A 115,343-nucleotide genomic window follows, 5' to 3' on the forward strand; every position below is an offset into this window, starting at 1 on the left:
GCCCCAGCCCTGCGGGTCGGGCTGCGTGCCCAGGGTGTAGTCCAGCGTGCCGCCCTGTCTGAGCGTGTCCACGTCCATCCATACCGCCGACTGCGGCTTGCCGTTGAAGCGCACGCCCTGCACGTAGCGCGGGCCGGCCTGCGGTGCGGCGTTGCCGCGCACGGTCAGGGTGCGGCCGTTGCCCAGGTCGATGCGCGCGCGGGTGAAGCGCGGCGGATGCAGCAGCATCTGGCCGGTACCCGGCATCAGCGGCGAGAAGCCCAGCGTGCTGAACAGATAGAACGCCGACATCGTGCCCAGATCGTCGTTGCCGGTCACGCCGTTGGGCGCGTTGGTGAACAAGGTCTGCACGGAGGACAGCACCGTGGCCGTCTTCCACGGCTGGCCGATCAGGCTGTACAGCGCCGGCACGTGCATGGTCGGCTCGTTGTTGGGGTTGTAGCGGTACTGGCCGTAGTAGCTGTAGGGCCCGCCGACCCAGGCCTTGCGCGCCGCGCCCTGCGGATCGGCCACGAGCTGGTCGTAGGCGAAGAAGTCGTCCAGCCGCTTGCCCATCGCCTCGCGTCCGCCCATCGCCGTGGCCAGGCCCGGGATGTCCTGCGGCACCAGCCACTGGTACTGCCACGCCGTGCCTTCATGAAAGCCGTAGTGCGAGCGCGGGTCGTAGGTGCCGGTGGGCGGGGTGAACCATTGGCCGTCGGCCAGCCGCGGCCGCGGGAAGCCTTGGTAGCCCGAGGCCTGCTCGTGCAGGTCCGCATCCCAGACCTTGTGCCAGTTGCCGCCGCGCGTGCGCAGCGCGGCCGCGTCGTCGCCATGGCCCAGCGCGCCGGCCATCAGCGACAGCGCACAGTCGCCCAGCGCGTACTCCAGCGTGGCCGAGCCGCCGTTCTGCGGATCCACGTCCATGCCCTTGGCCGGGAAGGTGCGGTCGAAGAACACGAAGCCGTTCTGCAGGTAGTTGACGTTGCCCGCGCGCCCCTCGTGGCGCGAGGCCAGCGGCGGCACGCCCCAGGCGTTCTTGCGCAGCGCGGCCCACGCCTGCGGCTCCAGGCCCTTGAGCGCGCCGTAGCGCCACAGGTCGACCAGGAAGGGCGTGACCGGATCGCCGGTCATGGTGTTGGTGTCGAAGTTGGCGTAGCCCCAGCGCGGCAGCCAGCCGCCCTGCGCGTCGATGGCCAGCAGCGAGCGGCCGATGTCGCGCGCGCGCTGCGGCTCGATCAGCGACAGCAGCTGGTTCTGCGAGCGGTAGGTGTCCCACAGCGAGAAGAACTCGTAATAGGTCCAGTCCTTGGCCTCGTGGATCGCGTCGTCGTAGCCGCGGTAGCGGCCGTCGGCGTCGTTGCCGGTCATCGGTTGCAGCAGCGCGTGGTAGAGCGCGGTGTAGAACACGGCGCGGTCGTCCTTGCTGCCGCCGTCGATGCGGACCTTGGACAGCGCCTGCTGCCACAGCGCACGCGCGTCGCGGCGCATCGGCTCGAAGGCGCGCAGCTTGCCGCTCTGCATGCCGTCGGCGCGCAGGTTGACGCGCGCGCCCTCGGCATCGACGTGCGAGATCGAGGTGATCGCGGTGACCTGCTTGTTCTTGCTGGTGTCGAAGCTGACCCAGGCGCCGTTGAGCGGCTCGTACTCGCTCTCCATACTGTCGCGCGCGCCCGGCGTGCCGCCGGCCTGGCCCCACACGCCGAAGGCCTTGAACGGGCGGTCGTATTCGATGCGGAACCAGGTCGCGTACTGGTGTCCGCCGCAGAAGCTCAGCGTGGTGATCTTGCCTTCGACCACGCGGTCGCCGACCACATGCACCTGGCTGCCGATCACGCGATGCTTCTGGTTGGCCTGGCCGACGTTGATCAGCACGTGGCCTTCGCCGGCGGCGGCCGGGTAGGTGTAACGCTCGCCCGAGGCGCGGGTCAGGGCGGTGGTCTCCACCTCGATGCCGCCGTAGTCGGTCAGGCGCACGCGGTAGTCGCCGGCCTGGCCGGTCGAGCCGGCCTGCGTGTAGCGCGCGCCGTACTTGGTCTGGTCGAAGACGTCGTGCTTGGACGTGTCGAAGTCGCCGCCGGGGCCGATGCGGCCGGTCACCGGCAGCACCGAGACCTGGCCGCCCTGTTCCCAGCAGCCGGCGCCGGAGATGAAGGAATGGCCGAAGCCGCGGATGCGCTCGTCGCCGTCGCGCCAGCCGGCGTAGTGCGAGCCGATCGGGCTGACCTGGATCATGCCGAACGGCGCGGCGGCGCCGGGGAAGGTGTTGCCCTCGTCGCGCGTGCCGATGAAGGTGTTGACCTGCGCGGCCAGGTCGTCGCCGGCGGCGCGCGCCAGCGTGCCGGTGACGGGCAGCGCCAGTAGCAGGGCCACGCAGGCGGCACGGCGGCCGTGGCGCGGCAGGGCGCGGTCTCGCGCATTGGAGGCGGCGGCCGGCAGTGGCGCGCGGGTGGGGTGGTCCATCGTGCTTCCCTCGTGATCGATGCAATGGCGGCGCGCCGCGGCAAGTCGTCCGGCCAGGCGTTCGCCGGATTTAGAACGATCCAAATCGACATTTCAAGCCGATTCCACTCCAGGCGACGCAAATGTCAGCCACGCCCGCGAAAACCCGCGAACGCGCCGCGTGCCATGCCGCGACGATGCTGCGGATGCACATGGATCCAGCGCGATGCCTGGCGTTGGCGCGCCATCGGCCGCAGGCAATGCGGCGCGCGCGCCATCGCGGCCAGGCGCCAGCGACTTGCGGCCGGCACCGGCCATCGCGCAGCATGGCCGCCGCTGGGCCGTTCCAGCCAGGCCCAGGGCATGCGACACATGGCCGATACCCCCCGCAGGATCACGCTCAACGACATCGCCCATGCCTGCGGGGTGTCGCGCGCGACCGTCTCGCTCGTCCTGCGCAGCAGCCCGCTGGTGCATGCCGACACGCGCGAGCGGGTCGAGGCCGAGATGCGCCGCCAGGGCTATGTCTACAACCGCGCCGCGGCCAACCTGCGCCAGCGCGTGTCCACCGCGGTGGCACTGGTGGTCAACGACCTGGCCAACCCCTTCTTCGCCGAGTTCGCCGCCGGCGTGGACGAGGCGCTGGGTGCCAAGGGCTACGTCACGCTGCTGGGCAGCAGCGGCGAATCGGCGCAGCGCCAGCGCCAGGTGCTGGGCTCGCTGATGGAGCACAACCCGGCCGGCGTGATCCTTTCGCCGGCCGAGGGCAGCGCCTTCGCCGACCTGGAGACGGTGATCGGCCGCCACACGCCGCTGCTGGTGTTCAACCGCGAGGTGGCCGGCAGCGCCTCCAAGGGGTTCCTCTACGATTTCATCGGCCTGGACAACCGCGCCGGCGCGCGCGCGGCGACCGAGCTGCTGCTGGCGCAGGGGCATCGCCGCATCGCCTTCTATGGTGGACATGCCGACTCGAGCTCGTGCCGCCAACGCCGCGCCGGCTATCGCGAGGCCATGACCGCGGCCGGGCTGGATGTGCCGGACGCGTGGATGATCGAGACCGCGCCAACGCGGCTGGAGGGCAACGCCCGCGCCGGCCTGCTGTTCGCCGACGGCGCCGCGCCGACCGCCGCGGTCTGCTACAACGACGCGGTCGCGCTGGGACTGATGCTGGGCCTGGTGCGCGAAGGGCGCCAGCCGGGCGTGGACTTCGCGGTGACCGGGTTCGACGATATCCCCGAGGCGGCGGTCGGCGTGCCGCCGCTGACCACCATCAGCACCGATCCGCGCGAGCGCGGCCGCCAGGCCGCGGCGATGGTGATCGAACGCGCCGCCAGCCCCGGCATGGCACGCCGCACCAGCGTCGTGCCGGCGTTGTTGACCCAGCGTGCGAGTACATACGGCAAGGCGAAGGCGCGGCGCTAAAACAGGGCGTGCGTGATCGCCACTGGCGATGTGCGTTGCCTTCAACGATTCGAATATGCGCGCAGGCGCCTCTTCCCGCGGACGGCAGCCGCGACCACACGCACTTGCGCATCGACCGCAGCGGATGCACTTGCAAAGCGCTCCGCACTTGTGGAGATGACAGTCGCTGCGCGATGCGCTTGGTGGGAGCCGCCGTGGCGGCGATGAGGCTTTATCTGTAGAGCCCCATCGCCGCCATTGGCCAAAAAGCCACAAGGGCGGCTCCCACTTGTAGAGCGGAGCTTGCTCCGCTGCGTTTCGGCCGGATCGTCGGGAAGCCCCAGGGGAGCAAGCTCGCTCTACAAGGAGGCTGCGATTCGATCCGAGAGACGGTGGCTCCCACAGGGAGCTCCGGCGCCACCGCCGGGCCTGCGCGACATGCGCGTGATGCACGCCTCTCGAAGGAAACCCACGCACCGCGGACATGGCAGCGTTTTCAGACAGTGCGCCTGTCCCACGTTCGCTGCAGGGCAGCATGCCTTTTCGGAAACGGCGTGATATTTCTACGCCGCGCCAGTTAGATCGATCCAAATGCGGGTTTCATGAACGGGCCATCGCCATGGCCTGGCGGCCCCGTCGTGGATGCGATCGCCTGGTACACGCCACCGTCGTGAAGTTCATTAACGAGAGAGAGACGCAATGAACGACAGCTCATTCCCCAGGCGCCAGCTGCTGGCGCTTGCCATCGCCGCCAGCTGCGCGGCGGTTTCCGCGCCAGGCCGGGCCCAGCAGGCCGCCACGCCCGCGCCCGCCAATGCCATGCCCGCCAATGCGCCACAGACCGATGCACCGCAGCAGGCGACCGACCTGGACAAGGTCACCGTCACCGGCTACCGCTATTCGATCGAGCAGAGCCTGGACCAGAAGCGCGAGGCCAACGCGGTGGTCGAAGTGGTCACCGCCGAGGACGTGGGCAAGTTCCCCGACAAGAACGTGGCCGACGCGCTGCAGCGCGTGCCCGGCGTAATCATCACCCGCGACGGTGGCGAGGGTAAGAACGTCAGCGTGCGCGGCCTGTCCTCCGAGCTGACCCTGACCGAGCTCAACGGCAACTACGTGGCCAGCGCCGAGACCAACGGGGATCCCACCCGTTCGTTCAATTACACGCTGCTGCCCTCGAACATGCTCTCCAGCGCCGAGCTGTTCAAGACGCCCGAGGCGCGCCTGGACGAAGGCGGCATCGGCGGCACGGTGATCCTGCACACGCGCCGTCCGCTGGAGCAGGAGGCCAACACCGGCTTCGTCTCGGCCGAAGGCACCTGGGCCGACACCACCAAGAAGACCGACGGGCAGTTCTCCGGCTCGTACTCCTGGCACGACAAGGATGATCGCTTCGGCGTCTTCGTCGGCTACACCCAGCAGAAGCGCACCGTGCGCACCCTGGGCGTGGATACCAGCGCCTGGAACTGGTACAGCGACGACAACGAGGCCCACCCGGCGACCGACGTCAACGGCAAGCCGTCGAACTTCGACAGCTACTGGTGGGGCGAGTCGGGCTTCTACGACCAGAACGGCAAGTACTACACGAACTTCATGATGCCCAACGTCGTGAACTTCAAGTCGGAGAAGGAGGAGCGCGAGCGCAAGGGCGGGCAGATCACGCTGCAGTTCAAGCCGACCGACGATCTGACCTTCACCGCCAACTACTTCCGGTTCGACATGGACCGGGATTCGCAGACCAACACCTTGTCGGTGCCGGAGTGGAACCTGGCCCGCTACTCGGGCGACGGCAACTGGCCGGGCGGACGCCTGCTGGACGGGCTGACCCTGGACCCCAGCGGCACGGTGGTCACCGGCGCGCGGTACGGCGTGCACCCGAACAAGACCTATTACTGCAGCGAGGCCGCCGCCGCGGCCGGCGGCATGCCGCCCGGCGGCTGGGGCCCGGACGACTGCACGATTCCCACGCCGTGGCTGACCGGTTCCTACAACCGCGAGAAGGCGCGCTCGCAGATGGCCGACTTCGAGCTGGCCTGGACCAGCGAGCGGTTGGACATCGCGGTCAAGGCCGGTCGCACCTGGGCCGATGGCGGCCCGCAGGTGCAGATGACCATGCCGGTCAAGCCGCGCCTGCCCACCACGGCCGGCAGCAACGGCACCACGGTCAACGGCACCGGCGCCTACACGCTGGGCAACTACTACACCGCCTGGGACCTGACCGGCACGCCGTCGCTGCAGGTTTCGCCCGAGCTGATGAACAACCTGCGCAACGGCATCGGCGAGATCGACCTGGGCTCGACCGGCTCGTCCTGGACGCGCAACAGCACCTGGCAGAAGTTCGCCCAGAGCGACTTCACCTGGCGCGGCGAGACCGGCAGCGTGCTGGACTCGATCCAGTTCGGCATGAAGTACCGCGACGGCGGCACCCGCCGCAGCACCGGCAACAACTACTGGGTCTGCCAGGGCGCCGATCCGTCCGACTACGACAGCCGCTTCCAGAACGGCTGCGACCCGGCGGCCTCGGTGTTCCAGTCGCAGTTCCTGTATCCGGAGCAGATCGGCAACATCGCCGGCGGGTTCAACACCAACGCCTTCCCGGCGATCAACTACCCGGCCTACATCGACTATCTCAACAAGACCTACGGACCGATGCAGACCCGGCAGGAAGACAACTTCGTCTTCAACGTCGGCGAGAAGATCTATTCGGCCTATCTGCAGGCCAACTTCCGCACCGAGCGCCTGCGCGGCAACATCGGCCTGCGCCTGGTGCACACCGACCAGCATGCCGATTCCACCGACCGGGTCGATTACTACAACGACTACTTCTTCGACGATGCGGCCGGCAATCCCGCGCCCTGCCTGCCGGGCAACCTGCCGGCGGCCGGCGCGCCGGCGGGCTCGGGCTGCGTCAGCGGCTTCACCACGCTGCCGGACAGCCAGACCAACCCGGCCAGCGGCCACATCTCCTCGTTCGTGGTCAGCTCGCTGGATCGCAGCTACGTGGACCGCCTGCCGAGCTTCAACATCGCCTACGACCTGACCGACAACCTGGTCCTGCGCGGCGCGGCGTCCAAGGTGATGGCGCGCCCGAGCTACGGCGACATCGCCGCGCCCGGTGGCCTGCAGTACTACAGCCAGGAATACGTCAACGACCGGCGCCTGATCGGCGGCGGCGACGTGACCGGCTGGTACGGCTCGGGCAGCAACAAGGCGCTGGAGCCGTACAAGGCCAACCAGTACGACCTGGGCCTGGAGTGGTACTTCCATCCGGGTTCGGTCGCCGGCGTCGGCCTGTTCCGCAAGGAGGTGAGCAACTTCCTGCTGCCGGTGGTCCAGGACGTCACCCAGAACATCGGCGGGCAGAGCGTGGTGGTGCAGAACTACTCCACTACCGCCAGCGGCCGTGACGCGGTGTCCGAGGGCGTGGAGGTCTATGCGCAGCACACCTTCGACTTCGGCCTGGGCCTGCAGTTCAACTACACGTACAACAAGACCAACGAGGCGCCGGTCACGCTGGAGGACGGCACCGAGATCGGCAAGTCGCCCCTGGTGGGCAGCGCCAAGAACCAGACCAACCTGACGGTGTTCTACGAAACCGAGAAGCTGCTGCTGCGCGCCTCCTACAACCGGCGCGGGCAGGTGGTCGATGGCCTGGTCAGCGGTCTGAACGTGTACGAGGAGCCGTATCAGCAGATCGACCTCAACGCGGCCTACAACTTCACGCCGGCCTTCAGCCTGACCGCTTCGATCCTCAACCTGACCAAGGAAGAGACGCGCACCTACCTGGGCAACGACACCAAGGCGCGCTTCGACTCCAACGGTTATGCCGGCCGGATCGCGTTCCTGGGCCTGACCTACAAGTTCTGATGCGGGACTCCCCGCGCCTCTCCCCGGGGGCGCGGGGCTTTTTTTGGTTTTCTCCGGATTGAGGAATCTTGGTTTTGGGCGTTGCGGCTTCCTTCGGAGGGCGGATTCTCCGGCTTCGGAAGGGCGGCGGTCCGGCGGGCGGTGTCCGCTTGTCCCTCGATCAGGGCATCCTGCCCTGACTCGGGCGCTCGGCGTCCTGCCTCGCTCGTCGCTGCCACCGCCCGCCGGCCCGCTGCCTCGCGGGTCAAGTCACAGGGTTTCGTTTCGCACCTTCGTTCGAGGCCCCTGTCCTTGCGCAGAACGCGATCAGTGACGGGGGAGTGTCGACTTGAGGCCCCCTCCCTTGCGCGTAGCACAGGGGAGGGGTCGGGCTTTCCCAGGCAAGCCACCGAAGCAAGAGCACCCCACCCCGACCCTCCCCTTCGCCTGCGGCGAAAGGGAGGGGGCAAGGCGCTTGGGCGCACGTCCGCCTAGGCCGGCGAAGAGGCCCGCTTCTTCGAGCATGATGCGGAACAGTGTCTACAGCATCGCCAACGGATACACGCATGGGTGACAACCGCATCGACAGCGTGGTGGTGGTCGGCGGCGGCAGCGCCGGCTGGATGGCCGCCGCGGCGCTGGCCACGTACCTGGGCCGGCAGGCGCGCGTGCGCCTGGTGGAGTCCGAACAGATCGGCATCGTCGGCGTGGGCGAGGCCAGCGTGCCGCACATGCGCACCTTCAACGCGCAGGTGCTGGGCCTGGACGAGCGCGAGTTCGCCCAGCGCACGCAGGCCACGGCCAAGCTCGGCATCGCCTTCGAGGATTGGGGCCGCATCGGCGAGCGCTATGTGCATGGCTTCGGCACGATCGGCCAGTCCAGGGGGCCGCTGCCGTTCCACCAGTTCTGGCTCAAGCAGTTCCTGGCCGGACGCGCCGGGCCGATCGGGGCGTATTCGCTGCAGACGGTGATGGCGCCGCTGGAGCGCTTCATCCCCGGTATGCCGGATGCGCCGTCCGGCTCGCCGCTGGCCGACATCGCCTATGCCTATCACTTCGATGCCGGGCTGTATGCCCAGTACCTGCGCCAGGTGTCCGAGGCGCGTGGCGTGGAGCGCATCGAGGGCCGCATCGTGCAGGTGCACCAGCATCCCGAGACCGGCCATGTGACCTCGCTCGTGCTGGACGGCGGGCGGCAGGTGGAGGGGGAGTTGTTCGTCGATTGTTCGGGCTTCGTCGGCCTGCTGATCGAACAGACCCTGCAGGCCGGCTACGTCGACTGGTCGCAGTGGCTGCGCTGCGATCGCGCGCTGGCCGTGCCATGTGTACGCAGCGGGCCGATCGCGCCCTACACGCGCGCCACCGCGCGCGGCGCCGGCTGGCAGTGGCGCATCCCGCTGCAGCACCGCACCGGCAACGGCTACGTATATTCCAGTGCGTACGTGGACGACGACCAGGCCGCCGCCACGCTGCTGGCACATCTGGACGGCGCGCCGCAGGGACAGCCGCGCCAGCTGCGCTTCACCACCGGCATGCGTCGCAGGTTCTGGCAGGGCAACGTGGTGGCGCTGGGGCTGGCGGCGGGGTTCCTGGAGCCGCTGGAATCGACCAGCCTGTACCTGGCCCAGTCCGGCATCAGCCGGCTGCTGGCGCTGTTCCCCACGCGCGACTTCGATCCACTGCTGGCGCGGCGCTACAACCGCGAGTCGGCGTTCGAGTACGAACGCGTCCGGGATTTTCTGATCCTGCACTACCACGCCACCACGCGCGAGGACACGCCGTTCTGGCGCGACTGCCGGGCGATGGAGATTCCGGAGAGCCTGCGCGAGGCGATGGACCTGTTCGCCGCCGACGGGCGCTACTTCCGCAACGGCGAGGATTTCTTCGCGCTGCCCAGCTGGGTGCAGGTGATGCTGGGGCAGGGCATCGTGCCGCGCGGCTACCATCCGATCGTGGACGACATGCCGCAGGACGCGCTGGCCCGCTACGTCGAAGGCACGCGCGAGCGCCTGGCCGAAGCGGTGGCGGCGATGCCGACCCACCAGCAGTTCCTGGATCGTTACTGGAAGGCGGAAGCACCATGATCGAACGTGTAATGGCGAGCGCCCGGCCCGGGCTGCGGTGGTCGCGTGCCTGGCTGGCCGTGTTGCTCTGGCTGGTCGTCGCGCCCCTGCAGGCCATGAACGTGCAGGACCTGGGCGCCACGGGTCACTGGCAGCTGCGCCTGTTGCCTGGCAGCGCGCAGTCCGCGGCGCATCCGCGGTTCACCGCGTGGCAGGCGGCGCAGGTGCCGGGCACGGTGCATACCGATCTGTTCAGGGCCGGCCTGATCGCCGACCCGTACGTCGGCGCGCCGGAGGCCGGGCTGCAGTGGATCGGCCTGGGCGACTGGGAGTACCGCCTGGTGTTCGACGCCGATGCGGCCGCGCGCCAGGCCGCGCGCACCGAGCTGGTGTTCGACGGGCTGGACACCTTTGCCGAGGTGACGCTCAACGGCACGCGCGTGCTGCGGGCCGACAACGCCTTCCGCCAGTGGCGGGTGCCGGTGACCGGCCGGCTGCGCGCCACCGGCAACGAGTTGCGCGTGGTGCTGCGCTCGCCGATCGCCACGCTGCTGCCCAAGGTGCAGGCGATGCCGGTCAAGATCGCCGGCAACTATCCCTCGCCTTATGGCGATGAGCCGCGCGATGCGATGACGGCCAACTTCGTGCGCAAGCCCGGTTACCACTACGGCTGGGACTGGGGCCCGCGCTATGTCACCGCCGGCGTGTGGCAGCCGGTGCGGCTGGAGAGCTGGGAGGCGCTGCGGCTGGCGGACCTGCACCTGCGCCAGGACCAGGTCACCGAGCAGGTCGCCAGGCTCACCGCGCAGGCCACGCTGGAGGTGCAGCGCGCCGGCGACTACCAGGCCAGGCTGTGGCAGACCGCGCCGGACGGCACGCGCACGCTGGCCGCGCAGCAGCGCGTCGCGCTGGCGGCGGGCCAGGCGCAGCTCGCCCTGCCGGTGGAAGTCGCGCGGCCGGCGCGCTGGTACCCGGCCGGCTACGGCGCGCAGCCGCTGTACCGCTATACGCTCGAACTGCTCGATGGTCAGGGCCATGGCGTGGCGCAGGTCACGCGCCGCACCGGCCTGCGCAGCGTCGAGCTGCGCCGCGAGGCCGATGCCGGCGGGCGCAGCTTCGCATTCGTGATCAACGGCATCCCGGTGTTCGCCAAGGGCGCCAACGTCATTCCCTTCGACATGTTCGTGCCCAGGGTGACGCACGCGCAGCTGCGGCGCGTGCTGCAGTCGGCGGTGGACGCCAACATGAACATGGTCCGCAACTGGGGCGGCGGTTACTACGAGAGCGACGACTTCTTCGACATTGCCGACGAGCTGGGTTTGCTGGTGTGGCAGGACTTCATGTTCGGCGGCGGCATGCAGCCGGCCTACGATCCGGCGTTCCGCGCCAACGTGGTCGAGGAGGCGCGCCAGCAGGTCATCCGCCTGCGCAACCATCCCTCGCTGGTGCTGTGGTGCGGTAACAACGAAGAGGAGACCGCCTGGAAGTCCTGGGGCCAGGGCAAGGCGCTGAAGGAGGCCGATCCGGCCTTCGCCGAGCGCGTCTGGCAGGGCTATGTGCAGCTGTTCGGCACCGACCTGCGCGAGGTAGTGAGGCGCGAAGGCGGCGGCATCGCCTACTGGGCCAGCTCGCCCAGCGACGACCTGGCCGAGCAGGCCAACATCCCTTCCAGCGGCGACATGCACTACTGGGAGGTGTGGGGCAATCCGGCGCGGCCGCCGACCGCCTATCTCGACATCACCCCGCGCTTCATGTCCGAGTACGGGCTGCAGGCCTGGCCCGCGCTGCGCGCCATCGACGCGTTCGCCACCAGGGCCGAGCAGGGCATCGATACGCCGGTGATCCGCGCGCACCAGAAGTTCATGGCCGGCGAGGGCAATACCCGCCTGCTGCACTACATCGCGATGGAGTTCGGCCAGCCGCGCGATTTCCCCGGCTTCGTCCAGGCCAGCCAGGCGATGCAGGCCGAGGGCATCGCGCTGGCGGCGCTGCATCACCGCGCCAGCCGGCCGCACACGATGGGCTCGCTGTACTGGCAGCTCAACGATGTCTGGCCGGGCGCGTCGTGGTCCTCCATCGACTGGTTCGGGCGCTGGAAGGCGCTGCAGTTCCAGGCGCGGCGCTTCTTCGCACCGGTCACGGTGGCGGCGCTGCGCGCGCAGGGCGAGACCGAAGTGAGCGTGATCTCCGACCGCACCGCGCCGCGCACCGGCACCCTGCGCCTGCGGGTGATGGATCTGGACGGCAAGGTGCTGCGCGAGGAGCGCCGCACGCTGACGCTGGCGCCGCTGTCGGCCATGCGGGTGGCCCGCTACAGCGACGCGCAGCTGCTGGGGCAGGCCGATCCGGCGCGCACGGTGGCGGTGTTCGAGCTGCAGGTGCCGGGCGAACCGGATGCGCGCCAGGTGGTGTACTTCAAGCCGGCCTACGCGCTGGCCTGGTCGCGCGCCAAGGTGCAGGCGCGTTGGACGCAGGACGACCGCGGCCTGCGGCTGGAACTGTCCTCGCCGCAGCTGGCGCGCATGGCCTGGATCGACTTCGGCGCGCTGGACGCGGAGGTCTCGGACAACGCGCTGACCCTGCTGCCGGGTGAGCCGGTGGTGGTGCGCGTCGGCTCCGGCGCCGACCCGGCCGCGCTCAAGGCGGCGCTGCGCGTCACCAGCGTCGCCGACGTGGTGGGACCGGCGCCGAGCGCGCCGTAGGCCAGTATTCCCTGTGGGAGCCGCCATGGCGGCGATGAGGCGTTACCGGTAAAGCCCCGTCGCCGCCATGGCGGCTCCCACCGAGCTTGGCGTGCCGGCGGGCAAGGGATTCAACCGAAGGCTTCGTCGCCGCCGTTGGCTTGCGCCATGGTCAGCGTGGTCATCGCGCTTCAAGCCGCTCACGGCGTATGCAGCCGGTTGTAGGACACATCCAGCCAGGCCGGCTTCTCGGCGTACATCTCGCGGATCAGGCGCTTGAGCAGGCCGATCAGCGCCTCGTCCTCGTGGTGGCGGTAGCTGAGGATGATGGGCGAGGTCGCGCGTTCGTCGTCGACCAGCCGGTAGTGCAGGTCCGAGCGCTGCAGCCGCGCCGAGGCGGGGATCAGGCAGATGCCGGTCTCGGCCGCGACCAGGCCCAGGGCGGTCTGCAGCTCGCGCACCTCCTGCACCTCGGGCGGGCGCACGCCGTGGTCGCGCAGCAGCGAGAGCACGTGGTCGGCGAAGCTGGGGCGCGGGTCGCTGGGGTAGACGATCAGCTTCTGTCCCTTCAGCTCGGCCGGCGACAGCGGTGCGTCGTCGCCGGCCAGGGCGAAGGCGGGCGGGATCGCCACCACCAGCCGCTCCTCGCGCAGCACCAGGCGCTCGACACTGGTGTCGCTGGTGCGCAGGCGGCCGAAGCCGATATCGATGCGTCCGCTCTTGAGCGCCTCGACCTGCTGGCCGGACATCAGTTCCACCAGCCGCACGTCGGTGTCGGGCAGCGCCTGGCGCAGGCGGCGCACCACCGTGGGCAGGCCGCCGTAGAGCGTGGAGGCGACGAAGCCGATGTTGATCACCCGCCGCTGGCCATGGCCGACGCGGCGCGCGGCGTCCTTCATCTGCTCCACGCGGCCCAGCACCTGCTGGGCCTCCTCGTAGAACAGCCGGCCCGCGTCGGTGAGCCGGATGGGGCGGCTGCTGCGCACGATCAGGGTCACGCCCAGATCGTCCTCCAGTTGCTGGATCTGGCGGCTCAGCGGCGGTTGGGCGATATGCAGCAGCTCGGCGGCGCGGGTGAAGTTGCGCTCGCGGGCGACCGTGACGAAGTACCTGAGCTGACGCAGGTCCATGGGATTCGACCAAAGAGATGACTATGACGGAAGGGTAATGGTGCGGCGCAATAAGATCGATGAATCGCGGTCTTGGCGCCGAATAATACCCTTGAGGTATCGATTCAGACCAAGAATGTCTTGGACGCGGGGCGGGGCCTGTCCCAAGAATCTCCGCCATGGAACCGCGCACCCTGTCTCCCGTCCCCAATGCCGCCCCGACGATCGAGCGCGTCGAGACGCTGCTGATCGACCTGCCGACCATCCGCCCGCACCGGCTGTCGGTGGCGACCATGAGCGGGCAGACCCTGATGCTGGTGCGCCTGCACTGCAGCGACGGCATCGTCGGGCTGGGCGAGGGCACCACCATCGCCGGGCTGGCCTACGGCGCCGAGAGCCCGGAGGGCATGAAGCTGGCGATCGACACCTACGTGGCGCCGGTGCTGCTGGGCAGCGACGCCAGCCGGGTGCAGGCGCTGATGGCGCGCGTGGGCAAGCTGGTCAAGGGCAATCACTTCGCCAAGTGCGCCATCGAGACCGCGCTGCTGGACGCGCAGGGCAAGCGCGTGGGCCTGCCGCTGTCCGAGCTGCTGGGGGGGCGCGTGCGCGACCGTCTGGGGGTGGCCTGGACGCTGGCCTCGGGCGACACCGGGCGGGACATCGCCGAGGCCGAGGCGATGCTGGCCGCGCGCCGGCACAACGTGTTCAAGCTCAAGATCGGGCGCAAGGCGGTGGCCGAGGATGTGGCGCACGTGGCCGCGATCAAGCGCGCCCTGGGCGCGGCGGCGGCCGTGCGCGTGGACGTCAACATGGCCTGGAGCGAGACCGAGGCGGTGCGGGCGCTGCCGGCGCTGGCCGATGCCGGCTGCGAGCTGGTCGAACAGCCGGTGGCCTCGGCCGCGGCGCTGGCCCGGCTGATGCGCCGTTTCCCCATCGCGCTGATGGCCGATGAGGTGCTGACCGGCCCGGACAGCGCGTTCGAACTGGCCAGGGCCGGCGGGGCGGATGTGTTCGCGGTCAAGACCGAGCAGTCCGGCGGCCTGATCGCCGCGCAGAAGGTCGGCGCCATCGCCGATGCGGCCGGCATCGAACTCTACGGCGGCACCATGCTCGAGGGCGGCGTGGGCACGATCGCCGCCGCGCAGGTGTTCGCCACCTTCCCGCGCCTGCAGTGGGGCACCGAGCTGTTCGGGCCGCTGCTGCTGACCGAGGAGATCCTGGCCACGCCGCTGGTCTACCGCGACTTCCACCTGGAGGTGCCCAGCGCCCCCGGGTTGGGCATCGCCCTGGACGAGGACCGCCTCACCGCCTTCCGCCGCGACCGCAGCCGCACCACGGTCGCCACCACCGGCACGGAGGGCTGACCGATGCTCTTCCACGTGCGCATGGACGTGAAGCTGCCGCTGGACATGGAGCCGGCCCGCGCGGCCGAGCTCAAGGCCAGCGAGAAGGCGCGCTTCCAGGAACTGCAGCGCAGCGGCCAGTGGCGGCATATCTGGCGCATCGTCGGCCAGTATTCGAACGTGTCGATCTTCGATGTCGACAGCCCGGCGCAGCTGCACGAGCTGCTGCTGTCGCTGCCGCTGTTCCCCTACATGGACATCGCGGTGATGCCGCTGTGCCGGCATCCGTCCTCGCTGTACGAGGACGACCGCTAGAGAGTTTCGCAATCCTGCGTGCGCTCCCTGGGAGGGAACGTCACAAGGCAGCCTTCGCCACCAAGAGGAGACATCGCATGAGCGTCAGCATCTTCGCCAGTCGGGACGTGCAGGATTTCCTGCGCACCGTGACCAACCTGGACGGCCAGGACGGCGACACCCGGACCAAGCAGGTCCTGCACCGCATCCTGTCGGACCTGTTCAAGGCCATCGAGGACCTGGACCTGACGCCGGACGAGATCTGGGCCGGCATCAACTATCTCAACAAGCTCGGCCAGGACAACGAGGCGGCGCTGCTGGCCGCGGGCATCGGCCTGGAGCACTACATCGACATGCGCCTGGACGAGGAGGATCGCCTGGCCGGGATCAGCGGCGGCACGCCGCGCACCATCGAGGGCCCGCTGTATGTGGCCGGCGCGCCGGTCACGGTGCGCAGCGCGCGCATCGACCGCGACCCCGATCCCGATGCCGGCCCGCTGCGCATCCACGGCGTGGTGCGCGGCCAGGACGGCGCGCCGCTGGCCGGGGCGCTGGTGGAGTGCTGGCATGCCAACTCCAAGGGCTTCTACTCGCACTTCGATCCGACCGGGGCGCAGACCGAGTTCAACCTGCGCGGCACGGTCAAGACCGGGCCGGACGGGCGCTACGAGTTCCTGACCCGCATGCCGGTGGGCTACGGCTGTCCGCCGCAGGGCGCGACCCAGCAGCTGCTCAACCGCCTCGCGCGCCATGGCAACCGCCCCGCGCACGTGCACTTCTTCGTCAGCGGCGACGATCACCGCCGGCTGACCACGCAGTTCAACATCGACGGCGATCCGCTGCTGTGGGACGACTTCGCCTTCGCCACGCGCGATGGCCTGGTGCCGCCGGTGAAGACGGGCGAGGGCGGCAAGGCGCTGGGCTTCGAGGCCGACACCTACCAGGACATCGAATTCAACTTCGACCTGCTGCCGCTGGAAGCGGGCAAGGACGTCCAGGCCGTCCACCGGCTGCGCGCCGCCGCCTGACCGATCCGCGCGGGCGGCGCCGGACGCGCCGCCCGCATTCCGCCACACCTTCGTCCGCGCCTCCACGCGCGGCGCCTTCGCCATCCTCGAACGGGAGGACTCCCCATGTCTGCGATCATCGAACCCACCCGCGACATCGCGCAGCTGCTGGCCACCGCGGTGCAGGACGACCCGGAGGCCGGCATCTTCCGCTGCCGGCGCGACATCTTCACCGACGCCGAGCTGTTCGAGCTGGAGATGAAGGTCCTGTTCGAATCGAACTGGGTGTACCTGGCGCACGAGAGCCAGATTCCCGAGAACAACGACTACTTCACCACCTACATCGGCCGCCAGCCGGTGGTGATCACCCGCGACAAGACCGGCGAGCTGCATGCGGTGATCAACGCCTGCGCGCACCGCGGCGCGATGCTGTGCCGGCGCAAGCACGGCAACAAGGGCAGCTTCACCTGTCCCTTCCACGGCTGGACCTTCAGCAACACCGGCAAGCTGCTCAAGGTCAAGGACGAGAAGACCACCCAGTACCCGCCGCAGTTCGGCGAGGGCGGCTCGCACGATCTCAAGCGGGTGCCGCGCTTCGCCAGCTATCGCGGCTTCCTGTTCGGCAGCCTCTCCGAGGACGTGCTGCCGCTGGAGGAGCACCTGGGCCAGACGCGGGTGATCATCGACCAGATCGTCGACCAGGCGCCCGACGGCCTGGAGGTGCTGCGCGGCAGCTCGTCCTACATCTACGACGGCAACTGGAAGCTGCAGATGGAGAACGGCGCCGACGGCTATCACGTCAGCTCGGTGCACTGGAACTACTCGGCCACCATGAGCCGGCGCAAGGAGACCGGCACCAAGGCGGTGGACGCTAACGGCTGGAGCAAGAGCATCGGCGGCGTCTACGGCTTCGAGCACGGCCACATCCTGCTGTGGACCCAGTCGCTCAACCCGGAGGTGCGGCCGGTCTGGGCGCACCGCGAGGAGATCGCCCAGCGCGTGGGCGCCGAGCGCGCCGAGTTCATCACCCGGCAGACGCGCAACCTGTGCCTGTATCCCAACGTCTATCTGATGGATCAGTTCTCCACCCAGATCCGCGTCGCTCGCCCGATCAGCGTGGACAAGACCGAGATCACCATCTACTGCTTCGGGGTCAAGGGCGAGAGCGCCGAGGAGCGGGCCACCCGCATCCGCCAGTACGAGGACTTCTTCAACGTCTCGGGCATGGGCACGGCCGACGATCTGGAGGAGTTCCGCGCTTGCCAGCAGGGCTATGCCGGCACGGCCGCGCTGTGGAACGACCTCAGCCGCGGCGCGCCGATGTGGATCGAAGGCGCGGACGAGAACGCCAGGAAGATGGGCATGCAGCCGCTGCTGTCCGGCGGCCGCAGCGAGGACGAGGGCCTGTTCGTGCGCCAGCATGCGTACTGGGCGCAGGCCATGCGCCGCGCGCTGGCGGACGGGGCCGACGGGGAGGCCGCGTGAGCCACGACATCGCCGCCATCGCCGCGTTCCTGTACCGCGAAGCGCGCCTGCTGGACGACCGTCAGTGGGACGAATGGCTGACCCTGTACGCCGAGGACGTCACCTACTGGATGCCGGCCTGGGACGACGACGACCGGTTGACCGAGGACCCGCAGTCGCAGATCTCGCTGATCTACTACCCCAGCCGCGACGGCCTGGAGGATCGGGTGTTCCGGATCAAGACCGAGCGCTCCAGCGCGTCCACGCCCGAGCCGCGCACCGGGCACAACACCACCAACATCGAGCTGCTCGCCGAGCGCGGCGAGGAGGTGGACGTCCGCTACAACTTCCACACGCTCAACCACCGCTACAAGATCACCGACCACTTCTTCGGCACCTGCTACGCGACCCTGCGCCGCGAGAACGGCGGCTATCTGTTCGCCGACAAGAAGATCGTGCTGAAGAACGACTACATCCGCCAGGTCATCGACATCTACCACGTCTGAGCCGGGCGCGAAGGAGAACCCCATGAGCTATCGCATCGCGTTGAACTTCGAGGACGGCGTCACCCGCTTCATCGACTGCAACCCCGGCGAGAAGGTGCTGGACGCCGCGTTCCGCGCCAGGGTCAACCTGCCGATGGACTGCTCGGACGGGGTGTGCGGCACCTGCAAGTGCCGCGCCGAGGCTGGTGCCTACGATCTGGGCGAGGACTACATCGACGATGCGCTGAGCGCCGACGAGGCGGCGGCCGGGCTGGTGCTGACCTGCCAGATGGTGCCCGCCAGCGATTGCACGATCGCCGTGCCGGTGACCTCGGCGGCCTGCAAGACCGGCACGTCCCGCTTCCGGGCCGCGGTGGTGGACGTGGTGCCGCACGCGGACGCCGCGCTGGAGTTGAAGCTGGAGGCGCTGGAAGACGCGCCTGCGTTCCTGCCCGGCCAGTACGTCAACATCACCGTGCCGGGCAGCGGCGGGCAGACGCGCTCCTACTCCTTCAGCTCGCCGCCGGGCTCGGACACGCCCGCGTTCCTGATCAAGCGCGTGCCCGGCGGCCTGATGAGCGGCTACCTGGACAGCGCCAGCCCCGGCCAGGTGCTGGAGCTGACCGGCCCGCTCGGCAGCTTCTATCTGCGCGCGGTGACGCGGCCGGTGCTGATGCTGGCCGGCGGCACCGGCCTGGCGCCGTTCCTGGCGATGCTGGCCCAGCTCGAGCGCACCGGCAGCGCCCACCCGGTGCACCTGATGTATGGCGTCACCCGCGGCGCCGACCTGGTGCTGGTGGAGCAGCTGCAGGGCTTCGCCGAGCGGCTGGACTTCTTCAGCTTCACCACCTGCGTGGTCGATCCGGCCTCGCGCCATCCCAAGGTGGGCTATGTCACCGACCATCTGCCGCCCGAGGCGCTGCATGCGGGCGAGGTGGACGTCTATCTGTGCGGCCCGCCGCCGATGGTCGATGCGGTGCGCAACCACTTCACCGCGATCGCCCTGAGCCCCGCCAACTTCTACTACGAGAAGTTCACGCCCAACGCGCCGGCCAGCGCGCCGCAGGACCTGGCCGCGTGAGCGGACGCTTCGCCGGGCAGGTGATGGTGGTGACCGGTGCCGCGCAGGGCATCGGCCAGGGCGTGGCGCAGCGCGCCGCGGCCGAGGGCGCGCAGGTGGTGCTGGTGGACCGCGCGGACTTCGTCGGCGAGGTCGCCGCGGCGATCGGCGCGCAGGCGGTGGGTTTCAACGCCGACCTGGAGACCCATGCGGGCGCGCAGGCGGCGATGGACTTCGCCGCGCGCCACTTCGGCGGCATCGACATCCTGGTCAACAACGTCGGTGGCGCGATCCGCATGCGCCCGTACGCGGCCTTCGAGCCGGCGCAGATCGACGCGGAGATCCGCCGCTCGCTGATGCCCACGCTGTACGGCTGCCACGCGGTGCTGCCGCATCTGTTGACGCGCGGCGGCGGCACCATCGTCAACGTCTCGTCCAACGCCACCCGCGGCATCCACCGCGTGCCGTACTCGGCGGCCAAGGGCGGCATCAACGCGCTGACCCAGTCGCTGGCCATGGAGCTGGGGGCGCACAACATCCGCGTGGTGGCCACCGCGCCGGGCGGCACGTCGGCGCCGCCGCGCCGGGTGCCGCGCAACGCCGAGGGCGACAGCGCGCAGGAACAGGCGTGGATGGCGCAGGCGGTCGAGCAGGTCACAGGCTCCACCTTCCTCAAGCGCTACGCGACCGTGGAGGAACAGGTCGCGCCGATCCTGTTCCTGGCCTCGCGCGAGGCCTCCTACATCACCGGCTCGATCCTGCCGGTCGCCGGCGGCGACACCGGCTGACCGCAAGCGCCACATCCACGCCACGCACGACCTGGGAGGGAACATGCACGCGCACCACACGCACACCATCGAGGATTTCTCGCCTTCGGCCGCGCCCGCGCACGGAGGCCGGCCATGAGCGCATCGGCGCCGCTGCGCATCGGCATCGTCGGCGGCGGCATCGCCGGCGTCGGCCTGGCGCTGGGCCTGGCGCGCAGGCCGCACCTGGAGGTGCGCCTGTTCGAATCCGCGCGCGCCTTCGGCGAGATCGGCGCGGGCGTGTCCTTCGGTCCCAACGCGGTGCGCGCGATCCAGGGCCTGGGCATGGGCGAGGCCTATGCCGAGCTGGCCGACCGCACGCCGGCGCCGCATGGCGATGTGTGGTTCGAATGGCGGCGCGGCGAAGATGCGCGCCTGCTCGGCGCCACGCGCGCGCCCGGGGTCGGGCAGTCGTCCGTGCATCGCGCCGATTTCCTGGATGCGCTGGCCACCCGCCTACCGCTCGGAATGACCGCCTTCGGCAAGCGCGCGGTCGGCGTGGAGCAGGGCGACGACGCGGCCCGCGTGCACTTCGCCGATGGCAGCCACTACGAGGGCGACCTGCTGATCGCCGCCGACGGCATCAAGTCGGCGCTGCGCGCCGAGGTGCTGCGGCCGCTGGGGCAGCTGCCCGTCGCGCCGCGCTTCACCGGCACCTGCGCCTATCGCGGCATGATCGAGAGCGAACGCCTGCGACGGGCCTTCATCGCCGCCGGCGTGGACACGCATTTGGTCGACGTCCCGCAGATGATCCTGGGGCTGGACGCCCACATCCTGACCTTTCCGGTCAAGCAGGGACGGCTGATCAACGTGGTCGCCTTCGTCTCCGATCGCAGCGATCCGGACCCGCAGTGGCCGCAGGGCCAGCCCTGGGTGCGTGAGGCCAGCAGCCGCGAGATGCTCGAGGCCTATGCGCACTGGGGCGTCGCCGCGCGCACGCTGCTGGAATGCATCGACGCGCCCACGCATTGGGCGCTGCACGAGGGCGCGCAGCTGCCGCGCTATGTGCACGGCCGCCTGGCACTGATCGGCGATGCCGCCCACGCCATGCTGCCTCACCAGGGCGCCGGCGCCGGCCAGGGGCTGGAGGACGCCTACTTCTTCGCCCGGCTGCTGTCCGACCCCGCGCTGACGCGGGCGCAGCTGCCGGCGCTGCTGGAGGCCTACGACGCCATCCGCAGGCCGCGCGCATGCCGGGTGCAGCGCACCTCGTGGGAGGCCGGCGAGCTCTACGAACTGCGCGATCCGCGGGTCGGCGGGGACGACGTGGGGCTGGGCGCCACGCTGGCCTCGCGCTTCGACTGGATCTGGAACCACGACCTGGATGCCGAGGTGGAACAGGCGCGCCAGGCCATGAACACCGTCGCGGCCTGAGGGGACGCAGGGGCGCGACGCAATCAACGCCGCGCTGTGGCTGCCCGACGGCAGGCCAGCGCGCTCAACCAGAACGTGTCATCGGTCTTCGGAGGGAGGAGACATGCACAGCATCGACGTGAACGAGGCAATCGAACGCGGCCGTTTCGGCCGGCTGCAGTGGACGGTGGTGGCCATGTGCGGGCTGCTGCTGGTGGTGGACGGCTACGACGTGTTCATCGCCGGCACGGTGCTGCCGACGCTGATCAAGGAATGGGGGCTGACCAAGCCCGAGGCGGGCGTGCTGCAGGCCTGGGCGCTGTTCGGGATGATGTTTGGCGCGCTGATCTTCGGCTCGCTGGCCGACCGCTTCGGTCGCAAGAACGGCGTGGTCATGAGCTTCCTGCTGTTCACCGTGGCCACGCTGCTGACCGGCTTCGCCCAGGATCCGACCCAGTTCAAGGTGGCGCGCTTCTTCGCCGGCATGGGCTGCGGCGGGCTGATGCCCAACGCGGTGGCGCTGGTCAACGAGTACTCGCCCAAGCGGCTGCGCGGCACGATGGTGGCGCTGATGTTCAGCGGCTACTCGGTCGGCGGCATGGTGTCGGCCGGGCTGGGCATCTGGATGATCCCCAACCTGGGCTGGCGACCCATGTTCTGGATCGCGGTGCTGCCGCTGCTGTTCCTGCCGCTGGTGTGGTGGAAGCTGCCCGAGTCGCTGGGCTTCCTGATCCGGCGCGGCGACCAGGCCGGGGCGCGCGCCATCCACGCGCGCCTGCCCGGGGCGACGCCGCTGGGGCCGCAGGACGTGCTGGTCCACGACGCGCCCACCGGCGCGACGGCGTCGGTGGCCGAACTGTTCCGCGGCGGCCGCGGCCTGCGCACGCTGATGCTGTGGACGGCGTTCTTCTGCTGCCTGCTGCTGGTGTTCCTGCTCAGCTCGTGGCTGCCCAAGGTCATGCAGGAGGCCGGCTATGCGGAGAAGGCCAGCCTGCTGACGCTGTTCTCGCTCAACTTCGGCGGCATGGCCGGCGCGATCCTGGGCGGCCGCCTGGGTGATCGTTTCGGCCTGCCGCGGGTGGTGGTGGCGTACTTCGTGGCGGCCACGCTGTCCATCGCGCTGATCGGCTTCGACCTGCCGGTGGCGGCGCTGTTCGCGCTGGTCTTCGTCGCGGGCGCGGCGACCATCGGCACGCAGATCCTGCTCTACGCTAGCGTGGCCCAGCTCTACGAGCTGTCGATCCGCTCCACCGGCCTGGGCTGGGCCTCGGGCGTGGGCCGCATCGGCGCGATCGTCGGGCCGACGCTGGGTGGCGTGCTGCTGGCCAGGGAGCTGCCGCTGCAGCAGAACTTCCTGATCTTCGCCATTCCCGCGGCGCTGGCCACGCTGGCCACGCTGGTCTACGCGCTGTCTAGCCAGCCGCCGGTCGCCACGCCCCGCGTGGCGGTGGCCGCAGAAGCGCCCTGAGATGCGCGACGCGCTGCGCCAGCTCTGCCGCGATGCCTCGCCCTCGGCGGTGTTGGCCGGCGTGGTCGCCACGCTGATCTCCTTCGCCGGGCCGCTGGTGATCGTGTTCCAGGCCGCGGCCGCGCTGCCGGCGCCGCTGCTCGCCTCGTGGGTCTGGGCGATCTGCATCGGCAGCGGCGTGCTGGGGATCGTGCTGAGCCTGCGCTATCGCGTCCCGGTGGTGATCGCCTGGTCGATTCCCGGTTCGGTGCTGCTGGTCGGCCTGCTGCCCACGCTCGACTACGCGGTGGCGATCGGCGCCTACCTGGTGGCCAGCGTATTGCTGCTGGCCATCGGGCTGTCCGGCGCGTTCGACCGGATCGTGGCGCGGCTGCCGCCGGCGATCACCGCGGCGATGCTGGCCGGCGTGCTGTTCGGCTTCGCCACCAAGGCCTTCGTCGGCATGGCCGCGCAGGTGTGGCTGGTGCTGGCGATGTTCGCGGCGTTCTTCGTCGGCCGGCGCTGGTTCGCCCGCTATGCGGTGGTGGCGGTGCTGATCACCGGCGTGCTGGTGGCGGCGCTGTGCGGGCAACTGCACGGCCCACTGCCGGCGCTGGCGTTGACCACGCCGGTGTGGATCGCACCGCGCCTGGAGTGGCAGGCCATCGTCAGCCTCGGCCTACCGCTGCTGGTGGTGGCTTTGACCGGGCAGTTCATGCCGGGCATGGCCGTGCTGCGGACCAGCGGCTACGCGCGGCCGGCCGCCCGGCCTCTGCTGGTGTGGTCGGGCGTGGCCTCGGCGCTGCTGGCGCCATTCGGCTGCCATGGTCTGAATCCCGGCGCGGTCACCGCCGCGCTGTGCACCGGGCCCGAGGCGCATCCGCGCGCCGAGCGGCGCTACGTGGCCGGCATCTCGGGTGGGGTCGCCTACCTGCTGCTGGGCAGCGTCGCCGGCAGCGTGGTGGCGCTGTTCTCCACGCTGCCCAGGGAGCTGGTTGCCACGCTGGCGGGGCTGGCGCTGTTTCCGAGCATCGCCAACGCGCTCGGCACCGCGCTGGCCGCGCCGGACGCGCGCGACGCGGCGCTGGTGACCTTCATCGTCGGGGCCTCGGGCATGTCGCTGCTGGGGCTGGGTGCGGCGTTCTGGAGTCTGGTGTTCGGCCTGGCCGCGCACCTGCTGCTGACGTGGCGACGCGGCCGCGTGGGGTCGGTTTCCGTTGGCGGTCGCACCTCCTCCGCAGGCGAGGAGGCCATGCCCGCGATGGGCATCGAACCGCCGCGCTGACGCCTGCGCACCGCTTGTATCGGCCCGTCCCGCTCCGTGCGCGGCGCGACGGGGGAGCGTTTCGCCGCACGCATGCCATCGCGCGCCCGCCACCGGGCCGCGCTCGAGATCCATCACACCAGGTTCGGGGAGAGCCACATGCCGTCATCCATCACCATGCCGCGCCGCGCCACGTTGGCCTGCGCGCTTGCCATCGCCCTTGGCGCGCCGGGCCTGGCCCAGGCGCAGACCACCACCGACGCGCGCCAGGACGCGCGCATCGCCCAGCTCGAAAACGAAGTGCTCGCGCTCAAGCAGATGGTCGAGCAGCAGCAGACCCAACTGGTGGATGCGCGCACGCGCCTGGCCGAGGCCACCGCGCCCGGCGCGCCGCCGCTCAAGGGGCCGGGCGTGCAGGCCAGCGGCGCACTGCCGCCGGCGCTGACATCGGCCACCGCGGCCGGCAACGCGACACCGGCGACCGCGCCGGCCAAGGCGCCGATCCAGAACACCGCTATCGTCGCCGGCGGCGACAGCCACTTCAGCTTCGGCGGCTTCGTCAAGCTGGACATGCTCTCGACCTGGACCAGCGACGGCGCGATCGCCGACAGCACGCCCGGGCGCCTGTTCTATTTCCCCTCGGCCACGCCGGTTGATGCCGGGCCGGGCAAGCAGTACGCCGACTTCCATGCGCAGTTCTCGCGCGTGTGGTTCGGCGTGGACCGCGTCACCGACGCCGGCGACAAGCTCAAGGGCTATGTCGAGTTCGACTTCTTCGGCGGCGGCAACAACAACGTGGGCAACGAGAAGTTCTCCAACGGTTATCCGCCCACGCTGCGCCACGCCTACGTGCAGTGGAACCACTGGCTGGCCGGCCAGACCTGGACCAACCTGATGGACCTGGGCTCGCTGCCGGAGACGGTGGACTTCGTCGGCATCGTCGACGGCACGCTGTTCGCGCGCCAGGCGCAGATCCGCTACACCACCGGCAACTGGTCCTTCTCGCTGGAGAACCCGCAGACCTGGTACCAGAACCGCAGCCCGACCCAGGTCAGCTCCGGCGAGAACGATCTGCCCGACCTCACGGCACGCTGGACCAAGAAGGGCGACTGGGGGCATTTCACCGTCGCCGGCCTGGCCCGGCAGCTGCGCACGGCCGACGACAGCACGACCGGCTTGGCGCTGAGCGTGGCCGGTTCGCTCAAGGTCGGGCCGAAGGACCTGCTGCAGTACACGGTCAGCGGCGGGCCCGGGCTGGGCCGCTACATCGGCTTCGGCCTGATCCCCGACGGTTACATCGACACCGACGGCCGGCTCAAGGCCCAGGACGGCTACGCCGGCTTCGCCGCGTGGCGCCACAACTGGACCGCCAACCTGCGCAGCACGCTGGCCTATTCGGCCGCGTACATCGCCGTGGACGAGCGGGCCGTCGGCGCGCAGGCCACCGAGCGCACCCAGTCCTGGCGCGTGAACCTGATCTACTCGCCGTTCCCGCGGCTGGACGTGGGCGCCGAGCTGAGCTGGGCGCGACGCGATCTGGGCAACGATGCCGAAGGCGAACTGGGCCGCGTGCAGACCACGGTCAAGTACACGTTCTGACGCCGGCCGCGGACAGGGCCGCAGGGACGCGGCCAGGCAGTGCGCGCTGCTGCCGCGGCGCGCGAGGCGCAGCGTCCTTCCGCGCCTCTCCATCGGCGTGCCGCCACGGCCGGTGCCGTGGCGATGGGGCGGTGCCCTGGGCGCCCCGGCAGGCTCAGCGCTTCGCGCGCGGCGTGACGGGCTTGGGCAGGGTCAGCCGGTAGACCAGCACGCGGCTGTCGTTGTCGAAGGCCGAATCGCAGCCGTGGCCCTGCATCACGCAGCGGCGGGCGATGAAGTCGTTGTCGTTGCCGACCAGCAGCAGCCAGTCGTCCGGCCGCGCCGGATCCAGCGCCGGCAGCAGCGCCATGGATTCCCACTTCTCCGACATCAGCCCGGGGTGTGGGCCCGCGGCGACATCGAGGTCCAGACCGACCTGCGCCAGCAGGTCCGGGTCGAGCAGATTGACCAGTTCGGTCCAACGCATGGGTTTGATGCCGGGCTTGAGCGCGGTGGACGCGGGCGAGGCCAGCACCGAGGCATCGCCGCGCTCGTAGCGCGAGCCGGCCAGGTTGCTGGCCCCGGTGGTGTCGACCAGCAGGATCGATTTGTAGACCATCGGCTCGGGCTTGTCCGCGCCCAGTCCGGCGCCGTCACGGGCCAGCAGCAGGAAGCGCGTGTCGTCCAGCACACGCAGTTCGCTCTGCGCCGCGGTGCTGTCGGCCGGGGTGCCGTCGGCCTTGCGCGCGTAGACCGGCAGCTGAACCACGTAGTGGCCGATGGGCCGCTTCGGCAGCGGCTGCCGGCCGACGTCGTAGACCAGCACGCGGGTGTCGCGGCGACCGGCATGCTTGCCCTCGGCGGTGTCCTGCACCAGCGCGCTCTGCAGCGCCACGAACAGCCGCGTCCCGTCGGGCGACAGGCCCAGCCCTTCGATGCCCTGGTTGTTGCGGCGCCCGCGCTGCGGCGCCTGTAGCGAGCCGAAGGCCGGCAGCCCGCCGTTGCGCGGCACGATCGCCGGCGGCGGTTCGATCACGCCACGCAGCCGGCCGGCCGGGTCGAAGTAGTAGACGTTGGCCGTGTACTCGTCGCCGAGGTAGAAGTGTCCGTCGGCGGTGAACTGCAGCGACTCGGCATCCAGCGAAATCTTCCCCGCGCCGGGCCCGCTGGCCGGCGAGGGCAAGGTGACGCCGCCCTGCACCACGGTGTGCGCGCCGGGATCGGCGCCGGTGAAGGGCTGGCCTTCGAAGTCGCGCAGCGTCAGCCCGCCATCGGGGACCAGCGCCAGCGTATTGCCCGGCCCCTGGCCGGCGCCGGGCAGGCGCAGCGTCATACGGAAGCGTGCGAGCCGGGCGGCGTAGTCGTAGAACAGGCCTGCGTCCGGATCGTTGCGGCCGCGGTCCGGCAGGGTCCACAGCAGGCCCTGGTAGCCGCCCTGCGTGCGTCGCCACTGCCCGGCCTGCACGCCCAGCGAGGAGAACGAGCCCAGCGTGTCGCCCATGAAGTCCAGGGTGCCGGCCGGCACGCTGCCGGCGGCGACCAGGCCGTGATCGATGTAGGTCCTGCCGCCGAAGTGCACCGTGTGCGGCGGCGGCGTGGCCACCAGGTGCGGCGTGGTGAAGCTCGCCGTGCCGGCCGCGGCGGCCAGCAACCACGGCGCGAGGCTCATGCGCGCCTCCGCGTGCGGGGGCGGGATGGAATGCGGGGCGCGCGACAGCAGCGGAATGCAGGCATGGCAGGATCGGGACAGGAGAAGGCAGCGAGGCGGCCGCGGCCGCGTGCCGCGAGCGTAGCAGCCGCCCGCACCGGCCGGCATGACCACCGCCCCGGACAGTAAAACGCCCCGGCGAGAGAGAGGGGCCGGGGCGTCTTGGGATTGGCTCGCGCGATCATGGGAGCCTTGCAGCCTCCGCGACGCGGAAAGGATCGCGTACCAACTGCCGGGGTTTTGGTCTGGACGGCACTTCCGGCTGATCCGTCTGTCGCCTTGCGCGGGTCCTGGCAGTAATTGGCACCGCGCCGGACCCGCAGGCAGAGGATGGCGGTCGCGTGCGTCGCCCATGTGACGGTGGGGCGATGGTTTGGTTGCAGGCGCTGCTCCCGCTGATGGCGCGCTCACGGTCGCCCGTGCAGGCTGGTCGCACTCAAGTTCCCCCAAGGTGCGCTCCGATGGAAGAACCCCGCAAGCATTGGCGGTCCGGCACCGTCGAGGACACGCCGTTCCGCGTGGAGATCTGGAGCCACGACGGCCGCACCATGATCAAGTCCCTGCAGATCGACGACCTGCCGCCCGAACTCTACGGCGATGACGAACTGCATGCGGCCGATGCCGACGCCGCCTTCGCCAGGGCCGAGCGCATGGTCGCCGAGCAGCTGCAGCAGCGGCGCCAGATCGAGCAGGACCAGCAGGTGCCGGACCGCGCGCCGGACCGCGACTGAGGCGGCAACGCGCCCGGGAACCGCACGGCGCGCCGTCGGGCGTGCGACGAGGGTCTGCCACGCGGCACAATGGGCCGCGTGCCGTCCGCACAGCATGGCGATGCCTCCGGCGCCGCCACGCGGGATGGCCCCCCTGCCACGCCTCCTTCCTGTGACATCGCCGGCCATGCGTCTGACCGACTACTCCGTGTTGAGCTTCGACTGCTACGGCACCCTGATCGACTGGGAGTCGGGGATGATCCGGGCCCTGTCCGGCCTGGTGGAGCGGGCCGCCCGTGCCGGCCTGTCGCTCGGGCGCGACGAGATCCTGCAGGCCCACGCCCACCACGAGTCGACCCTGCAGCGCCTCACCCCGGCCAAGCCCTACCGCGCGCTGTTGGCGGTGGTCTACAAGCGCCTGGCCGAGGCCTGGGGCGTGGCGGCCAGCGTCGAGGAATGCGAGGCCTACGGCGCGTCGGTGCGCGATTGGCCGGCCTTCGACGACAGCGTCGAGGCGCTGCGGTACCTCAAGCAGCACTACCGGCTGGTGATCCTGTCCAACGTGGACAACCGGACCTTCGCCGCCAGCAACGCGCGGCTGGGCGTGGATTTCGATGCGGTCTACACCGCCGAGGACATCGGTGCGTACAAGCCCGCGCCGCGCAACTTCGAATACCTCATCGACACCCTGGGCGAACGCGGCGTGGCGCGCACGCAGATCCTGCACGTGGCCGAAAGCCTGTACCACGACCACACGCCCGCCAACGACTTCGGCCTGGCCAGCTGCTGGATCCACCGCCGCCACGGCCAGCCCGGCTACGGCGCGACGATGGACCCCGGCGCGATGCCGCGCACGGACTACGTGTTCCGCTCGATGGCCGAGCTGGCGCAGGCGCACCGGCAGGCGCTGGCGCGGGCATGAGGCGGGCAAGCGCGTGATCGACCGCCTGCCGCGGCTGGACCGCATCGATCTGAACATCCTGGCCGAACTGCAGCGCCACGGGCGGATCACCAACGCCGACCTGGCCGATCGCGTCGGCCTGTCGCCCAGTCCGTGCCTGGCCCGGGTCAAACGCCTGGAGCGCGCCGGCTACATCGCCGGCTACGGCGCGCGGCTGGACCTGGCCCGGCTGTTCCGCGTGCAGGTGGTCTATACCTCGGTCACGCTGGACAACCACCGGCGCGAGGACTTCGACACCTTCGAGGCCGGCCTGCGCAGCGTGGAGGAACTGACCGAATGCCACCTGGTCAGCGGCGGCTTCGACTACCTGCTCAAGTTCGTGGTGCGCGACGTGGCGCACTACCAGTCGCTGGTCGAGGGCCTGCTGGATCGCCACATCGGCATCAGCAAGTACTTCTCCTACATCGTGATCAAGTCGCCGATCCTGCGCGGCGAGGTGTCGGTGAAGTCGCTGGCCTGAGCGCCACGTTGGGCCGGGGTTAGGGTGTACGACGGCAGGATCTGCCGCGTGGGCGATGCGGAAATTCTCAGGGAAATCGCCGATAATCCGGGTTCCCGGAACGCTCTCCGTCTAAGAGCGCGGCAGCATGTGCCGCGCAACCGCGCCAGACCTCAAGCTTTCACCGCGCAGGGGTGGCGAACGCGGCCAATCTGCCGGAGGGGTTCGGGTAAGGTTTTCTCCGCTGGCCGCGCTGGGCCTGTAGACGAACGACAAGGTGAGGCCATGCGTGTGCTGGTGATGGGAAGTGGCGTGATCGGCACGACCACCGCGTGGTACCTGGCCCAGGCCGGGTTCGAGGTGTGCGTGGTCGATCGCCAGCCCGGTCCGGCGCTGGAGACCAGCTTCGCCAACGCCGGCCAGATCTCGCCGGGCTATGCCTCGCCCTGGGCCGCGCCGGGCGTGCCGGCCAAGGCCTTCAAATGGCTGTTCCAGAAGCATGCGCCGCTGGCGATCAAGCCCGGCCTGGACCCGCGCCAGTACAGCTGGCTGCTGCAGATGATGGCCAACTGCACCAGCGCCCACTACGCGCGCAACAAGGCGCGCATGGTGCGCCTGTCCGAGTACAGCCGCGACTGCCTGGACGAACTGGTCGCCGCCACCGGCATCGCCTACGAGGGCCGGCGCCTGGGCACCATCCAGCTGTTCCGCACCCAGGCCCAGCTGGACGGCGCGGCCAAGGACGTGGCGGTGCTGGACGAGTACGGCGTGCCTTACGAACTGCTCGACCCGGCCGGCATCGCCCGCTACGAGCCGGCGCTGGCCGCCGCGCCGGTGGCGCTGGTCGGCGCGCTGCGCCTGCCCAACGACCAGACCGGCGACTGCCATCTGTTCACCCGGCGTCTGGAGGCGATGGCGCGCGAGGCGGGGGTCGAGTTCCGCTACGACACGCGCATCGAGGCGATCGAGGCCGACGGCCGCCGCATCACCGGCGTGCGCCTGGACGGCCGGCTGGAGACCGCCGACCGCTATGTGCTGGCCCTGGGCAGCGAATCGCCGCGACTGCTGGCGCCGCTGGGCCTGGACCTGCCGGTGTATCCGCTCAAGGGCTATTCGCTGACCCTGCCGATCCTTGAGCCGGCGATGTCGCCGGTGTCCACGATCCTGGACGAGAGCTACAAGGTCGCCGTGACCCGTTTCGATGCGCGTATCCGCGTGGGCGGCATGGCCGAGGTGGCCGGCTACGACCACGTGCTCAACCCGCAGCGCCGCGAGACACTGGAGCTGGTCGTGCGCGACCTCTACCCGCAGGGCGGCGCGCTGGAGCAGGCGCAGTTCTGGACCGGCCTGCGCCCGGCCACGCCGGACGGCACGCCCGTGGTCGGGGCCACGCCGCTGGACAATCTCTACACCAACACCGGGCACGGCACGCTGGGCTGGACCATGGCCTGCGGCTCGGGCCGCTACCTGGCCGACCTGATGGCGGGCCACGCGCCGGCGATCGACAGCGAAGGCCTGGACATGTCCCGCTACCGCAACAGCGCCGCCGGCGCCGCGGCCGCCTGATGCGCCCGGCCCGTGCACTGATCGACCTGGGCGCGCTGCAGGACAACTACCTGCTGGCCAGGCGTCTGGGTGGCGGCAAGGCAGTGGCGGTGGTCAAGGCCGACGCCTACGGCCACGGCGCGGTGCGCTGCGCGCGCGCGCTGGCCGGCATCGCCGATGCCTTCGGCGTGGCCTGCCTGGAAGAGGCCATCGAGCTGCGCGAGGCCGGCATCGAGGCGCCGATCCTGCTGCTGGAAGGCTTCCTGGAGGCGGCCGAACTGCCGCTGGTCGATCGCCACCGGCTGTGGACCGCGGTGGCCTCGCCCTGGCAGCTCGAGGCGCTGGCGCGCTACCGCCCGCAGCAACCGCTGCATGTGTGGCTGAAGCTGGACAGCGGCATGCACCGTCTCGGGTTGGCGCCGGCGCAGTTCGCCGAAGCGCTGGCCGCGCTGCAGCGCGACCCCGGGATCGCCTCGGTGGTGGCGATGAGCCACCTGGCGCGCGCCGATGAACTGGACAGCGATTTCAGCGAGGTCCAGCGGCGGGTGTTCGAACAGGCCACGGCCGACTTCGCCGGCCTGACCAGCTTCAACAACTCGCCGGCGCTGCTGGGCTGGCCCGGCATCCGCAGCGACTGGGTGCGCCCCGGCCTGATGCTGTACGGCGCCAGCCCGTTCCCGCTGGATGCGGCGCAGGCGCACCCGCTGCGGCCGGTGATGCAGCTGGAATCGCAGCTGATCGCCGTGCGCGAGCTGCCGGCCGGCGAGTCCGTCGGCTACGGCGCGCGCTTCACCGCCCCGGCGCCGATGCGCATCGCCGTGGCGGCGATGGGCTATGCCGACGGCTATCCGCAGCTGGCGCCCAACGGCACGCCGGTGCTGGTCGATGGCCAGGCCACCCGCGTGATCGGACGCGTGTCGATGGACATGCTGACCGTGGACATCACCGACCTGCCCGGCGCCGATGTCGGCAGCCGCGTGACCTTCTGGGGCGCATCGCCCACCGCGACCCGGATCGCCGCGACCTGCAGCACCAGTCCCTATGCGCTGCTGTGCGGCCTCAAGCGCGTGCGTCGCGAGTATCTCGAGGCTCCGGCGGGATCCGCCGCGCGCGTGGCGTCTACGGCGTCGGCGTCGGGCTGAGCCGCACGGTTCGGTGGTTCCGTGCGCGTCGCGTCTTGCTGTCGTTCGAGCTTCGAATCTCGCCATAGTCCAGGTCCCCAAGCTCGTCATCTCTCAAGCCTTTGGGTCGTCATCCCCGCGAACGCGGGGATCCAGCGATTTCCCTCGTCATGCGCGCAAGGCGCTGGATCCCAGCGTTCGCGGGGATGACGAAGGAAGAAGGCTTGCCATCGAGCGCGCTCTCCGGCGCACGGCAATCACCGGAACCATCGCGCCCGCGCAAGCGGCAACCCATGGACCTCGCGCGATCCGGACGAACGTCCCTGGATCGCCGCGTTCGCGGGGATGACGCCGTCGAGTCCGGTTGCTGAGGGCGCGCCTCGTTGTGCCCCTGCGGATTTCCAATCGCCCCGCTACCGCCGGGGCAGGCAGACCGGCTATCGCGTCTCAGCCAGCTCGAACATCCGCATGACCTCGCAGAAGCCGGCCTGCACCGCGGCGCGCTCGCCCGGCGGCAGGTCGCGGGTGGCGGCGGCCAGCAGCCGGATGGCCCAGGCGCGCTGATCGTCCCGGCTGCTGCGCGCGAAGCCCACCAGCTGTGTGGCGGCGGCGGAGACGCGCTCCTGCACCAGTTCGCGTTGGATCGACATGGGTTCCCCTTCCAAGGCCGCCCCCAGCGGCGGGGCCATCCTAGCGCTTACGGATCGGCGGTCAACGGCCTCGGCGACCGGCTCCCGCGGGTGGCCTGCGGATGACCGCACCGGAGCCGGAAACGGACACGCGCTGTCCGTGATCGGCCTCCGATTTTTGCGCAGTTGGCCAAGGAGGCATGGCGCGGGGGACGGTGTCCGCTTGGGGAACTGCGCAAAACGCCTGACCAACAACGGAGCCGAAACCCTTAAGAATCCGTTATTTGGTGCATGCGCACCCGTGTGGTGCGCAATGCCACATTCCGGCCTCGGAGTGCATCTTGCGGCGCAGCATGTAAGCGCTTGCAACTCCTGATACGGTGCCGCCCGCCAACGAACCCGAGGCCCGGAAGAGGAGAGCTTCCAGTGCCAAACGACACCGCCAATCCGTATCCAATGCACCAATCCGATGCTGCATCGCAGCAGGCTGGCCGGTGCCGGACGGGCGTGCGTTTCCCGCGTCTCACCGCCGGCGCATCGCGTCGATGAACGTCACGATCAAGGACGTCGCCCGGGCCGCCGAAGTGTCCGTGGCCACCGTGTCCCGCGCCCTCAACGGGCGCCAGTACGTGGCCGAGGACGTGCGTGCCCGCATCCTGCAGGTCGCCAGTGAGCTGCGCTACAGCCCGCACCACGCCGCCCGTGCGCTGAGCAGCCGCCGTACCCACACCATCGGCGTGGTCCTGCCCGACCTGTACGGCGAGTTCTTCTCCGAGCTGATGCGCGGCATCGACCATGCCGCGCGCGAACGCGGCCTGCACCTGCTGGTGTCCAGCTGTCACGGCAGCCTGGCCGAACAGCGCGACGCGCTGCGCGCCACGCCCGGGCGGGTGGACGGCGTGCTGGTGATGTCGCCGTTCCTGGGCAGCGTCGAATCCCTGGATGAGGCGCTGGTGCCGGACGTCCCGGCGGTGCTGATGAACTGCGCCGGCAGCCCGCGCGCGGCCGTGCTCAACGTGGACAACCACGGCGGCGCCTTCACCATGACCCGCCACCTGCTGGAGGTCGGCCACCGCCGCATCGCCTTCATCGCCGGGCCCGAGGACAACTTCGACGCGCGCGAGCGCCTGCGCGGCTACCAGGACGCGCTGGCCACCGTCGCCGACGCGGCCGCGCCCTGGGTGGTGCCGGGCAACTTCGACGAGGCCTCCGGCTATGCCGCCGGCGAGGCCTTCGCCGCGGGCGAGCGACCCGATGCGGTGTTCGCCGCCAATGACATGACCGCGCTGGGCTGCCTGTTCGCCCTGCGCAAGGCCGGCCTGCGCGTGCCCGAGGACATCGCGGTGGCCGGCTTCGACGACGTGCCGATGGCGCGCTACGTCAATCCGGCGCTGACCACCATGCGCGTGGACATCGCCAGTCTCGGCGCGCGCGCCCTGCACCTGCTGCTGCAGCACCCGGGGCTGGGCGGCGAGTCGGGCACGCCGGTCGATACCGCGCCTCTGATCCCGCAACTGGTCGTGCGCGACTCCAGCGCCATCCCGGAGCGACGCATGGCCTGACCCCTTCGTTCGAGCCGAAGTTTTCCCGCTTTCCCGCACGACACGTCCCATAAGAAAACGCGATCCGACTGCCCCAAGGAGGGCACCGTCATGAAGAACAAGCACTCCATCTCCCGCTCCCCGTCCCGCAGCCTGCTGGCCATCGCGCTGGCCGGCTGCATGGTCGCCTCGGTGCCTGCGTTCGCGCAGACTTCCACGGCCATCCTGCGCGGCACGGTGACCTCGGCCGATGCCGGCCAGGAGGTCACCGTGACCAATAAGGCCACCGGCTCCGTGCGACGCGCCGTGATCGGCCAGAACGGCAACTACACCGTGGTCGGCCTGCAGCCGGGCCTCTACACCGTTGAGGCGGGCGGTGTTTCGCGTGACGTCACCCTCACGGTCGCTTCGTCCTCCACCGTCGACCTGGAGGCACCGACTTCGGCCCCGGCTGGTGACGCCACCAACCTGGGCACCGTGTCGGTGACCGCGCCGCTGACCCGCGACGTGAAGACCTCCGAGGTCGGCAATACCATCTCGCTGCGCCAGATCGAACAGCTGCCGCAGGCGACCCGCAACTTCCTGGAGTTCGCCGACACCGTGCCCGGCATGGTGTTCAACGTCGACGCTCAGGGCCACACGACCCTGCGCGGCGGCGCCTCCAACTCCAGCGCCGGCAACCTGTACATCGACGGCGTCAGCCAGAAGAGCTACGTGGCCAAGGGCGGCATTGCCGGCCAGAACGACAGCCAGGGCAATCCATTCCCGCAGCTGGCCATCGGCGAGTACAAGGTCGTCACCTCCAACTACAAGGCCGAGTTCGGCCAGGTCAGCGGCGCGGCTCTGGTTGCCGCCACCAAGTCCGGCACCAACGAGTTCCACGGTGAGGTGTTCTACCGCTACACCGACCAGGACATGCGGAACAAGCGCCCGGACGAAGACGATGGCAAGGTCGAATCGCGCGTCAAGGAGTACGGCGCGGCCTTCGGCGGCCCGATCCTGCAGGATCGCATGCACTTCTTCGTGGCCTACGAGGGCAAGGACAACATCGTCCCGCGCTCGATCCAGCCGAGCCCCGAAGCCGGCCCCTATGTATCGCTGCTGCCGTCCAACCTGTCCTCGCAGTACGGCGCGGCCACGCTGCCCTTCAGCGAAGACCTGTACTTCGGCAAGATCGACTTCGAGCCAACCGACAACGATCGCTTCGAACTGGCCGCCCAGTATCGCGACGAGACCCAGGTCGACAATGTCGGCGCCCAGAACGCCACCGACCACGGCACCGACAAGATCAACAAGGACAAGCGCGTGTCGCTGCGCTGGCAGCATAGCGCCGATGCTTGGTACAACGAGTTGATCGTGTCCAAGGAGTCCTCGGAGAACAATCCGTTGCCGATGGCCATTGGCCCCGGCGCCAACTACGTTTACCTGAACTATCGTCCGGCGCCGTCCACCGACATCGACGAGTACACGTTCTTGTCCACCGGCCCGGCCGGCGGCGCGAGCATCCAGCAGCGCAAGCAGGACGGCTGGAGTCTGCAGGATGACCTGACGTTCACCAGCTTCACCTGGCATGGCGAGCACACCATCAAGATGGGTGTGAACTACAAGGACATCACCCTGACCGCGCAGGACGCCGCTTCGCAGAACCCGCAGTTCAGCTACCAAGTCGGCGCCGGCGGCGTGCCCGGGGTTGCCGCGACGCCTTATCGCGTCGACTTCTATTCGCCCTATGCGACCCCGGGCCAGAAGGCGCTGGTGGAAACCGATGCCAAGCAGTACGGCATCTACATCCAGGACGACTGGGCGGTCACCGACAAGCTGCTGCTCAACATCGGCGTGCGCTGGGACTACGAAGACAACCCGGCCTATACCGATTTCGTGACCGCGCCAGGCTTCGTCGCCGCGCTCAACGCCGATGATCCCGAAAATCCCGGCAGGCCGTGGGGCGATCGTCTGTTGGCCAGTGGCATCAACTATCACGACTACATCTCGACCGGCCATAACCGCAAGAACTTCAAGGACGCCTGGCAGCCGCGCCTGGGCTTCTCCTATGACATGTTCGGTGACGAGAGCAGCGTGATCCACGGCGGTGCGGGTCGCTCCTACGACCGCAATCTGTTCGAGCAGCTGGCCTACGAGACCAGCAAGGCGGCGCTGTCCCCGGTGGCGGTGTTCTTCCGGGGCAACTACCCCAACAGCACCAATGGCTGCTACCGCCCCGACCGGCTTTGCGTCGACTACGATCCCAAATACCAGGACATCAACCAGCTCAACGCCATCGCCGGCGTGCAGGGCAGCGGTGAGTTGTTCATCTTCAACAATCATCTCAAGACGCCCTACAGCGACCAGTACAGCCTGGGCGTGAGCAACCAGGTCGGCGACTGGCTGACCGACGTCACCGTGCAGCGCAATCTGAGCTACGACGGCTTCGCGATGACGCTGATCAATCGCTATCCCAATGGCGCCTACTTCGAAAATGGCAGCGCACCCTGGGGCGAGCCGGTGCCGGGTTACAACAACACGATTCTGGGCGGCAACGGCCTGGAGTCGCGCAGCACCCAGGTCCTGCTGTCGGCCGAGAAGCCGTACACCAAGGAATCCGGTTGGGGCGCCACGTTCTCCTATACCCATACCAACGCGCGCCAGAACCGCAACATCGACGAGGCCTTCGCCTTCGACAAGGCGCGTATCCAGGACTACCCGTTCGTCAAGTCCGACGCGGTGGCTGCGCACCGCTTCGTCGCCTCCGGCTCGTTGGACGGCTTCTGGGGCATGACCTTCGGCGCCAAGCTGGTGCTGGCCACGCCCGAGCCGATCAATGCGATTGCCTGCTATGGCCGCACTGATCCCGATGGCGCGACCTGTCAGCAGGTTGGCGTCACGCCGCCCGGTTCTGGCAAGTTCCTCTTTGGTGGCGACATCTGGGGTTACCGCACGGTGGACTTCCAGGCGAGCAAGGACTTCACCGTCCACAATGACTTCAAGCTTTCCGCGCGCCTGAACCTGCTCAACGCGTTCAACTTCAAGAACTACTCGGCCTACTCGTACGGCGACTGGGGCAGCAATGGTCAGCTCGATCCGCACATCACGATCAACAAGACTGGTGACATCAACTACTTCCCGCGCACGTTGACGCTGGAAATCGGCGCCAAGTTCTAATCAAACGAACGCCACACCGCATGCATTGAAGCGCGTGCACACCGAACGGGGCCAACTGGCCCCGTTCGTCTTTGCTCGCAAGGTGCGCGCGACCGTTTACGGGACAATCCGATGAGTGCTTCCTCGATCCGCAACATCGTCATCGTCGGCGGCGGCACCGCCGGCTGGATGGCCGCTGCCGCGTTCGCGCGCGTGCTTGGACCAACGTACAACGTCACGCTGGTCGAGTCCGAACAGATCGGCACGGTTGGAGTGGGCGAGGCCACGGTTCCGCACATCAAGGCCTTCAACAACCTGCTGGGCCTGGACGAGGCTGCATTCGTACGCCAGACCCAGGGCACCTTCAAGCTGGGCATCGAGTTCGTGGACTGGCACCATGTGGGCGACCGGTACATCCACGGCTTCGGCAGCGAGATCGGCCATCCGCTCGGCCTGTTGCCGTTCCACCAGTACTGGATCAAGGCGCGCCACGCCGGCTGGGCCAAGCCGCTAGGTCATTACACGCTCAACACGGTCGCCGCACCGCTGGGCAGGTTCATGACCTCGGCCAGCGACGTGCCACCGGGCTCGCCACTGGCCAACATCGCTTATGCCTACCATTTCGATGCGGCGCTGTATGCACGCTTTCTGCGTAGCTATGCAGAGCAGCGTGGTGTGCGCCGGATCGAGGGCATCGTCGAAACGGTGCATCGGCATCCGGAAAATGGTGACGTGTTGTCCGTGACCTTGCAGGACGACACGCGGGTCGCAGGCGATCTGTTCGTGGACTGCTCGGGCTTTCGCGGGCTGCTGATCGAGCAGGCGCTGCACACCGGGTACGAAGACTTCACCCATTGGTTGCCCTGTGATCGCGCGCTGGCCGTCCCTTGCGAAAAGGTCGGCCCGCCCGTGCCCTACACTCGCTCCACCGCGCGCCCGGCTGGCTGGCAATGGCGTATTCCGCTGCAGCACCGCACTGGCAACGGCTATGTGTATTCCAGTGCGCATCTCAGCGAGGATGAAGCCACCGCCACCTTGCTGGCTAACCTGGACGGCAAACCGCTGGGCGAACCGCGCCCGCTGCGCTTTACGACCGGGCGCAGGAGGAAATGCTGGAACAAGAATGTCGTCGCGCTCGGCTTGGCCAGCGGCTTCATGGAGCCGCTGGAATCCACCAGTATCCATCTGATCCAGTCCGGGATATCCAAGCTTCTGGAACTGTTCCCGCGGGAGGGCCTCAGCCCCGTGCTGAGGCAGCGCTACAACGACAGGCTGGCGTTCGAATTCGATCGCATCCGCGACTTCCTGGTCCTGCACTACAAGGCCACCGCACGCTCGGATTCCGGCTTCTGGCGGCAATGCCGCGACATGGATATCCCGGATACGCTGCAGGCCACGCTGGATCTCTTCGCGGACAGCGGCCGGTTCTATCGCAATGGCGAGGAAATGTTTGCCGAGATCAGCTGGGTGCAGGTCATGGTCGGCCAGGGAATCCTGCCCGCCAGCTATCATCCTTTGGTGGATCAGGTGCCAGAAGTCGATCTCAAGGGATTTCTGGCGAGCATCGAGCAGACTCTCGCGCATTGCGCGCAGGCCATGCCGCCGCATGAGGCCTTCATCGCCCGGGCCTGCGCCGCGCCTGCCTCCTAGAAAGCTCCCGCGAATGGGTACACCCGCGCTCAATCCACATTGATGATGGCGTCCTGCGGCGCCAGGAAGTTCTGGCCCTGGTACAGAGGCCTTGCCGAAAGGGTATAGGTTCCGGGCGTCTGGATCGTTGCCTTGCAATGCCTGATCGGCGTTGTGTTTCCGGTATCGTTCCCCGTGCTGCACAGGAACTGGTTGTTCGCGTAAATGCCAAAGCCGCTCAGGGGATCGACCGATTTTCCTCCGCTGATGTAGATATCTGCGGTGATGCCCGCGAACTTTGGAAAGGTTCCCGACTGCCACGCTCCCTGGGTCTGATGTGACGTCGGCGGGCATGGCACCGGCTGATTGTCCGGGTCCAGACAGACCTCGGCATGCGCGAGGTACGGGACGCCCATCATCGGGACGAGCAGCAAAAGCGCGGCGCGTTTCATGATTGCCTCCTTGCAACTGGATGTGATGGATAACGCAGGGTGCTCGCAGAGAGACCGTGAGCTCCGGACGTAGCTATATGCGTCGGATCGTTATCCAGTCGTGTATCAACAGTTACATGCCTGTTTAAGTCAGGCATGCCTGGTCCTGGACCACTGCGTGGGCGCCATGCCGCCGCATGAGGCCTTCATCGCCCGGACCTGCGCCGCGCCGCCGCCCCGCGGCAACTGAACCGGGAAGGCCGTCTGCACGCATTGTGCGGCCTGGTCGAGGCATCATGTTGGCCCCACCCAAAGCGGCAGGTGCGCGTCATGGCCAGCGATGAACCGAACGTCCCCGGCGTCGAGGACTACGAGGCCGCCGCCGGCGGATGGGGCGCGCTGCGCGCGGTGGCCAGGGCGCTGAAGGACCAGATGGACGTGCCGCGCGAGACCTCGGCGCTGCGGCGGGTCAACCAGCCCGACGGCTTCGACTGTCCCGGCTGCGCCTGGCCCGATCCGGCGCATACCTCGTCCTTCGAGTTCTGCGAGAACGGCGCCAAGGCGGTCAGCTGGGAGGCCACCGCCAAGCGCGCCACGCCCGACTTCTTCGCGCGGCACACCGTGGCCGAGCTGTGGGAGTGGAACGACCACCAGCTCGAGGACGCCGGTCGCCTGACCGAGCCGATGGTCTACGACCACCAGAGCGACCGCTACGTGCCGATCGGCTGGGACGAGGCGTTCGAGCGTATCGGTCGCGCGCTGCGTGCGCTGCCCTCGCCGGACATGGCCGAGTTCTACACCTCGGGGCGCGCGTCGAACGAGGCGGCGTTCCTGTACCAGTTGATGGTGCGCGAGTTCGGCACCAACAACTTCCCCGACTGTTCCAACATGTGCCACGAGGCCACCAGCGTGGGCCTGCCGCAGTCCATCGGCGTGGGCAAGGGCACGGTGACGCTGGAGGACTTCGATCACTGCGATGCGCTTTTCAGCTTCGGCCACAATCCGGGCACTAACCATCCGCGCATGCTCACCACGCTGCGCGCGCTGGCCAAGCGCGGCGTGCCGATCATCGCGGTCAATCCGCTCAAGGAGCGCGGCCTGGAGCGCTTCGTCTCGCCGCAGCATCCGACCGAGATGCTGACCAACCACGGCACGCAGATCGCCCAGGCCTATTACCAGGTCAAGGTCGGCGGCGATGCGGCCATGCTCAAGGGCATGATGAAGTGGCTGCTGCAGGCCGATGCGGACGATATCGCCGCCGGCGGCACCGGCCTGCTCGATCGCGCCTTCATCGCCGAGCACACCGAGGGCTTCGAGGCGTTGCGCGCGGACATCGAGGCCACGCGCTGGGAGGACATCGTGCAGGCCTCGGGCCTGGCCCGTGCCGAGATCGAGGCCGCCGCCCAGGTCTACGCCAAGGCCGAGCGGGTGATCCTGTGCTACGGCATGGGCATGACCCAGCATCTGCACGGCACGCAGAACGTGCACCTGATGGCCGATCTGCTGCTCCTGCGCGGCAACATGGGCCGGCCCGGTGCCGGCATCGCGCCGATCCGCGGCCACTCCAACGTGCAGGGCGACCGCACGGTCGGCATTACCGAAAAGCCCACGCAGGCGCTGCTCGACGGCATCCAGGCCAAGTACGGGTTCTCCTTCCCGCTCAGCCATGGGCACGATGCGGTGGAGGCGATGAAAGCCATCCGCGACGGCCGCTCCAAGGCCTTCGTCGCGCTGGGCGGCAACCTGGCCGTGGCCATGCCCGATCCGCAGGCCTGCTTCGCCGCGATGCGTTCGCTGGACCTGGCCGTGCATATCGCCACCAAGCCCAACCGCTCGCATCTGATCCCGGCCAGGGAGACTTTCCTGCTGCCGTGCCTGGGCCGCACCGAGCGCGACGAACAGGCCAACGGCCCGCAGTCGGTGACGGTGGAGGACTCGATGTCGATGGTGCACGCCTCGCAGGGCAGGCTGACGCCGGCGTCCGAACACCTGCGCTCGGAGCCGGCGATCATCGCCGGCATGGCGCGCGCGCTGCTGCCGCACAGCAAGGTCGACTGGGCGTGGCTGGTCGAGGACTACGACCGCATCCGTGACGGGATCGAGGCGGTGTTTCCGATCTTCCGCGACTACAACCAGCGCATCCGTACGCCGGGCGGCTTCCGCCTGCCGGTCGGCGCCTCGGTACGCGACTGGGGCGGCCCAGGCAAGAAGGCGCAGTTCCTGGTCGTCGAAGGGCTGGCCGAGGACGCGCCGGTCGCGCAGCCGGGCCTGCTGACGCTGACGACGCTGCGCGCGCACGACCAGTACAACACCACGCTTTATGGCCTGAGCGATCGCTACCGCGGCGTGCACGGGCGGCGCGACGTGGTGTTCCTCAACGCCGAAGACCTGGCCATGCTGGGGCTGGAGCAGGGCGACCTGATCGACGTGGCCTCGCGTCTGCCCGGCGCCACGGGCGAGGACCACACTGTACGCGGCTTCACCGCGGTGGCCTACGACATCCCGCGCGGCTGCGCGGCGATGTACTACCCGGAAGGCAATTGCCTGGTGCCGCTGGAGAGCTACGACCGGCAGTCCGGCACGCCGACCTACAAGTCGGTGCCGGTCAAGGTCAGCGCCGCGGCCTGACGGCGCTCGACCTGCCCGGCGACCGCGTTCACTCCAGGCGCCAGCGGCCGTCCGGGTCGCGGGGATAGACCTCCACGCGCGCGCCCGTCGGCAGTTCGCCGGCCTCCGGTGCCACGGTCGCCCAGGCGTTGGCCTGCAGCAGGCTGGCGATGCGGAAGGATTCCTGACCGGCCAGCACGCGCACGCGCAGCGCGCCGTCCGCGTCGTGGCCCACCTGCGCCTTGAGGAAGCCGCGCAGCGCGCCGCGCCCGCGCACCGGTTCGGCAAGGCGCGCCAGCAGCGGCTGCTCGCGCGGCCTGCCCAGCCAGTGCCGCAGCAGCGGCACGGCGAAGAAGCGGAAGCCCACCACCGTGGCGACCGGATTGCCCGGCAGTCCCAGCAGCAGCGAACCCTGCGCCAGGCGCGCGGCCAGCAGCGGCTTGCCGGGGCGGATCGCCACGCCCTGGAACAGCGGCTGCGCGCCGGCCTTGTCCAGCGCGGCGGGAACGAAGTCGTGCGCCCCGGCCGAGACCGCGCCGGTGGTCAGCACCAGGTCCGCCTCGACCGCGACCTGCGCCAGTGCGGCGGCGAACTGCGCCGGATCGTCGCCCAGCGTGCGGCAGGCCAGCACCTGCGCCCCGGCCTCGCCCAGCGCGGTCTGCAGGAAGGGCCCGTTGGAAGCACGGATCTGGCCCGCCTGCAGCGGCGCACGGGCATCGGCGACCAGCTCATCGCCCGTGGACAGGATCGCCACCCGGGGCGCGCGTCTGACCTGGACCCGCGCGATCCCGGCCGCGGCCAGCAACATCCGCAGCGTCGCATCCACCGGGGTCCCGGCCGCGGCGATGAGGTCGTCGGGCCGCAGGTCGCTGCCGGCGCGGCGGATGTGGCGCGCCGGTTCGATGTCCTCCAGCACGCGCATGCGCGCGCCGTCCAGGCGCTCGGTGCGCTCGTAGGGCACCACGCTGTCCGCGCCCGGCGGCAGCGCGGCGCCGGTCATGATTTCCCACGCCGCGGCCGGTACCTGCGGCGCCGCCCCACCGGCGACGATGCGCCCGGCGACGGGCCACACACTGCCGGCGGTGATGGTCCGGCCGCCGCTGCGCAGCGCATAACCGTCCATGGCGGCGTTGTCGAACGGCGGCAACGGCGTTCGCGCGCGCACCGCCTCGACCAGCACGCGTCCGGTCGCATCGTCCGTGGCGCAGGTCTCCAGTGGCAGCGCGCCGGCCTGCGCGAGCAAGCGCGCCAGCGCTGCTTCGTAGGACAGGACGTCGCCGCCCGCGCAGGGCTCAGCCATGCCGTATCCCCCCGCGCAGCCGCGCCAGGTCGTCGGGCGTGTTGGCGTTGTCCAGCACATGCGGCGCCGGCAGGTCGAGCAGGCGCACCGCGTCAGCGTCCAGCGCGCGGCGCGGGCTGAACCGCCCGGCATCGACCTGCGCCCGCAGGCGGCGCAGGGCCGCCGGCTCCCAGATCGCGCACAGCGGTTCGGGCAGCGCATCGCGGGCGCCACGAAACGCCACCGCGTCGAACTGCGGGGCGCGACCCGCGATCAGGCAGTCCAGGGCGGCCGCATCCAGGTTCGGCAGATCGCAGGCGATGGCGAGCCACGCCGCCTCCGGCGCATGCGCATGCGCGGCAAGCAGTCCGGAAGCCGGACCGATGTCATCGCGCAGGTCGACCAGCCGGGGAAATGCCGCACGCAGCGGTTCGTCCCGCTGGTCCGGACGCACCGAGACGAAACAGGCCTCCACGCGCGGCGCCAGCAGTGCGAATGCCACCGCCAGCTGCGGCTGCGCGTCGTATACCAGCGCCGCCTTGTCGCGCCCCATGCGCCGGCTCGCGCCGCCGGCCAGCACCAGCCCATGCAGCGCTGGCAGGACGGCATTCGAAGGCGGCGGTTCGGCGATCATCGGCCTCGATGATAGCGCCGGGCCCTGGAGGCCCCATGCGCCGAAGTCGCAGGGTGGTGCGGCGGTCAGATCCGCGTGGTGGCGAGGAAGCGCTCGCGGTCTTCCTGGGTGCGGCGGCGGATTTCAGCCAGGGCCTCGTTCTCCGTGGCCTCCAGCATCGATTCAAACAGGCGCTGGAAGTGATTGCGCATCGCGCCGCGCGCCGCAGCCGGGTCGCGCGCCCGCAGGGCATCGAGGATGGCGGTGTGCTCATCGGTCTTGGAGGCGCCGTCGTCGTGGCAGACGCGGGCATAGGCCTGCTTCACGCGCGGCAGCTCGGTGCGCATGCGCCAGATCTGCTGGATGCAGTACTCCACCACCGGATTGCCGCAGATGCGGGCGACCGCCAGATGGAAGCGGCGGTCGTGCTCGTCGGCTTCGGCCTCGGTCGCGGTCGGGTCGATCATCGCGGCCAGCAGCACCTCCAGTTCGGCCACCTCTGCGTCGGTGATGCGGCTGGCGGCAAGGGCCGCCGCCTCGGCCTCGATGAGGATGCGCGCGGCGGTCAGGTCGAAGGCGTTGACGTCGGGCAGTGCGCCGACCGACGCCGAGGGCTTGGCCCGCACGTAGACGCCCGAGCCGGTCTTGATCGCGATCCAGCCCTGTGCCTCCAGCGCGATCTCCGCCTCGCGGATGGTGACCCGGCTCACGCCGAAACGTTCGGCCAGGTCGCGCTCGCCCGGCAGGCGCGAGCCCGGGGGGAATTCGCCGGCATCGATCAGTTTGAGGATCTCGGCGGCGATGGACTGGTAGAGGCGGTTCTCCGACATGCGTAAGACCTGCTGGCTTGGCGTGCGCTCCGGGGATTTGGTCCGGACCTGCGGCTCAATCAAAACGGCGCGGCCCGCCGAGGCCGCGCCGCTGATATCAGAAACGATATCGTACACCGAGATAGGCACGGCGCCCGTAGCTGACGTATTCGCGGAAGTTGCCGTAGGCCGGCTGGTAGGCCACCCGCGGCTCATTGGTCAGGTTGGTCAGCTCAAGCGACATGGACAGGTGCTTGTCGAAGCGATAGCTGGCCCGGAAGTCGACGCTGGTGTTGTCCCCGTAGTAGCGGTTCTGTTGCGCCGTGTTGCCGGTGAAGTCCTGGTAGTAGTGCGAGCGGAACTTGGCGATCGCCTGCATGTCGAACTTGCCCAGGTCCCAGTACAGCGAGCCGGACAGCACGTGGCGCGAATAGCCGCTCAGGCCGGCCGGGACGACGATGGCCGGGGTGACCGCGCCGGTGGTGGCATCGACCTGTTCGCCCAGGCGCGGGTCCTGGGTGGTGTAGTCGGCGTCGGCGTAGTTGTAGCTGAGCTTGAAGCCGAGTCCGTCGAACGGCTTGGGCAGGTAGGAGAGCCGGTGCGATGCGGTCAGCTCGAACCCGGTCAACGTGCTGCTCTGGTCGGTGGTGACCTGGCGCGCGACCGGCACGGTCACGTCCTGGTCGTTGACGGTGAAGGTCTCATCGAAGATCTGGGTCTCGGTGCCGCCGTTGAACTGCTTCCAGTACAGCGCGCCGGCCAGGATGGTGTCCGCGTTCGGATACCACTCCAGCGACACGTCGCCGTTCCATGACATCAGCGGCTTGGCGTCCGGATTGCCGGTGGCCTGCACGTTGCTCAGCGCCTCCTCCAGGCTGCCGTAGGCGGCCGTGGCGCTCGTGTTGAAGTCGCGACCCGAACCCAGCGCGGCGATGTCCGGGCGGGCCATCGCGCGATACGCGCCCACGCGCAGCAGCAGGTCGTCGCGCAGCTCGAAGGCCGCATTGACGCTGGGCAGCAGCCGGTCGTTGCCGGCCTTGGTCACCAGCCTGTCGTAGTTTCCGTTGGCGACGATGTTGTAGGTGCCGTCGTCGTTCCGGGTCACGTCCAGCGCCGGGCGCACGCCGGCCGAACGCACGTCGGTCTTGATCCAGCGCACCCCCGCGTTGCCGGAGTAGGGCACGCCGAACAGCTCGCTGCGGAACTCGCCCATCGCATACAGCGCCCGGGTCTTCTCGGTGATGCCGACGTTGTTGGGATCCTGGTAATCCGGATCCACGCCGGTGTCGAAGGTGCTGCGGAAGGCCTGGTAGGCGCAGGCCGGGTCGAAGTAGGCCCAGCTGGAAATCGTGTTGCCGCCGGCATCGTCCATGAAGTCCGCCTGCGGAAACTCCGCGCGGCACGCCTGGTTGGCGGCGACGATGAGCGCCTTCTGCGCGGCATTGTTGGTCGCGTAGTCGGTCTGCAGGGTCTGGTCGAAATAGGCGTAGTCGGTCTGGCTGGTGCGTCCACCGAACTTGACCTTGGTCAGGAAGCCGCCTTCCGGCAGGTAGCTGACGTCCAGGCGACCCGAGCGGATCTTGTGGTCGTTCTGCTCCTCCTCCGAGGTCACGCGCGCCGCGCCGGAATAGGCGTTGTAGTCGTAGCGGTCGAACAGCGGGTCCAGCGCGATCGACGGCACGTCGCCATCCCAGTCCCAGGCATAGTTGACGTAGCCGGTGGTGCCGCTGGAAATGCCTGGCACGATGGTGCCATCGATGCCGGTACGGTTGGCGCGGAAACGCACCACGCGCTGGGTATCGGTCCGCGTGGTGTGCGAATAGGCCAGGTCGGCATCGATTTCCCAGGCGGCGCTGGGACGCAGGATCAGGTTGATGCCGCCGCCGGTGTATTCCTCGTTGCGGTCGTACAGCGTCGAACTGGTGTCGATGGAGCTGCTGCCGGTGAGATGGCGCACGATGCCGTCGTCGGTCGCCTCGACGTTGCGGATGTTGCGATTGGCATTGGACAGCGAGAAGTCCGAGCGGCTTTCGTGCCAGTTGCGATCGGTGTGCTGGTAGTCGACATTGAGCTCGACCACCTCGTTGGGCTTCCACTGGATGGCGGCGAACTCGCTCTGACGATCGTTGCGCTCCTGCTTGAGCCGGTAGATGCGGCTGCTCGGCACCAGGTAGTACGGCGTGCCGTGGTCGATGGCGGTGGCGCCCGGCTCGACGCAATTGCCGGTGGTCGTGGCGTAGCCGCAGGCGTACCAGGTCGAACCGCTGGTGATGCTTTCCTCCGGATCGGTGCCTTCCAGCTTCTGGTAGCCCAGCGATACGCCGAGCTTGCCGCCGTTGTCGAACTCGAACTGGTCGATGTAGCTGCCGGTGGCGCGGTAGCCGATGCCGTCCTTGTCCTTGTATTTGTTGTCGTACTCGGCCCAGCTGCCCTTGCCCTCCAGTTGGATGGCGCGCTTGCCGTAATCCAGCGGCTTGACCGTCTCGAGCCCGATGCTGCCGGCCACGCCGCCTTCGATCAGGTCGGCGCGCTGGGTCTTGTAGATCGCCACCGTGTTGATCAGTTCGCTGGGGAACATGTTGAAGTTCACCGAGCGGTCGCCACTGCCGTTGGTGATCTCACGGCCGTTGAAGGTGGTGTTGCTGAGGAACGCGCCCAGGCCGCGGATCGAGATTTCCGAAGCGCCGGTCTTGTCGCGGGTGGAGCCGGCGCCGGTCAGCGTCTCGATGGCATCGGCCAGCGAGGCGGCCGGCAGGTCGCCGATATCCTGGGCCGAGAGCACGTCGGAGATCACCGTGTCGTCGCGCTTCTTGTCGATCGAGGACTGGATCGAGGCGCGGATGCCGGTGACCTTGACCTGGTCCAGCGTGGTCGCGGTGCTGCCGTCGGCCTGCGCGGGATCCGTGGCCTGCGGCGCGCCTGTCGACGTGGTCGTGCCGGGCGGCTGCGCGTGAGGGGCCGCCGTGGTGGTCTGGGCCACGACCGGACCTGTCGCACCGGCAAACAGGACGGTCAGTAGTGCTGTGCGCAGCGCGCTTGGACGGAGCGGCCCGGTGGCGGGGCTTCCGATGGGGTGACGCATGGTGATCTCCTCCCGAGTGATGCCCGATCTGCACCGGACCGGCCGGCAGATTTCCCGGGCCATCGACGGATGTCAACCAATTGGTCTGAACTTCTACTAAGGTCTATTGGCTAGGCCAATTATCGAGGCTGTTATGCTGCTACTGCAGCACAGAATCGCGCCAATAACGTTTTCCAGTTAGCCTAAAGTTGGACTGGCAAATTGGTTGACGGGTCGCATCCGGCTGTTACCATCGCCGCCACTGACAGCACCGGAGGGGCGCTGTACGGGAGGAGGGTGCATGCGGTTGCAGGCGGCTTGCGTAGTCGTAGGGATGGGGTGGCTCGGCGGATGGCCCGCCGCGGCGGCCGACGCCGCGCGCACGCATCTGGTCCACGACCAGGCCGAATACAGCGCCGCGACAACCGACCTGCGGCCGGGCGATACGGTGGTGCTGGCCGACGGGGTTTGGCACGACGCGCGCCTGCTCTTCAGGGCGAACGGCCGCCCCGGCCGGCCGGTGCGCCTGACCGCGCAGACACCGGGCAAGGTGGTCCTCAGTGGCCAGTCGGACCTGCGCCTGGCCGGCGACTACCTGGAAGTCTCCAACCTGGTGTTCCGCGACGGCTGGGCACCGGGTGGCGAGGCGCTGTCCTTCCGCGCCTCGCGCAGCGAGCGCGCCAACCACAGCCGCGTGACCGGCGTGGTGATCGATGGCTACAACAAGCCGGACCGCAGTACCTCCGATCACTGGGTGGCGCTCTATGGCCACGACAACCGCTTCGATCACGCGCAGCTGCTGGGCAAGACCAACCGCGGCGCCACGCTGGTGGTGGTGCGCGATGAGGAGCAGGGCCTGGACAACCGCCATCGCATCGACCACAACTGGTTCGGCCCGCGACCCAACCTGGGGTCCAACGGCGGCGAGACCATCCGCGTCGGCACCAGCCACGACTCGCTGAGCGATTCGCATACGGTGGTCGAGGACAACTGGTTCGAAGGCTGCGATGGCGAGGTGGAGATCGTCTCCAACAAATCCGGCGGCAATGTCTATCGCGGCAACGTGTTCCATCGCTCGCGTGGCTCGATGGTGCTGCGCCATGGCGGCGGCAACCTGGTCGAGCGCAATGTGTTTCTGGGCGGCGGCAAGCCCCATACCGGCGGCGTGCGCGTCATCAACGCGCGCCAGACCATCCGCGAGAACTACTTCGAAGAACTGGACGGGCAGGACTTCGCCGCGGCCCTGAGCGTGATGTACGGCACGGCCGATGCGCCGAAGAACCGCTATGCCCAGGTCGACCATGCGGTGATCGAGCGCAACACCTGGATTGCGCCGCGCCAGCTGCTGCTGGGCGCGGGCAAGGACGATGAGCGCAATGCCGCGCCGAAGGACAGCCGCTTCACCCGCAACCTGATCGTCGGCGGCAAGGCCGATCCGCTGGTGGTACAGGGCGATCTCGGCGGCATCGCATTCGCCGGCAACGTGCAGCATCCGGCGGTCTCTCCCGGTTTCCCCGGCGGCGTGGACGCGCGTGATGTGACGCTGCAGCGCGCCGCGACCGGCCTGCTGGTGCCGGCCACGCCCCTGCAGGACATCGGCGCCCCGATCGACCTGACGCCGATCGCGCGCGAGGACGTGGGCGTGCGCTGGTATCCGAAGGACGCGGCGCGCGCGACGTTGGAGAGCGGCGCCGTCCGCCAGGTCGCGCCAGGAGAGGACACGCTGACCCGCGCGGTACGGCGCGCCGCGCCCGGACAGCGCCTGCAGCTGCGCGAGGGACGCTACACGGTCAACGAAACGCTGGCGTTGTCGGTGCCGGTGACCGTGCAGGGGCCGGCACGCGGCGCGGCCGAGGTGCAGTTCACCCGGCCAGTCCTGTTCGACCTGCGCCCGGGCGGCGCGCTCAGGCTTGCCCGCCTGACCATCGACGGAGCGCAGGCGCCGGACGAGACCGGCAATGCCGTGGTCCGCATCGCGCCCGGCTCCAGTGCCGCCAACTACAGCGTGATCATCGAAGACAGCGCGCTGGTGCATCTGGACGGCAATCGCGGCTTCGACGTGATCGTGGCCGGCAAGGGCACGATGGCCGACCTGATCGCGCTGCGTCGGGTCCAGGCGAGCGATGTCAGCGGACACGTCGTGTCGGCCGCCGCCGAGACCGACGATGGCGGCACCTACAACGCCGAGCGCGTGGAGATTATCGATTCGCAGTTCAGCCGCATCGGCGCGGCGGTCGTCGATCTGTACCGCGGCGGCACCGATGAAAGCACGTTCGGCCCGGTGCTGGAGGTGCGCGAATCGCGTTTCGAGGGCGCCGGTGCGCAAGGCGATGCCAGCCTGCGGCTGCACGGCGTGCAGCGCGTGCAGCTGGTCGGAAATACCTTCCGTGACAGCGCCCCGGTGCGCTTCACCCACGCCGTGGGCACGCCAAGTCTGGTGGCCACGCGCAATCAGTTCGTCGGTACGCCGGCGATCCAGTCCGATGTCCCGGTTGAGGCCGCACGATGATCCGATCCGTCCCCCTGTCCGTGCTGCTGGCGTCCGCGCTGGCGCTGTCCGCCGCGCCCGCGCCGGGATCGCCCGCGCCGGCCGCGACCGTCCAGCGCCACGATGCCGATGCCGCACCGGTGCTGGTGACGCTGGAGGAATGGAAGGCGATGGCCACGCAGGGGGCGTCCGCGCCGCTGTTCGCCCGGGAACAGGCCAGGGCGAGCCGGGAGCTGGACAAGCAGCTCCAGCGCGGCATCGACGTGCCGGTGCCCAAGGATCCGGGCGGCGGCTATACCCACGAGCAGCACAAGCGCAACTACCAGGCCATCGAAGCGGCCGGCACGCTGTATCGCCTGACCGGCGACAAGCGCTACGCCGAGTTCGCCCGCGACATGCTGTTGCGTTACGCCAAGCTGTATCCCACGCTGGGCCCGCATCCGGCCGGCCGCAGCGAAGTACCGGGTCGCCTGTTCTGGCAGACGCTCAACGATTCTGTGTGGGTCGTGCATGCGATCGCCGGCTACGACGCGATCCGCGACACGCTTACGCCGGCCGATCGCAAGACCATCGACGACAACGTGTTCCGCGCGATGGCGCGCTTCATGTCGGACGAATCGCCGGACAACTTCGACAAGATCCACAACCACGCGACCTGGGCGGTGGCCGCGGTCGGCATGACCGGCTACGTGCTGCGCGACCCGACCCTGGTCGACAAGGCGCTGAAGGGCACCAGGCAGGACGGCAGTGCGGGCTTCCTCAAGCAGATCGACCAGCTGTTCTCGCCGGATGGCTATTACGAGGAAGGGCCGTACTACCAGCGCTATGCGCTGGCGCCGTTCATCCTGTTCGCCGATGCGATCGCGCGCAACGAGCCGCAGCGGAAGATCTTCCAGTACCGTGACGGAGTGCTGCTCAAGGCGGTCGATACGCTCGTGCAGACCAGCTACGGCGGCTACTTCTTCCCGCTCAACGACGCGATCCTGGACAAAGGCGTGGACACCGAGGAACTGGTGGCCGGCATCGACATCGCCTACGCACAGACCGGCGATACACGCCTGCTCTCGGTGGCGCAGCAGCAGAAGCGCGTGTTGCTGAGTCCTGAAGGGCTTGCCGTAGCCAGGGCGCTGCAGGAAAACAAGGCCCGGCCCTTTGCCTTTCATCCGACGCTGCTGCGCGACGGCGGCGACGGCCGGCAGGGCGCGATGGCGATCCTGCGCATGAATGGCGACGATGGCCAGACCCTGGTGATGAAGAACACCAGCCAGGGCATGGGCCACGGCCACTTCGACAAGCTCAACTGGATCTTCTACGACAATGGCCAGCGCGTGGTCACCGACTACGGCGCGGCGCGTTTCCTCAACGTGGAAGCCAAGCAGGGCGGGACCTACCTGCCGGAGAACAAGAGCTGGGCCAAGCAGACCGTGGCCCACAACACGCTGGTGGTGGACGAGACCAGCCAGTTCGACGGGGACTGGAAGCTGGGCGCGCAGCGTCCGCCCAGGCAACTGCTGTTCGCCGACACGGCCGACACGCAGGTCAGCAGCGCACGCATGGACGGGGCCTACGACGGCGTCAGCTTTACCCGCACGCTGGCGCTGGTGTCGCATCCGGACCTGGGCGAGCCGGTGGTGATCGACCTGTTGCGCGTGCACGGCGACAAGGCGGCGCGTTACGACCTGCCCCTGCATTACGCCGGCCACATCATGCAGGTCGGCTTCAAGGCCGAGCGGGCCGTCGCCGAGCGGCCGGTGCTGGGCAAGGCCAACGGCTACCAGCATCTGTGGGTGGACGCGACGTCGCAGCCGGCGGCCGGGGAGCGCACGCTGGAATGGCTGCTGGACGGGCGCTTCTACACCTATCGTTTCGCCGCCAGCGCCCCGACGCGCGCGATCCTGGCCGAAAGCGGCGCCAACGATCCGGACTTCAATCTGCGCCGCGAGCCGGCGCTGATCCAGCGGATGGACGGGCAGAAGGACGCGACGTTCTACGGCGTGCTGGAGCCGCACGGCGAATACAACGGCACGGCCGAGTACGTCCGCGGCGCGAACAGCCGCATCGACCGGCTCGAACGGATCCGCGGCCGCGATGCCGACGTGGTCGTGCTGAGCCTGGCCGGCGGCAAGACCCTCGCGCTGGCCGTGGCCGACGATGGCTCGGATGCGACGGCCGAACACCACGTCAGCGGCGACGGCTACGACTATCGCTGGCGCGGTGGCTGGGCGCGTTTCGATGCGAAGTCGGGCGCCGCTGCGACGCCCAGGGAGGCCAACCCGTGAGTCGCGCGCGCTCGGCCGTGCGCTGGATGATCGTCGGCCTGATCGCCGTGGCCACGGTCATCAACTACATCGACCGCAATGCCCTGGCGGTGATGTGGCCGGAGATCGCCAAGGACGTCGGCGCGACCAAGGAGGACTACGCGCTGCTGGTGACGGTGTTCATGCTGTTCTACGCCGCGGGCCAGTTCCTGTTCGGGCGGCTGTTCGACATCATCGGCACGCGCATGGGCTTCGCGCTGTCGATCGGCGTGTGGTCGGTCTCGATCGCGTTGCATTCGATCACGCACTCGATCTTCTCCTTCAGCCTGGTACGCGCGCTGCTGGGCGTCAGCGAAGCCGGTGCCTGGCCCGGAGCGGTGAAGGCGAACGCCGAATGGTTCCCGGCGCACGAGCGCGCGCTGGCGCAGGGCATCTTCAACGCCGGTGCCTCGGTGGGCGCGATCGTGTCGGCGCCCCTGATCGCCGTGCTGTTCCTGTGGCTGGGCTGGCGCGGCACCTTCGTGCTGGTCGGCGCACTGGGATTCGTCTGGCTGCTGCCATGGCTGATCGTGTATCGCGCCGGGCCGGACCGACATCCGTGGGTCAGCGAGGCCGAGCGGGTGCTGATCTCCGATCGCGGTGAATCGTCGTCGGGCCCCGCGCCGGAGTATCTGCCCAGCGTGCGCCAGCTGATGTCGCACCGGCAGAGCTGGGGCATCGTGATCGCGCGGTTCTTCCTCGATCCGATCTGGTGGCTGTTCGTCTCGTGGCTGCCGATCTACCTGGCCGAGACCTTCGGCTTCGACATCAAGCAGATCGGCATCTTCGCCTGGGTGCCCTATGTCGGCGCGGCGCTGGGCAGCCTGCTCGGCGGCTGGATGTCGGGGCGGCTGATCGCGCGTGGCTGGAGCGTGGATCGCGCCCGCAAGTGGTCCATCACCGGTGGATGCGTCGTGATGGCGCCGGCACTCCTGGGCGCGGTCCTGGCGACCGACCCGATGTGGGCGGTGATCACCATCGCCGCGGTGCTGTTCGGCTTCCAGGTCGCGATCGGCAACATCCAGACGCTGCCGGGCGATCTGTTCGGCGGCAAGTCGGTCGGATCGCTGGCCGGTATCGGCGGCATGGCGGCGGTCGCCGGCACCCTGGTCACCACCTGGCTGGTGCCGGTGATGACCACCCGATCCTATGCCCCGATCTTCATCCTGGTCGCCGCGCTGGTGCCGCTGTCGCTGATCGCCGTGTGGTGGATCGCCGGTCCGATCCGCAAGCTCGAAGGTCCCGCGCTTCGCGGCTGACCTGCTGTTCCCTTCTCCCACTTCCAAGGACATTCCATGCAATTCAGAGACAAGGTCGCCATCGTCACCGGAGGCGGGCGCGATATCGGGCGCGAGGTGTCGCTCAAGCTGGCCGCCGGCGGCGCCAGGGTCGTGGTCAACTACGCCAACGACGAGGCCAGTGCACAGGCCACGGTCAGGCGGATCGCCGATGCCGGCGGCACGGCCATCGCGCATCGTGCCGACGTCACCGATGCGCGCGCGGTCGATGGCCTCATCGCCGCGACGCAGGCCGCGTTCGGGCAGAAGATCGACGTGCTGGTCAACGTCGCCGGCGGCATGGTCGAGCGTCGTCCGCTGGCGGACATCGACGAAGCGTTCTTCCGCAAGGTGATGGATCTCAACCTCACCTCGACCTACCTCACCACGCGTGCGGTCGTGCCGCACATGGAAGCCGGCGCGGCCATCGTCAATTTCGCCTCGCAGGCCGGCCGCGACGGCGGCGGCCCGGGGGCGGCCATCTATGCGACCTCCAAGGCGGGCGTGATGACCTTCACCCGCGCGATGGCCAAGGAGCTCGGCCCGAAAGGCATCCGCGTCAATTCGCTGTGCTGCGGCATGATCGCCACGCGCTTCCATGACGAGTTCACCAAGCCGGAAGTCCGCACGGCGGTCGCCGGCGCCACGCCGCTGCGCCGCCAGGGCGATGCGGCCGAAGCGGCCGATGCCGCGGTCTACCTGGCCTCCGATGCGGCCAGCTTCATCCAGGGCGCCAACCTGGACGTCAACGGCGGCACCTACTTTTCCTGATCGCGCCTGGGAGGGCCGTCATGCGCTGGATCTACGCCATTGGGCTGGTTGCGGTATGGACGCTGGCGGCGTTGCCGGCGCATGCACAGGTCTGGGTGCCGGCGTGGACGGCCTCGCCGGCGCCGGATCGCAAGGACGGCACGCCGGACAAGCCGGTGCAGTTCGCCGATCAGACGGTGCGCCAGGACATGCGCCTGGGGACGTCGGCCAAGGCACTGCGCTTCCGCATCAGCAACGAACTGGGCACCGTGCCCTTGAAGCTGACGCTGGTCTCGGCGCAGCGCGCCGGGCAGGGCAAGCCGCTGCCGGTCACCGTCGACGGGCGCAGCGAGATCGTCGTGCCGGTCGGTGCGGCCTTGCTGACCGATCCGGTGCCCTTGGCCGCGCCGGCGATGCAGGAGGTCGCGCTGACGGTGTATTTCCGGGAAGCCACCCGGCCGGCCGTGCGCCGCACCCCGTTGCGCATCGCACAGGGCAAGGTGGCACAGGTCGATGACGGCGTGGCAATGTCCTATCTGCAGAGCGTGGTCTCGGCGGTGTACGCCTTGCGCGACAGCAAGCCGAAGATCATCGTCGCGCTGGGCGATTCGATCACCGAGGGCGCCACGGCGACGCGTGGCAGCCATGGCCAGTGGCCGGAACTGCTGGGCGCCCGTCTGCAACAGGCCTGCCCCGATCAGTACGTCGTGCTCAACCAAGGCATCAGCGGCAACAAGGTGATGGACCCGGGACGCAGCCACAGCGCGCTGGCACGGATGGACCGCGACGTGATCGCGGTATCCGATGCCGACGAGGTGATCCTGTTCGAGGGCATCAACGACATCCGCCACAACGGCGCGCCGACCTTCACCCCGGGGCGCAACGCGCCCGACATGATCCTGGCCTACAGGCAGATCGCCCAGCGCCTGCACGATCACCGCATCAAGATCTACGCGGCGACGATGACGCCGTTCGGGGGTTCCGAGCGCTACGAGCCGGTCTCGGCCGGGACCCGCACGGCGATCAACGCCTGGATGCGCGGCAAGGACAGCGGCTTCGACGGACTGCTGGATTTCGACAGGATCCTGCGCGATCCCGCCAGGCCCGAGTCGCTGCCGGACGCCATCACGCGGGACCACCTGCATCCGAACGACGCCGGTTACCAGCGCCTGGCCGATGCCATCGACCTGTCGGTGTTCGGTTGCAAGGCCAGGTGAGCACGACGATGCGCGAGCCGCTGTTCCAGGTCCCGTCCGAAGCCACCCGCCGCTGGGACTGCGCGGCGCTGGGCGAGGTGATGCTGCGCTTCGATCCGGGCGAGGAGCGCATCCGCAGCGCGCGCAGCTTCCGGGTCTGGGAAGGCGGTGGCGAGTACAACGTCGCGCGCGGGCTGCGCAGCACCTTCGGCCATCGCACCGTGGCCCTGAGCGCCTTGCCGCGCAGCGAGCTGGGCGCGCTGGCCGAAGCGATGATCGGCGCTGGCGGCGTCGATACCTCGCAACTGCTGTGGCGCGCGTACGACGGCATCGGCCGCAATACCCGCCTGGGCCTGAACTTCACCGAGCGCGGCTTCGGCCTGCGTGCCGCATTGGGCGTGTCCGACCGTGCGCACTCGTCGGCCTCGCAGATCGGCCCGGACGAATTCGACTGGGACGCGCTGTTCGGCGCGCACGGCGCGCGTTGGCTGCACACCGGCGGCATCTTCGCGGCCTTGTCCGAGAGCACCGCAAGGACGGCGGTGGCCGCGGCGCGCGCGGCGCGGCGACACGGCGTGCCGGTCTCGTACGATCTCAACTATCGCGCCAGCCTGTGGCAGGCCCATCCGGATCCGGATGCGGCGCGCCTGACCAATTGCGCGGTGGCGGCCGAGTGCGATCTGCTGTTCGGCGACGAGTATTCGTTCGCCGCCTGCCTGGGCATGGACGTCTCCGACCTCGGCACGCGCAGCACGCCCATGGATCCGGCACCGGCGCATGCCGCCGCGCAGCGTGCCCTGCAGCGCTTCCCGCAGCTCAAGGCCGTGGCCTTTACCCTGCGCGACGCGCGCAATGCCTCGCGCAATGGGTGGGCCGGCGCGCTGTGCACGCGCCAGGCGTTGCACGTGTCGTCGGCCTATACCGTCGACATTCTCGATCGGGTGGGGGGTGGCGACGCCTTTGTCTCCGGCCTGTTGCATGGCGTGTTCGACGGGGCGGACCCGCAGCGCGCGGTCGAACTGGGCGCTGCGCATGGCGCGCTGGCGATGACCACGCCTGGCGACAACGCGATCGCCTCGTTGGCCGAGGTCGAATCGGTCATGCGCGGCGAATCGGCCGCCGCGCGCCGCTGAAACACCATCGTCATCCAAGGACACCGTCATGCCTGAAGTGGTCGTATTCGCGGTCGAAGGCCGCACCGCGCAGCAGAAGAAAGCCCTGATGAAGGCCATCACCGATGCGGTGGCCGAACACTTCGCCGTCGATCCGGCCGGCGTGGTGGTGCAGATCGTCGAAGCCGCCAGGGACAGCAAGTCCAAGGGCGGCGTGCCCTACAGCGAGCGTTAGGCGCGTACCGCCGCGCGATCGCGGCCGCCGGCCTTGGCGTCGTACAGGGCCATGTCGGCCAGGTGGATCAGGGTGGCCGGCCCTTCATCCTCGCCCAGCCGGCTCGGCCACAGCGCCACCGCGCCCACGCTGATGGTCACCACGCTGGCGCTGTAGCTTTCGGCGTGGGGGATCTGCAGCGCACGCACGTTGCGGCACAGCGCCTCGCCCATCGTGCGCAGGGCGTCCGTATCGCAGCCCGGCAGGACCAGGGCCAGTTCCTCGCCGCCGTAGCGCGCGGCCAGGTCGCCCGGCCGGCGCGCGCCTTGCCTGAGCACCTGCGCCACCTGCGTGATGCAGACATCGCCGGCCTGGTGGCCGTAGGTGTCGTTGAAGTTCTTGAAGTGGTCGATGTCGGCCAGCATGAGGCCCAGCGGCGTGCCGTCGCGGCGCGCGCGCGCCCATGCGTCGGCCAGCGCCTCGTCCAGGGCGCGGCGGTTGGCCAGGCCGGTCAGCGCATCGGTGCGCACCAGCGTTTCCAGCCGGTCCTGCGCGGCCTGACGCGCCAGCAGCTGGCGACGCAGCCACTCGCCCAGGCCCGCCAGCAGTACGACGGTGACCAGCGTCAGCAGCGCATGGGTGCGCACCGAGCCGCGCCAGGCCGTCAGCGCCTCGTCCTCGGACAGCGACGCCACCGCGATCAACGGGAAGCGCTCGCCGTGCTGGAAGCCGCTGATGCGCCGGACGTGGTCGAACGGCGAGGCGTAGGTGATCGAGCCGGTGGGTGCGCTTCGCAGGCGGGCGAACAGGTCCGTGCGCGAGAGGTCCTGGCCGACGCTGTCCAGCTGCGGCGCACGCGCGCACACCTGGCCGGCGTCGTTCAACAGGGTGATGGCGCCATGGCGGCCGACGTTGAACGCCCGGTAGTGCTCGGCGAAGTAGGCCGAGCGGATGCTGGCCAGCACCACCCCGGCGAACCGCCCGCGCGCGTCGTTGTAGCGGCGGCTGACCGTGATGATCCACTGGTTGTCCGAGCGGCTGCGCACGGGCGGGCCGACCCACGGCAGGGTGTCGTCCACGGCCTGGTGGTGCTTGAAGTACGCCCGGTCGGCGTTGTTCACGTTGCTCGGCAGGTGTTCCAGCGAGGAGGCGATCCAGCGGCCCTGCGCGTCGTACACGAACAGTCCGTGGATGCGGCCGGAGCGGCGCGCCTCATCGCCCAGGTAGTCGTCCAGCCGGCGCGCTTCGCGCGGCGCGGCGCCGTCGATGCGCAGGTTCTCGACGATGCCCGACAACACGCTGTCGGCCACCAGGATCGAATCCTCGGCGTGCTGGCTGACCGAGCGCGCCAGGTTGCCCGCGTCCAGATGGATCTGGGCGGTCGCCTCGCGCCGGGTCTCCAGCCCATGCCAGTACTCGGCGCCTGCGAACAGCAGGCAGACGGTCAGCACGAATCCGCGCAGCAGTTCGGGCAGCCATCGCCGACGTGGCGGGTCGGACATCGTCATGCCGGTGGCCCCCCTCCCGGGCGTGGCGTGGTCTGGGCGCGACCCGCCGGCCGGGGCCGACGCGCGCTGTGACGCATCTTGCCCCAGACGCCGCCGGGAGTGGATGAAAGGTGCTTCAGGTGCTCTGGCGCGCCAGCTGCTGGCGCAACATGCCCAGCAGCGCCTGCCGGTTGTAGGGCTTGGGCAGGAACCTGGCGTTGGCCGGGAAATCCCGGAAAGAGCCCTCGGCGTGGCCGGAGGTCAGCACGACCGGAAGCTGCGCATCCAGATCGGCCACGCGGCGCGCCAGCTGGATGCCGTCCATGCCGCCCGGCATGTTGATGTCGCTGAAGACCAGATCGAAGGTCGCGCCGCCCTCCAGCAGCTGCAGCGCCTGATTGCCGCCGTTGGCCTGGGTGACCTGGTAGCCCTCGGCTTCGAGGATGAGGGCCGCGATCTCGCGCGCGCCGGCGTCATCCTCGACGATGAGGATCATTGGGATAGGAGCCATGTGGCGCGGAAAACCTGAAAAGCCGTGTAGGCCGGATTCTGTTCACCGCGCTGTGAAAGGGGGGTGACCTCGGCTAGGCTGGGGCCGTGCCCGCCACGCGGATGACGGCGGGCCGTGTTGTGGAGTTCCCATGCCAGCCTTCTCGCGAGATCACTACCGACAGATCGTCGAACTGTCCGGCGACGGCATTTTCGAGCTCGATGCCGGCGGCCGCGTGGTGACGGTCAACCAGCGTGGCCTGGAACTGCTCGATGCCTACGGCCGCCACGACGTGGTCGGCCGGCGCTGGCACGAGCTGTGGACGCCCCCGATGCAGCCCATCGCCCGCGAGGCGGTGCGCCTGGCCGGCGTGGGCCAGCGCAACGAGTTCCAGGGCGCCATCCAGACCCTGCGCGACCAGGAGCGGATCTGGTCGGTGATCGTCAGCCCGCTGGCGCTGGAGCCCGGCCAGCCGATGCTGCTGCTGGCGATGTGCCGCGACGTCACCGACCGCCTGCGCGCCGACCAGGCCCTGCGCCTGATCAACGAGAGCCTCACCTCGCAGCTGCAGGGCGCCGAACTGCGCGCACTGGTCACCGCGCGCCACGCCGATTTCCTGGAGTCCTCGCTCACCCAGACCCAGGAGCAGGCCGAGGCCGAGCGCCATGCGGCCGAGCGGCTGCGCGGGCAGGTGGACATCGCCGAGGCCGCGCGCAACCTGGCCGAACACGCGCGCGACTCGGCCGAGCTGGCCTCGCTGCAGGCGCAGAAGGGCGAGGCGGTCGGCCAGCTGGTGGCCGGCATCGCCCACGACTTCAACAACATGCTGCAGACCGCGGTGGCGGCCATCAGCGTGATCACCGACAGCCCCGAGCAGCTGACCCCGCTGCAGCGCAAGCTGCTGGGGCGCGGGCAGGAGGCGCTGCACCACGCCTCGATGCTGGCGCGCCGGCTGCTGGCGTTCTCGCGCCGGCATCCGCCGCGCTTCGAAGCGCTGGACCTGCGCGAGGTGGCCGCGTCCATGGCCGAACTGATGCGCCAGGCGCTGGGCCCGGACATGGTCCTGGTGGTCGAGCCCGCCCCGCAGGCGCTGATCACCCAGGGCGACCCGCATGCCATCGCCCAGGCGGTGATGAACCTGTGCATCAACGCCCGCGACGCCTGCCAGAACCGCGGCCAGATCACCGTGTCGTTCTCGCACCAGTCCATCGCCAGCGACGGCGCCACGCCCTCGCGCGCCAGCGGTCAGTACGTGGTGCTGTCGGTGGCCGACACCGGCACCGGCATGGACCAGGCCACGCTGTCGCGGCTGTTCGAGCCGTACTTCACCACCAAGCCCGAGGGGCAGGGCACCGGCCTGGGCCTGGCCCAGGTCTATGCGCTGATGCGCCACAGCGGCGGCTTCATCGATGTCGACACCGCGCTGGGCCGCGGCACGGTCATGAGCCTGTGGTTTCCGCAGGCCGAGGGCGCCAGCGCCCACGCGCAGGCCGCCACGCACGCGGCCTGAGCGGGCCCGTAACGCACGACGGCCGCTCGCGCGGCCGTCGGCTCCTTCCCGCGATGCGAGGGAGCTTACTGCGCCTTGGGCACGCCGATCGCCTTGACGTCGTCGTCGCTCAGGCGGGTATTGGCGTCGGCGCTGAGCAGGGCGTTGACGTCCTGCAGGTCGGCCGCGTCCAGGGTGCCGGCGGCGGCCTCCAGCAGCAGGCGGTTCTGCAGGAAGTTGTACTTGGCCAGCGAGTACTGCTCCTGCGCGGCCACCAGGTTGTTCTGGTTGGTCAGCACGTCCAGCACGGTGCGGGTGCCCACTTCCAGGCCGACCTGCGAAGCGTCGTAGGCGCTGCGCGCGGAGACCACGGCCGAACGGCGGGCCTCGATCTCGCTGATGCCCGCTTCCAGCACCTGGTAGGCGTTGCGCGTGTTGCGCACCACCGCGCGGCGCTGCTGCTCGAAGGCGTCCTGGGCCGAATCGCGCTGGGCGACGGCCTGGCGCACCTGCGACTGGGTGGCGCCACCGGAGAAGATCGGCACGTTCAGGGTCAGCCCGATCGAACGCGAGTCGTACTCGCCGCGACGCGACCCGTCGGCGCCGGTCTCGGTGTCGCCGCCCCAGCTGGCGCTGCGGCCGTAGCTGCCGCTCAGGCCCAGGGTCGGCAGATGGCCGGCGCGCGCGGCGCTGATGCCGGCATCGGCCGACTGCACCTGCAGCTGCAGCGACTTCAGCGCCGGGTTCTGCGCCAGCGCGGTGTCGACCCAGCCATCGGCGCTGTACTGCGAGGGCAGCTGCGGCTTGAAGTCGTCCGGCAGGCCACGCAGGTTGGTGATCGGCTGGCCGGTGATCTCGGTCAGCGCCTCGTAGGCGTCCTTGAGGGCGTTGCGCTGGGTGATGACGGTGGCGCGCGCGCTGTCGTAGGACGCGCGGGCCTCGTGCACGTCGGTGATCGGCGCCAGGCCGACATCCAGGCGCTTCTGCGCGTAGTCGAACTGCTTCTGGAACGCGGCCTGCGCGGCCTCGGCCGAGGCCAGCGTCTCGATCGCGATCAGCACGTTGAAGTAGGCCGCCGAGGTGCGCGTGATCAGCGAGTCGTTGGCCGAGTCCAGATCGAAGTCCGCCGACTGGCTCAGGGCGCGCTGCGAGCGGACCCGGGCGTAGTCACCGAAGTTGATCAGGCTCTGGCTCACGGTGACGCTGTAGTCGCGCGAGCGCGGGCTCTCGATCCACTCGCCGCCATGGGTGACCTTGGCGCTGGAGCGGCCCAGCGAGGCGGTGCCGTTGACCTGCGGCAGCAGCGTCGCCCGGGCCTGCACCACGCCTTCCTTCTGCGACAGGCGCGCGGCTTCGGCCTGGGCCAGGGTCGGGTCGCCGTTGCGGGCCATTTCGTAGGTCTGCATCAGGTCGGTGGCCGAGGCGGCCGAGGGCAGCGCCAACGCGACGGCGAGAACGAGGGGGAGACGGCTCATCGTGGGGATTTCCTTGAAAGTTTTTTGTGGCGAGCGCTTAGAACACGAAGGCGGGGACCGGCGCCGCACCGACCAGGTAGCCCAGCGCGTCGGTCTCGAACAGGGACTCGATGCGGCTGCCGCCGTCCTGCTGGTGCACCAGCACCGCCTCCATGGCCGGCGAGCGGCCGCGCACCACGAACAGGCGCCCACCCGGGCGCACGAAATCCATGAAGCGCGGCGGCAGCGTGTCCACTGCGGCGGTGATGCAGACCGCGTCGAACTTGCGGTCGGAGGTCCAGGCCAGCGCGTCTGCGGTTTCGATCCGCACGTTGCTGCCAAGTCCGGTGGCCTGAAGGTTGGCCTGGGCGAAGGCGGCCAGCTCGGGATGCAGTTCCAGGCTGACGACCTCGCGGCCCAGCGTGGCCAGGCAGGCGGTGAGGAAGCCGCTGCCGGTGCCGATCTCCAGCACGTCCTCGCCCGGCTGCACGTCCAGCGCCTGCAGGACGCGGCCCTCGACCACCGGCTTCATCATGCGCTGGCCATGGCCCAGCGGCAGTTCCAGGTCGGCATAGGCCACGGCGCGGTGCGCCGGCGGCACGAAGGCCTCGCGCGGCAGGGTCGCCAGGGCGTCCAGGACGCGGGGCTCCAGCACGTCCCAGGGACGGATCTGCTGTTCCACCATGTTTTCGCGGGCTTGGGCGTAGTTGATCGTCATGGGCGTGCTCGGGGGGCGTTTCGTTCTGCCGGGGCGGGCATTCTAGCGGCGTGGGGCCGTGCCGGCTTGCGGAGCATCGCCGCCGCGCCCGGGGCGGGCGCAGTGCCGGAAGTCACCGGACCGGAAGTCATGGCAGCGGGCGGCGGGCCAGGTTCAGCGGCGGGCATAGGCGCGCAGGAACATGTCCACCGTGGCGTCCAGGTGGCGGTCGATCTCGCCCGCTTCCAGCCGGCCCAGCAGGCCACACATCATGCGGCCATAGAGTTCGCCCTTGAGCAGGGTGAAGAACTGTCCGGCGGCCACGTCGATGTCCTCGATCTCCAGATGCCCCTGCGCGACCTGCTCACGCAGCAGCAGGGCGAAGCTGTCGTGGGTGCGCTTGGGGCCCGATTCCCAGAAGATCTGACGCAGGTGCTCGTCGGCCTGGGTGCTGGCCAGCAGGGTGCGGTGGGTGTTGATGGCCTGCTCGCTGGTGACCATCGCGAAGAAGCCCTCGGCGATCTGCCGCAGCTGCGCGCGCACGCCGACATTGCCCTGCACCTTGAAGGTGGCATCGGGCAGCAGCTCCTCGCAGAGGTTGCGGATCGCCTCGGAGAACAGCGACTCCTTGTCGCCGAAATGGCTGTAGACGGTCAGTTTGGACACGCCGGCCTCGGCCGCGATCCGGTCCATGCTGACGCCGGCGAAGCCTTCGCGCGCGAACAGCGCCTTGGCCGCCTCGAGGATCGCCGCGCGCTTGGCCAGGTCCTTGGGACGGCCCGGGCCAGACGGCGTCGTGCTGCGGGAGGAGTCGGAAGACACGGTAAGCGGGGCCTGCGGAACCATCGCGCAATACTAGACCAGACGGTTCGATATTTACAGTCTCCGCGCCCCTGGCGGGCGCGGACGTCATCGTCGCGTCAGGTTTCCACGGGGCCGGCGGCCGGCCCCGGGGCAGGCTCAGGCGCCCTGGCGGGCCGGCTGGCGTTCGAGCTGGGCCAGGACCGCGTCGGTCGCCTGCGTGGTGCCCAGCGCCTGGCCGGGCCCGGCCAGGTCGGCGGTGAAGGCGCGCGCCTCCAGGGCGGCGTCGACGGCCTGTTCGACGCGCAGGGCCTCGGCTTCCAGCCCGAGCGAATGGCGCAGCAGCAGCACGGCCGAGAGGATCGTGGCGTAGGGATTGGCGATGCCCTTGCCGGCGATGTCCGGGGCCGAGCCATGGATCGGCTCGTACAGGCCCACCCGGCCCTCGCCAAGCGAGGCCGACGGCAGCAGGCCCAGCGAGCCTGCCAGCATCGAGGCCTCGTCGGTGAGGATGTCGCCGAACATGTTCTCGGTGACGATGACGTCGTACTCGCGCGGCTTGGACAGCAGGTGCATGGCCATCGAATCGACCAGCTGGTGCTCCAGGGCGATGTCCGGGAACTCCTCGCGGCCGACCCGCGCGGCCACCTCGCGCCACAGGCGCGAGGTCTCCAGCACGTTGGCCTTGTCCACCGAGGTGACCTTGCCGCGACGCGCGCGGGCCAGGCCGAAGGCGCTGCGCAGCACCCGCTCGACCTCGGCCACCGAGTAGCTGCACAGGTCGCTGGCCGCCTCGGCGGTGCGGGTCTTGTCGCCGAAGTAGATGCCGCCGGTCAGCTCGCGCACCACGACGATGTCCACGCCGGCCAGCAGGTGCGGCTTGATCGGCGAGGCGTCCAGCGCAGCCGGATGCGGTCGCACCGGACGCAGGTTGGCAAACAGGCCCAGCGCCTTGCGGATCGCCAGCAGGCCCTGCTCGGGCCGGACCTTGGCGTTGGGGTCGGACCACTTGGGCCCGCCGACCGCGCCCAGCAGCACGGCGTCGGCCTGCTGGCAGGCGGCGGTGGTGGCCTCGGGCAGCGGTACCCCGTGGCGGTCGATGGCGATGCCGCCGATGTCGTGCTCGGCGAAGGTGAAATCGTGGCCGTGCTGGCTGGCCACGGCCTTGAGGACGGCGACGGCGGCCGCGGCCACTTCCGGGCCGATGCCGTCGCCGGGCAGGACGACGATGTCAGCGTGCATGGGCGGCCTCGTAGCGGGCGATCTCGGGGACGCGGGCCAGCAGGTAGCCCAGCTGATCGACGCCTTCGAGCAGGCAGGTCTGCGAGAAGCCGTCCAGGGGGAACGCATAGACGCGCCCGTCGGGCGTGCGCAGCTCGCGCGCGGCCACGTCGATGGTCAGCTCGTCGTCCGGACGCTCCATCAGCGCCTGCACGTCGGCCTCGGCCAGCACCACCGGCAGCAGGCCGTTCTTGAGACTGTTGCCGCGGAAGATGTCGGCGATCTCGCTGGACACCACGGCCTGCAGCCCCAGATCGGTCAGCGCCCAGGGCGCGTGCTCGCGCGAGGAGCCGCAGCCGAAGTTGCGCCCGGCCAGCAGGATGGAGCGGCCGGCGTTCTCCAGCTGGTTGAAGGCGAAGTCCGGGTTGGGCGTGCCGTCAGCCTGCCAGCGCCAGTCGTTGAAGGCGTTGCGGCCCAGGCCGGCGCGCTCGGTGGTGGATAAAAAGCGCGCCGGAATGATCTGGTCGGTGTCGATGTTGGTCGAGCGCAGCACGACGGCCTTGGAGGTGATGGTGTGGATACCTGCCATCACGCGGCCTCCTCGCTGCCGCCCAGGGCGAAATCGGCCGGCACGTCGGTGACCTCCGCGGCGGGCAGCGCCTCGGGCGCGGGCGCGTCCTGGCGCGGGCGCAGCGGCGTGTCGCGCACGCTGCGGGCCAGCGCGCTGGCGACCGTGGCGGTGAAGGCCACGTGCGCGGCCTGGTTGGATTCGGGACTGGACATCAGGCCACTTCCTTGGATTCGGTTGTTGCGAACAGATCACGCACATCGCTGACCCGGCCGTTGACCGCGGCCCAGGCCGCGCTCAGCGGCGAGGCGAGCAGGGTACGCGAGCCGGGGCCCTGGCGGCCCTCGAAATTGCGGTTGGAGGTGGACACGGCCAGCTCGCCGGGTGCCACCAGATCGCCGTTCATGGCGATGCACATCGAGCAGCCCGGCTCGCGCCACTGCGCGCCGGCGGCACGCACGATGGCGTCGATGCCCTCGGCCTCGGCCTGGCGCTTGACGATTTCCGAGCCCGGCACCACCAGCATGCGCACGCCGTCGGCGACCTTGCGCCCGGCCAGCACGCGGGCGACCTCGCGCATGTCGCGCAGGCGGCCGTTGGTGCACGAGCCGACGAACACCACGTCCACCTTGGCACCTTCCACGCGCTCGCCGGCATGGAAGCCCATGTAGTCCAGGCCCTTCTGCGCGGCCGCGTCGTTGGCGGCGGGGATGGCCGCATCGACAGCGATCGCCGTGCCCGGGTGCGTGCCCCAGGTCAGGGTCGGGCGGATGTCGGCCGCGTCGATCACCACGTCGGCATCGAAACGCGCGCCCGCATCGCTGCGCAGGGTCTTCCAGTAGGCGACCGCGGCGTCGAAGTCCGCGCCCTTGGGTCCGCGCGGGGTGGCCGCGACGTAGTCGAAGGTGATCTGGTCGGGCGCGACCATGCCGGCGCGCGCGCCGGCCTCGATGGACATGTTGCACAGGGTCATGCGCTGCTCCATGTCCATCGCCTCGATGGTCGAGCCGCGGAACTCCAGCACATGGCCGGTGCCGCCGTTGACCCCGATCACGCCGATGATGTGCAGCACCACGTCCTTGGCGCCCACGCCCGGCGCCAGTGGCCCGTCGACGGTGATCGACATGGTCCGCGGCTTGCGCTGCAGCAGGCACTGGGTGGCCAGGACGTGGCCGACCTCGCTGGTGCCGATGCCGAAGGCCAGCGCGCCGAACGCGCCGTGGGTGGAGGTGTGGCTGTCGCCGCAGACGATGGTCATGCCGGGCTGGGTGAAGCCCTGCTCGGGGGCGATGACGTGGACGATGCCGCGGTTGGCCGAGCCCATGTCGAACAGCTCGATGCCGTACTGCGCGCAGTTGGCTTCCAGCGTCTGCACCTGCTTCTCGGCCGCGGCGGTGTAGTAGGGCAGCCGCCCGTCGGCGCCGGCCGGCAGCGTCGGCGTGGAATGGTCCATCGTCGCCTTGGTCCGGTCCGGGCGGCGCTGCGCCAGGCCGCGCGCGCGCAGTTCGGTGAAGGCCTGCGGCGAGGTGACCTCGTGGATCAGGTGCAGGTCGATGTACAGCACCGCGGGCGCGGTGTCGCTTTCGGGAACCACGACATGCGCGTCCCACAGCTTGTCGAACAACGTACGGGGGGCGGAACTCATTGCGGATGGCCTTGCGTTGAATGCGGGGTCGGGGAGCGGCGCGCGCTGAAGCGCAGGCGCACGTAATCGGCATGCCACTGGCCGGCGGTATCGCACAGCGCCGGGCGCAGCAGCGCCTCGGTGTCGGCCAGCACGCGTGTGCGGGTGTCGGCGTCGAGGCCGCTCAGGAAGGGATCGGCGAAGGTCTGCAGCCAGCCGGTCATGCCGGTGGGCAGCGGCGTCGGGCGCGGGATCAGCGCAATCTGCACGACCTCGAACCCATGCTGCGCCAGTCGCGCGGCGTACTCCTCGGCCGTGGGAAAGAACCAGGCGAAGGCCGGCGCGCCGGCGCCATTGGCCTGCAGCGCCGCGCGCAGCGCGGTGGTGATCGCCGCCACGTTGCCGTGGCCGCCGAACTCGGCGACGAAGCGGCCGCCGGGCTTGAGCGCGCGCCGCACGCCGTCCAGCACCGCGTCGGGCTGGCGCATCCAGTGCAGCGCGGCGTTGCTGAAGACCGCATCGAAGTCGCCCTCGAAGGTCAGGGCGTGCCCGTCCATCACGCGCGCATCGATGCCGCGCTCGATGGCGGCGGCGACCAGCTCGGGCGAAGCATCCACGCCCACCACGTCCGCACCGGCCTGGACCAACTGCGCGGTCAGCACGCCGTCGCCGCAGCCCAGGTCCAGGATGCGCTCGCCAGGTCGGGCATCGAGCAGCGCCAGCAGCGGGGCGCCCAGCGCCGGGACGAAGCCGGCGTTGCGCGCGTAGCGGGCCGCGTCCCACGCCTGGCCCGCGGCGGAGGCGGCCGTGTGCGTGGCCGGGCTCATGCCGCGGCGGCTTCGCTCGGTGCCGGCGCGTGCTGGCGCTGGCGCAGCAGGCGGTTGGCCACGTCCAGCCAGGCCAGCGCGCTGGCTTCGATGATGTCCTTGGACGTGCCGGTGCCTTCGTACTCGATGCCGTCGGCGCGGACGGAGAGGCTGGCCTCGCCGCGCGCGTCGGCGCCGATGCCCACGCTGTGCACCTGGTAGCTGTCCAGCTCCAGCTTGACGCCGGTGGCGGCCGAGAGCGCGCCGAACAGCGCGTCGACCGGGCCATTGCCCTGCGCGGTCTCGGCCACGCGGTTGCCTTCCGGGTCGGACAGTTCGACCAGCGCGTTGGCACGGCCGCCGACATCGGAGATGGTCATCGAGGCAAGGCGGTAGCCGTCGCTGACCGCGGCGTCCTGCATCAGCATCTGCAGATCGGCATCGCCGACCACGCGCTGGCGCTCGCACAGGCCCTTGAACTGCTCGAACACCAGCTTCAGCTCGTCCTCTTCCAGCAGGTAACCCAGCGCGCGCAGGCGCGCATCGACCGCGGCACGGCCGCTGTGGCGGCCCAGCACCATCTGCGTGTCCGGCCAGCCCACGTCCTGCGGCCGCATGATCTCGTAGGTGCCGCGGTGGCGCAGCATGCCGTGCTGGTGGATGCCCGACTCGTGGGCGAAGGCGTTGGTGCCGACCACCGCCTTGTTGCGCTGGACCGGCATGCCGATCAGGCGCTGCAGCAGCTGCGAGGTCGGCACGATGCGCGGGGTCTGGATGCCGGTGTCGAAGCCGTAGAAGGCGTTGCGCACCTTCAGCGCCATGGCGATCTCCTCGATGGCGCAGTTGCCCGCCCGCTCGCCGATGCCGTTGATGCTGCCCTCGATCTGGCGCGCGCCGGCCTCGGCGGCGGCCAGCGAGTTGGCCACGGCCAGCCCCAGGTCGTTGTGGCAGTGCGCGCTGAAGACCACCTGGTCGGCGCCGCTTATGTCGGCCACGCCGGCGATCACGCGCCGGAACATGTCGCCGATCTCCTCCGGGGTGGTGAAGCCGACGGTATCGGGCAGGTTGATGGTCCGCGCGCCGGCGGCGATGGCGGTGCGGGCGACTTCGATCAGGTAGTCGATCTCGGTGCGGGTGGCGTCCTCGGCGGAGAACTCCACGTCATCGACGTAGCCGCGCGCCAGGGTCACGTGGCGGTGTACCGATTCCAGCACCTGCTCCTTGCTCATGCGCAGCTTGTGCTCGCGGTGCAGCGGGCTGGTGGACAGGAACACGTGCAGGCGCGGGTTGGCCGCCGCTTCCAGCGCGCGGGCGGAGGTCTCGATGTCGCCGGCCAGGCAGCGCGAGAGTACCGCCAGGGTCGGCGTGCGGATCTCGCGCCCGATCAGCGCCATGGCCTGGCGGTCGGATTCGGAGCTGGCCGGGAAGCCGGTCTCGATGATGTCCACGCCCAGCTCGGCCAGGGCGCGGGCCATCACCAGCTTCTGCTGCGGGGACATGCTGCAGCCGGGGGACTGCTCGCCATCGCGCAGGGTGGTGTCGAAAATTCGGACGGTGTCGGTGGATACGGCGGTGTTCATACGAAGGGATCCTCTACGGCGACGGCCGGGCGGATGGCCGTGGGACGGCGCGGGGTCTGGAAGGCGATGCGGCGTGCGGGGCGGCGCGCGGGGCGCGGTGCCGACGGGACGGAAAGGGCGAGGGCGAGGATCATGCCGCCACCCCGGTCACGGCCGCGGCCGGCGGCTCGATGCAGATGGCGACCGACTCGCAGTCGTACACCTTCTCCAGCTGATGGCGCAGGGTCTCCATCGGACGGGTGCCCTCGATGTGCATGCCCAGCTCCCAGCGGCCGTCGGCGCGCGGCACGGCATGCACCGCGCGCGGGGCGAAACCACGGCGCTCGACCATGCCGATCACACGCACCAGGGCGCCTTCGGCCGAGCTCACGATCAGATCAAGCCGGTAATGCATGGGACTGGGGCTCCGGTGCGGCCTTGGCGGGGTTGGATTCCAGCATCGAGCTGTTGGCGTGGTTGGGCGGCACCAGCGGCCAGACGTTGGCCTTGATGTCGATGCTCACGTGCAGCAGCGCCGGGCCGGGCGTGGCCAGCAGTTCGGCCAGGGCGTCGTCGACCTGTTCGCGCGCGGCGATGTGCCGGGCGGGGATGCCGAACACGCGGGCCAGCGCGGCGAAGTCCGGGTTGTCGGACAGGTCGATCTCGCTGTAGCGCTCGGCGAAGAACAGCTCCTGCCACTGGCGCACCATGCCCAGCGCGGAGTTGTCCAGCAGCACGATCTTCACCGGCAGCTTGCAGCGCGCGATGGTGACCAGCTCCTGCACGTTCATCATGAAGCCGCCGTCGCCGTTGACCAGCACGACCGTGCGCTCCGGGCAGGCGAACTGCGCGCCCATCGCCGCCGGCAGGCCGAAGCCCATCGTGCCCAGCGCGCCGCTGGTCAGGTGGTGGCGCGGGTGGTTGAACTTGCAGTGCTGCGCCACCCACATCTGGTGCTGGCCGACGTCGCTGGTGATGATCGCGTCGGCCGGGGCGACCTCGCTCAGCCGCTTCAGCAGCGCCGGGGCATAGATGTCCGTGCCCGGGGCGTCGTAGCGGAAGCCGAAGCGCTCGCGGTTGGCCGCGCACTTGGCCTTCCATGCATAGCAGGCGCTGCGCGCGCCGCTCAGCGCGCGCAGGCCGCTGGCCAGATCGCCGGGGATGGCGATGTCGGCCGTGCGCAGCTTGGAGATCTCGTAGGCGTCGGCGTCCAGGTGGATGACGCGGGCGAACGGAGCGAACTCGGCCAGCTTGCCGGTGGCGCGGTCGTCGAAGCGCGCGCCGACCACGATCAGCAGATCGCTCTCCTGCACGGCCATGTTGGCCGCGCGGGTGCCGTGCATGCCCAGCATGCCCAGGTAGTTGCCATGGTTGGCCGGCAGCGCGCCCAGGCCGCGCAGGGTCAGCACGGTCGGGATGCCGCTGGCCTCGACGAACTGGCGGAACGCCTCGACCGCATTGCCCAGCGCGATGCCGCCGCCGCCGTAGACCACCGGCTTCTCGGCCCCGGCGATGGCCGCCAGTGCCTCGGCGATGGCGGCCTCGGACGGCGCCGGCGCCGGCGCGACCGCGGCCGGCACGTGGTCGGGCAGGTGCGAGGCATCGCTGATCTGCACGTCCTTGGGCAGGTCGATCAGCACCGGGCCGGGGCGGCCCTCACGGGCGATGCGGAAGGCCTCGGCGAACACCCGCGGCAGGTCCTCGACCCGGCGCACCAGGAAGCTGTGCTTGACGATCGGCATGGTCATGCCGAACACGTCCAGCTCCTGGAAGGCGTCGGTGCCGATCAGCGGGGTGGCGACCTGGCCGGTCAGGCACACCATCGGCACCGAATCGAGCATCGCATCGGCGATGCCGGTGACCAGATTCGACGCGCCCGGGCCGGAGGTGGCCACGCACACGCCGACCTTGCCGGAGGCGCGGGCGTAGCCGTTGGCGGCCAGCGCCGCGCCCTGCTCATGGCGCACCAGGATGTGCTTGAGCGCCGAGTCCACCAGCGCATCGTAGAACGGCATGATGGTCCCGCCGGGGTAGCCGAAGATCGTGTCCACGCCCTCGGTTTCCAGGGCGTGGGCGATCCAGCGGGCGCCATTGCCTGGGGCAGTGGCGGTCGGTGCGTTCATGCGGCGGCGGCCTGTGGTTGCGCTGCGGGCTTGGGGGCGTTGTCGGCCAGCCACACCATCTTGGCGCGCAGCTGCTTGCCGACCACTTCGATCGGGTGCTCCAGGTCGGCCTGCTTGAACTTCTTGTAGTTCGGCAGGCCCGCTTCGTACTCGGCGACCCAGTTCTTGGTGAAGGTGCCGTCCTGGATGTCGGTCAGGACCTCCTTCATGCGCGCCTTGGTCGAGGCATCGATCACACGCGGGCCGCTGACGTAGTCGCCGTACTGCGCGGTCTCGGAGATGAACTCCAGCATGCGGGTAATGCCGCCTTCGTAGAACAGGTCCACGATCAGCTTCAGCTCGTGCAGCACTTCGTAGTAGGCGATCTCGGGCTGGTAGCCGGCTTCCACCAGGGTCTCGAAGCCGGCCTGCACCAGCGAGGACGCGCCGCCGCACAGCACGGCCTGCTCGCCGAACAGATCGGTCTCGGTCTCTTCCTTGAAGGTGGTCTTGATGATGTTGGCGCGGGCGCCGCCCAGGCCGGCGGCATAGGCCAGCGCGTACTGCTCGGCCTTGCCCGAGGTGTCCTGGTAGACCGCGTAGATGCACGGTACGCCGCGGCCGATCTCGTACTCGCGGCGCACCAGCGCGCCCGGGCCCTTGGGCGCGACCAGGACCACGTCCAGGTCCTCGCGCGGGGCGATCATGCCGAAGTGCACGTTCAGGCCATGGGCGAACAGCAGCACCGCACCCTGCTTCATGTTCGGCGCCAGCACCTCGTTGTACAGCTGCTTCTGCACCATGTCCGGGGTCAGCACGGCGACCAGGTCGGCGTCCTTGACCGCCTCGGCCGGCGACTTGACCAGGAAGCCATCGGCCTTGGCCTTGGCTTCGGTCGGGCCGCCCGGGCGCAGGCCGACCGTCACATCGAAGCCCGACTCGCGCAGGTTCATCGCATGGGCGCGGCCCTGGCTGCCGTAGCCGACGATGGCGATGGTGGGCTGGGGGAGGTTGGAGGTCGAAGCGGTCATGGGCGGCGTTCCTGTCTGGCTGAAAGTTGGGGTTGAAACTTTTGAAGGGGCTGAAAGCACGAAACCCCGCACTTCGCAGTGCGGGGTTTCGTCAGGGTTTCGTGTGCTTGCTGCTTACACGACCGTCCGTCCCGCACCGTGAGGCGAGTGGATAAGTACGAGCACGAGGAGCGAAGCCGCGGCGTGCGCGGTCTGCTGGGCGGTCGTGATCGGACGGAAGGCGTTCATCAGGCGGGCAGAAAACCATGCCCGCCGCGGGGCTGTCAAGCGCGGATTTCGTTGCCTGGGAAACCGTGCCGCGTGCCGGCGGGCCTCAGCGCTCCCGTTCGCGTTCCAGCCACTGCGCGATGGCCCGGCGGTCGCGCTGCAGGCGCCGCTGCTGGTCCTGGTACTCCTGGTCCAGCGCGCGGTACAGGGCGAGGATCACCAGCACCATCAGCAGGGCGAAGGGCAGGGCGGCCACGGTGATCATCGCCTGCAGCGCCTCCAGGCCGCCGACCAGCAGCAATGTGGCGGCGATCAGGGCGATGGCCGAGCCCCAGACGATCTTGCGCGACAGCGGCGGGTCTTCGGCCTTGTCGTAGGACATGCTGGCCAGCACCAGCACGGCCGAGTCGGCCGAGGTGACGAAGAAGATCGACAGCAGCAACAGCGCCAGGCCGGACAGCAGCCAGGACAGCGGCAGGCCGTCGAACATCGCGAACAGGACCGTCTCGTAGCCCTGCGCCAGCGCCGCGGCCAGATCGACATGGCCGAACAGCTGCGCCCACAGCGCCGCGCCGCCGAAGGTGGAGAACCACAGGAAGCCCAGCAGGCTCGGGGCCAGCACCACGCCGAACACGAATTCGCGGATGCGACGGCCATAGGACACCCGCGCGATGAACGCGCCCACGAACGGCGCCCAGGCGATCCACCAGGCCCAGTAGAAGATCGTCCAGGTCGCCACCCAGGTCGAACGCGAGAACGGCGACATGCGCAGACTCATGTTGACCAGGCTGTTGAGATAGCTGCCCAGGGTGGTGGTGAAAGTGTCGAAGATGAAGCTCGTCGGCCCCAGCACCAGCACGAAGGCCAGCAGCAGCGCGGCGAGGCCGACGTTGAAGTTGGACAGCCACTTGATGCCGCGCTCCACGCCGGTGACGCTGGAGGCCATGTACAGCACGAAGGACACCGCGATGACGGTCAGCTGCACCGGCGCGGAGGCATGGATGCCGAACACCCGCTCCAGGCCCGCGGCGATCTGGATGGTGCCGAAGCCCAGCGTGGTGGCCACGCCGATGGTGGTGGCCACCACCGCGGCGATGTTGACCAGGTGGCCGATCCAGCCCTCATGACGGCGGCCGAGCACCGGCTCGAGCAGGTCGCTGATCAGCCCGCGTCCGCCGCGGTTGAACTGGAACCAGGCCATCGCCAGCCCGATCAGCGCGTACACCGACCACGGATGCAGGCCCCAGTGGAAGAAGGCGTAGCGCATCGCCGCGCGCGCGGCGTCCATGCTGCGCGGCTGCAGCCCCTCGGGTGGGGTGATGAAATGCGACAGCGGCTCGGCCGCGCCCCAGAACACCAGCCCGATGCCCATGCCGGCGGCGAACAGCATCGACAGCCAGCTGGCGTTGGAGAACTGCGGCTGCGCATCCTCGCCGCCGATACGCAGGTCGGCGAAGCGGCCCACGCACAGGAACAGCAGGAACACCAGCGCGGCGAACACCACCAGCAGATACAGCGAGCCGGCCGCGCCGATGGTCTGCTTCAGCGCCGCCTGCATCACCGCGTTGAACGCATCGGGCGCGATGCCGGCGGCGGGCACCAGCGCGATGACGATGAACAGCGAAATCCTGTAGACCATGGCCGGCTCCGTGCGTGCGGCCCGCCCACCGGCCGCCGCGAAAAGTGCTGCACGGTACAGCCGCGGCAGTGATCGGCACGTGGCGACGCGAGGAACGCCCATTGCGGACGCAGCGTCGACCCGGTTCGCGGGTCTCACGCCCCGCGCGGGTGTCGGGGCAGACAACTCCCTCCCTCATTCCCGCGGAAGCGGGAGTCCATGGCTGTCGCGCCCTCGCATGCGCGCCGTCCGTGGCGCGCGTTCTCAGCAATGACGACAGCGGTCGTGCAGCGCCCGCTAGTGCGCGCCGTCCCCGATATGCGCATCCAGGAAGGCCTGCAGCTGATTGAAGAAGGCGATCGCATTGGCCTCGTTGTAAAAGCCATGGCCTTCGTTGGGCACCGCCATCCACTGCGGCGGATGACCGGCAGCGGTGAGCGCGGCCCGCATCGCCTTGGCCTGGGCGAAGGGTGCGCGCTCATCGTCCTCGCCGTGCGCCAGCAGCACCGGCACGGTGATCTTGCCGGCCAGGCTCACCGGCGAGTTGGCCGCCAGCTCGGCCGCGTCGCGCCCGATCACGCGCTGCAGATAGCGGCGGCCCGACTCGGTGCGCTTGATGTCGCCCTTGCTGTACATCATGTCCAGATCGTAGATGCCGGCCAGGCCGACCGCGCACTGGAACATCCCCGGCGCGCGCGCCACCGTCATCATCGCCGAATAGCCGCCGAAGCTGCCGCCATAGACGCACACGCGCTTGGGGTCGGCCATGCCCTGGGCGATGGCCCAGCGCACGCCGTCGAGCAGGTCGTCCTGGATACGCGTGCCCCACTTGAGGTAGCCGGCCTCCTTGAAGGCCGCGCCGCGCCCGCCGCTGCCGCGGTAGTTGATCTGCAGCACCAGGTAGCCGCGGCTGGCCAGGAACTGCGCGTCGGTATCGAACTCCCAGTCGTCGCGGATGCCATGCGGGCCGCCATGTGGCAGCAGCACCATCGGCAAGGCCTTGGGGTCGCGCACGCCGGCCGGCACGGTGACGATCGCCTCTAGGGGCAGGCCATCGCTGGCGGTGAAGCGCTGCACGCGCCGTTCGCCCATCCGCTCAGGATCGATGCCCTCGCGGGGCGTCAGCAGGCGGCTCAGCTTGTTGTTCCCGCGGTTGAGCAGGTACCACGCGCCCGGATCGCGATCGCTGTCGATGAACAGCAGCACGACCTGGCCGTCCTGGCTCTGGTTGACGAACTCCACGTGCTTGCCCGGCAACGCCTGGGTGAGCGCCTGATGCAGCTGCGCGTCGGGCGAGCTGGTGTCGAAGTAGGTGAAACGGCTCGGCCCGCGCCCGGCCTGCGCGGCGAACGGCACCGCCGGCGCGTGGGTCCACTGCAGATCGCTCACGCTGGCGAAGTCGTCCCGCGCCAGGACCTGCAGGTTGCCGCCCTGCGGATCACTGCGGACCAGCTCGGCCGGCCCGCCCTTGCGGCTGCGCCAGGCGTAGACCTGGCGATCGTCGGGGCTGAAGGCGAAGGGCTGCCACAGGTCCGCCTCGCTGGTCGCCATGGGCTGCCAGGCACCGTCGTCGCCGGCGCGATACAGCAGCGGCTCGTCGTCGTCGTTGGTGCCGATGGCGAAGCGCGGCTTGCCGGCATGGTCGAGCACGAAATCCAGGTCCGGCACGTCGATGTCGGCGACCAGGCGGAAGGTGACCTTCTCGGTGTCCACGTCGTAAAGCATCGAGCGCCGCGCCTCGAACGAGAGCTGGCGCAGGTAGAAATGGCCGTTGGGGACCTCCGGCACGCCTTCGATGTAGCCGAAGCCGCGATCCAGCGTCGACCTGGCCGCGCGCTGCTCGTAGCCGTAGATGTACTTCTGTCCGGTGCCGTCGAAATTGCTGGCGATGACCTCGCCGTTGGGGCGGGGCTTTTCCAGGGAGCCGACCTTGCGCCCCTTGGCGATCACCAGCCGGGTGTTGCTGACCCACTGCACCTGGGTGGCCAGCTCGTAGCGCGGGAACTTCAGCAGCGCGGTCTGCACCATGTCCGACAGGCGGTAGACCGCCAGCGCGGACAAGCCATGGTCCAGATCGACCGAGGCCGCCAGGTACTTGCCGTCGGGCGAGAGCATCGGATCGGACAGCTTGTTCGCCTGCGCGAATGCTTCCACCGGCACCGGCTCGGCCGGCCAGGCCGGCAGGCAGGCGCACACCATCACCGCGGCCGTCATGGCCCGCTTCCATGCCTTCATCGTCGCCCCTTGTCGTGTTGTCGCCCATGCCGGGCATCTATCCCCGCCAAAACGATAGCGCAAAGCCGCGGGCGCGTGAATGCGGCGAGGCCTGCGGCAGGAGGAGGGTCTCGTCGACCTGCCGGGGCCGGCGAAAGCATTCGCCGACCAGCCTCGACCCGGCCGGGCACGGCTTCTCGGCTCGGTCCGCCATCCATGGCGGACCGAGCCGCCGCGGGCTATCCCTAAGCCCGCTGTCCTTCCGAGCGCCGGACCACGTACCCCGCCGCAATTCGTCGACGGTCGAAGAAAAGCAAAAGACCCCGCCGGTTGCCCGGCGGGGTCTGTCTTGCTGCTTCTGGACGGGCTCAGACCGACGCCCGATCAAACCACTTAGAAGTCGTACTGCACCTGGAAGCGCACATAGCGCGGGGTGGTGTAGTACTTGCCCAGCTTGTAGCTGTTGTAGGTCTCGCCGTACTGGGTGTCTTCCTTGGTCTCGTACACCTGCAGCGGCTTGACCGAGTTGAACAGATTCAGCACCGACATCTGCAGGCTCAGGCCATTGGCCCACTGCGGCTTGTAGACCACGTTCGGGTTGACGGCCCAGGTCCACGGCGTGCGACCGGCGGTGCCCTGCTTGGCGATCTCGCCATTGCAGTAGTGGAACACGCCGCCGTAGCCGTACTCGGTGCCGAAGGTGCCGGTGCCGCCGCCCAGGCAGCTGATCGGCGCGCCCGACTGGACCTGCAGATCAACACCCATCGACCACTCGTCGGTGAAGTTGTACGCACCGTACGCCTTCAGCGTGTGGCGGTGGTCGTTGAACAGATAGCCATCGGCGCCGTACATGATCTCGGCGAAGTCGAAGTCCGAGGTCGTGCCGGTGTCGGACTGGCCGTTGGTGCTCTTGACCAGACCCTCGTAGTTGCCGCTGAGCTTGGACCAGGTGTAGTTGATGCTGGCGTACCACTTGTCGGTGGCCTTCTCCGCGCTCAGGGTCAACGCCTTGTAGTAGCGCTTGGCCTTGGGACCCAGGGCGCTGCCGTCGACGTGGATGTTGTCGGCCTTGCCGTCGCCATCGACATCCAGCGTGATGTTCAGGTCTTCGCCCGGGTTGTACAGGTAGCAGCCAGGCAGACCGTCCGGAATCGTCCACTGGTCAGCCCAGTGACCGGCCACGTCGTAGCCCTGCGCCTGCGCGGCGTTGTAGATCGCACGCACATCGCAGGTATCGTCGATGGCCTGGTTGATGCGACGGTAGGTGGCCTTGGCCCCCAGCGTCCAGCCGTCGACGAAGCTGTTGTCCGAGTGCAGCAGCTGCTGGTAGCCCAGGATGGCCTCGTCCTGCGTATAGGGCTTCAGGCCCTTGCTGGCCACGGCCTTCGGGTCGGGCGCCACACCGTTCTCGCCGTTGATGACGTAGTCGGCCGAGCCGCCGCGGAAGGGCGCGGTGTTCAGCGGCGCGCCGCTGACCGGATCGATGCCGTCATAGGTGTAGTAGTTGACGGTGTAGAACGAGGCGCTGGCGGCGCGCAGGGCGACGTTGGCCGCGATCGGCAGCGAGTAGCGGCCCAGCGAGCCGAACAGCTTGCTGTCGCCGTTGCCGGCCACATCCCACGAGAAGCCCAGGCGCGGCTGCCAGATGTCGTCCTGCTTGACGAAGGTGGTGCCCGAGCTGTTCTTGTTGTCGAACGAGTCGTTGCGGATGCCGCCGTACAGCATGAAGTTGTCGGTGATCTGCCAGTTGTCCTGCAGGTACCAGGACTTCTGGTCGATCTTGACGCCGCCGCCGGTGCGGAAGTTGATCAGGCGCGCGTAGCCGTCGTACAGGCGCCAGTAGCCGCCGGAGGAGTACGCCGTGCCCGAGGTCGACTTCCACTGCTCATCGCTGTAGCCGAAGGCCACCTTGTGGTCGCCCAGCTGCCACTCGAAGTCGGCCTTGTAGCTGTCGCGGGAGTTCTTGCCGCCTTCCATGCCCACGCTCTGGGCCACGGCGCAGCCGATCTTCGTGCCGGTCTGGTCGATCACGTAGGGGCAGTCGCCGATGGGGCCGAAGACGTTGCCGTCGTACGAGCTGTGCTTGCCGTCGGGGCTGATGGTGAACTGCGAATCCTTGTTGCGCATCTGACCGTACTGCAGCGCCATGGTCAGGTTGTCGGTCAGGTAGCTGGTCCACTTGAAGATGTCGGTCTGGCCGCCGCTCTTGCCGACCAGCTGGCCGTTGTAGTCGGTCTTGGCCGGATGGTCATCGGCGCCGTAGGCGGCGTTGTAGTAGTCGTAGGTGTAGCGGCTGCCGTTGTCGAAGCCGGTGTATTCCAGGTGGTTGGCGTCGTTGAGGTACCAGTCCAGCTTGACCAGCCAGTAGGGCGTCTTGGACTCATAGTCCTGCGCGCTGGTGGAGCGCGAGGCCGTGGACGGCGACAGGGTCGGATTGCCATCGGCGTCCAGTTCGGTCTGCACGTCCGAGCGCGCGCCGTAGGAGGTGGTGTTGCTCTTGTCGAACTCGGCCAGCGCGAAGACGAACAGCTTGTCCTTGATCAGCGGACCGCCGATCCAGCCGGTGTAGGTGTTGGAGGCGCTGTAGTTGTTGTGGTAGCTGCGGAAGATCTGGTCGTCGCTGTTGCGATAGACGTTGGGCACGCTGGCGCGCAGGCTGTCCGGCACGCTGGTCCAGCTCAGGCCGCCGTGCCATTCGTTGGTGCCGCGCTTGACGTTGACGCTGGTCACGCCGCCGGTGGAGAAGCCGTACTGCGCGCCGTAGCCGCCGGTCTGCACGTCCAGCTGGTCGATCGCCTGGAAGGGGACTTCCGAGAACGACAGGCTGTCGTAGAGGTTGGTGATGTTGAAGCCGTTGACGTAGTAGCTGTTCTCGGCGGCCGAGGCGCCGCCGAAGGAGGCGTTGCCGAAGTAGCCCGAGCTCTTGACCGTGCCCGGGGTCAGCAGCGAGACGCTGGTGATGTCGCGCGGCACCGGCAGGGCATTGAGCTGCTCGGCGGTGAAGGTGGTGCGCGACTCGACGCTGGACAGGTCGATGCCGTTGACGTTCTTCATGCCGCGCACGACCACGGTGTCCAGGCTCTTGGCGGAGCTACCGCCGGCCGCATCGGCGAACTCGGCGTTGACCGTCTGGCCGGCCACGACGGTGACGGTCTGGCTGGAGGCGGTGCCGTCGGCGCCGGTCAGGGTGACGGTGTAGGTGCCGGTGGGCAGCGCGGGGATGCGGAAGCGGCCGTTGGCGTCGACCGGCACCTGGCGCGAGACGCCCGAGGCGGAACTGGTGATCTGCACGGTCTGGCCGGCGACGGCAGGCGCGGTACCCGCGATGTTGCCGGCGGTGCTCTGCGCGTAGGCCGCGCCCTGCGCCAGCGCGGCGCCGAGTACGAGGGCCAGCGCGGTGCGGCGCAAGGCGTGGTGACGATTGCTGTGGCTCATGTGAGTGTGGCTTCCCAATAAAGGCATCGAGGCAAGAACGCCCTCCGGGGCCGGCCTGCGGGACGCGGGCGCGGTGAAGGGCGAAGACAAAGCGCGCGCCGCGTAACGGTCGTCCAACGGAGCGCGAACGGGAACTTAACGAGATAGTTCGCCGGATGTGTGGCGGCTTGTGTCGATGAATCTGTAATTTGCCTGATTCCGGCAAAAATGAATTTTAATGAAACTAAAAGTGCGCTAATTAGTGACGGAATCGTTATTTTTGAACGTCGGGAAAAGTTCTGACCCTTTCGACAGGCCGTGACGGCCGCACGCTTACGATGCGATCCCGCACTGCAAGACCGTCCCATGCGCCTGGATGCCCGTTCCCTGCGTCGACACCCCTCTGCGATGCTGCTGATCGTCCAGCTGGCCGGGGTGCTGCTCTATCCGGCTATGAACGACACCCGCACCGGCCAGGCGCTGCTGGGCGCCTTCGGCATCCTGGTGCTGGCCCTGGCGCTGTGGGTCGTCAACCGCAGTCCCGCGGTGAACTGGATCGCCTGGCTGCTGGCGCTGCCCTCGGTGGCCTGCTCGCTGCTCGGGGTGACCCGGCAGTTGCCGGGCCTGGTGACCTTCGCCCAGGCCATGGAGTGCCTGCTGTACTTCTACACGGCCGCCAGCCTGATCGCCTACATGCTGGACGACCATCGGGTCACCAGCGACGAACTGTTCGCCGCGGGGGCCACCTTCACCCTGCTGGCCTGGGCATTCGCGTTCGCCTTCTCCGTGTGCCAGCAGTGGTACCCGGGCAGCTTCAGCGCCAATGGCGTGACCAGCGGCACGCGCAGCTGGATGGAGCTGCTGTACCTGAGCTTCAGCGTGCTCTCGGCCGTGGGGCTGAGCGACATCGTGCCGGTGCTGCCGCAGGCGCGCGCGCTGGTGATGCTCGAGCAGTTCGCGGGGGTGATGTACATCGCGCTGGTGGTCTCGCGCCTGATCGCGCTGACCACGCTGCGGGTGCGCGCGCAGCGCGGCGACCGGTCCGACGGTTGAGCCACGCGCTACGACGCGCGGCATTGCCACGCATCGGTCCGGCAGGCGGAGTCCGTTCACCCGCCCGGCACTTCGCGAACGCCATCAAAAAAGGCGCCCTCGCGGGCGCCTTTCGCTACGACGGCTGGCCTGGATCAGGCCTTGTCGTGGCCCGCGTCGCGCGCGATGGCGTCCAGCAGGATCTTCTTGGCTTCGTCGGCGCCGCCCCACCCGTCGATCTTGACCCACTTACCCTTTTCCAGGTCCTTGTAGTGCTCGAAGAAGTGGCCGATGCGCTCCAGCCAGTGGCCGCTGACCTGGGCGATGTCGTTGATGTGCGAGTAGCCGCTGAAGACCTTCTCCACCGGCACGGCCAGCAGCTTCTCGTCGCTGCCGGCTTCGTCGCTCATGCGCAGCACGCCGACCGGGCGGCAGCGGATGACCGAGCCGGGCACCAGCGGCAGCGGCAGCACCACCAGCACGTCGGCCGGGTCGCCGTCGCCGCACAGGGTATGCGGCACATAGCCGTAGTTGCAGGGGTAGCGCATCGGGGTGGACAGGATGCGGTCGACGAAGATCGCGCCGGACTCCTTGTCCACTTCGTACTTCACCGGCTCGGAATCCTTGGGGATCTCGATGATGACGTTGATCTCGTCCGGCGGATTCTTGCCGGTGGGGACGCTGCCCAGGCCCATGCGCTGCTCCAATGCTTTGAGGTGATCGAAAGTGGACGGCATTCTAGCGCAGCGGTGCTGCAACGCAGCGCCAACGCTCCGGGAGCGGCGTCCAGGGCGTCGGGCGGCGTCGGCGCCGGTGGCTCAGCCCAGCAGCGGGATGATCAGCAGCGCCACGATGTTGATGATCTTGATCAGCGGATTGATCGCCGGGCCCGCAGTGTCCTTGTACGGGTCGCCGACCGTGTCGCCGGTGACCGCGGCCTTGTGCGCCTCGCTGCCCTTGCCGCCGAAGTGGCCGTCCTCGATGTACTTCTTGGCGTTGTCCCAGGCGCCGCCGCCGGTGGTCATCGAGATGGCCACGAACAGGCCGGTGACGATGGTGCCGATCAGCAGGCCGCCCAGCGCCTGCGCGCCCAGCACCAGGCCGACGATGATCGGCACCACCACCGGCAGCAGCGAGGGCACGATCATCTCGCGGATGGCCGCGCGGGTGAGCAGGTCGACCGCGGCGTGGTACTGCGGCTTGCCGCTGCCGTCCATGATCCCGGGGATCTCGCGGAACTGGCGCCGCACTTCCTCCACCACGCTGCCGGCGGCGCGGCCCACCGCTTCCATGGCCATGGCGCCGAACAGGTAGGGGATCAGGCCGCCGATCAGCAGGCCGATGATCACGCGGTGATCGGACAGGTCGAAGCTGTAGGCCGATCCGGGGTGCGCGGCGGCCAGGTTGTGGGTGTAGTCGGCGAACAGCACCAGCGCGGCCAGCGCCGCCGAGCCGATCGCATAGCCCTTGGTCACCGCCTTGGTGGTGTTGCCGACCGCGTCGAGCGGGTCGGTGACCGCACGGACCTCGGCCGGCAGCTCTGCCATCTCGGCGATGCCGCCGGCGTTGTCGGTGATCGGGCCGTAGGCGTCGAGGGCGACGATCATGCCGGCCATCGACAGCATCGCCGTGGCGGCGATGGCGATGCCGTACAGGCCGCCGAGCGCGTGCGCGCCCCAGATCGCCAGGCATACGGCGACCACGGGCAGGGCGGTGGATTTCATCGACACGCCCAGGCCGGCGATGATGTTGGTGCCATGGCCGGTGGTGGAGGCCTGCGCGACGTGCTGCACCGGCTTGTACTGGGTGCCGGTGTAGTACTCGGTGATCCACACGATCGCGCCGGTGAGGACCAGGCCGATCAGGGCGCAGCCGTACAGCGGCAGGGCGCCGATGGCCGAGTCGCGCATCAGGGCGGTGGTGATGGGGTAGAAGGCGATCGCCGCCAGCACCGCCGAGACGATCACGCCCTTGTACAGCGCGCCCATGATCGAGCCGCCGGCCTTCACCCGCACGAACAGCGCGCCGATGATCGAGGCGATGATCGACACCCCGCCCAGCACCAGCGGGTAGAGGATCGCGTTCGCGCCGGCCTGCGCGGCCATCAGCCCGCCCAGCAGCATGGTCGCGATCACCGTGACCGCGTAGGTCTCGAACAGGTCGGCGGCCATGCCGGCGCAGTCGCCCACGTTGTCGCCGACGTTGTCGGCGATCACCGCCGGGTTGCGCGGATCGTCCTCGGGGATGCCGGCCTCGACCTTGCCCACCAGGTCGGCACCCACGTCCGCGCCCTTGGTGAAGATGCCGCCGCCCAGGCGCGCGAAGATCGAGATCAGCGACGAGCCGAAGGCCAGGCCGACCAGCGCATGCAGCGCCTGCTCGGTCGGGACGTGCAGCACATGGGTCAGCAGCGCCCAGTAGCCGGCCACGCCCAGCAGGCCCAGCCCCACCACCAGCATCCCGGTGATCGCCCCGCCGCGGAAGGCCACGTCCATCGCCGGGCCCATGCCCTGGCGCGCCGCCTCGGCCGTGCGCACGTTGGCCCGCACCGAGACGTTCATGCCGATGTAGCCGGCCGCGCCCGACAGCACCGCGCCCAGGGCGAAGCCGATCGCGGTCGGCCAGCTCAGGAAGACGCCGACCAGCACGAACAGGACCGCGCCGGCGATGGCGATGGTCAGGTACTGGCGATTGAGATAGGCGCGCGCGCCTTCCTGCACGGCCGCGGCGATCTGCTGCATGCGCGCATTGCCGGCCGGGCGCGAGAGCACCCAGCGCGACGAGACGATTCCGTACAGGATGGCGATCGCCGCGCATGCCAGCGCCAGCGCAAGACCGTAGTGTTCCAGCATGACCCCTCCCAAGGCAGATGGACCGGTTCGCCGCGCGCATCGACACGCGTGGCGCCGAGGACGGGCATCGGTCGACGCCCGTTGGCCCCAGTGTAGGCCTGCCTACGGTCCAGGCGATGACGCAGTGCCGCGAGGCGTCGAGGCTTGCCTCAGGCGCGATGCCCGGGCCTCGCATGCGGCGGGTTGGGCGCAGACTGCCGCATGCCTGCCGATCTGGCGGGCATGCCTGGCCTGGGCATGCGCGTACGCGTGCTCACCCCTTCCTTGTGAGGCACGCCCCGACAGTCGATGCGTCGTCGGAGTGCGGCGTGCGGTGAAGGACCGCCACATGCGGCCTTCGAGGCGCGTCGTGCTTGCGGGCCCTGCATGACAGGCCCGTCCGCGAGGTTCAGCACCGTATGCGTGGGGTGAACACCGGGTCGATCCGGCGTTCAGCCGGCGCGTGCCAGCCTGCCGCCCCGTTTCCGTTGACCAACCAAAGGACGCGCCCATGTCCGCATCCGCTTCGCGCCTGGCCCTGGCCGGCCTGCTGTGCATGCCGCTGATGGCCCTGGCCCAGCAGGCCCCCGAGATCCAGCGGCCAGTCGGCACGCCGCAGGCCAACGGCGTACTGCACACGCTGCGGCAGATCCCCGAGGCCTGCACCCGCATCGAGGGCCGCTTCACCGGCGAGGCCGCCCAGCCCTATGCGATGAACCTGGTGCGCACCAGCGCCAGCTGCCAGGCGCGCGCGGCGTTCATGGACTACGACAAGGTCCAGCCCAGCGCCGCCAAGGGCTGGAAACTCAACGACATCATCAAGGTCCCCTCGGCCAGCTGCGCCGGCCAGCAGGCGGTGGTGCAGGTGTGGCGCAAGCCGGCCGGGCAGGAGTTGCAGCTCGACGGCCAGGAGCGCGCCCGCCTGTACCTGCAGGACGCCAAGGCCCAGGCCCAGGCCGGCAAGCTGGCCGCGCTGCCGGCGTATGCGGCCAAGCTGGACGTCGAGGGCAAGCCCTGCCGCTGAGCCCGCGTTGCAGGGTCTGGGAGTGGACGTCGGGTCTTAGCCTTCCCAGGCGGGGAGCCTGGGCTTCACCGCCACGTTCTTCAGCGTCACGTATTTCGGCAGGCCATCGCGGCCGTAGGCGAGCGGGGCCTCGCCCTGGATCAGCGGCGCCAGGTAGGTCCGCGCCCGCGCGGTGATGCCGAAGCCGTCCTTGCGGATGAAGCCGGCCGGCATGGTCTTCTCGTGGTTGGCGACCTTGGACAGCGGTGCCGGGGCGATCTTCCAGCGATAGGGCGCGTCGGCCGTGCGCACGATCACCGGCATGACCGCGTTGTGCCCGGCCAGCGCGTACTGCACGGCGGCCTTGCCCACGGCCTGGGCCTGTTCCCAGTCGGCCTTCGAGGCGATGTGGCGGGCCGAGCGCTGCAGGTAGTCAGGCAGCGCCCAGTGCACCTTGTAGCCGAGCGCGGCCTTGACCTTGCCGGCCAGGGTCGAGGCCACCCCGCCCAGCTGCGCATGGCCGAAGGCGTCGGTGCCGCCGCCGGCGTCGGCGACGAAGCGGCCGTCGGCGTCGCGGATGCCTTCGCTGGCCACGACCACGCAGTAGCCCACGCGCTTGACCACCTTGTCCACCTGGGCCAGGAAGGCGGCCTCATCGAACGGCCGTTCCGGGAACAGGATCAGGTGCGGCGCCTCATTGGGACTGCTGCCGGCCAGGCCCGCCGCCGCCGCCAGCCAGCCGGCGTGGCGGCCCATGGCCTCGTAGACGAAGACCTTGGTCGAAGTCTCCGCCATCGCCGCCACGTCCAGTGCGCATTCGCGCACCGATACGGCGGTGTACTTGGCCGCCGAGCCGAAGCCGGGGCAGGTGTCGGTGACCGCCAGGTCGTTGTCGATGGTCTTGGGCACGCCCACGCAGGTCAGCGGATAGCCGAAGGCCTGGGCCAGCTGGGAGACCTTCCACGCGGTGTCGGCCGAGTCGTTGCCGCCGTTGTAGAGGAACCAGCGCACCTCATGGGCCTTGAGCACCTCCAGCAGGCGTTCGTACCGGGCGCGGTCGGCCTCCAGCGACTTGAGCTTGACCCGGCACGAGCCGAACGCCCCGCCCGGTGTCTGCGCCAACGCCGCGATCGCCGCGGCCGACTCCCTGGAGGTGTCGATCAACTCCTCGCGCAGGGCGCCGAGGATGCCGTTGCGCGCCGCCAGGACCTTGACCTTGTGGCGCCTGGCTTCGCCGATAACGCCGGCGGCGGTGGCATTGATGACGGCGGTGACGCCGCCGGACTGCGCATACAACAGGGTAGGAGCCGCCATGGTCTTTCCTGGGGTCTGGACCGGATGCGGTAAGCTTCCCACATCGATGCGCCGGTCGCGTCGGCGCCGCCGTCCGCCTGGCTGCCCGCTCCGGCCTCCCAAGTTTCCTCATTGAGATTGCTGGAGTGACACCATGCGACTGGTTCTTCTGGGACCGCCCGGATCGGGCAAGGGCACGCAGGCCGCGCGCCTGAAGGACTTCCTCAAGGTTCCGCACATCTCCACCGGCGACCTGCTGCGCGCCGAAGTGGCGGCCGGCACCGACCTGGGCAAGCAGGCCAAGGCGGTGATGGATGCGGGCAACCTGGTCTCCGACGAGATCCTGCTGGGCATGCTCGAATCGCGCCTGGCCCAGCCCGACGTGGCCAACGGCTTCATCCTGGACGGCTATCCGCGCAACCTGGCCCAGGCCGACGCGCTGAACCAGCTGCTGGCCCGCATCGGCCAGCCGATGGACGCGGCCGTGCAGCTGGACGTGCCGACCGATCTGCTGGTCGAACGCATCGCCGGCCGCGCCAAGGCCGAAGGCCGCGCCGACGACAACCCCGAGTCGGTGCGCAAGCGCCTGCAGGTCTACGAGGACAGCACCGCCCCGGTGATCAACTTCTACAAGCAGCAGGGCCGCCTGACCGTGGTCGACGGCGTGGGTGAACTGGACGAGGTCACCCAGCGGCTGACCGAGGCGCTGGGCAAGCGCTAGCCAAGGCGAGGAACGCGTGCAGAGGAACAAGGAACGAGCACAGGCACGACCGATGTGAGTTCCCTCGTGCTTCGCGTCTCCTCGTTCCTCGTTCCCATCCACTCGCTCCCGCCCTACAGCCCATGAGCAAACTGCACATCCTCGGCATCGCCGGCACCTTCATGGGCGGCGTGGCGGCGCTGGCGCGCGAGCTGGGCCACACCGTCGAAGGCAGCGACCAGGCGATCTATCCGCCCATGTCCACCCAGCTGGAGCGGCTGGGCATCGAGCTGGCGCAGGGCTATCGGCCGGGCAACATCTCGCCGGACTGCGACACGGTGATCGTCGGCAACGCGCTCTCGCGCGGCAACGCGGCGGTGGAGGCGGTGCTCGACTCGGGCCGCGCCTATACCTCCGGCGCGCAGTGGCTGAGCGAGGCGGTGCTTCCCGGGCGCACCACGCTGGCCGTGGCCGGCACGCACGGCAAGACCACCACCACCACGATCCTGGCCTACCTGCTGGAGGCCGCCGGGCGTGCGCCGGGCTTCCTGATCGGCGGCGTGGCCGAGGACTTCGGCGTCTCGGCGCGGCTGGGACGTGTGGCCGCCGAGCCCTCGTCCGACGCTGCGCGCCACCTTCTCCCCGCCGGAGCGGGGGACGATGCCCCCGCGGCCGACCGGCCGCTTTTCGTGGTCGAGGCCGACGAGTACGACACGGCCTTCTTCGACAAGCGCAGCAAGTTCGTGCACTACCGCCCGCGCGTGGCGATCCTCAACAACCTCGAGTACGACCACGCCGACATCTTCCCCGACGTGGCCGCGATCCAGCGCCAGTTCCATCATCTGGTACGCACCGTGCCGGGCCACGGCCGGCTGATCGTCAACGGCGCCGATGCGCGCCTCGAGGAAGTCCTGGCGATGGGCTGCTGGACGCCGGTGGAGCGCTTCGGCTTCGATGCGGCGCTGGACTGGAGTGCACGCCTGATCCAGGCCGACGGCAGTGCCTTCGCCGTGCTCAGGCGCGGGGTGGAAGTGGGCCAGGTGCACTGGCCGCTGGTCGGCCGGCACAACGTGCTCAACGCCCTGGCCGCGCTGGCGGCGGCAGCGGCGGTCGGCGTGGACATCGCCGGCGTGATGCCGGCCCTGGCCGACTTCCGCGGCGTCAAGCGCCGGCTGGAGGTGATCGGCAACGCCCGCGGCGTCACCGTGTACGACGATTTCGCCCATCACCCCACGGCCATCGCCACCACGCTCGAAGGCCTGCGCGCGAAGGTCGGCCAGGCACGGATCGTGGTGGCGATGGAGCCACGCAGCAATTCGATGCGGCTGGGCGCGCACGCCGACGCGCTGGCGCCGTCGCTGGAGGGCGCCGATGCGGTGGTGTTCCTGCACCGGCCCGAGCTGGCCTGGGATGCCGGCAAGGTGATCGCCTCGGTCCGCGGCCAGGCGCAGGCAGTGCCCGACAGCGATGCGCTGGTCGCCGCGCTGCGCGCGCTGGCGCGCGAGGGCGACCACGTGGTGTTCATGTCCAACGGCGGCTTCGACGGCGCGCCGCGGCGCTTCCTGGCGTCCCTGCAGCAGGCGTGAGGGCAGGAGCGTGAGCGGCGGCAGGCTCGGCCGCCGTCGCCCGCTTCTCTTCCCTTCACCTGGCCTCTGCCTACACTCCCGGCCATGCCCGCGACCGAGACGCTTCCCCTGTTTCCGCTCAACACCGTGCTGCTGCCCGGGGCGGGGCTGGGGCTGCGGGTGTTCGAGCGTCGTTACCTGGACCTGATCCGGGAATGCGGGCGCAGCGGGCGCGGCTTCGGCGTGTGCCTGATCCTGCAGGGCGGCGAGGCCGGTGCCCCGGCGACGCCGGCGGCGTACGGCACCGAGGCGACGATCGAGGATTTCGGCACCGGCAGCGACGGCCTGCTGACCCTGCGCCTGCGTGGCGGTCGGCGCTTCCACGTGCAGCGCACGCGGGTACGCGACAACGGGCTGGTGGTGGGCGAGGTGGACTGGTGCCCGCCCGAGGACGACGACGAGCTGCGCCCCGAGCACGGCCTGCTGGCCACGGTGCTGGAGAAGATCTTCGAGAAGGCCGGCGCGACGCCGCCCGGCATGACCGCCGCCGACCTGGACAGCGCCTCCTGGGTCGGCTGGCGCCTGGCCGAACTGCTGCCGCTCAGCGACGCCCAGCGCCTGGCCGTGCTGCAGGAAGACGATCCGCACGCGCGCCTGGATCATCTGCTGGCGCTGATGGCCTAGCGCCGCCGCGGGCCCGAAGCCGCGACACACGCTCCACCGTCTTCAGCCGCGGCAAACGCGCTGCCGTCGCTCCCGCGAAGGCGGGAACCCAGGGGCTTCCCCGAAGACAACCAAGACACTGGATTTCCGCTGTCGCGGGAACGGCGCGTAGTGGTGGCGCGCACGATGGCGGGCGCGCATCCGCGCGATCCGCGCCGCAAGCCTCAGCGCGCCCGCACCGGCGGCAGCTGCGCGGGCGGGGCGTGTTCCAGCGGCAGTTGGTCGGTGCGCAGGCGCAGCACCGGCAGGCCGGTGGACTGATGCGGCGCCAGGGCCTGCGGCAGGCCGCGGACTGAATCGCGCACCTGATCCAGCGAGGCATCGGCGTCCGGCAGCGGCCGCCACATGCCGACCAGTCCGAACAACGTCTGGTGGCGCAGCGTCTGCGCCCCGCCGATCCACAGCGGCACCTGGCCCGGCTGCAGCAGGATCGGGCTGGCCCACAGCCGCAGCGCGTACTGCTGGTCGGCGCGCGGGCCGGGTTTGAGCATCAGCAGGCTCTCGGCGCGCGTGTCCAGCGTCGCCGGCAGCACCGGATGCCGCTCCGGCGGCAGGTCGCTGTCCAGCAGCTGCAGGGCGCGCTCCCAGCCGGCCTGCGGCTGCAGGCGCCAGCCCTGGTCCTCCAGGTGGCGCACCAGCGGCTGCAGCGGGCCGGCGACCTGCACGTCCAGCGGCCAGCGCTGGGCATCGTCGAACTCGTTGCGCGTGGCCGGCAGCGCGCGCCAGTCTTCCTTCCACCAATCCGGCAGCGGCCGCGCGACCGAGGCGATGGGCGCATCGAACAGCGCCAGCATGCGATCCACCGCGCGCGGCCCGTGCCACAGCGCGGCGATCGCGAACACGCCATAGAACAGCCAGGCCAGCGGCTTGACCCACAGCGAGCGCCGCACCCGGCTGCGGTAGGCCAAGCCCAGGATCAGCACCCACACCACGCCCAGCAGGGTGCCCCCGACCACGTCGCTGAGCCAGTGCGCGCCCAGGTAGATGCGGGCGAAGCCGATCGTGCTGACCACCACGCCGGCGACCACGTACGGCCAGGCGCGGTCGCGGCCCGGCAGCTCGCGCGAGATCAGCACGGCGAAGAAGCCGAAGATGATCGTGCTCATGGTCACCGCCTTGGACGGGAAGCCGAAGCCCCCCGCCACGACCGGCGGCTTGGGAATGTCCACCACCACGCCCAGCCAGCCGGTCAGGGCCACGCCGAAGACGATCGCCGCCACCCAATGGCCGACCGCCAGCCAGCGCCTGCGCCAGGCCAGGTAGCCCAGCACCGCCAGCCAGGCCGGGGCCAGCACGTCGGCATCGCCGATGGCCGCGATCGCCGCCAGCGGACGGTCGGCCAGCGGATTGCGCAGGCTGTGCATGAGTTCGTACAGGCTCAGGTCCACGCCGAGCGGTTCGCCGTGGCCCAACACCACCACCAGGAAGGCGAACAGCACCCAGGCCAGCGCCAGCAGCGCCACCGCCAGCACCGCCAGGGACACGGTCTCGCGGCGCCTGGGATCGAACAGCGCCACCGAATGACGCCCCAGCACCGGATGCGCGCGCGACCAGGCCAGGCCGCGCGCGAGCAGGGCGTCGGCATGCGCGGCGAACCAGCGGTAGCTGTACAGCACCGCCGCCCAGATCACGCCCAGCACCACCAGCAGCAGGCCCACCACCACCGCCAGGCGCCCGGCGACCGCGGCGACCGCGTCGTAGGCCTGGCCCAGCATCCAGCCCGGCAGCAGGAACAGCACCGCCCAGGACAGGCCGGCCGCCGCGCTGGCCGGCAGATAGCGCTTGAGCGGCATGTGCAGCATGCCGGCCACCGCCGGCACGAACGGCCGGATCGGCCCGACATAGCGCGCGATGAAGATCGCCTTGAGGCTGTTGCGGTGGAACAGACGCTCGCCGCGCTCCAGCAGCTGCGGATACTTGCTGAAGGGCCAATGCGCGCGCAGCTGCGTGCCCCAGCGCCGGCCGACCCAGAAGCTCACCCCGTCGCCGACGAAGGCGCCCAGCGCCGCGCACACCACCGCGTACGGACCGGACAGTTCGCCCAGTCCGATCACCACGCCCACGCCGATCAGCAGCGGCAGCGCGGGCACGATCGCGCCGAGCACGATCAGCGAATCGCACAGGGCAATGAGGAAGACCACCGCGCCGGCGGCGACCGGATGCGCGGCGATCCAGTCGAGCAGGCCGTCGAACCAGGAGTCCATCGGCGAAATTATAGGTGCCCGGCGCGAGCGCGCAGGAGCGCGAAGTGAACGGCGCACGCGCGGCGTCCGGTCCTTTCGCTCCGTGCATGCCGCCCTACGCGGGGCCTGGCACTTAAAATGACGCCGCGACCGGCCCGGTCGCGCCATTGGCGCTCGCGCATGACGACCCTGTCAGGCAAGACTCTTTTCATCACCGGCGGCTCGCGCGGCATCGGCCTGGCCATCGCGCTGCGCGCCGCGCGCGACGGCGCCAACGTGGCCATTGCCGCCAAGTCCGCGGTGCCCAATCCCAAGCTGCCCGGCACCATCCACAGCGCGGCCCAGGCGGTGAATGAGGCCGGCGGCCGCGGCCTGGCCCTGCAGTGCGACATCCGCGAGGAAGACCAGGTGCGCGCGGCGGTGGCGGCCACGGTGGACACCTTCGGCGGCATCGACATCCTGGTCAACAACGCCAGCGCGATCTGGCTGCGCGGCACGCTGGACACGCCGATGAAGCGCTTCGACCTGATGCAGCAGGTCAACGCGCGCGGCAGCTTCCTGTGCGCGCAGGCCTGCCTGCCGCACCTGCTGCAGGCGCCCAATCCGCATATCCTGACCCTGTGCCCGCCGCCGTCGCTGGACCCGAAGTGGTGGGGCCCGCACACCGGCTACACGCTGGCCAAGATGGGCATGAGCCTGGTCACGCTGGGCCTGGCGGCCGAGTTCGGCCCGCAGGGCGTGGCGGTCAACGCCCTGTGGCCGCGCACGCTGATCGCCACCGACGCGCTGAACATGATCCCCGGCGTGTCGGTGGCCAACGGACGATCGCCCGCGATCATGGGCGACGCCGCCCACGCGGTGCTGACCCGCGACGCGGTGGATCGCACCGGGCAGTTCCTGATCGACGACGAAGTGCTGGCCCAGGCCGGCATCCACGACCTGTCCGGCTACGCCGTCGACCCCACCCAGCCGCTGCTGCCGGACCTGTTCCTCGACTGAGCCGGCATCGAGACCGGCAAGCGCTCCACTCCCCCCCTTCCGAGTTCCATCGAGACCATGAAATACCTCCACGCCATGATCCGCGTCCGCGACCTGGACGCCACCGCCCGGTTCTTCACCGAAGGCCTGGGCCTGACCGAGACCCGCCGCAAGGACAGCCCCGAAGGCCGCTACACCCTGGTCTATTTCGGCGCGCCGGAGAATCCCGAGGCCGAGGTCGAGCTGACCTACAACTGGCCCGCGCCCGACGGCAGCGTCGAGGACTACGGCAGTGCCCGCAATTTCGGTCACTTGGCCTTCGAGGTCGATGACATCTACGCCACCTGTGCCCATCTGCAGTCGCTGGGCATCACGATCAACCGCCCGCCGCGGGATGGCTACATGGCCTTCGTGCGCAGCCCGGACCTGATCTCCATCGAGTTGCTGCAGAAGGGCAAACCGCTGGCCCCGGCCGAGCCCTGGGCCTCGATGGCCAATACCGGCACCTGGTAAGCCGCCTTCCGTGCGGCGCCGGCCGGCGCCGCGGGCTTTGGTCCGCAGCGCCTGCGCCGGCGTGCAGTGGCAGGCGGCGCGCCGTCCAGGCTGGAAGCACTGATCGGTGGTTCCCGCGAACGCAGGACACCAGTGCCTTGGCTTGTCGCGTTGAAATCACTGGGCGCTTTCGCGCGCCGTGCGGCGCGGGGCTCGGCGTCGCGCCGGCCTGGCCGTATCATCGCCGCCGGCCGACGCGCGCTGGCCCGGGTCAGGGGCGCGGGCGGGCCGTGTCTTTCGTCCTTTGCCGGTATTGCCGAATGATGTCTTCTTCCGTGGCGCAGCCCCGCCTGCGCTGGCCGGCACTGGCCTATGCCGCGATCGCGCTGGTGGCCTGCGCATTCGCCTTCGTCGGCTTCGAACGCAGCAATTACTGGGCCGATGAACTGTTCACTGTCTACGTGATCGGCGGCGACGATGGCCTGGCCGGCGTCTGGCGACGCGCGCTGACCGATGTGCATCCGCCGCTGTACTACATGCTGCTGTATGGCTGGAGCCGCCCGGGTGGGCTGTCGGAGGTCTGGCTGCGCCTGTCCAGCGCGCTGTGCGCGGTGCTGGCGTTGGCGCTCACCGCACGCGTGCTGTGGCGCCGTTTCACCCCGGCGGCGCTGGGCTTCGCCCTGGCGCTGACGGCGGTGTCCACGTTCTGGTTCGAACAGTCGCAGAACGCTCGCAGCTATGGCGCGGCCATCCTGGTCGCCGCCGCGCTGATGGGCCTGACGCTGCGCCTGCGCGAACGCACGCCGGCGACCGGGGCCTTCCCGTGGGGCGCGTTCGCGGCGCTGTTCGCGCTGGGCCTGGCCGGCAGCCTGATGCACTTCTACCTGCTGCTGCTCACCGGCATGGTGCTGGCCTGGCTGCTTCCGGTGCCGCGCCTGCGCGTGCCGGTGATCGTGGCCGGGCTGCTGATCCTGGCCGTGGTCGGCGGCTACACCTGGCTGCTGCTGCACGCCACGCAGCAGGACGTGGACAAGACCTGGTATCGCGCCGACGTCCACTTCTTCTGGTCGCAGACGCGCACCGCGCGCAAGCACCTGGCCACGGCCGGGGCGAGTTGGGCGCTGACCGCGCTGATCGTGGCCGCGCTGTGGCGACGCTGGCGCGGCGGCCGCGGCAGCCTGGGCGCGCGCGTGCCGGATGGGGGCCGCCACGCGGCACGGCTGGCGCTGTTCGTGCTGCTCGGCGTGATCGCCAGCGGCGTGCTGGTCAGCTGCCTGGTCGCCCCGTCGTACTCGGCGCGCAATGTGCTGATCACCCTGCCGTTCCTGTGCGCGCTGCTGGCCTGGCTGTACGAGGCGGCCGGCCCGCGCCTGTCCGGGCGCGGCGGCCAGCTCGCCGCCGCGCTGCTGGTGGTGGCCCTGGCCAGCGGGCTGTGGATGTGCAGCGGGCGCTTCGTCGAACGCAACGAGCCCTGGCGCAGCGGTGCGCAGTTCGTCGCGGGCATGCCCGGCTGCGCGGGGCAGCAGATCCCGGTGATGCATCCCTACAAGTTCGGTCCGCCCACGCCGCAGTACCGGGCCTTCGCCGAGCGCCAGTTCTTCGGCCACTACGCGCCGGCCGGGATGCGGCTGCGCGCGTGGATGCCCAATGAACTGGTCGGGCGCCACCGCGTGCCGGAGCTGACGGCGTTGCTGGCGGCGCGCGCGCAGCAGGCCGGCAGCGGCGCCTGCCCGCTGCTGGCCTGGGCCGTGCACGACCTGGACAAGAAGTCCGCACCGCTGCTGGCGCAGGACCTGGCGCGCGCGCCGGGCATCGCGCCGGCGCGGGTGGTGATGCAGACCTTCGAGCGCGCGCGGCGTCGCTCGACCGGCTGGGGGCCGGTGGAGGATGGCTTCGTTTTTTACGTGGTGCCGGCGGCCGCGCCCGGCGCCGCGCCGGCCGACCCCGGGCCGCTGGTGGCGATGCCCGCGGGCACGCTGGGCAAGCGCGAGGTGGTGACGCTGCTGCCGGCCGCGCCGGGGCAGGGCGCGGTGGACCGCTTCAGCATCCAGGACTGGCGCGACGGGAAGCTGCAGCGCCAGGACACGGTCAGCGCGCCGCAGCTGTTCTGCGATCCGCCGATGCGCGCCGACAGCGAGATCCGGCCCAATGCCAAGCGGCCTGGGTGTTCGGCGCCGGTGGGCGCTTCCCGGTAAAGCCTCTCGCCGCCATTGGCCGAAAAGGCCACAAGGGCGGCTGCCCACCTGTGGAGCGGAGCTTGCTCCGCTGGGGCTTTCCCATGATCCGGTCGAAAAGCAGCGGAGCAAGCTCCGCTCTACAAGCAGCCCGCTAGATTTGAGGAGACAGTTGCTCCCACAGGGTGCAACTGCCTCCGTGCGGCACCGGCCTGGCTTGGCGGGAGCCGCCCTTGTGGCCTTTTCGGCCAATGGCGGCGATGAGGCTTGACCGATGCAAGGCTGGCCATCGCAGTGACCCCACACGCACCACCAGGCGATCGGCGACAATGCCCCGCTCCTCCCCTCCGCACGCAGGCCCCATCGCCATGACCGCCGCTTCCGACCTCATCGCCTCCGCCAAGCAGTACACGCTCAGCGTGTACCGCCAGCGCGAACTGGTGCTGGAGCGAGGCCAGGGCGGCCACGTGTGGGATACCGAGGGCCGCGAGTACATCGACCTGTCCGCCGGCATCGCCGTGTGCGGCCTGGGCCACCACGACCCAGACCTCACCGCCGCGCTGATCGAACAGGCCGGCAAGCTCTGGCACACCAGCAACATCTTCTACAGCGAGCCGCCGCTGCGCCTGGCGCAGGAGCTGGTGGAGGCCTCGCGCTTCGCCAGCCGCGCCTTTTTGTGCAACTCCGGCGCCGAGGCCAACGAGGCGGCGATCAAGCTGGTGCGCAAGTGGGCGGCCGGGCAGGGGCGTGCACCCGATCGGCGCGTGATCGTCACCTTCCGCGGCAGCTTCCACGGCCGCACGCTGGCCACGGTCACCGCCACCGCCCAGCCCAAGTACCAGGAAGGCTACGAGCCGCTGCCCGGCGGTTTCCGCTACGTGGACTTCAACGACCTGGCCCAGCTGGAAGCGGCGATGGCCGGCGGCGACGTGGCCGCGGTGATGCTCGAGCCGGTGCAGGGTGAGGGCGGCGTGCTGCCGGCCGCGCCGGGCTATCTGAAGGGCGTCGAGGCGCTGTGCCGCCAGCACGATGCCCTGCTGGTGCTGGACGAGATCCAGTGCGGCATGGGCCGCACCGGTGAGCTGTTCGCGCACTGGCAGGACGGGGTGACGCCGGACATCGTGACCCTGGCCAAGGCCCTGGGCGGCGGCTTCCCGATCGGCGCGATGCTGGTGGGGCCGAAGGTGGCCGAGGTGATGCAGTTCGGCGCGCACGGCACCACCTTCGGCGGCAATCCGCTGGGCGCGGCCGTGGCGCGCGTGGCCCTGGCCAAGCTGGGCTCGCCGCAGATCGCGGCCAATGTCGTGCGCCAGTCGCAGGCGCTGCAGGCGGCGCTGGCCCGCCTGGACGGCGAGCTGCAGCTGTTCGCCGAGGTGCGCGGCCGCGGGCTGATGCTCGGCGCGGTGCTGCGCCCGGAATACGCCGGCCAGGCCGCGGCCATCCTCGATGCCTGCGCCGCGCATGGCCTGCTGTTGCTGCAGGCCGGCCCGGACGTGCTGCGCTTCGTGCCGGCGCTCAACCTCACCGACGAGGAGCTGGCCGAAGGCCTCACCCGCCTGGAAGCCGCCCTGCGCGATTGGCTCGCCGCGCGCTGAAGCGCTTTGTGGGAGCCGCCATGGCGGCGATGGGGCCACCGGTAAAGCCCATCGCCGCCGTGGCGGCTCCCACCGAAGCGGTACAAGCCCCCTGCTAGAATCCCCGCCTTCACGGTCCGCGTCCAAGAACCCCACGCCATGAGCCAACCCGCCACCGCGCCGGCCAATGCCGAAAAGCGCTACACCGTCACCCGCGCCGACCTGCCGCTGAGCTGCCCGCTGCCGTCGATGGCGCTGTGGAACTCGCATCCGCGCGTGTACCTGCCGATCGAGGACGCGCCCAACGGCGAGGCCGACTGCCCGTACTGCGGTTCGCACTTCGTCCTTGCCGACTGAGGGCACGCGCCGGCTGACGGTGGTGCAGCTGCTGCCGGCGCTGCACGCCGGCGGCGTCGAGCGCTCCACCCTGGAAATCGCCGCCGCGCTGGTCGCGGCCGGCCATCGCGCCATCGTGGTCTCCGCCGGCGGGCGCCTGGTGCCGGCGCTGGAAGCCGGCGGCGCCACCCACGTTCCCCTCGACATCGGCCGCAAGGCGCTGGGCACGCTGCGCCATGTGCGCACGCTGCGCGCGCTGTTCGAACGCGAGCGCCCCGACATCATCCACGCGCGCTCGCGCCTGCCGGCGTGGATCGGCTGGGGCGCGCTGCGCGGCATGCCGCGCGCCGCGCGCCCGCACCTGGTCACCACCGTGCATGGGCTCAATTCGCCCGGCGCCTACAGCGCCATCATGACCCGCGGCGAGCGCGTGATCTGCGTGTCCGAGACCGTGCGCCGCTACGTGCTGCAGCACTATCCCCGGACCGATCCGGCGCGCCTGCGGGTGATCCCGCGCGGCCTGGATCCCACGCAATTCCCACGCGCGCCATGGCCTGATGCGTCGATGCGCGCCTGGGCCGCCGAGCAGTTCCCGCAGCTGGCCGGCGACGGCCCGCTGCTGCTGCTGCCCGGTCGCGGCACCCGGCTCAAGGGCCATGGCGACGGCCTGCAGCTGCTGGCCGCGCTGCGCGCCGACGGCCTGGACGCGCGCCTGTGGCTGCCCGGCGCGCGCGAGCCCGGCCGCGAGGACTATGTGGCCGAACTGGAAGCCCTGGCGGCGCAGCTGGGCATCGATCGGGCGGTCGCCTTCACCGAGGTCACCGCGCGCATCGCCGACGCCTACGCCGCCAGCGACCTGGTGCTGCAGCTCTCGCGCAAGCCCGAGTCGTTCGGCCGCACCGTGATCGAGGCCCTGTCGGCCGGGCGCCCCGTGCTGGGCTGGGCGCACGGCGGGGTGGGCGAACTGCTGGCCGAACTGCAGCCCGCCGGCGCGGTGGCGCCGTTCGATGCGCAGGCGCTGGCGGCCACCGCGCGCGCGCTGTTGGCCGCACCGCCCGCGCCGCCGGCTACCATGCCCTACACGCTGGCCGCGATGCAGCGCGCGACGCTGTCGCTCTACCAGGAACTCACCGCCTCATGACCACGCCCGCCCCCACGCCCCGACTTGCCGCGCGCGCGGACGGCTGGCGCTGGGCGCCTGCCTGGATCCTGCTGTTCGTCGCGCTGTGGCCGGCGCCCGGCTATGCCGAAGCGGTGCTGGCGCTGGGCGCGCTGGCGGCGCTGGTGCAGCTGGCCCTGCACCGCTTCCGCGGCGGCGACCGCCTGCTCAGCAACGAGGCCTGGGCGCTGACCAGCGTGATGTTCTGCGCCTACTGGGTGCCGGAGTTCATCTCCGCCTTCGATGCGGTCGACCATGGCCGTGCCTGGGGCGAGGCCGCCACCGACCTGCGCTACCTGCCGTTCCTGTGGCTGGTGGCCTCGGCGGTGGCCAACGAGCGCGGTCGCCGGATCACCTTCGGCGGCCTGGCCATCATCGTGGCGATCTGGACCCTGGATGCGCTGGTGCAGGTCGCGATGGGGACCAGCCCGCTGTTCTTCGGCATCGATGCGCTCAAGCTGGCCCTGAGCGGCCATCCCATGTGCTCGGCGGCGGAAATCGAGGCGGTGGACCGGCTCAGCGGATTCCTGGGCCCGTGCAACCTCAAGCTCGGCCTGGTGCTGGCCAGCCTGTCGCCGTTCGGCCTGTTCGCGGCCGGGCGCCGCTTCGGCCTGGGCGGCTGGCTGCTCGCGGCGGCCGCGATCGGCGTGGTGATCCTGCTGGCCGGCGCGCGCGCGGCCTGGATCACCTACGCGCTGGTGCTGGTCTTCTCGGGCTGGCGGCTGCTGGGCTGGAAGCGGCTGCTGGGCGTCTTCGCCACCGCCGCGGTGCTGCTGGCGGTAATGACCGTGGCCTCGCCCAAGCTGGCCAAGCGCGTGCAGCTGACCACCGCGGCCTTCACCGGCGACCAGGCCGGCGTGGACACCGCGCTGTCCGGGCGCGGGCGCATCTGGGAGGCGGCCGGCTGCATGATCGGCGAGCACCCGATCAACGGCGTGGGCGTGCGCAACTTCCGCGACGTCTTCCCCGCCTGCGATCCCACGCCGGGCGTGGCGCCGGCATGGGGCCACGGCCCGGCGCTGCATGCGCACCAGATCGTGCTGGAGATCCTGGCCGAGACCGGCGTGATCGGCCTGCTGCTGTGGCTGTCGGGCGCGGCGCTGGCCTGGCGCGCCTGGCGCTTCGCCAGCCCCGAGGCGCGCGACCGCGCGCGGCCGGCGATGCTGGCGCTGGCGGTGACGGTGTTCCCGTTGAACACGCACCTGGCCTTCTACTCGACCTTCTGGGGCGGGCTGACGCTGCTGCTGGCCGCGCTGTACGCCGGCAGCCTGCTGGCGCGCCACGATGCCGCGACGGCCTGAGCCGCGCTGTCCCGGCCTGGGGCCGCTGCGCTGGCTGTGCCGGCGCGTGGCGGCCTGGCCGCAGCCGCGCGTGCTGGCGCTGGGCCGCGCGCTGGCCTGGCTGCTGACGCCGCTGCTGGCCTCACGCCGGCGCATCGCGCGCATCAACCTGGCGCTGTGCTTCTCGCAGCTGGACGCGGCCGCGCGCGAGGCGCTGGTGCGCGCCAACACGCGCGACAGCGTCACCGGCCTGCTGGAAATGGTCCGCGCCTGGTACGCCCCGCGCGCAGCGCTGGCCGGCCTGTTCGAGGTCGAGGGCCTGGAGCATCTGCGCGCCGCGCAGGCCGACGGTCGCGGCGTGCTGCTGCTGACCGCGCATTTCCCCAACATCGACCTGGGCGCGCGGCTGCTGGGCGAGGCGCTGGGCGCGCCGCTGTCCTGCATGGTCCGGCGCACCGGCGGGTCGTGCGGCGAGCGGCTGATGCAGGACGGCCGCCGGCGCGTCTTCGCCCACGTGGTCGGCAAGAAGGACGTGCGCGGCCTGCTGCGCGCGCTGGCCGGCGGTGCGCGCATGGCCTACCTGGCCGACCAGAACTTCACCTACAACAGCGCCTTCGTGCCGTTCTTCGGCGTGCAGGCCGCCACGCTGACCACCACCGCGGACCTGGCGCGCCGCGCCGGCGTGGCGATCGTGCCGTACTGGTGCCAGCGCCTGGACGATGGCCGCTACCGCGTGCGCGTGGACGCGCCCTGGCCGGAGGCCGACGCGTCCGACCCGACCGCCTTCGCCGCGCGCTACATGCGCGAGCTGGAAGCGGTGATCCGCGAGCATCCGTCGCAGTACCTGTGGTGGCATCGGCGCTTCAAGACGCGGCCGGCGGGGGAGGCGTCGCCTTACGGCGCGGCGTGAGCGGGGAGGCGCGAGCAGCGGGCGGCGGGCCCCTCCCGACGCCTCCCGCTTCCGGTGGTTGAGCGCTTCTGCCCCTGCGCTGGCCTGTGCAGCAGGCAGGTGAGCCGGGAGGGATGCTTCCTGCGCCGTGCCTGCGCGCGATGATGCGGCGCGGCGGGCGTCCCGCGCGGCGGGCGGGCCACAATCGGGCATCGCTTCAGGGGATTGGGCATGCCGTTGCGCAGAGGGTCCGCGGTCGTGTTGTGCATGGCCGCGACGGCCTGCGTGCTGGCGGGCCGGGGGAGTGCGGCGCCGCGGGCCGGTGTCGCCGAGCCATCCGAAGATGCGGGTGTGCCGTCCTGGACGGTCACCGCGCCGGTGCAGGAGCGCTTCCTCGCCGCGCACGGGCTGCGCGGCTTCGCCGGCGGCTACGGCAGCGATGGGTTGGAACTGTGGAGTTTCCCGGTGCAGATCGCATCGGGCTACCGGCTGGAATTCCTGCATGGCGACGGCACGCCGTTGGCTGCGGCGGACGCGCCGGTGGCGGCCACGCTCGATCCGTTCGGCCTGACCCGCTCGTACGCCGCGCCGGGGCTGCGCGTGTCCGAGCGGATCGAGGCGCGCGACACGCTGCCCGGCGTGCGCGTGCGGCTGCGGGTGGAACAGGCGCCGCCCGGCCTGCGCGTCCGCGTGCACCTGGTGCCTTCGCTCAATCTGATGTGGCCGGCCGGCATCGGCGGGCAGGAGTTCGCCTGGGATGCAGCCGCGCGCGGGCTGCTGCTGCAGGAACCCAGCGGCAGGTTCCGCGCGCTGATCGCCTCGCCGCAGGCCGGCGCGCACAGCGAGCCCAACAACGACCGGCGCGGCAGCGCGTTCGGCCGGCCGCTGTTCCTGGAGCTGACGCCGACGCTCTGCGGTGGCGCGCGTTGCGCGACGCTGGCGTTCGCCTCACAGAGCGAGCCGGGCGAGGACGTGCACGACACCGCGACCGCGCTGCTGCAGGCGCCCGAAGCGCCGGCGCCGGCTGACATTGCGCGCCTGGCGCAGGCCACGCGCCTGCGCATCGTCACCCCGGACGGGCAGGCCAACCGCGCGCTGCGCTGGGCGCAGGTCGCGCTGGAACAGGCCTGGTCGTGCAACGCGCGGCTGGGCTGCGGCATGGTCGCCGGCTACGGGCCCTCGCACGGCGCGCGGCGACCGCAGTACGCCTGGTACTTCGGCGGCGACGGGCTGGTGAGCACGCGCGCGCTGGTCGCCAGCGGGCAGTTCGAGCGCGCCGCGGCGCAGCTGGCGTTCGAACTGCGCTACCAGGATCCGGACACCGGCATGCTGTGGCACGAGCTGTCGCAGAGCGCGGGCTTCCTGCAGTGGGTGCGCGACTACCCGCACATGTACGCGCATGTGGACATCGCCTTCGACTTCCTGGCGGTGACCGCCGAGTACGCGCATGCCAGCGGTGAGGACACCTTCCTGCGCGCGCACTGGCCGCAGCTGCTGGCGGCGTGGCGCTACTGCCGCTCGCTGATCGATGCCGGCGACGGCCTGCCACGCGTCCCCGCGGGCAAGATGAGCGGCAACGAACAGGACGCGCTGACCGACGAGCTGACCCTGTCGGCGGCCTGGGTGGACGCGGCGCGGGCGATGGCGGCGATGGCCGACGCGCAGGGCGACGCGGCGCTGGCGGCGCAGGCGCGCGCCGATGCCGAGCGCGCCCGCGCTTCCATCCGCGCGCGTTATCGCGACCCGGCGGGGCAGTGGATCAGCGGCTTCCACCGCGATGGCCGCCGTGGCGAATCCTTCAGCGGCGCGGACCTGGCCGCCATCGGCAGCGGCGCGGCCACGCCGCAGGAGGCCGCGGCCATCTTCGCTCAGCTGGCCGCGCCGGACGTGCTCACCGACTGGGGGCTGCGCAGCAAGCCGGCGAGCGCGCCGGATTACGACTCGGAGGCCTACTCGCGCGGCAGCGTCTGGGGCCTGGGCAGCGCGGCGGCGGCCGAGGCCCTGTGGCGCGCAGGCCGCGGACCTGTGGCTGCGGCTGGTGCCGTGGGCCGCGCAGGACGTGCCCGGGCACATGCACGAGGTGCAGTCGGGCGCGGTGTTCGTGCCGCAGCGCGAGTCGGTGCCCGAGCAGACCTGGTCGTCGGCCGCGTTCCTGTCGGCCGCTCTCGGCGGACTGGCGGGCCTGGAGGCGGACGGCGCGCGGCGGCGGCTCACCTTCGCGCCGCAGCCACCGGCGGGCTGGGACTGGCTGCGCGTCGAGGGCGTGCGTGTGGGCGCCAACGGCGGCACGGTCGATCTGGCCTGGCGCCGCGAGGCCCAGCGCGCGGTGTTGGACCTGGACAACCACGGCGAACCGTTCGTGCTGATCTGGCGCCAGGCGGGCCGTCCGTCCGCGGCTCCGGTCGAGCGCCGCGTCGGCCCCGGCCGCACGCGCCTCGTCCTGCCCTTGCGCGAGGAATGAGCGCACCGGCGTGAGGGGTGAGCCGAAGCGGCTTTTCGCTCACGCCGCTCCCCCCGCGCCTGCCTCACCGATACAGCGCGCCGCGCCCGTCCGGCTGGCGCTTGAAGCGGCGATGGATCCACAGGTACTGCGCCGGCACCGCGCGGACCATCGCCTCGATCGCCGCCATCACCCGCGCCGTGTCGGCGGTGGCGTCCTTGGACGGGAACTCCTCGAACGCCGGCGACAGCCGCAGCGTGTAGCCGCCGTCGGGCCGGCGCTCGTGGGCGAACGCGATCACCGCCGCGCCCGACAGCCGCGCCAGTTGGTGGGTCGAGGTCAGGCTGTAGGCCGGCCGGCCGAAGAACGGCACGAACACGCTGTCGCCACGGCGCGTGTCCTGGTCCGGAGCGAACCACAGCAGCCCGCCCTGCTTGAGGTGCTTGAGCGCCGGGCGCAGCTCCTCGCGGCCGAACATCGCCGTGGCATAGCGCAGCCGGCCGCGCTTGACCGCCCACTCCATCGCCCCGGTGGCGTGCGGGCGGTACATGCCGGCCAGCGGCGCGTAGTCGCACATCAGCCGCGCGGACAGTTCCAGCGTGGTGAAGTGGCCGGAGATCACGATCACCCCGCGCCCGCCGGCCTGCGCGGCCTGCAGATGCTCCAGGCCTTCCACGCGCAGGTCGCGGCGCATCGGCGCCACATCGCCCCACCAGGCGCGTGCGAACTCGAACAGGCCCACGCCCAGCGCGGCGAACGCCTCGTCCAGCAGCCGCGCGCGCGCGGCCGGGTCCAGCTCGGGGAAGCACAGCTCCAGGTTGCGCGCGGCGACCTTGCGGCGCGCGCCCAGGGCCAGCTTGAGCAGTCCGCCCAGCGGCCGGCCCAGGCGGCGCTGCAGGCCCCAGGGCAGGCGCGCGGCCAGCGCGGCCAGGCCGATGCCGATCCAGGTGGGCCAGGTGGACGGGGTCAGCGGCGCCGGGCCGGGATCGAAGGGCGTGGCCTGGCGCGGCGCGGCCTGCGCGGAACGGTCGGTCATGGCCGCCATTGTAGGACCTGCCGCGCCGACCCCGCGCCGCGCGCTTTCTCGTATCCTTGCGCCCGATGCGTCGTGACCTGACCGAAACATGGTTGCGTGCCCTGTATTCGGCCGTGCTCTACGTGCTGACGCCGGCCACGGTCTACCACCTGATCTGGCGCGGGTTCCGCGTGCCGGGCTATTTCCAGCGCTGGGGCGAACGCTACGCCGCCTGGAGCGGCGCGCCGCACGAGGTGGACGTGTGGGTGCACGCGGTCTCGGTGGGCGAGGTCAACGCCGCCGCGCCGGTGGTCGATGCCCTGCGCCGCGACCATCCGCACCTGAAGCTGCTGATCACCACCATCACCCCGACCGGCTCGGACCGCGTGCGCGCGCTGTGGGGCGATGCGGTGCTGCACGTCTACGCGCCCTACGACCTGCCCGGCGCGGTCGGGCGCTTCCTGGCGCACTTCCAGCCCGGCGTGGCGCTGGTGATGGAGACCGAGCTGTGGCCCAACCTGCTGCTGGGCTGCCGCGACCGCGGCATCCGCAGCTACATCCTCAACGCGCGGCTGTCCGAGCGCTCGCTGCGCGGCTATCGCATGCTGGCGCCGCTGATCCGCCGCGTGGTGGCGAGCGTGCACCGCATCGGCGCCCAGTCCACCGCCGATGGCCAGCGCTTCGTGCACCTCGGCGCCTCGCCGGCGGCCATCGTCGATACCGGCAACCTCAAGTTCGACATCGCCGTGCCGCAGGGCCTGGACGCGCTGGTGGCGCAGTTCGCCGACCACGTCGGCCCCAGGCCGGTGTGGATCGCCGCCAGCACCCATCCGGACGAGGAGGCCCAGGTCGTGGCCATCCACCGCCGGCTGCTGGCCCGCTTCCCCGACCTGCTGCTGCTGTGGGCACCACGCCACCCCGAGCGCTTCGGGCGGGTGGCGGAGGCGGCCCAGGCCGCCGGCTGGCGGGTCGGCCGACGCAGTGTGGCGGGTTGGCCGCGCCCGGGCGACACGGTCTTCGTGCTCGACACGCTGGGCGAACTGATGAGCTTCTACGCCTGCGCGCAGGTGGCCTTCGTCGGCGGCAGCCTGCAGGCCATCGGCGGCCACAACCTGCTCGAACCCGCCGCGGTCGGCACCGCGATGGTCACCGGCCCGCACCTGCACAACTTCGTGGAGATCTCGCGCCGCCTGCAGGAGGCCGGTGCCCTGGAGATCGGCCGCGATGCCGAGGAGGTTGGCCGCCTGGTCGAGGCCCTGCTGGCCGATGCGCCGCGGCGCGAGCGGATGGCCCAGGCCGGCTGCCTGCTGGTCGAACGCGGCCGCGGCGCCCTGGGCCGCACGATGGCGATGGTCGCCCCGGACCTGCGTCCCTACTAGCCGCGCACGCAGGTGTCGTTCCCGCGAACGCGGGAACCCGGCGCCTTGTCTTGGCCTTCCCCACGAAAGCCGCCGTCTCCGCCTTCCTCCAGGCCATTGCCGCCATCCACCGCTCCAGCTCCCACATGGAGCAACAATCGCGGTGCGCATCCGCCAACGGCGGCGCTAAGGCGCTCCCGACAGCCGCAACAAACTCCCAGGACGGGCAGCTCCCGCCAGAGCCTCAATGCGTCCGCGAACGCCCGGCATTGAGTTCGATCAGCCGCTCGCGGATCGCGTCGGCGTCGTTGGCCTTGGGCGCCACGTGCAGATAGCGCGACAGGTCGGCCTGCGCGCCCTTGGCGTAATCCAGCTTCAGATAGGCCAGGCCGCGGTCGCGCAGCGCGTCGGGCTGGTCGGGCACCAGCTTGAGCACGCGGTCGGCGCTGCGCGCGGCGCGGTCCCATTGCTCGCGCTCGGCGTAGACGCCCTGCAGGTTGCGCAGCACGCGCACCAGGATCGCCCGGTGCGAGGCCGGGTCCAGGATCTGCAGCAGCGCGTTGTCGTCGGGCACGTCGCCGCCCAGGTGCGGCTTGGCGCGCTCGCGCAGCTCGTCGGCGCCCAGCGGCCGGCCGCCGTTGAACGGGTCCATCACCAGGATGCCGTCGTCCACCGGCAGGCGCACCAGGAAATGCCCCGGGAAGGACACCCCGTCCAGCGGCACGCCCAGCCGGCGCGCCACCTCGATCTGCACCACCGCCAGCGAGATGGGATTGCCCAGGCGCCGCTCGAACACCTCGTTGAGGTAGCTGTTGCGCGGGTCGTAGTACTCGTCGTGGTCGCCGGCGTAGCCCAGCTCCTCGAACAGATGGCGGTTGATCGCCGCCATCTTCAGCGGCCAGGAGGCGATCAGGTCGATCTCGCGGCGCAGGTGCTCGGCGTGGCTCTGTACCAGCGTGTCGTAGAGGTCGGCATCCAGCTGCGGGTATTCATCGCGCGCGATCAGCAGCGCGGTGCCCAGCAGCGGCAGCGCATCGTCGGCCTGGCTGGCCAACGAACCCCAATCCGGCAGTGTCAGTCGATCCCCCATGCCCACAGACTGCAGGCAATCGCGCGGCTTATCAAGCCTGTCCGCGCGCGCGATCCCGGCTCAGTTGGGCCGGGCTTTCAGCTCGACGCGGGGGTCCACTTTCAGCGCGGCGCCGTCCTTGAGGCCGAGCCTGGCGGCCTGGCCCGCGTTGAGCTCCAGCACGTACAGCGCCGGGGCCTTGCTGGGGTAGGACGGACAGGCGTTGCCGGCGCTGCACGGCGGCACGTCGCGCTGCTGGCCGACCAGCTTGAGGTCGTGGTCGAAGTAGAGGATGTCCAGCGGAATGTGGGTGTTCTTCATCCAGTACGACAGCGGCTGCTCGTCGTCGTGGATGAACAGCATGCCGTGGTCCTGGCCCAGTTCGTCGCGGAACATCAGCCCGCGCTGACGCTCGCCCTCGTCGTCGGCGATCTCGACCTGGTAGCGCTGTCCGGCCAGTTCCACCCACGGCGTGCGCGCGCAACCGGTGGCGCAGATCAGCAGGAGCGTGGCGAGCAGCGGGACGCGGAAGGACATGCGGGGCGGGGGCGGGCGATCGGGACGCGCACCATCGTGCAAGGCCTGGGGCAGGTCAAGTGCCGCAGGTGCGATCCGCTCACCACGTCATGGGCTGCGGATCATCGTAGGCCTGGGCGATCCCGGCGTACTGCCCGCGCGCCCGCCGCGCCAGGCCATCCACGATGGCCGGGTCCGGCTGCCGGAACAGCAGGCGGGCCAATGCGGCGGCCGCGGCCTCTAGGCCGAGCGGATCGTCGGGCGTGCGGGCCCGCGTGGCGGCATCGTCGTAATGCGCGAAGCGGCGTTCGAGCAGCGCGGCCAGCGCGCCGCGGGCGGCGTCTTCGGCGATTCCCGCGGCCTCGGCCTGCTTGGACAGCAGCCACAGCGGCGGGTGTGGCGTGCCTTCGCCGCGGGCGGCGCGCCGGGGCAACGGACCGCCCTGGACCCGCACCAGCGCGAACTGCGACAGCCAGACGCGGAACACGAACAGCTCGAGCAGGCAGCTCGCGGGATCGCCGTGCCGTTCCAGCACCTGCGCATAGGCCAGGCGGTAGTCGATCCAGCGGTAGGAGGCTTCGGCTGCGGCGTAGGGAGAGCTCTGGTGCATGCGACGTCCTGTCGTGTGCGGCCCCCGCTCCATGCAGGCACACGCGGTGGCGTGCGCATCCGGCCGGGCGAGAAGTCGGTCTTGTCTAAAGCGAAACTTTACTTTATTTGAAAGTCGTGTGCGCAGGTTCGAGACCCCATGCTCGCTACCGTCCCCGCATGGATATCGCGCACAGACGGCAACGCTTCGCCGGCCGTTTCAACAAGGCGCTCGAAGCGTCGGGCCGCTCCGCGCTCAGCGACGGCGACCTGCTCAAGCTGTTCGGCCGTCACGGTATCGCGGTGACCACCCAGACCGTGTCCAACTGGCGCAACGGCAAGCACATGCCGCGGCTGGAGCAGATCGAGGGCCTGGCCGAGGCCCTGGGCATCGAAGCCGCGGAACTGGCCTTCGGCGGCAGGCAGCTGCGCCTGGGCGAGAAGATGAGCGAGGCCTGGCATCCCGGAAATGCCGAGGAGCGCACCCTGGTCGAGGGCCTGGCGCTGCTGGACCAGGACGAGAAGGCGCTGGTGCACCAGCTGGTGCGCGTGCTGGGCCAGCGCCATGCAGGCAAGCGCCGCGGCCGCCCCAAGCGCGCCTGATTCCAGGCGCCGAGCCCGAGGGAGCCGCCCAGGCGGCGACGGCTCTACCGGTGAACCTCTTCGCCGCCATGGGCCAGAAGGGCCACGAGGGCGGCTGCCACGGCAACGGCAGGCATCCCCGCCGCTGCAATCTTGGTCACATGACCTCTCAGTGCGAGGCGTGAGAACGCCTCGGCCGGCCTACCAGGGGCGGTCCCGCAGAGGGACGGTCATGGGCCGTCCCGGCCGCCGGACTCCAGCAGCAGATACTCGCCGTCGGCCGCGCTGCCGGCGCCGATCTCGACGAAGCCGCACGCCGCATAGAACGCCAGCGCCGGTGCGTTGGCGCACAGGCACTTGAGCCGGTAGCGGGTGGCCGGCCAGCCCGGCAGCGCGTGCAGCAGCGCGCGCCCGACGCCGCCGCGGTGGTGCGTACGGTGCACGTGCAGGTGGTGGATGAAACGGTCGGGCTCCCAGACGGACACGAAGCCGGCGATTTGCCCGCCGACCTCAGCGACCCTGAGCCGCTCGCCTTCGGTCTGGGTGTCGAAGTCGGTCAGCCGGAACGCACCGGCCGGCTGCCAGACGAAGGTCGCGCGGCGTGAGGCCAGGAACAGCGCGCGCAGGGCCGGTGCATCGGCCGCCGCCGCGTCGCGCACGATGATCTTCATGCCGCGCCTGGCGGGCAGCGGTGGCGGCGACCGGACCGGCGTGGCCTAACAGGCGCGCGGTCGCGTCGGCACGGTGCCCGGTGAGTAGCGGCGCCGGCGTCGCGCCCTGCCGTGCGCGGATCGCGCGGCACGACGGTACGAACGGCCTCCACCGATGATCTCCGTGTGGCTTACAGCACCTGCGGCGGCTCGCCGCCGACGATGACCACGTCGGCCGGGCGGCGCGCGAACAGACCGACGCTGACCACGCCCGGGATCTGGTTGAGCGCGGTCTCCATCGCCACCGGGTCGGTGATCGACAGGTTGTGCACGTCCAGCACCACGTTGCCGTTGTCGGTGACCACGCCGTCGCGCCAGACCGGCTGGCCGCCGGTCAAGGCCAGGATTTCCCGCGCCACCAGGCTGCGCGCCATCGGGATCACCTCCACCGGCAGCGGGAAGCGGCCCAGCACCGGCACCTGCTTGGACGGGTCGACGATGCACACGAAGCGCGCGCTGGCCTGGGCGATGATCTTCTCGCGCGTCAGCGCCGCGCCGCCGCCCTTGATCAGGCATTTGCGCGGATCGCATTCGTCGGCGCCGTCCACGTACAGCGACAGGGTGCCGGTGTGGTTGAGGTCCAGCACCTCGATGCCGTGCGCCTTCAGCCGCGCGGTGCTCTGCTCGGAGCTGGACACCGCGCCCTTGATGCGCGAGGGCTCGCGGCCGAGCGCGTCGATGAAGTAGGCCACGGTCGAGCCGGTGCCGACACCGACGATCATGCCGTCTTCGAGGTAATCCATGGCTTTTTCGGCGGCCAGGCGCTTGGCTTCGGTCATGAGGGCAGGTGTGAGTGGAGAGAGGTGAGAAGGGGGAAGGCAGGAGCGTAGGCGATGCGCGGGAGGCGAGCGTTCGCTCACGTCTCACGCCGCTTCGCTCACGCCTGCTCCAGGGACAGCAGCAGCTTCCACTGCGCCGCCGTCACCGGCAGCACCGACAGCCGCGTGCCCTTGCGGATCAGCGCGAAGTCCTCGCCGAGCGCATCGGCATGCTCGCGGATCTGCGCCAGGCTGACGCCGCGCTTGAGGTGGCGCACGTACTTGACGTCCACCAGTTCCCAGCGCGGCTGCGCCGGATCGGATTTGGGGTCGTAGTACTTGGACTGCTTGTCGAACTGGCTCGGGTCGGGATAGGCCGGGGTCGCCACCTCGGCCACGCCGTAGATGCCCGGCACCTCGGCATTGGAGTGGTAGAACAGCACGCCGTCGCCGACCTGCATGGCCTTCATGAAGTTGCGCGCCTGGTAGTTGCGCACGCCGGTCCACGGCTCGGTGCCCACGCGTCGCAGGTCATCGATGGAGAAGTCGTCCGGTTCGGACTTCATCAGCCAGTAGCGGCGGCGGGCGGTCATCGCGGTTCCAGGATCAGCATGGACGATTCGGTGCAGATCGCGTCGGGACGCACGTCCCAGGCGCGTGGCGGCGGCAGTTCGGTGCGCTGGGTTTCGAAACCCACGCCCACCAGCCACGGCGGCGGCGCGCTCGCGGTGCGCGCGGCGAAACTGCGGTCGTACCAGCCGCCGCCCATGCCCAGCCGGTGGCCGGTGTCGTCGAAGCCGACCAGCGGCATCACCACCAGCGCCATCTGTTCCGGTTCCAGCGCCGAGGACGGCGCCACGTCGGGTTCGGGAATGCCGAAGCGGTTGGTCACCAGGCCATCGCCCGCGCGCCACGGGGCGAAGCGCAGCTCCTCGCCGTGCAGCACCGGCAGGCAATAGACCAGGCCGGCGGGCAGCTTGAGCTGGAAGGCGTGCAGGCCGATCTCGCCATCGGTGGCCCAGTAACCGGCGACGTAGCCGCGCTCGGGCAGGAACGGCAGCGCCAGCAGTCGCGTGGCCAGCGCCTCGGCGCCGGCGATGCGCGCCGCCGCGGGCAGGGCGCGGCGGCGTTCGCGTAGGCGGGCACGCAGGGCGGGCAGGGCGTCGCTGTCGCTCATGGAAAAAAGAATGCCGCGTCCTGGTGCAGGGCGCGGCAATTCTAGAAGATTGAAGACATCCTCCGCCAATGGCGATGCGGCGAAACGACCTTGAACCCGGGGTTCAAGTGGGACAGCTTGGGGGCCATCGGGCTTCCCGCTACAAGGCGGACTTGCGCTCCCGGCTTCCGTTGCTGCCCCGCGGTCGTCATTAAGGGACAAGGCGAATGTTTTGCACGCTGTCGATCACAGCAGAGGATGCGCGGCCAGTATAGCGATGCCTCGACGTTTGCCTAGGCCGTTCGTCGGCACGGTTCAGTGCGCGGTGGCGGAGGTGCAGCGGATGTGTGGGCCGCGCACGTCATCGTGATCGCTGCGATGCAGCGGCGAAGCCTTGCTGCGCAGGTTTCACCGCCGCGATCGCGGACCCACCGATGCACGGGATGACGAGCAGGACAGACAGAGCCGCAGCAAGCGAGGGCTTGGTGGGAGCCGCCATGGCGGCGACGAGGCTTTCCCGGCAGGGCCCTTCGCCGCCATGGCGGCTCCCACAAGCGTGGGATGGAATGACGAGGACGACAGGCCGAACTGCGGAGGGCAGGAACTGGCGCTGCGTCACTGCGCAACTGACCGCTTTTTTTGTGGGAGCCGCCATGGCGGCGATGACGCTCTCCCGGTGAAGCCACCCGCCGCCATGGCGGCCCCCACCTGGCGTCCGCGTCAGCGCGGTTCGAGCCAGGTGTCCAGGCGGCGGTGCAGATCGGCGAGGGTGCGCGTCAGTTCGCTGTCCTGCGCGGCCTGCTGATCGCGCAGCTGCTGCAGTTCGTGCGCCAGGTTGAGCGCGGCCAGCACCGCGATGCGGTCGGCCGAGGCCATGCGGTGCGCGCCGCGCACCTCGCGCATGCGCGTGTCCAGCAGCTTGGCCGCCGCCATCAGGCTGCCGCGCTCGCCCGGCTCCACGCCGATGGTGTACTCGCGATCCAGGATGTGGACGTTGACCGGTTCGGTGCTGCTCACGTGTGCTGCTCCAGCGAGCGCAGGCGGGTGATCATCGCCTCCACGCGCGACCGCGCCAGTTCATTCTTGGCCAGCAGCTGCGAGCGCTCGCTGGTCAGCTGCTCCTGCTGCACGCGCAGGCTGCGGTTCTCCTCCGTCAGCCGCTGGCAGCGGTCGCCCAGCTCCTGCAGGCGCGAGGCCAGGGCGCGCAGCTGTTCGATGGCATCGGGCGGGTTCATTGCGGCACCTTAGGCACGCGGCCGGCGGGCGGTCAAGTTGGGCGGCGCGGGCGGGGTTCAGGCGCTGGCGCGCAGGTTTGGATCGGGATCGTAGTCGCGCAGGAATTCCAGGCATTGCACGCGTTCCATCGCGCGGGCGACGTAGTGGCCCTGGACCTCGTCGCAGCCGCGCTGGCGCAGGAAGGCCAGCTGCGCGGAGGTCTCCACGCCCTCGGCCACCACCTTGAGCGAGAGCGACTGGGCCAGGGCGATGATCGCGCTGGTGATGGCCTCGTCCTCCAGGTTCTGGTCCAGGTCGCGCACGAAGGTCTGGTCGATCTTCAGCGTGGTCAGCGGCAGGCGCTTGAGATAGGCCAGCGAGGAATAGCCGGTGCCGAAATCGTCGATCGCGATCGACACCCCCAGCGCGCGGCAGGCCTGCAGCACGCTGCTGCTCTGTTCGGGGTTGGCCATCAGCACGCTTTCGGTCAGCTCCAGCTCCAGCGCGCAGGCGTCCACGCCGCTTTCGGTCAGCACGCGCGCGACCACGTCGGCCAGGTCGCCGCGCTGCAGCTGCAGGGCCGAGACGTTGACCGCCACGCTCAGATGGGTCAGGCCGGCGTCGTGCCAGCTGCGCAGGGTCTGGCAGGCCTGGCGCAGCGCCCAGATGCCGATGTCCACGATCAGGCCGCTTTCCTCGGCCAGCGGGATGAACTGGCTGGGCGAGATCTCGCCCAGTTCGCGGCTCTCCCAGCGCAGCAGCGCCTCGGTGCCGGTGATGCGGTCGCGATGCAGCGACATGCGCGGCTGGTAGACCACGCGCAGTTCCTCGCGTTCCAGCGCCCGGCGCAGTGCGCTGGCCAGGATGGCGCGGTGGCGGGTCTTCTCGTCCATGACCTCGGAGTACACCGCCCAGGTGTGGCGGCCGGCGGCCTTGGCCTGGTACATGGCGGTGTCGGCGTGCTTGAGCAGCTCGGTGGGGACCTGGGCGTGGTCGGGATAGAGGCTGATGCCGATCGAGGGCGAGACCGCCAGCTCCAGCCGGTCGCCGAAGGACAGCGGCTGGGTGAAGGCCTGGATGATGCGTTCGGCCACGCGCTCGGCGTCGATCGGCGTGGCGATGCCCTCCAGCACCACCGTGAACTCGTCGCCGCTCAGCCGCGCCACGGTGTGCTGGGCGCCGACGGTCTGCTGCACGCGCGTGGCGGCCGCGCGCAGGATGCGATCGCCGGTGGCGTGGCCGAGCGAATCGTTGATGTCCTTGAAGCGGTCCAGGTCGATGAACAGCACCGCCACGCGGCCCTTCTCGCGGCGCGCGCGCACCACCGCGCGCGAGAGCCGCTCGGACAGCAGCGAGCGGTTGGGCAGGCTGGTCAGCGTGTCGTAGTTGGCCAGGTAGCGCAGTTCCTGTTCGGCGCGCTTCTGCTCGGTGATGTCGCCCAGCACCAGCACCACCATCGGCCGCTGCCCGCTGCCGTCGGGCACCACGTTGGTCTCGATCCGGCACAGGATCTCCTCGCCGTCCTTGCGCACCTTCCAGGCCTCGCCCGACCAGCGGCCCTCGCGCGCCAGCTGCTGGCTCATGCGCGAGGCGCCATCGCCCAGCTTCTGCCGGCTGTCCAGCAGCGACAGCGGCTGGCCGGCGACCTCGGCGCCGTCGTAGCCGGTCATGCGGCTGAAGGACGGGTTGACGGTGATGAAGCGGTAATCGGCGTCGAGCACCGCCACCGCCTCGCTCATGCTGCGCATGACCTCGCTGGCCACGCGGTGTTCGTATTCGGCGCGGCGGCTGGCGCTGATGTCGCGCGCGGTGCCGGCCAGGCGCAGGGCGCGACCGTGGGCGTCGGTCTCGACCACCCGGCCACGGGCGCGCACCCAGATCCATTCGCCCTGGCCGTGCAGGTCCATGCGGTGTTCGGACATGAACAGCGGCGTCTCCCCGCGCAGATGGTCGTGCAGGCGCTGGGTTAGCAGCGGCAGGTCGTGCGGGTGCACGGTGGGCACGTCGCCGACGCGGGTGAGCATGGCGATGGCGTGGCTGGAGGCGGACTGCTCGTCGGCGCGCATGCGCTGCAGGCGGCGCTGGACCAGGTCGTACTCCCAGAACACCTCGCCGGAGGCCCACAGCGCCAGCTTGAGCGGGTCCTCGCCCGGCGCCGCGGCCGCGGCGTGCGGGCGGGGGCGGCGCAGGCGCGGCCACCACAGCGCGCGCGTGCCGGCCGCGATCACGCCGAACAGCACCAGCGCGGCCAGCGCCATCGCCACCGGTGACAACGATGTCTGCGCGGCGATCGCGCCAGGCGGGGCGGACTGGAGGAACGGGGGAATCACGGGGGCATGGCTCCGGCGCGGCGGCCAGGACAGGCGCTGTCCGGCAGTGTAGGCGTGAGCGCCGTCACACAACAAGCGGCGTTGCGGGCTTTCGATTTACACTGCGCCGATGCATCCGTTTTCCATGTCCGACCGTGCGCAGGTGACCCCATGAGCCTGCCCACCCCCGAGGACGTCGACCAGGCCGCGCGCGCGCTGGCCCTCGGCGCCAGCCCCTACGAACTCCACGGCGCGCTGTGCGGCTGGCTGGCCGGCGGCGGCGCCAACGCGCAGGACTGGCCGGCGCGCGTGCTCGCCGATCCGTCGCTGCCGACCCCGCCGGCCGACGGCGCGCTGGACGCGCTGCGCACCACCACCGCCACCCAGCTGGAGGATCGCGGCTTCGGCTTCGACCTGCTGCTGCCCGATCCCTCATCCGGCCTGGAGGAGCGCGCGCAGGCGCTGTTCGACTGGTGCCGGGCGTTCCTGGGCGGGTTCGGCCTGGCCGCCGTCGGCGATGCGCCGCTGTCCGACGATGGCGCCGAGGCCCTGGCTGACCTGGGCAAGCTGGCCCAGGCCAGCCCCGAGCTGGGCGAGGGCGAAGAGGACGAGGACGCGCTGGCCGAGATCGAGGAATTCGTGCGCGTGGCGGTCCTGCTGCTGCACGGCGACTGCGTCCTGGCGCCGCGCCACCGCAAAAGCCTGAACTGATGCGGGCGGCCACCGGCATCGGCGCGGCCGAGTTCGCGCGCCGGCGCAAGGCCCTGATGCGCATGGCCGGCGAGGACGCCATCCTGGTGCTGCCGGCCGCGCCCGAGCGCGTGCGCAGTAACGACACGCACTATCCGTATCGGCAGGATTCGGATTTCTGGTATCTGACCGGCTATCCCGAGCCCGGCGCGGTGCTGGTGCTGATCCCGGGCCGCCGCCACGGCGAGGTGATCCTGTTCAACCGCGACCGCGACCCGGCGCGCGAGGTCTACGACGGCCCGCGCATCGGCCAGCAGGGCGCGGTGGACGGCTACGGCATGGACGATGCCTATCCGATCGAGGACATGGACGAGATCCTGCCGGGCATGCTGGAAGGCCGCTCGCGGGTGTACTACCACTTCGGCCGCGACACCGAGTTCGACCTCAAGCTGATCGGCTGGGTCAACCAGGTGCGCGCCCAGGCGCGCGGCGGCGGGCAGCCACCGCACGAGTTCCTGGAACTGGGCCACCTGCTGCACGAGCAGCGGCTGTTCAAGTCCGCCGACGAGCTCAAGCTGATGCAGCGCGCGGCCGAGATCAGCATCGACGCGCACCTGGCCGCGATGCGCGGCGCCCATGCCGGCGTGCGCGAGTACCAGCTGCAGGCGGTGATCGAATGCGTGTTCCGCGCCAGCGACGCCTGGCCGGCCTACGGCAGCATCGTCGGCGCCGGCGCCAACGCCTGCACGCTGCATTACGTGGCCAA

General features: G+C 70.1%; 91 protein-coding genes and 1 other RNA gene (2 of these 92 running past the window's edge). 50 read left to right on the top strand and 42 right to left on the bottom strand.

Going from position 1 to position 115,343, the window contains the following annotated elements; genetic code table 11:
• Positions 1-2,442, bottom strand: the 5' portion of a protein-coding gene (locus LAJ50_RS04875; protein WP_138652209.1) for a GH92 family glycosyl hydrolase. It extends 42 nt beyond the left edge of the window; the window shows 2,442 of its 2,484 coding nt (coding positions 1-2,442); the start codon lies at positions 2,440-2,442; the stop codon falls past the left edge of the window.
• 351 nt (positions 2,443-2,793) lie between these two features.
• Here LAJ50_RS04875 and LAJ50_RS04880 point away from each other — a divergent pair, with 351 nt between their 5' ends.
• The 4 genes from LAJ50_RS04880 (at position 2,794) to LAJ50_RS04895 (ending at position 12,433) form a co-directional block, all read left to right on the top strand.
• Positions 2,794-3,843, top strand: coding sequence for a LacI family DNA-binding transcriptional regulator (locus LAJ50_RS04880; RefSeq protein WP_138652207.1), 1,050 nt, complete (start codon positions 2,794-2,796; stop codon positions 3,841-3,843).
• Positions 3,844-4,641: 798 nt separating this feature from the next.
• Positions 4,642-7,689 (top strand): TonB-dependent receptor, encoded by a 3,048-nt coding sequence (locus tag LAJ50_RS04885; RefSeq protein ID WP_224096543.1) that lies wholly within the window; start codon positions 4,642-4,644, stop codon positions 7,687-7,689.
• Positions 7,690-8,234: 545 nt separating this feature from the next.
• Positions 8,235-9,752, top strand: coding sequence for a tryptophan halogenase family protein (locus LAJ50_RS04890; protein WP_138652203.1), 1,518 nt, complete (start codon positions 8,235-8,237; stop codon positions 9,750-9,752).
• Positions 9,753-9,847: 95 nt separating this feature from the next.
• The gene (locus LAJ50_RS04895; protein ID WP_138652239.1) at positions 9,848-12,433 is read left to right on the top strand and encodes a glycoside hydrolase family 2 protein; all 2,586 of its coding nucleotides are present in this window, start codon (positions 9,848-9,850) and stop codon (positions 12,431-12,433) included.
• Positions 12,434-12,612: 179 nt separating this feature from the next.
• Here the strand turns inward: LAJ50_RS04895 and LAJ50_RS04900 are convergent, their stop codons facing one another.
• Positions 12,613-13,542 (bottom strand): LysR family transcriptional regulator, encoded by a 930-nt coding sequence (locus tag LAJ50_RS04900; protein WP_138652201.1) that lies wholly within the window; start codon positions 13,540-13,542, stop codon positions 12,613-12,615.
• Between the two features lie 158 nt (positions 13,543-13,700).
• Between LAJ50_RS04900 and LAJ50_RS04905 the strand changes: the two genes are divergently transcribed.
• From LAJ50_RS04905 to LAJ50_RS04955, 11 genes are all read left to right on the top strand, one after another.
• Entirely contained in the window at positions 13,701-14,885 is a 1,185-nt protein-coding gene (locus tag LAJ50_RS04905) for a muconate/chloromuconate family cycloisomerase (protein ID WP_138652199.1), read from the top strand.
• Between the two features lie 3 nt (positions 14,886-14,888).
• The gene (gene catC / locus LAJ50_RS04910) at positions 14,889-15,179 is read left to right on the top strand and encodes a muconolactone Delta-isomerase (RefSeq protein WP_138652197.1); all 291 of its coding nucleotides are present in this window, start codon (positions 14,889-14,891) and stop codon (positions 15,177-15,179) included.
• Positions 15,180-15,256: 77 nt separating this feature from the next.
• Positions 15,257-16,186: a catechol 1,2-dioxygenase gene (gene catA / locus LAJ50_RS04915; protein WP_130550803.1), complete on the top strand. Its 930-nt coding sequence runs from the start codon at positions 15,257-15,259 to the stop codon at positions 16,184-16,186.
• Positions 16,187-16,291: 105 nt separating this feature from the next.
• The gene (locus tag LAJ50_RS04920; RefSeq protein ID WP_138652195.1) at positions 16,292-17,650 is read left to right on the top strand and encodes a Rieske 2Fe-2S domain-containing protein; all 1,359 of its coding nucleotides are present in this window, start codon (positions 16,292-16,294) and stop codon (positions 17,648-17,650) included.
• Complete coding sequence (gene benB, locus LAJ50_RS04925) at positions 17,647-18,135, top strand: benzoate 1,2-dioxygenase small subunit (RefSeq protein ID WP_138652193.1); 489 nt, start codon at positions 17,647-17,649, stop codon at positions 18,133-18,135. The genes LAJ50_RS04920 and benB overlap by 4 nt, the downstream gene beginning before the upstream one ends.
• 22 nt (positions 18,136-18,157) lie before the next feature.
• Positions 18,158-19,195, top strand: coding sequence for a benzoate 1,2-dioxygenase electron transfer component BenC (benC, locus tag LAJ50_RS04930; RefSeq protein ID WP_138652191.1), 1,038 nt, complete (start codon positions 18,158-18,160; stop codon positions 19,193-19,195).
• A complete protein-coding gene (gene benD, locus LAJ50_RS04935) occupies positions 19,192-19,962 on the top strand; it encodes a benzoate diol dehydrogenase BenD (protein ID WP_138652189.1) in 771 nt (256 codons plus the stop codon). Before benC ends, benD begins: the two co-directional genes overlap by 4 nt.
• 114 nt (positions 19,963-20,076) lie before the next feature.
• The gene (gene salA / locus LAJ50_RS04940; RefSeq protein WP_138652187.1) at positions 20,077-21,354 is read left to right on the top strand and encodes a salicylate 1-monooxygenase; all 1,278 of its coding nucleotides are present in this window, start codon (positions 20,077-20,079) and stop codon (positions 21,352-21,354) included.
• 103 nt (positions 21,355-21,457) lie between these two features.
• Positions 21,458-22,801 (top strand): MFS transporter, encoded by a 1,344-nt coding sequence (locus tag LAJ50_RS04945; protein WP_138652185.1) that lies wholly within the window; start codon positions 21,458-21,460, stop codon positions 22,799-22,801.
• 1 nt (position 22,802) lies between these two features.
• The gene (locus LAJ50_RS04950; RefSeq protein ID WP_130550810.1) at positions 22,803-24,065 is read left to right on the top strand and encodes a benzoate/H(+) symporter BenE family transporter; all 1,263 of its coding nucleotides are present in this window, start codon (positions 22,803-22,805) and stop codon (positions 24,063-24,065) included.
• Positions 24,066-24,203: 138 nt separating this feature from the next.
• A complete protein-coding gene (locus LAJ50_RS04955) occupies positions 24,204-25,643 on the top strand; it encodes a DcaP family trimeric outer membrane transporter (RefSeq protein WP_130550811.1) in 1,440 nt (479 codons plus the stop codon).
• A 154-nt stretch (positions 25,644-25,797) separates the two neighbouring features.
• On the opposite strand, the gene LAJ50_RS04960 is transcribed toward LAJ50_RS04955, so the two are convergent.
• Positions 25,798-27,291: an esterase-like activity of phytase family protein gene (locus LAJ50_RS04960; RefSeq protein ID WP_130550812.1), complete on the bottom strand. Its 1,494-nt coding sequence runs from the start codon at positions 27,289-27,291 to the stop codon at positions 25,798-25,800.
• Between the two features lie 500 nt (positions 27,292-27,791).
• Between LAJ50_RS04960 and LAJ50_RS04965 the strand changes: the two genes are divergently transcribed.
• The 5 genes from LAJ50_RS04965 to alr all read left to right on the top strand — a co-directional run bounded on the left by LAJ50_RS04965 (position 27,792) and on the right by alr (position 32,127).
• Positions 27,792-28,061, top strand: a complete 270-nt coding sequence (locus tag LAJ50_RS04965; protein ID WP_130550813.1) for a hypothetical protein — start codon at positions 27,792-27,794, stop codon at positions 28,059-28,061.
• A 166-nt stretch (positions 28,062-28,227) separates the two neighbouring features.
• The gene (locus LAJ50_RS04970; protein WP_130550814.1) at positions 28,228-28,962 is read left to right on the top strand and encodes a haloacid dehalogenase type II; all 735 of its coding nucleotides are present in this window, start codon (positions 28,228-28,230) and stop codon (positions 28,960-28,962) included.
• A gap of 16 nt (positions 28,963-28,978) precedes the next feature.
• Positions 28,979-29,461: a winged helix-turn-helix transcriptional regulator gene (locus LAJ50_RS04975; protein ID WP_205957652.1), complete on the top strand. Its 483-nt coding sequence runs from the start codon at positions 28,979-28,981 to the stop codon at positions 29,459-29,461.
• 264 nt (positions 29,462-29,725) lie between these two features.
• The gene (locus LAJ50_RS04980) at positions 29,726-31,006 is read left to right on the top strand and encodes a D-amino acid dehydrogenase (RefSeq protein WP_130550816.1); all 1,281 of its coding nucleotides are present in this window, start codon (positions 29,726-29,728) and stop codon (positions 31,004-31,006) included.
• Positions 31,006-32,127, top strand: coding sequence for an alanine racemase (gene alr, locus LAJ50_RS04985; protein ID WP_130550817.1), 1,122 nt, complete (start codon positions 31,006-31,008; stop codon positions 32,125-32,127). The genes LAJ50_RS04980 and alr overlap by 1 nt, the downstream gene beginning before the upstream one ends.
• Before the next feature lie 416 nt (positions 32,128-32,543).
• Here the strand turns inward: alr and LAJ50_RS04990 are convergent, their stop codons facing one another.
• The gene (locus tag LAJ50_RS04990) at positions 32,544-32,756 is read right to left on the bottom strand and encodes a hypothetical protein (protein ID WP_138652183.1); all 213 of its coding nucleotides are present in this window, start codon (positions 32,754-32,756) and stop codon (positions 32,544-32,546) included.
• A gap of 524 nt (positions 32,757-33,280) precedes the next feature.
• On the opposite strand from LAJ50_RS04990, the gene LAJ50_RS04995 reads away from it, so the two are divergent.
• The 3 genes from LAJ50_RS04995 to LAJ50_RS05005 all read left to right on the top strand — a co-directional run bounded on the left by LAJ50_RS04995 (position 33,281) and on the right by LAJ50_RS05005 (position 39,064).
• Positions 33,281-34,297 (top strand): LacI family DNA-binding transcriptional regulator, encoded by a 1,017-nt coding sequence (locus LAJ50_RS04995; RefSeq protein ID WP_130550819.1) that lies wholly within the window; start codon positions 33,281-33,283, stop codon positions 34,295-34,297.
• Between the two features lie 90 nt (positions 34,298-34,387).
• A complete protein-coding gene (locus LAJ50_RS05000) occupies positions 34,388-37,435 on the top strand; it encodes a TonB-dependent receptor (RefSeq protein WP_130550820.1) in 3,048 nt (1,015 codons plus the stop codon).
• 111 nt (positions 37,436-37,546) lie between these two features.
• The gene (locus LAJ50_RS05005) at positions 37,547-39,064 is read left to right on the top strand and encodes a tryptophan halogenase family protein (RefSeq protein WP_138652181.1); all 1,518 of its coding nucleotides are present in this window, start codon (positions 37,547-37,549) and stop codon (positions 39,062-39,064) included.
• A gap of 29 nt (positions 39,065-39,093) precedes the next feature.
• Here LAJ50_RS05005 and LAJ50_RS05010 read toward each other — a convergent pair whose 3' ends face one another.
• The gene (locus LAJ50_RS05010) at positions 39,094-39,495 is read right to left on the bottom strand and encodes a hypothetical protein (RefSeq protein WP_130550822.1); all 402 of its coding nucleotides are present in this window, start codon (positions 39,493-39,495) and stop codon (positions 39,094-39,096) included.
• A 309-nt stretch (positions 39,496-39,804) separates the two neighbouring features.
• Between LAJ50_RS05010 and LAJ50_RS05015 the strand changes: the two genes are divergently transcribed.
• Complete coding sequence (locus tag LAJ50_RS05015; protein ID WP_130550823.1) at positions 39,805-42,102, top strand: FdhF/YdeP family oxidoreductase; 2,298 nt, start codon at positions 39,805-39,807, stop codon at positions 42,100-42,102.
• A gap of 28 nt (positions 42,103-42,130) precedes the next feature.
• On the opposite strand, the gene glp is transcribed toward LAJ50_RS05015, so the two are convergent.
• From glp to LAJ50_RS05035, 4 genes are all read right to left on the bottom strand, one after another.
• Complete coding sequence (glp, locus tag LAJ50_RS05020; RefSeq protein WP_165424102.1) at positions 42,131-43,381, bottom strand: gephyrin-like molybdotransferase Glp; 1,251 nt, start codon at positions 43,379-43,381, stop codon at positions 42,131-42,133.
• Positions 43,374-43,994, bottom strand: coding sequence for an NTP transferase domain-containing protein (locus tag LAJ50_RS05025; RefSeq protein WP_205957645.1), 621 nt, complete (start codon positions 43,992-43,994; stop codon positions 43,374-43,376). The genes glp and LAJ50_RS05025 overlap by 8 nt, the downstream gene beginning before the upstream one ends.
• A 65-nt stretch (positions 43,995-44,059) precedes the next feature.
• Entirely contained in the window at positions 44,060-44,803 is a 744-nt protein-coding gene (locus LAJ50_RS05030; protein WP_130550825.1) for a FadR/GntR family transcriptional regulator, read from the bottom strand.
• Between the two features lie 97 nt (positions 44,804-44,900).
• Positions 44,901-47,762, bottom strand: a complete 2,862-nt coding sequence (locus LAJ50_RS05035) for a TonB-dependent receptor (RefSeq protein WP_224096479.1) — start codon at positions 47,760-47,762, stop codon at positions 44,901-44,903.
• A 415-nt stretch (positions 47,763-48,177) separates the two neighbouring features.
• On the opposite strand from LAJ50_RS05035, the gene LAJ50_RS05040 reads away from it, so the two are divergent.
• The 7 genes from LAJ50_RS05040 to LAJ50_RS05070 are packed head-to-tail and all read left to right on the top strand — an operon-like array spanning position 48,178 to position 57,198.
• Entirely contained in the window at positions 48,178-50,352 is a 2,175-nt protein-coding gene (locus LAJ50_RS05040; RefSeq protein WP_224096480.1) for a polysaccharide lyase 6 family protein, read from the top strand.
• On the top strand, positions 50,349-52,610 hold the full coding sequence (locus tag LAJ50_RS05045; protein WP_138652179.1) for an alginate lyase family protein: 2,262 nt from the start codon (positions 50,349-50,351) through the stop codon (positions 52,608-52,610). Before LAJ50_RS05040 ends, LAJ50_RS05045 begins: the two co-directional genes overlap by 4 nt.
• A gap of 26 nt (positions 52,611-52,636) precedes the next feature.
• Positions 52,637-53,887 (top strand): MFS transporter, encoded by a 1,251-nt coding sequence (locus tag LAJ50_RS05050; RefSeq protein ID WP_138652237.1) that lies wholly within the window; start codon positions 52,637-52,639, stop codon positions 53,885-53,887.
• Between the two features lie 36 nt (positions 53,888-53,923).
• Positions 53,924-54,676 carry a glucose 1-dehydrogenase gene (locus LAJ50_RS05055; RefSeq protein ID WP_130550829.1) on the top strand — a complete coding sequence of 251 codons (753 nt, stop codon included), beginning with the start codon at positions 53,924-53,926 and terminating at the stop codon, positions 54,674-54,676.
• Between the two features lie 20 nt (positions 54,677-54,696).
• The gene (locus LAJ50_RS05060; RefSeq protein WP_138652177.1) at positions 54,697-55,872 is read left to right on the top strand and encodes a GDSL-type esterase/lipase family protein; all 1,176 of its coding nucleotides are present in this window, start codon (positions 54,697-54,699) and stop codon (positions 55,870-55,872) included.
• Positions 55,869-56,984, top strand: a complete 1,116-nt coding sequence (locus LAJ50_RS05065) for a sugar kinase (protein ID WP_224096481.1) — start codon at positions 55,869-55,871, stop codon at positions 56,982-56,984. The genes LAJ50_RS05060 and LAJ50_RS05065 overlap by 4 nt, the downstream gene beginning before the upstream one ends.
• A 28-nt stretch (positions 56,985-57,012) precedes the next feature.
• Entirely contained in the window at positions 57,013-57,198 is a 186-nt protein-coding gene (locus LAJ50_RS05070; protein ID WP_130550831.1) for a tautomerase family protein, read from the top strand.
• Here LAJ50_RS05070 and LAJ50_RS05075 read toward each other — a convergent pair.
• Positions 57,195-58,685, bottom strand: a complete 1,491-nt coding sequence (locus LAJ50_RS05075) for a sensor domain-containing diguanylate cyclase (RefSeq protein WP_130550832.1) — start codon at positions 58,683-58,685, stop codon at positions 57,195-57,197. The two genes, LAJ50_RS05070 and LAJ50_RS05075, sit on opposite strands and share 4 nt — an antisense overlap.
• A 115-nt stretch (positions 58,686-58,800) precedes the next feature.
• On the bottom strand, positions 58,801-59,160 hold the full coding sequence (locus LAJ50_RS05080; RefSeq protein WP_224096482.1) for a response regulator: 360 nt from the start codon (positions 59,158-59,160) through the stop codon (positions 58,801-58,803).
• 145 nt (positions 59,161-59,305) lie between these two features.
• Between LAJ50_RS05080 and LAJ50_RS05085 the strand changes: the two genes are divergently transcribed.
• Positions 59,306-60,664 (top strand): ATP-binding protein, encoded by a 1,359-nt coding sequence (locus LAJ50_RS05085; RefSeq protein ID WP_130550834.1) that lies wholly within the window; start codon positions 59,306-59,308, stop codon positions 60,662-60,664.
• 65 nt (positions 60,665-60,729) lie between these two features.
• On the opposite strand, the gene LAJ50_RS05090 is transcribed toward LAJ50_RS05085, so the two are convergent.
• The 15 genes from LAJ50_RS05090 to LAJ50_RS05160 all read right to left on the bottom strand — a co-directional run bounded on the left by LAJ50_RS05090 (position 60,730) and on the right by LAJ50_RS05160 (position 79,980).
• Positions 60,730-62,118 carry a TolC family outer membrane protein gene (locus tag LAJ50_RS05090; RefSeq protein ID WP_130550835.1) on the bottom strand — a complete coding sequence of 463 codons (1,389 nt, stop codon included), beginning with the start codon at positions 62,116-62,118 and terminating at the stop codon, positions 60,730-60,732.
• A 37-nt stretch (positions 62,119-62,155) separates the two neighbouring features.
• Positions 62,156-62,815: a protein-L-isoaspartate O-methyltransferase gene (locus tag LAJ50_RS05095; RefSeq protein WP_130550836.1), complete on the bottom strand. Its 660-nt coding sequence runs from the start codon at positions 62,813-62,815 to the stop codon at positions 62,156-62,158.
• A gap of 153 nt (positions 62,816-62,968) precedes the next feature.
• Entirely contained in the window at positions 62,969-63,640 is a 672-nt protein-coding gene (locus LAJ50_RS05100; protein WP_138652175.1) for a TetR/AcrR family transcriptional regulator, read from the bottom strand.
• A gap of 114 nt (positions 63,641-63,754) precedes the next feature.
• Positions 63,755-64,837, bottom strand: coding sequence for a 3-isopropylmalate dehydrogenase (gene leuB, locus LAJ50_RS05105; RefSeq protein ID WP_138652173.1), 1,083 nt, complete (start codon positions 64,835-64,837; stop codon positions 63,755-63,757).
• Positions 64,827-65,405, bottom strand: a complete 579-nt coding sequence (gene leuD / locus LAJ50_RS05110) for a 3-isopropylmalate dehydratase small subunit (protein WP_138652171.1) — start codon at positions 65,403-65,405, stop codon at positions 64,827-64,829. Before leuD ends, leuB begins: the two co-directional genes overlap by 11 nt.
• Positions 65,405-65,599, bottom strand: a complete 195-nt coding sequence (locus LAJ50_RS05115; RefSeq protein ID WP_130516990.1) for a hypothetical protein — start codon at positions 65,597-65,599, stop codon at positions 65,405-65,407. The genes leuD and LAJ50_RS05115 overlap by 1 nt, the downstream gene beginning before the upstream one ends.
• Positions 65,599-67,029 (bottom strand): 3-isopropylmalate dehydratase large subunit, encoded by a 1,431-nt coding sequence (gene leuC, locus LAJ50_RS05120; protein ID WP_138652168.1) that lies wholly within the window; start codon positions 67,027-67,029, stop codon positions 65,599-65,601. The genes LAJ50_RS05115 and leuC overlap by 1 nt, the downstream gene beginning before the upstream one ends.
• Positions 67,026-67,835: a class I SAM-dependent methyltransferase gene (locus tag LAJ50_RS05125; RefSeq protein WP_130550842.1), complete on the bottom strand. Its 810-nt coding sequence runs from the start codon at positions 67,833-67,835 to the stop codon at positions 67,026-67,028. The genes leuC and LAJ50_RS05125 overlap by 4 nt, the downstream gene beginning before the upstream one ends.
• Positions 67,832-69,394 (bottom strand): 2-isopropylmalate synthase, encoded by a 1,563-nt coding sequence (locus LAJ50_RS05130; protein ID WP_130550843.1) that lies wholly within the window; start codon positions 69,392-69,394, stop codon positions 67,832-67,834. The genes LAJ50_RS05125 and LAJ50_RS05130 overlap by 4 nt, the downstream gene beginning before the upstream one ends.
• 130 nt (positions 69,395-69,524) lie before the next feature.
• Positions 69,525-69,788, bottom strand: a complete 264-nt coding sequence (locus tag LAJ50_RS05135; RefSeq protein WP_130550844.1) for an ACT domain-containing protein — start codon at positions 69,786-69,788, stop codon at positions 69,525-69,527.
• Positions 69,772-71,496 (bottom strand): acetolactate synthase 2 catalytic subunit, encoded by a 1,725-nt coding sequence (gene ilvG, locus LAJ50_RS05140; protein ID WP_138652166.1) that lies wholly within the window; start codon positions 71,494-71,496, stop codon positions 69,772-69,774. The genes LAJ50_RS05135 and ilvG overlap by 17 nt, the downstream gene beginning before the upstream one ends.
• Positions 71,493-72,506: a ketol-acid reductoisomerase gene (gene ilvC, locus LAJ50_RS05145; protein ID WP_130550846.1), complete on the bottom strand. Its 1,014-nt coding sequence runs from the start codon at positions 72,504-72,506 to the stop codon at positions 71,493-71,495. The genes ilvG and ilvC overlap by 4 nt, the downstream gene beginning before the upstream one ends.
• A gap of 313 nt (positions 72,507-72,819) precedes the next feature.
• The gene (locus tag LAJ50_RS05150) at positions 72,820-74,352 is read right to left on the bottom strand and encodes a BCCT family transporter (protein WP_130550847.1); all 1,533 of its coding nucleotides are present in this window, start codon (positions 74,350-74,352) and stop codon (positions 72,820-72,822) included.
• A 276-nt stretch (positions 74,353-74,628) separates the two neighbouring features.
• Complete coding sequence (locus tag LAJ50_RS05155; RefSeq protein WP_224096483.1) at positions 74,629-76,545, bottom strand: S9 family peptidase; 1,917 nt, start codon at positions 76,543-76,545, stop codon at positions 74,629-74,631.
• Between the two features lie 393 nt (positions 76,546-76,938).
• Positions 76,939-79,980, bottom strand: coding sequence for a TonB-dependent receptor (locus tag LAJ50_RS05160; RefSeq protein ID WP_130550848.1), 3,042 nt, complete (start codon positions 79,978-79,980; stop codon positions 76,939-76,941).
• Positions 79,981-80,325: 345 nt separating this feature from the next.
• Between LAJ50_RS05160 and LAJ50_RS05165 the strand changes: the two genes are divergently transcribed.
• Positions 80,326-81,012 carry an ion channel gene (locus LAJ50_RS05165; RefSeq protein WP_130550849.1) on the top strand — a complete coding sequence of 229 codons (687 nt, stop codon included), beginning with the start codon at positions 80,326-80,328 and terminating at the stop codon, positions 81,010-81,012.
• A 134-nt stretch (positions 81,013-81,146) separates the two neighbouring features.
• Here LAJ50_RS05165 and ppa read toward each other — a convergent pair whose 3' ends face one another.
• Together ppa and LAJ50_RS05175 are read right to left on the bottom strand one after the other, a co-directional pair.
• Positions 81,147-81,686 carry an inorganic diphosphatase gene (gene ppa, locus LAJ50_RS05170; RefSeq protein ID WP_130517015.1) on the bottom strand — a complete coding sequence of 180 codons (540 nt, stop codon included), beginning with the start codon at positions 81,684-81,686 and terminating at the stop codon, positions 81,147-81,149.
• Positions 81,687-81,809: 123 nt separating this feature from the next.
• Positions 81,810-83,843: a sodium-translocating pyrophosphatase gene (locus LAJ50_RS05175; protein ID WP_130550850.1), complete on the bottom strand. Its 2,034-nt coding sequence runs from the start codon at positions 83,841-83,843 to the stop codon at positions 81,810-81,812.
• Between the two features lie 490 nt (positions 83,844-84,333).
• Here LAJ50_RS05175 and LAJ50_RS05180 point away from each other — a divergent pair, with 490 nt between their 5' ends.
• The gene (locus LAJ50_RS05180) at positions 84,334-84,846 is read left to right on the top strand and encodes a hypothetical protein (RefSeq protein ID WP_130550851.1); all 513 of its coding nucleotides are present in this window, start codon (positions 84,334-84,336) and stop codon (positions 84,844-84,846) included.
• Between the two features lie 36 nt (positions 84,847-84,882).
• Here the strand turns inward: LAJ50_RS05180 and LAJ50_RS05185 are convergent, their stop codons facing one another.
• Positions 84,883-86,139 carry a 6-phosphofructokinase gene (locus LAJ50_RS05185; RefSeq protein WP_130550852.1) on the bottom strand — a complete coding sequence of 419 codons (1,257 nt, stop codon included), beginning with the start codon at positions 86,137-86,139 and terminating at the stop codon, positions 84,883-84,885.
• A 133-nt stretch (positions 86,140-86,272) separates the two neighbouring features.
• Here LAJ50_RS05185 and LAJ50_RS05190 point away from each other — a divergent pair, with 133 nt between their 5' ends.
• From LAJ50_RS05190 to LAJ50_RS05200, 3 genes are all read left to right on the top strand, one after another.
• Positions 86,273-86,839: an adenylate kinase gene (locus LAJ50_RS05190; protein ID WP_130550853.1), complete on the top strand. Its 567-nt coding sequence runs from the start codon at positions 86,273-86,275 to the stop codon at positions 86,837-86,839.
• A 122-nt stretch (positions 86,840-86,961) separates the two neighbouring features.
• A complete protein-coding gene (gene mpl, locus LAJ50_RS05195) occupies positions 86,962-88,404 on the top strand; it encodes a UDP-N-acetylmuramate:L-alanyl-gamma-D-glutamyl-meso-diaminopimelate ligase (protein ID WP_130550854.1) in 1,443 nt (480 codons plus the stop codon).
• A gap of 84 nt (positions 88,405-88,488) precedes the next feature.
• A complete protein-coding gene (locus LAJ50_RS05200) occupies positions 88,489-89,067 on the top strand; it encodes an LON peptidase substrate-binding domain-containing protein (RefSeq protein ID WP_130550855.1) in 579 nt (192 codons plus the stop codon).
• A gap of 203 nt (positions 89,068-89,270) precedes the next feature.
• On the opposite strand, the gene LAJ50_RS05205 is transcribed toward LAJ50_RS05200, so the two are convergent.
• Positions 89,271-91,310, bottom strand: a complete 2,040-nt coding sequence (locus tag LAJ50_RS05205) for a bifunctional DedA family/phosphatase PAP2 family protein (protein ID WP_130550856.1) — start codon at positions 91,308-91,310, stop codon at positions 89,271-89,273.
• A 159-nt stretch (positions 91,311-91,469) separates the two neighbouring features.
• Between LAJ50_RS05205 and LAJ50_RS05210 the strand changes: the two genes are divergently transcribed.
• The 9 genes from LAJ50_RS05210 (at position 91,470) to LAJ50_RS05250 (ending at position 102,646) form a co-directional block, all read left to right on the top strand.
• On the top strand, positions 91,470-92,288 hold the full coding sequence (locus LAJ50_RS05210) for an NAD(P)-dependent oxidoreductase (protein WP_130550857.1): 819 nt from the start codon (positions 91,470-91,472) through the stop codon (positions 92,286-92,288).
• 57 nt (positions 92,289-92,345) lie between these two features.
• Complete coding sequence (locus LAJ50_RS05215) at positions 92,346-92,780, top strand: VOC family protein (protein ID WP_130550858.1); 435 nt, start codon at positions 92,346-92,348, stop codon at positions 92,778-92,780.
• Between the two features lie 314 nt (positions 92,781-93,094).
• The gene (locus tag LAJ50_RS05220; RefSeq protein WP_224096484.1) at positions 93,095-94,954 is read left to right on the top strand and encodes a hypothetical protein; all 1,860 of its coding nucleotides are present in this window, start codon (positions 93,095-93,097) and stop codon (positions 94,952-94,954) included.
• Positions 94,955-95,301: 347 nt separating this feature from the next.
• The gene (locus tag LAJ50_RS05225; RefSeq protein WP_138654860.1) at positions 95,302-96,528 is read left to right on the top strand and encodes an acetylornithine transaminase; all 1,227 of its coding nucleotides are present in this window, start codon (positions 95,302-95,304) and stop codon (positions 96,526-96,528) included.
• A 138-nt stretch (positions 96,529-96,666) separates the two neighbouring features.
• Entirely contained in the window at positions 96,667-96,864 is a 198-nt protein-coding gene (locus tag LAJ50_RS05230; protein WP_130535681.1) for a zinc-finger domain-containing protein, read from the top strand.
• Positions 96,854-97,984 carry a glycosyltransferase gene (locus tag LAJ50_RS05235; RefSeq protein ID WP_138654862.1) on the top strand — a complete coding sequence of 377 codons (1,131 nt, stop codon included), beginning with the start codon at positions 96,854-96,856 and terminating at the stop codon, positions 97,982-97,984. Before LAJ50_RS05230 ends, LAJ50_RS05235 begins: the two co-directional genes overlap by 11 nt.
• Entirely contained in the window at positions 97,981-99,303 is a 1,323-nt protein-coding gene (locus LAJ50_RS05240) for an O-antigen ligase (protein ID WP_130550862.1), read from the top strand. The genes LAJ50_RS05235 and LAJ50_RS05240 overlap by 4 nt, the downstream gene beginning before the upstream one ends.
• On the top strand, positions 99,287-100,192 hold the full coding sequence (locus tag LAJ50_RS05245) for a lysophospholipid acyltransferase family protein (protein WP_130550863.1): 906 nt from the start codon (positions 99,287-99,289) through the stop codon (positions 100,190-100,192). The genes LAJ50_RS05240 and LAJ50_RS05245 overlap by 17 nt, the downstream gene beginning before the upstream one ends.
• Before the next feature lie 330 nt (positions 100,193-100,522).
• Positions 100,523-102,646, top strand: a complete 2,124-nt coding sequence (locus tag LAJ50_RS05250; RefSeq protein ID WP_138654864.1) for a hypothetical protein — start codon at positions 100,523-100,525, stop codon at positions 102,644-102,646.
• A 50-nt stretch (positions 102,647-102,696) separates the two neighbouring features.
• On the opposite strand, the gene lpxL is transcribed toward LAJ50_RS05250, so the two are convergent.
• Positions 102,697-103,647: an LpxL/LpxP family Kdo(2)-lipid IV(A) lauroyl/palmitoleoyl acyltransferase gene (gene lpxL, locus LAJ50_RS05255; RefSeq protein WP_130550865.1), complete on the bottom strand. Its 951-nt coding sequence runs from the start codon at positions 103,645-103,647 to the stop codon at positions 102,697-102,699.
• A gap of 65 nt (positions 103,648-103,712) precedes the next feature.
• Here lpxL and waaA point away from each other — a divergent pair, with 65 nt between their 5' ends.
• Entirely contained in the window at positions 103,713-105,005 is a 1,293-nt protein-coding gene (gene waaA, locus LAJ50_RS05260) for a lipid IV(A) 3-deoxy-D-manno-octulosonic acid transferase (protein WP_138654866.1), read from the top strand.
• 223 nt (positions 105,006-105,228) lie between these two features.
• Here the strand turns inward: waaA and LAJ50_RS05265 are convergent, their stop codons facing one another.
• The 3 genes from LAJ50_RS05265 to LAJ50_RS05275 form a co-directional block, all read right to left on the bottom strand.
• Positions 105,229-106,074 (bottom strand): SirB1 family protein, encoded by an 846-nt coding sequence (locus LAJ50_RS05265; protein WP_130550867.1) that lies wholly within the window; start codon positions 106,072-106,074, stop codon positions 105,229-105,231.
• A 60-nt stretch (positions 106,075-106,134) separates the two neighbouring features.
• Positions 106,135-106,590, bottom strand: a complete 456-nt coding sequence (locus LAJ50_RS05270; protein ID WP_130550868.1) for a DUF192 domain-containing protein — start codon at positions 106,588-106,590, stop codon at positions 106,135-106,137.
• A gap of 79 nt (positions 106,591-106,669) precedes the next feature.
• Positions 106,670-107,179 (bottom strand): hypothetical protein, encoded by a 510-nt coding sequence (locus tag LAJ50_RS05275; RefSeq protein WP_138654868.1) that lies wholly within the window; start codon positions 107,177-107,179, stop codon positions 106,670-106,672.
• Positions 107,180-107,337: 158 nt separating this feature from the next.
• Between LAJ50_RS05275 and LAJ50_RS05280 the strand changes: the two genes are divergently transcribed.
• A complete protein-coding gene (locus LAJ50_RS05280) occupies positions 107,338-107,760 on the top strand; it encodes a helix-turn-helix domain-containing protein (protein ID WP_138654870.1) in 423 nt (140 codons plus the stop codon).
• A 209-nt stretch (positions 107,761-107,969) separates the two neighbouring features.
• On the opposite strand, the gene LAJ50_RS05285 is transcribed toward LAJ50_RS05280, so the two are convergent.
• The 8 genes from LAJ50_RS05285 to LAJ50_RS05320 form a co-directional block, all read right to left on the bottom strand.
• On the bottom strand, positions 107,970-108,410 hold the full coding sequence (locus LAJ50_RS05285) for a GNAT family N-acetyltransferase (RefSeq protein ID WP_138654872.1): 441 nt from the start codon (positions 108,408-108,410) through the stop codon (positions 107,970-107,972).
• A gap of 170 nt (positions 108,411-108,580) precedes the next feature.
• Positions 108,581-109,228 (bottom strand): ribose-5-phosphate isomerase RpiA, encoded by a 648-nt coding sequence (gene rpiA / locus LAJ50_RS05290; RefSeq protein WP_130550872.1) that lies wholly within the window; start codon positions 109,226-109,228, stop codon positions 108,581-108,583.
• 98 nt (positions 109,229-109,326) lie between these two features.
• Positions 109,327-109,800, bottom strand: a complete 474-nt coding sequence (locus LAJ50_RS05295) for an EVE domain-containing protein (RefSeq protein ID WP_130550873.1) — start codon at positions 109,798-109,800, stop codon at positions 109,327-109,329.
• A complete protein-coding gene (locus tag LAJ50_RS05300; protein ID WP_138654874.1) occupies positions 109,797-110,384 on the bottom strand; it encodes a 5-formyltetrahydrofolate cyclo-ligase in 588 nt (195 codons plus the stop codon). Before LAJ50_RS05300 ends, LAJ50_RS05295 begins: the two co-directional genes overlap by 4 nt.
• Before the next feature lie 55 nt (positions 110,385-110,439).
• Positions 110,440-110,624, bottom strand: a non-coding RNA gene (gene ssrS / locus LAJ50_RS05305) — 6S RNA.
• A gap of 459 nt (positions 110,625-111,083) precedes the next feature.
• Positions 111,084-111,380, bottom strand: a complete 297-nt coding sequence (locus tag LAJ50_RS05310; protein ID WP_130550875.1) for a cell division protein ZapA — start codon at positions 111,378-111,380, stop codon at positions 111,084-111,086.
• Positions 111,377-111,598, bottom strand: a complete 222-nt coding sequence (locus LAJ50_RS05315; RefSeq protein WP_130550876.1) for a TIGR02449 family protein — start codon at positions 111,596-111,598, stop codon at positions 111,377-111,379. Before LAJ50_RS05315 ends, LAJ50_RS05310 begins: the two co-directional genes overlap by 4 nt.
• Positions 111,599-111,655: 57 nt before the next feature.
• Positions 111,656-113,908: a GGDEF domain-containing phosphodiesterase gene (locus LAJ50_RS05320; protein WP_224096485.1), complete on the bottom strand. Its 2,253-nt coding sequence runs from the start codon at positions 113,906-113,908 to the stop codon at positions 111,656-111,658.
• Between the two features lie 150 nt (positions 113,909-114,058).
• Here LAJ50_RS05320 and LAJ50_RS05325 point away from each other — a divergent pair, with 150 nt between their 5' ends.
• Together LAJ50_RS05325 and LAJ50_RS05330 are read left to right on the top strand one after the other, a co-directional pair.
• Positions 114,059-114,598, top strand: coding sequence for a UPF0149 family protein (locus LAJ50_RS05325; RefSeq protein WP_130550877.1), 540 nt, complete (start codon positions 114,059-114,061; stop codon positions 114,596-114,598).
• Positions 114,598-115,343: the 5' portion of an aminopeptidase P N-terminal domain-containing protein gene (locus tag LAJ50_RS05330; protein ID WP_130550878.1), read on the top strand. Its footprint extends 586 nt past the window's final position; only the first 746 of its 1,332 coding nucleotides appear in the window; the start codon lies at positions 114,598-114,600; its stop codon lies off the right edge, out of view. The genes LAJ50_RS05325 and LAJ50_RS05330 overlap by 1 nt, the downstream gene beginning before the upstream one ends.

The sequence above is a fragment of the Pseudoxanthomonas sp. X-1 genome (assembly GCF_020042665.1).
Lineage (GTDB): Bacteria > Pseudomonadota > Gammaproteobacteria > Xanthomonadales > Xanthomonadaceae > Pseudoxanthomonas_A > Pseudoxanthomonas_A spadix_A.

Bases quoted from the DNA above. Each gene is read 5' to 3' on its own strand.
- LAJ50_RS04880 (WP_138652207.1), top strand. From the start codon at position 2,794: ATGGCCGATACCCCCCGCAGGATCACGCTCAACGACATCGCCCATGCC.
- LAJ50_RS04885 (WP_224096543.1), top strand. From the start codon at position 4,642: ATGCCCGCCAATGCGCCACAGACCGATGCACCGCAGCAGGCGACCGAC.
- LAJ50_RS04890 (WP_138652203.1), top strand. From the start codon at position 8,235: ATGGGTGACAACCGCATCGACAGCGTGGTGGTGGTCGGCGGCGGCAGC.
- LAJ50_RS04895 (WP_138652239.1), top strand. From the start codon at position 9,848: ATGAACGTGCAGGACCTGGGCGCCACGGGTCACTGGCAGCTGCGCCTG.
- LAJ50_RS04900 (WP_138652201.1), bottom strand. From the start codon at position 13,542: ATGGACCTGCGTCAGCTCAGGTACTTCGTCACGGTCGCCCGCGAGCGC.
- LAJ50_RS04905 (WP_138652199.1), top strand. From the start codon at position 13,701: ATGGAACCGCGCACCCTGTCTCCCGTCCCCAATGCCGCCCCGACGATC.
- catC (WP_138652197.1), top strand. From the start codon at position 14,889: ATGCTCTTCCACGTGCGCATGGACGTGAAGCTGCCGCTGGACATGGAG.
- catA (WP_130550803.1), top strand. From the start codon at position 15,257: ATGAGCGTCAGCATCTTCGCCAGTCGGGACGTGCAGGATTTCCTGCGC.
- LAJ50_RS04920 (WP_138652195.1), top strand. From the start codon at position 16,292: ATGTCTGCGATCATCGAACCCACCCGCGACATCGCGCAGCTGCTGGCC.
- benC (WP_138652191.1), top strand. From the start codon at position 18,158: ATGAGCTATCGCATCGCGTTGAACTTCGAGGACGGCGTCACCCGCTTC.
- salA (WP_138652187.1), top strand. From the start codon at position 20,077: ATGAGCGCATCGGCGCCGCTGCGCATCGGCATCGTCGGCGGCGGCATC.
- LAJ50_RS04945 (WP_138652185.1), top strand. From the start codon at position 21,458: ATGCACAGCATCGACGTGAACGAGGCAATCGAACGCGGCCGTTTCGGC.
- LAJ50_RS04950 (WP_130550810.1), top strand. From the start codon at position 22,803: ATGCGCGACGCGCTGCGCCAGCTCTGCCGCGATGCCTCGCCCTCGGCG.
- LAJ50_RS04955 (WP_130550811.1), top strand. From the start codon at position 24,204: ATGCCGTCATCCATCACCATGCCGCGCCGCGCCACGTTGGCCTGCGCG.
- LAJ50_RS04960 (WP_130550812.1), bottom strand. From the start codon at position 27,291: ATGAGCCTCGCGCCGTGGTTGCTGGCCGCCGCGGCCGGCACGGCGAGC.
- LAJ50_RS04965 (WP_130550813.1), top strand. From the start codon at position 27,792: ATGGAAGAACCCCGCAAGCATTGGCGGTCCGGCACCGTCGAGGACACG.
- LAJ50_RS04970 (WP_130550814.1), top strand. From the start codon at position 28,228: ATGCGTCTGACCGACTACTCCGTGTTGAGCTTCGACTGCTACGGCACC.
- LAJ50_RS04980 (WP_130550816.1), top strand. From the start codon at position 29,726: ATGCGTGTGCTGGTGATGGGAAGTGGCGTGATCGGCACGACCACCGCG.
- alr (WP_130550817.1), top strand. From the start codon at position 31,006: ATGCGCCCGGCCCGTGCACTGATCGACCTGGGCGCGCTGCAGGACAAC.
- LAJ50_RS04990 (WP_138652183.1), bottom strand. From the start codon at position 32,756: ATGTCGATCCAACGCGAACTGGTGCAGGAGCGCGTCTCCGCCGCCGCC.
- LAJ50_RS04995 (WP_130550819.1), top strand. From the start codon at position 33,281: ATGAACGTCACGATCAAGGACGTCGCCCGGGCCGCCGAAGTGTCCGTG.
- LAJ50_RS05000 (WP_130550820.1), top strand. From the start codon at position 34,388: ATGAAGAACAAGCACTCCATCTCCCGCTCCCCGTCCCGCAGCCTGCTG.
- LAJ50_RS05005 (WP_138652181.1), top strand. From the start codon at position 37,547: ATGAGTGCTTCCTCGATCCGCAACATCGTCATCGTCGGCGGCGGCACC.
- LAJ50_RS05010 (WP_130550822.1), bottom strand. From the start codon at position 39,495: ATGAAACGCGCCGCGCTTTTGCTGCTCGTCCCGATGATGGGCGTCCCG.
- LAJ50_RS05015 (WP_130550823.1), top strand. From the start codon at position 39,805: ATGGCCAGCGATGAACCGAACGTCCCCGGCGTCGAGGACTACGAGGCC.
- glp (WP_165424102.1), bottom strand. From the start codon at position 43,381: ATGGCTGAGCCCTGCGCGGGCGGCGACGTCCTGTCCTACGAAGCAGCG.
- LAJ50_RS05025 (WP_205957645.1), bottom strand. From the start codon at position 43,994: ATGATCGCCGAACCGCCGCCTTCGAATGCCGTCCTGCCAGCGCTGCAT.
- LAJ50_RS05030 (WP_130550825.1), bottom strand. From the start codon at position 44,803: ATGTCGGAGAACCGCCTCTACCAGTCCATCGCCGCCGAGATCCTCAAA.
- LAJ50_RS05040 (WP_224096480.1), top strand. From the start codon at position 48,178: ATGGGGTGGCTCGGCGGATGGCCCGCCGCGGCGGCCGACGCCGCGCGC.
- LAJ50_RS05045 (WP_138652179.1), top strand. From the start codon at position 50,349: ATGATCCGATCCGTCCCCCTGTCCGTGCTGCTGGCGTCCGCGCTGGCG.
- LAJ50_RS05050 (WP_138652237.1), top strand. From the start codon at position 52,637: ATGATCGTCGGCCTGATCGCCGTGGCCACGGTCATCAACTACATCGAC.
- LAJ50_RS05055 (WP_130550829.1), top strand. From the start codon at position 53,924: ATGCAATTCAGAGACAAGGTCGCCATCGTCACCGGAGGCGGGCGCGAT.
- LAJ50_RS05060 (WP_138652177.1), top strand. From the start codon at position 54,697: ATGCGCTGGATCTACGCCATTGGGCTGGTTGCGGTATGGACGCTGGCG.
- LAJ50_RS05070 (WP_130550831.1), top strand. From the start codon at position 57,013: ATGCCTGAAGTGGTCGTATTCGCGGTCGAAGGCCGCACCGCGCAGCAG.
- LAJ50_RS05075 (WP_130550832.1), bottom strand. From the start codon at position 58,685: ATGACGATGTCCGACCCGCCACGTCGGCGATGGCTGCCCGAACTGCTG.
- LAJ50_RS05080 (WP_224096482.1), bottom strand. From the start codon at position 59,160: ATGATCCTCATCGTCGAGGATGACGCCGGCGCGCGCGAGATCGCGGCC.
- LAJ50_RS05085 (WP_130550834.1), top strand. From the start codon at position 59,306: ATGCCAGCCTTCTCGCGAGATCACTACCGACAGATCGTCGAACTGTCC.
- LAJ50_RS05090 (WP_130550835.1), bottom strand. From the start codon at position 62,118: ATGAGCCGTCTCCCCCTCGTTCTCGCCGTCGCGTTGGCGCTGCCCTCG.
- LAJ50_RS05095 (WP_130550836.1), bottom strand. From the start codon at position 62,815: ATGACGATCAACTACGCCCAAGCCCGCGAAAACATGGTGGAACAGCAG.
- LAJ50_RS05100 (WP_138652175.1), bottom strand. From the start codon at position 63,640: ATGGTTCCGCAGGCCCCGCTTACCGTGTCTTCCGACTCCTCCCGCAGC.
- leuB (WP_138652173.1), bottom strand. From the start codon at position 64,837: ATGCACGCTGACATCGTCGTCCTGCCCGGCGACGGCATCGGCCCGGAA.
- leuD (WP_138652171.1), bottom strand. From the start codon at position 65,405: ATGGCAGGTATCCACACCATCACCTCCAAGGCCGTCGTGCTGCGCTCG.
- LAJ50_RS05115 (WP_130516990.1), bottom strand. From the start codon at position 65,599: ATGTCCAGTCCCGAATCCAACCAGGCCGCGCACGTGGCCTTCACCGCC.
- leuC (WP_138652168.1), bottom strand. From the start codon at position 67,029: ATGAGTTCCGCCCCCCGTACGTTGTTCGACAAGCTGTGGGACGCGCAT.
- LAJ50_RS05125 (WP_130550842.1), bottom strand. From the start codon at position 67,835: ATGAGCCCGGCCACGCACACGGCCGCCTCCGCCGCGGGCCAGGCGTGG.
- LAJ50_RS05130 (WP_130550843.1), bottom strand. From the start codon at position 69,394: ATGAACACCGCCGTATCCACCGACACCGTCCGAATTTTCGACACCACC.
- LAJ50_RS05135 (WP_130550844.1), bottom strand. From the start codon at position 69,788: ATGCATTACCGGCTTGATCTGATCGTGAGCTCGGCCGAAGGCGCCCTG.
- ilvG (WP_138652166.1), bottom strand. From the start codon at position 71,496: ATGAACGCACCGACCGCCACTGCCCCAGGCAATGGCGCCCGCTGGATC.
- ilvC (WP_130550846.1), bottom strand. From the start codon at position 72,506: ATGACCGCTTCGACCTCCAACCTCCCCCAGCCCACCATCGCCATCGTC.
- LAJ50_RS05150 (WP_130550847.1), bottom strand. From the start codon at position 74,352: ATGGTCTACAGGATTTCGCTGTTCATCGTCATCGCGCTGGTGCCCGCC.
- LAJ50_RS05155 (WP_224096483.1), bottom strand. From the start codon at position 76,545: ATGACGGCCGCGGTGATGGTGTGCGCCTGCCTGCCGGCCTGGCCGGCC.
- LAJ50_RS05160 (WP_130550848.1), bottom strand. From the start codon at position 79,980: ATGAGCCACAGCAATCGTCACCACGCCTTGCGCCGCACCGCGCTGGCC.
- LAJ50_RS05165 (WP_130550849.1), top strand. From the start codon at position 80,326: ATGCGCCTGGATGCCCGTTCCCTGCGTCGACACCCCTCTGCGATGCTG.
- ppa (WP_130517015.1), bottom strand. From the start codon at position 81,686: ATGGGCCTGGGCAGCGTCCCCACCGGCAAGAATCCGCCGGACGAGATC.
- LAJ50_RS05175 (WP_130550850.1), bottom strand. From the start codon at position 83,843: ATGCTGGAACACTACGGTCTTGCGCTGGCGCTGGCATGCGCGGCGATC.
- LAJ50_RS05180 (WP_130550851.1), top strand. From the start codon at position 84,334: ATGTCCGCATCCGCTTCGCGCCTGGCCCTGGCCGGCCTGCTGTGCATG.
- LAJ50_RS05185 (WP_130550852.1), bottom strand. From the start codon at position 86,139: ATGGCGGCTCCTACCCTGTTGTATGCGCAGTCCGGCGGCGTCACCGCC.
- LAJ50_RS05190 (WP_130550853.1), top strand. From the start codon at position 86,273: ATGCGACTGGTTCTTCTGGGACCGCCCGGATCGGGCAAGGGCACGCAG.
- mpl (WP_130550854.1), top strand. From the start codon at position 86,962: ATGAGCAAACTGCACATCCTCGGCATCGCCGGCACCTTCATGGGCGGC.
- LAJ50_RS05200 (WP_130550855.1), top strand. From the start codon at position 88,489: ATGCCCGCGACCGAGACGCTTCCCCTGTTTCCGCTCAACACCGTGCTG.
- LAJ50_RS05205 (WP_130550856.1), bottom strand. From the start codon at position 91,310: ATGGACTCCTGGTTCGACGGCCTGCTCGACTGGATCGCCGCGCATCCG.
- LAJ50_RS05210 (WP_130550857.1), top strand. From the start codon at position 91,470: ATGACGACCCTGTCAGGCAAGACTCTTTTCATCACCGGCGGCTCGCGC.
- LAJ50_RS05215 (WP_130550858.1), top strand. From the start codon at position 92,346: ATGAAATACCTCCACGCCATGATCCGCGTCCGCGACCTGGACGCCACC.
- LAJ50_RS05225 (WP_138654860.1), top strand. From the start codon at position 95,302: ATGACCGCCGCTTCCGACCTCATCGCCTCCGCCAAGCAGTACACGCTC.
- LAJ50_RS05230 (WP_130535681.1), top strand. From the start codon at position 96,667: ATGAGCCAACCCGCCACCGCGCCGGCCAATGCCGAAAAGCGCTACACC.
- LAJ50_RS05240 (WP_130550862.1), top strand. From the start codon at position 97,981: ATGACCACGCCCGCCCCCACGCCCCGACTTGCCGCGCGCGCGGACGGC.
- LAJ50_RS05245 (WP_130550863.1), top strand. From the start codon at position 99,287: ATGCCGCGACGGCCTGAGCCGCGCTGTCCCGGCCTGGGGCCGCTGCGC.
- lpxL (WP_130550865.1), bottom strand. From the start codon at position 103,647: ATGACCGACCGTTCCGCGCAGGCCGCGCCGCGCCAGGCCACGCCCTTC.
- waaA (WP_138654866.1), top strand. From the start codon at position 103,713: ATGCGTCGTGACCTGACCGAAACATGGTTGCGTGCCCTGTATTCGGCC.
- LAJ50_RS05265 (WP_130550867.1), bottom strand. From the start codon at position 106,074: ATGGGGGATCGACTGACACTGCCGGATTGGGGTTCGTTGGCCAGCCAG.
- LAJ50_RS05270 (WP_130550868.1), bottom strand. From the start codon at position 106,590: ATGTCCTTCCGCGTCCCGCTGCTCGCCACGCTCCTGCTGATCTGCGCC.
- LAJ50_RS05275 (WP_138654868.1), bottom strand. From the start codon at position 107,179: ATGCACCAGAGCTCTCCCTACGCCGCAGCCGAAGCCTCCTACCGCTGG.
- LAJ50_RS05280 (WP_138654870.1), top strand. From the start codon at position 107,338: ATGGATATCGCGCACAGACGGCAACGCTTCGCCGGCCGTTTCAACAAG.
- LAJ50_RS05285 (WP_138654872.1), bottom strand. From the start codon at position 108,410: ATGAAGATCATCGTGCGCGACGCGGCGGCGGCCGATGCACCGGCCCTG.
- rpiA (WP_130550872.1), bottom strand. From the start codon at position 109,228: ATGACCGAAGCCAAGCGCCTGGCCGCCGAAAAAGCCATGGATTACCTC.
- LAJ50_RS05295 (WP_130550873.1), bottom strand. From the start codon at position 109,800: ATGACCGCCCGCCGCCGCTACTGGCTGATGAAGTCCGAACCGGACGAC.
- LAJ50_RS05300 (WP_138654874.1), bottom strand. From the start codon at position 110,384: ATGAGCGACAGCGACGCCCTGCCCGCCCTGCGTGCCCGCCTACGCGAA.
- LAJ50_RS05315 (WP_130550876.1), bottom strand. From the start codon at position 111,598: ATGAACCCGCCCGATGCCATCGAACAGCTGCGCGCCCTGGCCTCGCGC.
- LAJ50_RS05325 (WP_130550877.1), top strand. From the start codon at position 114,059: ATGAGCCTGCCCACCCCCGAGGACGTCGACCAGGCCGCGCGCGCGCTG.